General features: G+C 62.8%; 90 protein-coding genes and 4 tRNA genes. 70 read left to right on the top strand and 24 right to left on the bottom strand.

The features are described 5' to 3' along the window. Positions 1–1,220: 1,220 nt before the first annotated feature. Positions 1,221–1,637: a hypothetical protein gene (locus tag OKA05_RS27410; RefSeq protein ID WP_264490416.1), complete on the bottom strand. Its 417-nt coding sequence runs from the start codon at positions 1,635–1,637 to the stop codon at positions 1,221–1,223. A 597-nt stretch (positions 1,638–2,234) separates the two neighbouring features. Between OKA05_RS27410 and OKA05_RS27405 the strand changes: the two genes are divergently transcribed. The 4 genes from OKA05_RS27405 (at position 2,235) to OKA05_RS27390 (ending at position 4,302) form a co-directional block, all read left to right on the top strand. Next, positions 2,235–2,768, top strand: coding sequence for a hypothetical protein (locus OKA05_RS27405; RefSeq protein ID WP_264490415.1), 534 nt, complete (start codon positions 2,235–2,237; stop codon positions 2,766–2,768). A gap of 142 nt (positions 2,769–2,910) precedes the next feature. Further along, positions 2,911–3,306: a hypothetical protein gene (locus tag OKA05_RS27400; protein ID WP_264490414.1), complete on the top strand. Its 396-nt coding sequence runs from the start codon at positions 2,911–2,913 to the stop codon at positions 3,304–3,306. Between the two features lie 16 nt (positions 3,307–3,322). Then, positions 3,323–3,856 carry a hypothetical protein gene (locus tag OKA05_RS27395; protein WP_264490413.1) on the top strand — a complete coding sequence of 178 codons (534 nt, stop codon included), beginning with the start codon at positions 3,323–3,325 and terminating at the stop codon, positions 3,854–3,856. A gap of 74 nt (positions 3,857–3,930) precedes the next feature. Continuing rightward, positions 3,931–4,302: a hypothetical protein gene (locus tag OKA05_RS27390; RefSeq protein WP_264490412.1), complete on the top strand. Its 372-nt coding sequence runs from the start codon at positions 3,931–3,933 to the stop codon at positions 4,300–4,302. Between the two features lie 753 nt (positions 4,303–5,055). Here OKA05_RS27390 and OKA05_RS27385 read toward each other — a convergent pair. After that, complete coding sequence (locus tag OKA05_RS27385; RefSeq protein WP_264490411.1) at positions 5,056–5,514, bottom strand: hypothetical protein; 459 nt, start codon at positions 5,512–5,514, stop codon at positions 5,056–5,058. A gap of 429 nt (positions 5,515–5,943) precedes the next feature. On the opposite strand from OKA05_RS27385, the gene OKA05_RS27380 reads away from it, so the two are divergent. The 5 genes from OKA05_RS27380 (at position 5,944) to OKA05_RS27360 (ending at position 12,092) form a co-directional block, all read left to right on the top strand. Next, complete coding sequence (locus tag OKA05_RS27380) at positions 5,944–6,498, top strand: hypothetical protein (protein ID WP_264490410.1); 555 nt, start codon at positions 5,944–5,946, stop codon at positions 6,496–6,498. Between the two features lie 1,020 nt (positions 6,499–7,518). Continuing rightward, positions 7,519–8,472, top strand: a complete 954-nt coding sequence (locus tag OKA05_RS27375) for a hypothetical protein (RefSeq protein ID WP_264490409.1) — start codon at positions 7,519–7,521, stop codon at positions 8,470–8,472. Positions 8,473–9,763: 1,291 nt separating this feature from the next. Next, the gene (locus OKA05_RS27370) at positions 9,764–9,973 is read left to right on the top strand and encodes a hypothetical protein (RefSeq protein WP_264490408.1); all 210 of its coding nucleotides are present in this window, start codon (positions 9,764–9,766) and stop codon (positions 9,971–9,973) included. An 832-nt stretch (positions 9,974–10,805) separates the two neighbouring features. Next, positions 10,806–11,366: a M15 family metallopeptidase gene (locus OKA05_RS27365; protein ID WP_264490407.1), complete on the top strand. Its 561-nt coding sequence runs from the start codon at positions 10,806–10,808 to the stop codon at positions 11,364–11,366. Between the two features lie 468 nt (positions 11,367–11,834). After that, entirely contained in the window at positions 11,835–12,092 is a 258-nt protein-coding gene (locus OKA05_RS27360) for a hypothetical protein (RefSeq protein ID WP_264490406.1), read from the top strand. Between the two features lie 585 nt (positions 12,093–12,677). On the opposite strand, the gene OKA05_RS27355 is transcribed toward OKA05_RS27360, so the two are convergent. The 3 genes from OKA05_RS27355 to OKA05_RS27345 all read right to left on the bottom strand — a co-directional run bounded on the left by OKA05_RS27355 (position 12,678) and on the right by OKA05_RS27345 (position 14,647). Further along, the gene (locus OKA05_RS27355; protein WP_264490405.1) at positions 12,678–13,115 is read right to left on the bottom strand and encodes a hypothetical protein; all 438 of its coding nucleotides are present in this window, start codon (positions 13,113–13,115) and stop codon (positions 12,678–12,680) included. 184 nt (positions 13,116–13,299) lie between these two features. Next, positions 13,300–13,545 carry a hypothetical protein gene (locus tag OKA05_RS27350; RefSeq protein ID WP_264490404.1) on the bottom strand — a complete coding sequence of 82 codons (246 nt, stop codon included), beginning with the start codon at positions 13,543–13,545 and terminating at the stop codon, positions 13,300–13,302. Positions 13,546–13,738: 193 nt separating this feature from the next. Beyond that, the gene (locus OKA05_RS27345) at positions 13,739–14,647 is read right to left on the bottom strand and encodes a hypothetical protein (RefSeq protein ID WP_264490403.1); all 909 of its coding nucleotides are present in this window, start codon (positions 14,645–14,647) and stop codon (positions 13,739–13,741) included. 503 nt (positions 14,648–15,150) lie between these two features. On the opposite strand from OKA05_RS27345, the gene OKA05_RS27340 reads away from it, so the two are divergent. From OKA05_RS27340 to OKA05_RS27320, 5 genes are all read left to right on the top strand, one after another. Then, entirely contained in the window at positions 15,151–15,474 is a 324-nt protein-coding gene (locus OKA05_RS27340; protein WP_264490402.1) for a hypothetical protein, read from the top strand. A gap of 589 nt (positions 15,475–16,063) precedes the next feature. Then, a complete protein-coding gene (locus OKA05_RS27335) occupies positions 16,064–16,255 on the top strand; it encodes a hypothetical protein (RefSeq protein WP_264490401.1) in 192 nt (63 codons plus the stop codon). A 50-nt stretch (positions 16,256–16,305) separates the two neighbouring features. Beyond that, the gene (locus tag OKA05_RS27330) at positions 16,306–18,327 is read left to right on the top strand and encodes a phage portal protein family protein (protein WP_264490400.1); all 2,022 of its coding nucleotides are present in this window, start codon (positions 16,306–16,308) and stop codon (positions 18,325–18,327) included. Beyond that, complete coding sequence (locus OKA05_RS27325) at positions 18,324–18,749, top strand: hypothetical protein (protein WP_264490399.1); 426 nt, start codon at positions 18,324–18,326, stop codon at positions 18,747–18,749. The genes OKA05_RS27330 and OKA05_RS27325 overlap by 4 nt, the downstream gene beginning before the upstream one ends. 688 nt (positions 18,750–19,437) lie before the next feature. Beyond that, positions 19,438–19,893, top strand: a complete 456-nt coding sequence (locus OKA05_RS27320) for a hypothetical protein (RefSeq protein ID WP_264490398.1) — start codon at positions 19,438–19,440, stop codon at positions 19,891–19,893. 521 nt (positions 19,894–20,414) lie between these two features. Here OKA05_RS27320 and OKA05_RS27315 read toward each other — a convergent pair. The 3 genes from OKA05_RS27315 to OKA05_RS27305 form a co-directional block, all read right to left on the bottom strand. Next, the gene (locus tag OKA05_RS27315) at positions 20,415–20,636 is read right to left on the bottom strand and encodes a hypothetical protein (RefSeq protein WP_264490397.1); all 222 of its coding nucleotides are present in this window, start codon (positions 20,634–20,636) and stop codon (positions 20,415–20,417) included. Beyond that, positions 20,626–20,958, bottom strand: coding sequence for a hypothetical protein (locus OKA05_RS27310; RefSeq protein ID WP_264490396.1), 333 nt, complete (start codon positions 20,956–20,958; stop codon positions 20,626–20,628). The genes OKA05_RS27315 and OKA05_RS27310 overlap by 11 nt, the downstream gene beginning before the upstream one ends. 94 nt (positions 20,959–21,052) lie before the next feature. After that, positions 21,053–21,355, bottom strand: a complete 303-nt coding sequence (locus OKA05_RS27305) for a hypothetical protein (RefSeq protein ID WP_264490395.1) — start codon at positions 21,353–21,355, stop codon at positions 21,053–21,055. 452 nt (positions 21,356–21,807) lie between these two features. Between OKA05_RS27305 and OKA05_RS27300 the strand changes: the two genes are divergently transcribed. The 19 genes from OKA05_RS27300 to OKA05_RS27210 all read left to right on the top strand — a co-directional run bounded on the left by OKA05_RS27300 (position 21,808) and on the right by OKA05_RS27210 (position 39,835). Beyond that, on the top strand, positions 21,808–22,848 hold the full coding sequence (locus OKA05_RS27300; protein WP_264490394.1) for a phage protease: 1,041 nt from the start codon (positions 21,808–21,810) through the stop codon (positions 22,846–22,848). Between the two features lie 199 nt (positions 22,849–23,047). Continuing rightward, on the top strand, positions 23,048–23,284 hold the full coding sequence (locus OKA05_RS27295; RefSeq protein ID WP_264490393.1) for a hypothetical protein: 237 nt from the start codon (positions 23,048–23,050) through the stop codon (positions 23,282–23,284). A 132-nt stretch (positions 23,285–23,416) separates the two neighbouring features. Further along, positions 23,417–24,331 (top strand): major capsid protein, encoded by a 915-nt coding sequence (locus OKA05_RS27290; protein ID WP_264490392.1) that lies wholly within the window; start codon positions 23,417–23,419, stop codon positions 24,329–24,331. Positions 24,332–24,984: 653 nt separating this feature from the next. After that, positions 24,985–25,410, top strand: coding sequence for a hypothetical protein (locus tag OKA05_RS27285; RefSeq protein ID WP_264490391.1), 426 nt, complete (start codon positions 24,985–24,987; stop codon positions 25,408–25,410). A 5-nt stretch (positions 25,411–25,415) separates the two neighbouring features. Continuing rightward, complete coding sequence (locus OKA05_RS27280; protein WP_264490390.1) at positions 25,416–25,889, top strand: hypothetical protein; 474 nt, start codon at positions 25,416–25,418, stop codon at positions 25,887–25,889. Continuing rightward, the gene (locus OKA05_RS27275; protein ID WP_264490389.1) at positions 25,886–26,155 is read left to right on the top strand and encodes a hypothetical protein; all 270 of its coding nucleotides are present in this window, start codon (positions 25,886–25,888) and stop codon (positions 26,153–26,155) included. Before OKA05_RS27280 ends, OKA05_RS27275 begins: the two co-directional genes overlap by 4 nt. A gap of 58 nt (positions 26,156–26,213) precedes the next feature. Next, positions 26,214–26,747: a hypothetical protein gene (locus tag OKA05_RS27270; protein ID WP_264490388.1), complete on the top strand. Its 534-nt coding sequence runs from the start codon at positions 26,214–26,216 to the stop codon at positions 26,745–26,747. A 3-nt stretch (positions 26,748–26,750) separates the two neighbouring features. Then, a complete protein-coding gene (locus OKA05_RS27265) occupies positions 26,751–27,479 on the top strand; it encodes a hypothetical protein (protein WP_264490387.1) in 729 nt (242 codons plus the stop codon). Between the two features lie 18 nt (positions 27,480–27,497). Further along, positions 27,498–28,037, top strand: coding sequence for a hypothetical protein (locus tag OKA05_RS27260; protein WP_264490386.1), 540 nt, complete (start codon positions 27,498–27,500; stop codon positions 28,035–28,037). 29 nt (positions 28,038–28,066) lie between these two features. Continuing rightward, positions 28,067–30,436 (top strand): hypothetical protein, encoded by a 2,370-nt coding sequence (locus tag OKA05_RS27255; protein WP_264490385.1) that lies wholly within the window; start codon positions 28,067–28,069, stop codon positions 30,434–30,436. A gap of 38 nt (positions 30,437–30,474) precedes the next feature. Continuing rightward, positions 30,475–31,413 (top strand): hypothetical protein, encoded by a 939-nt coding sequence (locus OKA05_RS27250; RefSeq protein WP_264490384.1) that lies wholly within the window; start codon positions 30,475–30,477, stop codon positions 31,411–31,413. A 57-nt stretch (positions 31,414–31,470) separates the two neighbouring features. Next, positions 31,471–34,128, top strand: a complete 2,658-nt coding sequence (locus OKA05_RS27245) for a hypothetical protein (RefSeq protein WP_264490383.1) — start codon at positions 31,471–31,473, stop codon at positions 34,126–34,128. Next, complete coding sequence (locus OKA05_RS27240; RefSeq protein ID WP_264490382.1) at positions 34,125–34,760, top strand: hypothetical protein; 636 nt, start codon at positions 34,125–34,127, stop codon at positions 34,758–34,760. Before OKA05_RS27245 ends, OKA05_RS27240 begins: the two co-directional genes overlap by 4 nt. Continuing rightward, on the top strand, positions 34,757–37,012 hold the full coding sequence (locus tag OKA05_RS27235; RefSeq protein ID WP_264490381.1) for a sulfotransferase: 2,256 nt from the start codon (positions 34,757–34,759) through the stop codon (positions 37,010–37,012). Before OKA05_RS27240 ends, OKA05_RS27235 begins: the two co-directional genes overlap by 4 nt. Positions 37,013–37,022: 10 nt before the next feature. Further along, positions 37,023–37,463, top strand: a complete 441-nt coding sequence (locus OKA05_RS27230; RefSeq protein WP_264490380.1) for a hypothetical protein — start codon at positions 37,023–37,025, stop codon at positions 37,461–37,463. 62 nt (positions 37,464–37,525) lie between these two features. Next, on the top strand, positions 37,526–37,759 hold the full coding sequence (locus tag OKA05_RS27225; protein ID WP_264490379.1) for a hypothetical protein: 234 nt from the start codon (positions 37,526–37,528) through the stop codon (positions 37,757–37,759). A 194-nt stretch (positions 37,760–37,953) separates the two neighbouring features. Next, positions 37,954–38,247 (top strand): hypothetical protein, encoded by a 294-nt coding sequence (locus tag OKA05_RS27220; RefSeq protein ID WP_264490378.1) that lies wholly within the window; start codon positions 37,954–37,956, stop codon positions 38,245–38,247. Between the two features lie 385 nt (positions 38,248–38,632). Further along, entirely contained in the window at positions 38,633–38,971 is a 339-nt protein-coding gene (locus tag OKA05_RS27215; protein WP_264490377.1) for a hypothetical protein, read from the top strand. Positions 38,972–39,418: 447 nt separating this feature from the next. Next, on the top strand, positions 39,419–39,835 hold the full coding sequence (locus OKA05_RS27210; protein WP_264490376.1) for a DUF1918 domain-containing protein: 417 nt from the start codon (positions 39,419–39,421) through the stop codon (positions 39,833–39,835). Between the two features lie 89 nt (positions 39,836–39,924). Here the strand turns inward: OKA05_RS27210 and OKA05_RS27205 are convergent, their stop codons facing one another. From OKA05_RS27205 to OKA05_RS27195, 3 genes are all read right to left on the bottom strand, one after another. Next, on the bottom strand, positions 39,925–40,911 hold the full coding sequence (locus tag OKA05_RS27205; RefSeq protein WP_264490375.1) for a hypothetical protein: 987 nt from the start codon (positions 40,909–40,911) through the stop codon (positions 39,925–39,927). An 896-nt stretch (positions 40,912–41,807) separates the two neighbouring features. Beyond that, positions 41,808–44,567: an ELWxxDGT repeat protein gene (locus OKA05_RS27200; RefSeq protein ID WP_264490374.1), complete on the bottom strand. Its 2,760-nt coding sequence runs from the start codon at positions 44,565–44,567 to the stop codon at positions 41,808–41,810. A 460-nt stretch (positions 44,568–45,027) separates the two neighbouring features. After that, entirely contained in the window at positions 45,028–45,207 is a 180-nt protein-coding gene (locus tag OKA05_RS27195; RefSeq protein ID WP_264490373.1) for a hypothetical protein, read from the bottom strand. Between the two features lie 150 nt (positions 45,208–45,357). Here OKA05_RS27195 and OKA05_RS27190 point away from each other — a divergent pair, with 150 nt between their 5' ends. The 3 genes from OKA05_RS27190 to OKA05_RS27180 all read left to right on the top strand — a co-directional run bounded on the left by OKA05_RS27190 (position 45,358) and on the right by OKA05_RS27180 (position 47,010). Next, the gene (locus OKA05_RS27190; protein WP_264490372.1) at positions 45,358–45,708 is read left to right on the top strand and encodes a hypothetical protein; all 351 of its coding nucleotides are present in this window, start codon (positions 45,358–45,360) and stop codon (positions 45,706–45,708) included. A 122-nt stretch (positions 45,709–45,830) separates the two neighbouring features. Next, positions 45,831–46,541: a hypothetical protein gene (locus OKA05_RS27185; RefSeq protein ID WP_264490371.1), complete on the top strand. Its 711-nt coding sequence runs from the start codon at positions 45,831–45,833 to the stop codon at positions 46,539–46,541. 115 nt (positions 46,542–46,656) lie between these two features. Next, positions 46,657–47,010, top strand: a complete 354-nt coding sequence (locus OKA05_RS27180; RefSeq protein ID WP_264490370.1) for a hypothetical protein — start codon at positions 46,657–46,659, stop codon at positions 47,008–47,010. A 461-nt stretch (positions 47,011–47,471) separates the two neighbouring features. Here the strand turns inward: OKA05_RS27180 and OKA05_RS27175 are convergent, their stop codons facing one another. The 8 genes from OKA05_RS27175 to OKA05_RS27140 form a co-directional block, all read right to left on the bottom strand. Continuing rightward, positions 47,472–48,863, bottom strand: a complete 1,392-nt coding sequence (locus tag OKA05_RS27175; protein ID WP_264490369.1) for a FecR domain-containing protein — start codon at positions 48,861–48,863, stop codon at positions 47,472–47,474. Between the two features lie 11 nt (positions 48,864–48,874). After that, complete coding sequence (locus OKA05_RS27170) at positions 48,875–49,408, bottom strand: RNA polymerase sigma factor (protein ID WP_264490368.1); 534 nt, start codon at positions 49,406–49,408, stop codon at positions 48,875–48,877. Between the two features lie 550 nt (positions 49,409–49,958). Continuing rightward, positions 49,959–50,453, bottom strand: a complete 495-nt coding sequence (locus OKA05_RS27165) for a hypothetical protein (RefSeq protein ID WP_264490367.1) — start codon at positions 50,451–50,453, stop codon at positions 49,959–49,961. A 542-nt stretch (positions 50,454–50,995) separates the two neighbouring features. Next, positions 50,996–51,550, bottom strand: a complete 555-nt coding sequence (locus OKA05_RS27160) for a hypothetical protein (protein WP_264490366.1) — start codon at positions 51,548–51,550, stop codon at positions 50,996–50,998. A 63-nt stretch (positions 51,551–51,613) separates the two neighbouring features. Then, positions 51,614–52,207, bottom strand: coding sequence for a hypothetical protein (locus tag OKA05_RS27155; protein ID WP_264490365.1), 594 nt, complete (start codon positions 52,205–52,207; stop codon positions 51,614–51,616). A 28-nt stretch (positions 52,208–52,235) separates the two neighbouring features. Next, on the bottom strand, positions 52,236–52,961 hold the full coding sequence (locus OKA05_RS27150) for a tetratricopeptide repeat protein (protein WP_264490364.1): 726 nt from the start codon (positions 52,959–52,961) through the stop codon (positions 52,236–52,238). 258 nt (positions 52,962–53,219) lie between these two features. Beyond that, complete coding sequence (locus tag OKA05_RS27145; protein ID WP_264490363.1) at positions 53,220–55,118, bottom strand: potassium transporter Kup; 1,899 nt, start codon at positions 55,116–55,118, stop codon at positions 53,220–53,222. Positions 55,119–55,489: 371 nt separating this feature from the next. Beyond that, positions 55,490–55,885, bottom strand: coding sequence for a potassium-transporting ATPase subunit C (locus OKA05_RS27140; protein ID WP_264490362.1), 396 nt, complete (start codon positions 55,883–55,885; stop codon positions 55,490–55,492). A gap of 437 nt (positions 55,886–56,322) precedes the next feature. Between OKA05_RS27140 and OKA05_RS27135 the strand changes: the two genes are divergently transcribed. The 28 genes from OKA05_RS27135 to OKA05_RS27000 all read left to right on the top strand — a co-directional run bounded on the left by OKA05_RS27135 (position 56,323) and on the right by OKA05_RS27000 (position 72,906). Continuing rightward, entirely contained in the window at positions 56,323–56,826 is a 504-nt protein-coding gene (locus tag OKA05_RS27135) for a hypothetical protein (protein ID WP_264490361.1), read from the top strand. An 87-nt stretch (positions 56,827–56,913) separates the two neighbouring features. Further along, the gene (locus OKA05_RS27130; RefSeq protein ID WP_264490360.1) at positions 56,914–57,297 is read left to right on the top strand and encodes a VOC family protein; all 384 of its coding nucleotides are present in this window, start codon (positions 56,914–56,916) and stop codon (positions 57,295–57,297) included. Further along, positions 57,294–57,710, top strand: a complete 417-nt coding sequence (locus OKA05_RS27125) for a DUF6210 family protein (protein ID WP_264490359.1) — start codon at positions 57,294–57,296, stop codon at positions 57,708–57,710. The genes OKA05_RS27130 and OKA05_RS27125 overlap by 4 nt, the downstream gene beginning before the upstream one ends. A 14-nt stretch (positions 57,711–57,724) precedes the next feature. Beyond that, positions 57,725–58,069 carry a hypothetical protein gene (locus OKA05_RS27120; protein WP_264490358.1) on the top strand — a complete coding sequence of 115 codons (345 nt, stop codon included), beginning with the start codon at positions 57,725–57,727 and terminating at the stop codon, positions 58,067–58,069. Between the two features lie 453 nt (positions 58,070–58,522). Next, positions 58,523–59,344, top strand: coding sequence for a hypothetical protein (locus OKA05_RS27115; RefSeq protein WP_264490357.1), 822 nt, complete (start codon positions 58,523–58,525; stop codon positions 59,342–59,344). 447 nt (positions 59,345–59,791) lie between these two features. Next, a complete protein-coding gene (locus OKA05_RS27110) occupies positions 59,792–60,952 on the top strand; it encodes an SPOR domain-containing protein (RefSeq protein WP_264490356.1) in 1,161 nt (386 codons plus the stop codon). Between the two features lie 72 nt (positions 60,953–61,024). Continuing rightward, a complete protein-coding gene (locus tag OKA05_RS27105) occupies positions 61,025–61,240 on the top strand; it encodes a putative signal transducing protein (RefSeq protein ID WP_264490355.1) in 216 nt (71 codons plus the stop codon). 33 nt (positions 61,241–61,273) lie between these two features. Beyond that, positions 61,274–62,068, top strand: coding sequence for a tetratricopeptide repeat protein (locus OKA05_RS27100; protein ID WP_264490354.1), 795 nt, complete (start codon positions 61,274–61,276; stop codon positions 62,066–62,068). Positions 62,069–62,420: 352 nt separating this feature from the next. Beyond that, the gene (locus tag OKA05_RS27095; protein ID WP_264490353.1) at positions 62,421–63,320 is read left to right on the top strand and encodes a hypothetical protein; all 900 of its coding nucleotides are present in this window, start codon (positions 62,421–62,423) and stop codon (positions 63,318–63,320) included. A gap of 1 nt (position 63,321) precedes the next feature. After that, positions 63,322–64,260: a hypothetical protein gene (locus OKA05_RS27090; protein ID WP_264490352.1), complete on the top strand. Its 939-nt coding sequence runs from the start codon at positions 63,322–63,324 to the stop codon at positions 64,258–64,260. Positions 64,261–64,873: 613 nt separating this feature from the next. Further along, a tRNA-Glu gene (locus tag OKA05_RS27085) sits at positions 64,874–64,949 on the top strand. Between the two features lie 157 nt (positions 64,950–65,106). After that, a tRNA-His gene (locus OKA05_RS27080) sits at positions 65,107–65,181 on the top strand. Positions 65,182–65,199: 18 nt separating this feature from the next. Beyond that, positions 65,200–65,271, top strand: a tRNA-Arg gene (locus tag OKA05_RS27075). 27 nt (positions 65,272–65,298) lie between these two features. After that, positions 65,299–65,374: transfer RNA gene (locus OKA05_RS27070), tRNA-Pro, on the top strand. A 79-nt stretch (positions 65,375–65,453) separates the two neighbouring features. Beyond that, entirely contained in the window at positions 65,454–65,663 is a 210-nt protein-coding gene (locus OKA05_RS27065) for a hypothetical protein (protein WP_264490351.1), read from the top strand. Between the two features lie 6 nt (positions 65,664–65,669). Then, positions 65,670–65,963, top strand: a complete 294-nt coding sequence (locus OKA05_RS27060) for a type II toxin-antitoxin system RelE/ParE family toxin (protein WP_264490350.1) — start codon at positions 65,670–65,672, stop codon at positions 65,961–65,963. A gap of 69 nt (positions 65,964–66,032) precedes the next feature. Then, positions 66,033–66,539: a DUF4262 domain-containing protein gene (locus OKA05_RS27055; RefSeq protein WP_264490349.1), complete on the top strand. Its 507-nt coding sequence runs from the start codon at positions 66,033–66,035 to the stop codon at positions 66,537–66,539. A gap of 101 nt (positions 66,540–66,640) precedes the next feature. Then, positions 66,641–67,057, top strand: coding sequence for a hypothetical protein (locus OKA05_RS27050; RefSeq protein ID WP_264490348.1), 417 nt, complete (start codon positions 66,641–66,643; stop codon positions 67,055–67,057). Further along, positions 67,054–67,632 carry a hypothetical protein gene (locus OKA05_RS27045; protein ID WP_264490347.1) on the top strand — a complete coding sequence of 193 codons (579 nt, stop codon included), beginning with the start codon at positions 67,054–67,056 and terminating at the stop codon, positions 67,630–67,632. Before OKA05_RS27050 ends, OKA05_RS27045 begins: the two co-directional genes overlap by 4 nt. A gap of 49 nt (positions 67,633–67,681) precedes the next feature. Then, complete coding sequence (locus OKA05_RS27040) at positions 67,682–68,008, top strand: hypothetical protein (protein ID WP_264490346.1); 327 nt, start codon at positions 67,682–67,684, stop codon at positions 68,006–68,008. A 230-nt stretch (positions 68,009–68,238) separates the two neighbouring features. Beyond that, positions 68,239–68,736, top strand: a complete 498-nt coding sequence (locus tag OKA05_RS27035) for a hypothetical protein (RefSeq protein WP_264490345.1) — start codon at positions 68,239–68,241, stop codon at positions 68,734–68,736. A gap of 18 nt (positions 68,737–68,754) precedes the next feature. After that, on the top strand, positions 68,755–69,144 hold the full coding sequence (locus OKA05_RS27030) for a CPCC family cysteine-rich protein (RefSeq protein WP_264490344.1): 390 nt from the start codon (positions 68,755–68,757) through the stop codon (positions 69,142–69,144). Positions 69,145–69,178: 34 nt separating this feature from the next. Further along, positions 69,179–69,463 carry a cytoplasmic protein gene (locus tag OKA05_RS27025; protein ID WP_264490343.1) on the top strand — a complete coding sequence of 95 codons (285 nt, stop codon included), beginning with the start codon at positions 69,179–69,181 and terminating at the stop codon, positions 69,461–69,463. Positions 69,464–69,608: 145 nt separating this feature from the next. Then, positions 69,609–70,487 (top strand): hypothetical protein, encoded by an 879-nt coding sequence (locus OKA05_RS27020; RefSeq protein WP_264490342.1) that lies wholly within the window; start codon positions 69,609–69,611, stop codon positions 70,485–70,487. A gap of 68 nt (positions 70,488–70,555) precedes the next feature. After that, positions 70,556–70,975: a hypothetical protein gene (locus OKA05_RS27015; RefSeq protein WP_264490341.1), complete on the top strand. Its 420-nt coding sequence runs from the start codon at positions 70,556–70,558 to the stop codon at positions 70,973–70,975. Then, a complete protein-coding gene (locus OKA05_RS27010; protein WP_264490340.1) occupies positions 70,972–71,478 on the top strand; it encodes a DMP19 family protein in 507 nt (168 codons plus the stop codon). Before OKA05_RS27015 ends, OKA05_RS27010 begins: the two co-directional genes overlap by 4 nt. 207 nt (positions 71,479–71,685) lie before the next feature. Further along, positions 71,686–72,237, top strand: a complete 552-nt coding sequence (locus OKA05_RS27005) for a hypothetical protein (RefSeq protein ID WP_264490339.1) — start codon at positions 71,686–71,688, stop codon at positions 72,235–72,237. A 156-nt stretch (positions 72,238–72,393) separates the two neighbouring features. Further along, on the top strand, positions 72,394–72,906 hold the full coding sequence (locus OKA05_RS27000; protein WP_264490338.1) for a hypothetical protein: 513 nt from the start codon (positions 72,394–72,396) through the stop codon (positions 72,904–72,906). 104 nt (positions 72,907–73,010) lie between these two features. On the opposite strand, the gene OKA05_RS26995 is transcribed toward OKA05_RS27000, so the two are convergent. Then, positions 73,011–73,589, bottom strand: a complete 579-nt coding sequence (locus OKA05_RS26995; protein WP_264490337.1) for a hypothetical protein — start codon at positions 73,587–73,589, stop codon at positions 73,011–73,013. 71 nt (positions 73,590–73,660) lie between these two features. On the opposite strand from OKA05_RS26995, the gene OKA05_RS26990 reads away from it, so the two are divergent. After that, positions 73,661–73,882, top strand: coding sequence for a type II toxin-antitoxin system HicB family antitoxin (locus OKA05_RS26990; protein WP_264490336.1), 222 nt, complete (start codon positions 73,661–73,663; stop codon positions 73,880–73,882). Beyond that, positions 73,879–74,064 carry a type II toxin-antitoxin system HicA family toxin gene (locus OKA05_RS29395; protein WP_343227004.1) on the top strand — a complete coding sequence of 62 codons (186 nt, stop codon included), beginning with the start codon at positions 73,879–73,881 and terminating at the stop codon, positions 74,062–74,064. Before OKA05_RS26990 ends, OKA05_RS29395 begins: the two co-directional genes overlap by 4 nt. Positions 74,065–74,115: 51 nt before the next feature. Here OKA05_RS29395 and OKA05_RS26985 read toward each other — a convergent pair whose 3' ends face one another. Both OKA05_RS26985 and OKA05_RS26980 read right to left on the bottom strand, forming a co-directional pair. Beyond that, entirely contained in the window at positions 74,116–74,457 is a 342-nt protein-coding gene (locus tag OKA05_RS26985) for an EF-hand domain-containing protein (protein WP_264490335.1), read from the bottom strand. A 76-nt stretch (positions 74,458–74,533) separates the two neighbouring features. Continuing rightward, positions 74,534–74,857 carry an EF-hand domain-containing protein gene (locus tag OKA05_RS26980; protein WP_264490334.1) on the bottom strand — a complete coding sequence of 108 codons (324 nt, stop codon included), beginning with the start codon at positions 74,855–74,857 and terminating at the stop codon, positions 74,534–74,536. Between the two features lie 570 nt (positions 74,858–75,427). On the opposite strand from OKA05_RS26980, the gene OKA05_RS26975 reads away from it, so the two are divergent. After that, positions 75,428–77,071 carry an arylsulfatase gene (locus tag OKA05_RS26975; protein ID WP_264490333.1) on the top strand — a complete coding sequence of 548 codons (1,644 nt, stop codon included), beginning with the start codon at positions 75,428–75,430 and terminating at the stop codon, positions 77,069–77,071. A 176-nt stretch (positions 77,072–77,247) separates the two neighbouring features. After that, positions 77,248–78,651 carry a sulfatase family protein gene (locus OKA05_RS26970; RefSeq protein ID WP_264490332.1) on the top strand — a complete coding sequence of 468 codons (1,404 nt, stop codon included), beginning with the start codon at positions 77,248–77,250 and terminating at the stop codon, positions 78,649–78,651. Positions 78,652–79,537: 886 nt separating this feature from the next. Here the strand turns inward: OKA05_RS26970 and OKA05_RS26965 are convergent. After that, entirely contained in the window at positions 79,538–79,813 is a 276-nt protein-coding gene (locus tag OKA05_RS26965; protein WP_264490331.1) for a hypothetical protein, read from the bottom strand. Positions 79,814–79,832: 19 nt separating this feature from the next. On the opposite strand from OKA05_RS26965, the gene OKA05_RS26960 reads away from it, so the two are divergent. Then, the gene (locus tag OKA05_RS26960; protein WP_264490330.1) at positions 79,833–80,186 is read left to right on the top strand and encodes a hypothetical protein; all 354 of its coding nucleotides are present in this window, start codon (positions 79,833–79,835) and stop codon (positions 80,184–80,186) included. Positions 80,187–80,306: 120 nt separating this feature from the next. Here the strand turns inward: OKA05_RS26960 and OKA05_RS26955 are convergent, their stop codons facing one another. Then, positions 80,307–81,236: a PAC2 family protein gene (locus OKA05_RS26955; protein WP_264490329.1), complete on the bottom strand. Its 930-nt coding sequence runs from the start codon at positions 81,234–81,236 to the stop codon at positions 80,307–80,309. 130 nt (positions 81,237–81,366) lie between these two features. On the opposite strand from OKA05_RS26955, the gene OKA05_RS26950 reads away from it, so the two are divergent. Then, entirely contained in the window at positions 81,367–82,320 is a 954-nt protein-coding gene (locus OKA05_RS26950) for a hypothetical protein (protein WP_264490328.1), read from the top strand. The last annotated feature ends 407 nt before the right edge of the window (positions 82,321–82,727 follow it).

The raw sequence follows: 82,727 nt of genomic DNA, 5'->3' as shown, positions 1-82,727 counted from the left end.
GAACCGCCAAGACGCAAAGGTCGCCAAGGGAAGAGGAGGTGCCGGGTGATCAGTGATCGGTGATCAGTGGAACAGCCGAAGGCAGAAGAGAACGAACCGCGGAGGCGCGGAGGAGATCGCGGGCGGAAGGTCGGGGATGGGGAGAAGTTGAACCGCCAAGACGCAAAGGTCGCCAAGGGAAGAGGAGGTGCCGGGTGATCAGTGATCGGTGATCAGTGGAACAGCCAAAGGCAGGCCGATCTCTTTTGATGGTCCGGCGGCGGTGCTTGACCTTTGCGGCTTTGCGGTGGGCTTGGTGAGCCGGGCCTTCCGAGGACTCAGCTACTGCGAGTCTCGTACTAAGAAGTGAGCCGGGCGAAATTCCGAGGCTTTCAGAATTCAGAGGTGACTTTGAATCCATCGGCCCGGCTCGTCCGGCTCTGGTTTACAGGTCGCATGGATGGGAGGAGGTGCAAATGGATTTTTTTGGCGGGGTTTTCCGGACGATGGATGGAACCGCAAAGACGCAGAGGTCGCAAAGGGACGCGGAGAAGGAGATGATCTTGGGGCAGAGAGATTGGAGGCGATTGGGATGAAGCCGATCTTCTTTCCATCCTCCGCGATCCTCCGCGGCCTCTGTGCCCCCTGTGCCCCCTGTGCCCCCTGTGCCCCCTGTGCCCCCTGTGCCTCAGCGGTAAGCTTGATCGATCCGGCCTTTCGTGGACTCAGCTACTGCGAGTCTCGTACAACGAAATGAGCCGGGCGATATTTCTAAACTTTCAGGATTCAGAGGTGACTTTGAATCCATCGGCCCGGCTCGTCCGGCTCTGGTTTACAGGTCGCATGGATTTGTGGGGGCGCAAATGGTTTTTTGATGGGGGTGTGGGATCTATTTTGCCTTTGTCAGCTCGGTAATCCCGCCGTCCGGGCGGAATGAATTCCGCGCTCCCAGTGGGCTGTGGCGAGGTCTTCCGGGCTGCTTTGGATTTCGTCCTGTTTCGCTTGGTTGGTGGTTTTCTACCTACGCTGGGCTGGTGAAGACGGAAGCACCCGGGTGCTTCCCCGCAGCAGGGCTGCTGGCATCCGGCGGCAGCAGGGCTGCGCGCAGTCCGGGTCTCCGACGACTGGTGCGGAGCACTCCCATTCTTCCGCCGACTTCTGACCTCTGACTTCTGACTTCCGCCACTGAAGGCGAGCATTGGGGGACCATTCGGGCCGGTCTGAAGACCGGCGCTCCCGGGTCAGCTCGGGCCGGTGATGATGGGGAAGATGCCGTAGGCCAGGCCAGTGGCGAGGGTGGCGAGGGAGATGACGGCGGCGGTCTTTGCGGCGATGGAGGCGCGGGACCACCAGCGGAGGCAGGCGGTGATGAGGGCGCGGGCGCGGAGCTCGAGCCAATCGAGCACGACGGCGATGCGACGGGAGACGTCGGCGAGGAGGCCGGCGCCGATGACGAGGAGCGGGAGACCGGGGCCAGGGATGATGCAGAAGAGGATGCCGGCGGCAATGAGGAGGACGGCGGCGAGGGGCTTGAGGAATCGCGTCCACGTGGAGCGGCCGGAGCGGGCTTCGCGATTCCGCTCATAGCGGTCCTGGAAGCGCTTGCCGGGGCGGCTGCGCTTGAAGTCGCGCCAGCTTTGTTTGAGGGCTTCGAACATGCTTGTTCCGGGCTTCTTCTAACAGACACGGGTTTTGGGGTTCGTCAAACGGAGGTGGTGGCGGATGTGAGATGGTGGATGGTGGATGGTGATTCTGGAAGCTAACAGAAGTTGGCCCATCTGTGTTCATCTGCGTCATCTGTGGTGGATGCCTTTCGATTCCAGGGGGCGTCGAAGGGGCTGGGGAATTTTAACCGCAGATTACGCAGATTGACGCAAATTGACGCAGATTGAAGAGGGGATGTTGGATGTTGGATGGTTGCGGGGGGGCGGCTTGGATTGAGAAGTGGAAGCGGCGATACATTGCGGAGGTCGCCCAGCCGGAATGGCGCAGCCATTCCGCTAGGGGGCGAGAGGGGCTACGGGGCGGAGGGATTTCCGGCGGCTTTGAGAGGTGCTTCGACCGCATGCGGAGCGTGCGGACCAGTTTGGCACGGTGTCGCGGCGCGCAGGAACGCGCGGGGCGTGAGTTTGAATCGGTGCTTGATGAAGGGCGAGATGCGGGGCTCGGGAATCGCGAGGGCCGCAAAGAATCCGATAGCTCCGGAGGCGGCCCGCGTAGATGATCGGTGAAGCACTTTGGCATCCAGCATAACCATGAAGCTATTATCAATCCTCGGCGCCTCGTTCGCTATGATCCAGTCCGGGATGGCGGGGGAGTCTGCTTTGACGACAACGTGGCATCCGCTCGATGGCCTGGGATCGGGGAAGATCCAGATCGTGCCCGTGGCGTGTCACCATTGGTATGCCCACGGCGGGTCCACGGCGGTGGGCCTCATGAATCTGGTGAACGTGCCGCCGACCGACAATCCGAAGGAGGCGACGGAGGACCTGAACCTTGCCTCGGTATGCAAGGTGAGGTTTTCCACCAGTGATCTCGGCGACCCTCGTGCTCCGCTGGAGGTGAAGATGGATGTGACGGGTTTCGCGGTGCCGAGACGACATGATCATCCGCGGGAGGATGTCATCCGCGCCTGTATCGAGTGCCTCCGGCGCTGCCTGCCGGAGAAGCTATCCAAGACGCCGCTGACCGTGAAGGGGGCGGACGGGGATAGGGAATGGATCGGTGCGATTGTGAAGGAGTTCAATGGCCATGATCGCTCGAAGGTCTTCTTCATGCCGGAGACTTGAGGGTGGGATGTGAGGAGGGGATGGACAATGAGAGGATTGTGTGGAGATTCGAAGAGGTCTGCGCGGATCCCGAATTGTAAGTGAAGCCTTCAGGGACCGTTCGGCGGGCCAGCGGCCCGCGGTCCCAGCGACCTGACCTAACATGATAATGACCCCGCGCCCGATCTACCGCTGGAAGAGTTTTTGGCTGGGCGTCGTGGTGCTGGGGTTCCTTGCTTGGGCGTGGGGGCGGTCGATGGGGAATACGGATGGCTTCATGTGGTGGAGCCCGGGGGTGGCCGTGATGGGTGGGCAGAGTGCGGGGCAGGTCCATCTGGCGTGGGATGGTTCACGGCCGTATCCGGCGGGGCAGATGGTGTGGATCCATGAGCCGATCTCGACAGTGGGTGAGCCGCGATTTCCGCAGGGGTGGGTGTGGGAGAGGTATCCGCGGCAGATCCAGGTGGCGGTGGCGCATTGGCTGGTGATGGGGGTGTTCGCTGTCGCTTGGGCGGGGTTTCTGGGGTGGCGGTGGCGGAGGGGATTGGAGATTGGGTGATTGAGTGATTGAGAGAATGGGTCGACTTGAGGCAGCACTCTGCGAACTCTGGCAGCCGGTGATCGAGCGGCTGGAGGCGGAGGCGATGCGTGCCGGGGGGATCGCGGTCATCCACGCCGGGGTGGTGGATGGCATGGAGCCGCTCTTCTCGCTGGGGATTTGTTGCGAGTCCGCCCGGGTCGCGGATTCTGCGGTGACTTTCTCGCTCTGTATCGCCTGCGTGCGGGGGAATGCGGGAGACCCTGGCACGGTGCGGGGAACGGTGGGGTGGTTCCGGACGATGTCCGACTACGGGGATGATCGCCATCCGGGCTATGCCATCTGGTTGCGGGAAACGCCGTGCTTTTCCTTGGAAGACCCGGAGGCGCCGGCGAGGATGGAGCGATGGCTTCCGCGGCTGGAGCGTGAGATGCGGAGGTGCATCCGGAAGGGCGTGCCACCGGGGGAACTTGAGGTGGCGCTGCGGAGGCTTTTGCGGATGTCGCGTGGAAGGCAGGAGATGCCGCTGATGAGTGAAATGAAAAGAGCTGCCCGGGGTGGCGAGGGGTGAGGGGCGCGTGCCTCGCGCGGGCGGGATGCGGAGGAGGATGGACTGCGGGTGCCCGCTATGGTTGGCTCTTTCTCATGAGAGTGTCGCGGGGAGGAATGAAGCGCTTCGGGTCCGCGGTGGTGATGCTGGCGTGGGCGGGAGGGCTTGGGTCGTGTGGCACCGACTATGATCGGGAGCGGGTGACGCTGGTCCGCGGTGAGGCGCATCGTGGATACAAGCTGACGAAGGTGGAGCGGGACGGGGTGCGGCTGGCGAGGGTTTCGACGGAGGAGCGGGATGGGTCGACTTTCTATTCGGTGGCGGGGCGATCGCACATGGGCGGTTCGCATTCACTGGGGAATAATGAGCACTTGAAGATTCTCGCGGTGGATCCGGGAGCGCAGAGGGCGGAGCTGGAGTTCAGTTGGCTGGATTGGGTGGGTCCGCTGACGATGCCACCTTTCTAACAGGTGGGTTGGTGGGTTGGGGCGTCCGGTCTGTCCAAAGCGACAGTAAGGTCGCTGCTCCTTATGTGCGGGTGGACCCGGGGCGACGCTGCGCTTGCCCCGGGCTGAGGGATGTCGCGCCGTTGGCGCTGGGGAGGGTGAGGGAGGGCTGAGGAGGGCTGGAGGATGTTGTGTGGTTGGCGTTGGAGAGGATCCGGAGAGGCCGGGGATTCTGCAGAAGTGGTGCGTGGAAGGTGGTCACGCGTGATGGAAGCCGAAGGCTCTGGGACTGCTGCGGTGATCCGCTGCTTTTCGAGTGGAGGATGGGGTGCGCTGCCAGGGTGGGAGGAGACGATCCTGGAGGGTCGCTTTTGGCCGTTGTGAGGTGCGGGCGTCACCGTGCATTCGAGAGCTGCGAATGATCGCAGCAGTCCGAGGGACTTCGGCGTCCATCGCGGGTGGGCACAAGGAGAGGCCGGCGGCATGAGCGCGGCGAAGCAGTCCGAGGGCGGCTGCGCCGCGGTGATGGGGCGGACGGCCGGGGAGATTGCGGACCACGATGAATGTACGGTGGCGTGCGGTGTGCCGTGGTGGCTTGTCCCGGGGCGACGCGAAGCTTGCGCCGGGCTGAGGGGTGGCGCGGCGTGGGCGCTGGGGAGGTCGTTCCCGGACCGTCCGCGCGTGGTGCCTTGGGCTGGGGAGGCCGGTCTGTCCAAAGCGACAGTAAGGTCGCTGCTCCTTATGGGCGCGGGGTGCGGCGTGCCGTGGTTGGGATCAGTGCTGGATCGTGCGGGGAGCGGCGATGGCGAGCTTGCCGGTGTCCTTGGCGAGGGAGAGGTAGAGGGCTTCGCGGATGGATTTGTTAGATGCGGGGTCGTGGCGGGTGCGCTCGAGGCGGACGTGGACGGTGTGGCCGCCGAGCTGGGGGTAGCCGGCTTCTTGGCGGAGACTGATGCCGGTGAGGGGGAAGTCCTGGAGGTGCGCTAGCTGCGCGGGGGGGAGGGTGTGGGTTTTGCCAAAGGCGGTGAGGGTGAGTTTTTGCCAGGTGCCGTCGGGGTGCTGGGTGGCATCGAGGATGACGGTGCCGGCATGGTCGTTTGGCTGGGACTTGAGGGTGATGGAGGCGAGGGGGACGAATTCTTCCTCGGAGGCGAGGGATGTGGGGGTGGTGAAGGTGAACGCGAGAAGGGTGGTGGCGAGGAGGAGGAGTTGGGTGAGGGAATTCGGTTTCATGGGGTGGTGAGTGGATGGGGTTGGGGATGCGAGGTTGGGGATGTGGTCTGGCAAGGGATGTTGAGGGAAAGCGGCGTGGGGTGGGTAAAAGGTGTGTAAATGATGGGGCGGGCAAGTGACGGTTGTTTCCAAGAGGTCGCGCGTGATGGAAGCCGAAGGCCCTGGGACTGCTGCGGTGATCCGTAGCTTTCTGAGCGGAGGGTGAGGTGCGCGGCTCTGGTGGGACGAGGCGATCCTAGAGGGTCGGTTCGGTCCAATGGATGGGCGGTCTCGACCGTGCACTCGAGAGCTGCGAATCATCGCAGCAGTCCGAGGGCCTTCGGCGTCCATCGCGGGTGGGCACAAGGAGAGGCCGGCCGCGGTGATGGTGCGGGCTTGTGGGGTGGGGCCAGTGGGGGGGCTTGATGGTGGGGTCCATTCGAAGGATGAATGGCACGCGTGGCGGAGAAGAAGTCAGCAGGCTCGCGGTCGCTGCGGGGGAAGGCGTGCGGGTATCGTGCGGAGTTTGCGGGGCAGGTGGAGAAGCTGTGCCGGCTGGGGGCTTCGGCGGAGGAGTTGGCGGATTTTTTCGGGGTGACGGTGGAGAGGATGGAGGCTTGGAAGGGGGAGCATGCGGAGTTTGGCGAGGCTGTTAGACGGGGGCAGATGTTGGCGGATGCGGAGGTGGCGGACCGGCTGTACCTGCGGGCGCGGGGCTACACGCATGAGGCGGTGAAGGTGATGTCGCGCGGGGGGAAGGAGGAGCCGGTGTCGGTGCCGTATGAGGAGCACTACGCGCCGGATACGACGGCGTGCATTTTCTGGCTGAAGAACCGCCGGCCGGACTTGTGGCGGGACAAGGTGTCCGATGATGGCGCGGGGAGGAAGGGGAGCGCGATGGAGCTGACGGTGGGGCCGGAGGCGCTGGCGGCGATCGAGCAGGTGATGGGGCACGCGGGGAAGGTGACGGCGCCGGAGGGAGAGGCGAAGAAGTGTGCCGGGTGATCAGTGATCGGTGATCAGTGAAAGGCACGGGAAGTGCCGGGTGATCAGTGATCGATGAAAGGCATCGGGGATGGGGAGGGAACGAACCGCGGAGGCGCAGAGGTCGCAGAGAGAGCGCGGAGGTCGGGGATGGGGAGTTGTTGAGCGGCCAAGACGTGAAGTGCGCGAGGAAGGATGGTGGTGGATGCCGTTCGATTCCAGGGGGCGTTAGGGTGGCTGGAGAATTTCAACCGCAGATTACACAGATTGACGCAGATTGAAGAGGGGAGGATTGGATGGTGGATAGTGGATGAAAGGCATCGGGGATGGGGAGGGAACGAACCGCGGAGGCGGAGAGGTCGCAGAGAGAGCGCGGAGGTCGGGGATGGGTGGGTGTGAACCGCCAAGACGCCAAGTGCGCCAAGGGAAGACATTGTGCCGGGTGATCAGTGATCGGTGATCAGTGGAAAGGCAGGGCGTTCTGCGAGCCGCAAGGAGAGGTAGCGGGTAGCGAATAACCAATAACCAATAACCAATCGGGATGGTGGCCGGTTGCAGTGCGCGCGACAGTAAGGTTGTCCGGAATGAAGGAATTGGCCCGGACCACTTCCGCTGCGCTCCACTTGCGGCTCCTTATTTATGAAGCTGACTCCATGGCAGTGGGCGATTGCCCGTGGTCGCGGGCTTTACCCTTGGCAGGTGGAGGCGTTGGAGGCGTTTGGGCGGGGGTATCCTACGGCGGTGGCGACTTGTAACGGGGCGGGGAAGACTACCGTTGTCGCGGGGAATGCGGTGGATTGGTTTTTCCATAGGCATCCGCGGGGGAAGTTGGTGGCGACTTCATCGAGCTTCAATCAGCTGCAGAATCAGACTTGGCCGGCGTTGGCTTCGCGGTTGCCGGAGGGGTGTGCGATCCGGCGTGGGTCGGCGCCGTTGCGGATCGAGACGCCGTGGGGCGGGGTGGGGACGGGCTTTTCTTCGCGGGAGGCGGGGCGGGCGGAGGGGTGGCATCCCACGGTTTCGGCGGAGGTGGATCCGGTGATGCTACTGATCGACGAGGCGAAGACGGTGCCGGATGCGATTTGGGCGGCATTTGATCGATGCACGCTGGCGTATCAACTGATCATCTCGTCGCCGGGGCCGGCGCATGGGAGGTTCTTCGAGTGCTTTCACTCGCTGCGGAAGTACTACTGGACGCGGCAGGTGGCATCGGCGGAGTGCCCGCACATCGGGGGGTGGAAGCGGGAGCGGGACAGGGAGATCCACGGGGAGGCGAGTGACTTGTATCGCTCGATGCATCTGGGGGAGTTCACGGAGGGCGGGGAGTTCCTGATCATCACGCCGGTGGCGCTGCGTGCGGCGCTGGACCTGCAGCCGCGGAGTCCGCATGCGGGGGAGGTGACGGCCTTCTGCGACTTCGCGCGGGGGCGGGATGAGAATGTGCTGGCGATCCGACGGGGGAATGAGGTGCGGGTCATCCAGGCGTGGCGGGAGAAGGACGGGGTGCAGGCTGTTAGGCGGTTCATCCGGTTGCTGAAGGAGAATACGTTCACGCCGGTGCCGCCGGGTGGGACGTGGGGGGATGCGGATGGATTGGGCGGGCCGATGGTGGATATTTTCCGCGATGAGGGGTTTCCCATTCATGAATTCCATGGGGGGCAGGCGGCGTGCGATGGGGTGAACTATGCGAACCTGATTTCGGAGGTGTGGCTGCAGGGGGTTCGGAAGATCGAGCGCGGGAGCGTGCATGTGGGGGAGCTGGATGCGGAGGTCTTCCGGCAGATGACGACGCGTTACCTGGGCTATGCGGCGAACGGGAAGAAGCGGATCGAGAGCAAGGAGGATATGCGGAAGCGCGGGGTGGCTTCGCCGGACCGGGCGGATGCGTTGCTGGGGGCGATCATGGTGGGGAGCCATCTAACAGGGGCGGTGGGGGATGTGAGGGAGGTGCTTGGGGGGGAGTCGGAGTTTGCGATGGGGGTGGTGAGGTTCTAACAGAGGTGACAGGTGGGGCCGGGGGAAGTGCCGGGTGATCAGTGATCAGTGATCGGTGAAAGGCATCGGGGATGGGGAGGGAACGAACCGCGGAGGCGCGGAGGTCGCAGAGAGAGCGCGGAGGTCGGGGATGGGTGGGTGTTTAACCGCCAAGACGCGAAGTGCGCCAAGGGAAGACATTGTGCCGGGTGATCGGTGATCAGTGATCGGTGATCGGTGAAAGGCATCGGGGATGGGCGGGAACGAACCGCGGAGGCGCAGAGGTCACAGAGAGCGCGCGGAGGTCGGGGATGGGTGGGTGATTGAACCGCCAAGACGCCAAGTGCGCCAAGAAGGACGGTGGCGGAGAGCGGTGGAAGGCAGCGCGGTCCTTCTCAAATGCCGTAGTGATTCTGGGGTCCAACTGCAGTTGGCCAATCTTCTTCATCTGTGTTGATCTGCGTTATCTGTGGTTGATGCATTTCGATTCAAGGCGGCCTCGAAGTGGCTAGAGAATTTCAACCGCGGATTACACAGATTGACGCAGATTGAAGAAGGGATGATGGATGGTGGATGGTGGTCTGTCCAGGCGGGCCAGAGGCCTGCGGTCCCAGGGGGGCATTCAAGCGGTGAAGAGCAGCGGGGTCTTTCTCAAATACCTTGGGCATTTCGGGGGTCCAACTGCAGTTGGCCAATCTTCTTTATCTGTGTTCATCTGCGTTATCTGTGGTTGATGCATTTCGATTCAAGGCGGCCTCGAAGTGGCCGGAGAATTTCAACCGCGGATTACACAGATTGACGCAGATTGAAGAGGGGATGATGGATGGTGGTCTGTCCAGGCGGGCCAGAGGCCTGCGGTCCCAGTGGGGGCACTCAAGCGGTGAAGAGCAGCGGGGTCTTTCTCAAATACCTTGGCTATTCTGGGGTCCAACTGCAGTTGGCCAACCTTCTTCATCTGTGTTCATCTGCGTTATCTGTGGTTGATGACTTTCGATTCAAGGCGGCGTGGAAGTGGCTGGAGAATTTCAACCGCAGATTACACAGATTGACGCAGATTGAAGAGGGGATGGTTGGGTGGTGGGTGGAACTAACCGCAGGGGGCGCAGAGGTGGCGTAGGATTGGAGGTCGTGGCGGGGCATCGGTTGCAGTGCACAGCGACAGTAAGGTCGATGCTCCTTACGGGCGTGGGCATGGGGGGCCACTCGATCGGATAGCGTGGGGAACGGGGGGAGGGCAGGATGGCGGCAAATGACTGACGTGCTGCATGCCATCGAGGAGTGGACGGGGCACCGGTCGCCAAGGAATCGGATCATGAACATGAAGAAGCTTCGCAATTGGCTGGCGGCGGCGGCGGCGCTGGGGGAGTCGCTGGCGATCCTGGATCTGAAGGGGGTGGCGCCGCTGTTGCCGGATGGCTGGGCGGTGTGGGTGGCGGGGGTGCCGACCTTCGCCGCGCTGGTGGTGCATGTGGTGAAGGCTTTCGGCGATTCGCTGGGGAAGCTGGATGAGCCGGAGGTCTAACAGATTACTTTTCGACACTATGAAGATGAAACTGAAACTGAATCCGGGATGGAGTGTTCGGACCTTGATGTTGTCTGCTGCGGCGGTGGCCGTGGCGTCGTGCTCGGTGTCTTGTGAGGGGCTGAGCTTTTCGCTAACGCCGGATGGGAAGTTCAGCGTGATGGGGAGCATTCCGCCGCCGAGGGAGCCGGTGGTGGTGGGGAAGGGGAAATAGCGGCGGCAAATCACCAATCATCAATCTTCCAATCACCAATCGAAGTGGGTGGGGGAAGGAGGGTGGGTCTGGTGGGGGCGCGGGGAAATAGCGGAAGCGAATCACCAATCACCAATCTTCCAATCACCAATCGAAGTGTGTGGGGAGTGAGGGTGGGTCTGGTGGAGGCGGCGCGGGGTGTGTCGGGCTGGGAGGGTGGGTTCGCCGGGCTATCCAGGTGGGATGAATCCCGCGTTCCCAGTGAGGGGTGCGGGCTCTTCCCGAGGGCTTCGGGCCTGGCTACCACGGAGGCGCAGAGGGAAGGCGGGAGATCACAGGGAAAGGCAAGGGAGAAGAGTCATGAATGAATACAGATGCCCGTTTGATTCCACCTCTGTGGTCTCCTGCCTTTTCTCTGTGGCTCTGTGGTGAATGGGAACGAAGCCGTGGACTCTCGCCTCACTTTGGGTGGGGCGGATCCAAGAAGCTGTCTGAAAAAGATCTTCGGAGCCGAGGGTCCTTGAGCTTCGGGGTGGAGAAACCAAGGCAAAGGGGCGGGACGCCCCTTGAACGGACTGGGGCAAGATGTCCCAGCTACATGCTCAATGCGGAATCTAACAGAAACGTGATCGGATCATCATGAATGCGGACCGGATCAAGGCGATTCAATCGAAGGTGGGGACGACGGTGGATGGGTTCTGGGGGCCGAAGTCGATCTTCGCTTGCCAGCTTTACTTGCAGCGACTGATGGACTCGTCGTCTAACAGATGGCCGGGGACGGATCAGGCGTCGCTGACGCGCTTCTATGGGGCGGCGGGGGATGAGTCGCGGCTGGTGATGATCGGGCTGCCGGGGTGCACGCGATACGATGGGGTGCCGGTGACGCGGACGCGGGTGAATGGGCGTTGTGCGGAGAGTCTGGAGCGGGTGCTGGATGCGCTGGCGCGGACGCATGCGGAGGTGCTGGGGGAGTTCGCGGGGGTCTTCAATCACCGGCCTATGCGTGGGGGGACGACGCCATCGCTGCATGCGCGCGGGGCGGCGATCGATCTGGCGCCGGATACGAATGGGAACCGGATGCATTGGCCGCTGGCGGCGGACATGGCGTTCGAGGTGATGGAGGCGTTTGCGCGGGAGGGCTGGCTGAGTGCGGGGGGCTTCTGGGGGCGGGATGCGATGCACTTCCAGGCGACGCGGTGAAAGGCAAATCACCAATCACCAATCACCAATCTTCCAATCACCAATCGAAGTGTGTGGGGAATGAAAGTGGATCGATTGGGAGCGCGGGATTTTTCCGGCTTGGAGGAGGGACCCGGATGCGGGGTTTGTGGAGGTTGGACTAGGATGTATAGGATGGATGGGATGGATGGAAATGCTGGGGAAGTGCGGAGGAACTCCGGAATCGCGCCATCAATGGGACCTCAAGAGGAAACGGCTATTCTTCTTAATCTGTGTCCATCTGCGTGATCTGTGGTTGATGCCTTTGGTCTTGGAGGCGCGTGGAAGTGGCGGGAATCATTTAACCGCAGATTGCGCAGATTGACGCAGATAAAGGCAAATTGGCGGTGATGGGGGTGAGTTCGTCGGTCTGGGTTCGAAGGTCTTTTTGATCCTATCCATCCTATCCATCCTGGTCCTGGAGAATTCAATTCGATCGCTTTGAAACTGATGAATGCTTTGGCCAATGCGCTTGAGACGGCGGCGAATGTGGAGCTGCCGATCGTGTGGGTGCTGGGGATCGTGGGTTCGCTGGCGACGGTGGTGACGGTGCTGGCGAAACTGATCTATAGCATGATGAACCGGCAGATCGATGTGCTGACCAAGCAGATCGAGCGGCTGCAGGGGCGGGTGGACAAGCTGCAGCGAGGGTGCGGGGCGGGCGGGTGTGCTTGGCGGATGGCGGGGAATGTGCCGGGTGATCGGTGATCGGTGATCGGTGATCAGTGATCAGTGATCAGTGATCAGTGTAAGGCATCGGGGATGGGCGGGTGATTGAACCGCCAAGACGCGAAGGTCGCCAAGGAAAGGCGGGGGATGGTGGATGAATTGCGTCGGACTGGTGCGGGGAACGAACCGCGGAGGCACGGAGGTCGCGGAGAGAGCGCGGAGGCCGGGGATGGGTGGGTGAGGGAACCGCCAAGACGCCAAGGTCGTCAAGGAAAGGGGCTGGATGGTGGATGCGGGGTGTGGGTGCCAGTGAGCGATGGAAAGCGGTGGACTGGTGCGGATGACGGGATGGACGGACTTTGCGATCGGGGCGAGCCAGATGATCGCGGGGCAGGCGAGCTTGGACTGATGCGGTTGTTCGCTGCGTTTGACTGAAGGGTGAGGTGGGCTGCCCTGGTCTGGTGGAGTGAAGGGAGCTTTCGGGATCGCCGCGGACCTTGGAGAGTAGCGGGCATTGTCCTGCATTCGAGAGCTGCGGATGACCGCAGCAGTCCGAGGGCGGCTGCGCCGCGGTGATGGGTCAGGCTGTAGTGAAAGTGCGGGGATGAAGGGGAAGCGGAGCGGTCAGGTGCTGCGGCGGGCCGGAGGCGCCGCGGTCCCAGGGGCATGGCGGTTCATTCGCTGGTATCGCCAGGCGAGGAAGCCCAGCCATGGAATGAGGAAGAGGAGGGTGAGGAACCAGTAGGCGACCGAGAAGGAAAGCTTGGGAAAGTGGTGGTCGGCAAGCCGTCGGACTTGGACGGGCCGGGTAAAGAGTTCTCCTTCCGCAGCCGGGCCGGGTGAGGCGCTTTGGATTTGAAGTCCGGCACCGTGTCCGAGCTCCTCAATCAAGCTGACCTCCAGGAATCCACCATCGTCGCAGAGAAGCAGCACGTCGCGAGATCCCGACCACCAAATGCTCGAGGTGCCGAGACTGGATCGCCATCCGGACCAGCAGAGAAAGGCGAGCCACATGACGCCGAGCCAGAAGGACTTCCAGCGGTAGAAGGGGCGCGGGGGCATTGGGGAAGAAGAAATCATCAATCATCAATCTTCCAATCACCAATCGGAGTGCCGCTGCGCGGGGATGGGGAGGTGGGTGGCGATGCGGACTTGGAGAGGTGGGCGAGGGGTGTCGGGTGCTGCTGCGGGCCGGAGCTTGTCGGCTCCGTTGGAGATTTGAATCAGGCCGACTACCTCCGCTGCGCTACGGTTCCGCGGTCCCAGGGGCTTGGCGTTTCATGCGCTGGTGTCGCCAGGTGAGGTAGGCGGTCCATGGGATGAGGAAGAGGAGGATGAGGAACCAGTGGGCGAGGTGGCAGATGCGAACCGCGAAGCCAGGTTGCTTGAAGGTCTTGAACTCGATTGGCAGTGAAGGGGATCGCGGTATGTAGCTCCAATCGAAACCGGCGGGGTACATCAGGGCGAGAGTCACGGTCGAATCAGTGCTCAAGACGGTCCAAGAGGCATTCGCCGCCATGAATCCAATTTGATCAAAATCGCCATAAGAGCGGTGCCAAGCCCAGCCGAGAAATAGGAGGATGAGGATTCCAAGCCAAAAGGACTTCCAACGGTGGATGGGGCGGCTGGGCATGGGGTGCCCGGAGAGGTGGTGATCCGCCGGGGACGATGGCGGGAGAGGGGTGTTAGAAGCCATCGAGCTTCTTGGCTTCTTCCTTCTCGTCTTGTTGCCTCTGATGGTCGGTATGTTCCTCGGAGGCGATGATCAGGTTGTCGTCGTCACTGTGGTAGAGAGCGAAGGCCTTGCCGTCGGCGCGAAACCACGCGATCCTGTTGAGATCTTCATCGTCCTCATCTTCCTTCCACTGAGAGCCTTCACCATTGGCTTTCAGGATGGCATCTCGTTCGTGTGCCAAGAAGAAGCCTTTGCCTTCAGGCTCTGAATCGGGAGGTTTCGGGATGAAGATGAGTCTCGCTGCCTTGCCCTTCCAGAAGGTGACCAGGATCAGGATCCCGTCTTTCTTGTAGTCGGCCTGATCTCCATCTACTTCGATGGGCTTTCCATAGCGCTTGTCGCACTGGGCCCTGGTCTCGCCGAAGCCGCCGAAGTCCTTGAGTTTCTCGGCTTCTTGTCTTTCCGTCTCTTTCTCCATCTCTGCTTCGGCGTCGGTGTCGGAAAGTATCAACCTCTTGTCGTAGTAGGACGCATCAGCTTTGCTGTCGGAGCGTTTCCAAGCAAGATCCTGGAAGGGATTATCCTCCTCCGACTGCCGTTTCCATTCGGATGTGCCGCTGCTCGCCTTGAGAAGGACATCCATTTCGGCTTGGGAAAGGGAGGCACGTTTTTCCGCCTCCCAATTCGAGTTGTCGAGATCCGGAGCTCCGGGCGTGGGCTTGGCGATGTAGAGGATGGCGGCCTTGTCCTTCCAAAAGAGGATGGCGATTTCGAGGCCTCCCTTGAGATAGACGGGCTTGCCACTGGCGGTGGTGCGGACGGGCTTGCCGTAGCGGGCTTCGCAGTCGGCCTTGGTTTCGCCGAGGCGGGCGAGGGAGGGGAGGGCGGTGAGGAGGAGGATGAGCAGGGTGTGCTTCATGGGGGATTTTGGAGGGGAAAATTCGGGAGATAGATGGAGGATGGCGGGGGTTTTGGCGAGTTCTGTTTTGGAAGGTGCGAGGCGTCGGCGCCGGCTTGGGTTGAAGAGGGATCGACAACGAAATCGACGAAAGGGACGATAGGAAAGGCAAGGGGGAAGTGACGGGTGGTCCCCCTTCGCTGAAGCTATGGAGGACAGGTCGGTGATCAGTGATCGGTGAAAGGCATGGGGGATGGGGATGGAAAGAACCGTGGAGGCGCAGAGGTCGCGGAGAGAGCGCGGAGGTCGGGGTTGAGTGGGTGATTGAACCGCCAAGACGCGAAGGTCGCCAAGGAGAGAGGAGGAGTAGGGGAAGTGCCGGGTGATCGGTGGTGATCAGTAAGAGGCATCGGGGATGGGTGGGGAGAACGAACCGCGGAGGCGCGGAGGTCGCGGAGGGATCGCGGAGGAAGATCTTTCGCTGGAGGGGCGCGGAGGTCTAGCTTCGGGCAGGGGAGCATTCCATGAGCACTGATAGGGAGAGATTGACCGCGGAGGGGAAGCGGATGCGTGTGGAGTATGGGGAACTCTTTGCGGCGGTCTCAGGTGTGTTGTTCCGGCATGATCCCATCGAGATCAATTTCGGGGTGAATACGGACGAGTATGACTCGGAGGCGGAGACGATCCTTCCACGGCTGGGGAGCTGTCACTCGGAGGCGGACGTGCTGCGGGTGGTGCATGAGGAGTTCATGCGGTGGTTCGATAGGGAAAGTGTCGGGCCCGTGGAGCGCTATGGGGAGATGGCGCGGGAGATATGGGGCCACTGGCGGGAGTTTGATCGGGGGTGAGGGGTGGTGGGAGAGTGGGAGAGTGGGAGAGTGGGAGAGTGGGAGAGTGGGTGAGTGGGTGAGTGGGTGAGTGGGTGAGTGGGTGAGTGATGGGTTCTTGTGGGTGGAACGTGGGCGCTTGCTTGGGAGGGAGGCGGGCTTGGGGGATCGCTTCATTCCGGTGGAACGGAATGCCTGGGCGTGCATTCGGAGAGCTGCGAAGCATCGCAGCAGTCCGAGGGCGGCTGCGCCGCGGTGATGGGGCGGGCGGTTTTTGGCCGGGATTCGCCGCTAGGTTTGGTCTGCCTTGAGAACTGCTTCGGCCGCACGCGGAGCGTGCGGACCACGATGGCAGTGGGTCTGCGAGGGCTGGTTTCGGTAGTCCGGGTTTGTGACTGCTGGGGCGGAGGGGAATGGGAGGCGGTGCGGTGAGGTGCATCGGCGGGCCAGCGGCCCGCGGTCCCAGCGGCTGGGCGTTCCAGGCGTCTCTCTAACAGGTTGGGGGCCGGTCGATGGGATTCCCTGGGGAGGCGGGTGGGTGGGAGGATGCGGGGTATGGGAAATGGCTTTGGCTTTGCACCGGTGGGGAGGGGGCTGCCGCCGCGGCGTGATGGGGGTCGTGATCGTGATGGAGGTCGTGGTGGTGAACGGAATGGAGGTCGTGAACGTGATGGAGGTCGTGGTGGTGATGGGAGTCGTGGCGGGGGCTTTGGTGGGGGCTTTGGTGGGGATGGGGTTGTTTCTTCGCGGGGATACGTGGGGCCGGGGGATGCGCCGGGTGGGGCTTCTTCGCGGGGGCTGAGTGTTTCGCGGGCGGGGGCGGTGGGGGAGGAGGGGTCGATCATCGTGCCGATGGCGCGGGATCGTTTGTTAGAGATCTTCGATCGGGTGCAGCGGCCGGCGGAGGTGGCATCCACATTGGAGGGCGCTCTAACAGGCCAGCTGTGGCAGCAGCAGTTGCTCTTCCAGGCGATGATCGATACGTGGCCGCGACTGCAGAAGGCGCTGCGTGAGGTGAAGCTGGCGGCGCGGAAGGCGCCGTGGCGGATCGAGCCGCATGCGCGGCGTGGTGAGAAGCCGGGGGCGCGGGCGGAGAAGCTGGCGAGGGAGGTGGAGGAGATGGTGTGGGGGATGAAGCCGGATCCGATCCGGGGGCTGAAGGGCTTCGAGGGGACGGTGGAGGAGCTGGCGATGGGGTATTTCCTCGGGCATCATGTGCTGGAGCCGCATTGGCAGCGGCAGGGGGATGGGTGGGTGGTGCCGGTTTCGACGTTGCCGGTGCCGCCGAGGTACTATGGTTATCCGAGTTTGGAGGAGGGGCCGGACCGGTTGATGCTGGACCGGAATGGCTCGATGCTGGGGATGGGGAGTGGGGCGCTGGAGGATTTCCCGCCGCATCGATTCCTGGTGGCGGTAAATGGGGGGCATAGCGGGCATCCGGCGCAGGCGGCTCCTTTGCGGGTTTTGACGGGCTACTGGTTGGCGGCGGTGTACGGGCTGAAGTGGTTCATGCAGTTCGCGCAGTTGTTCGGGATTCCGTTCCGCTGGGCGACGTATCCGGAGGGGGATGCGAAGGCGAAGGCGGAGCTGGCGGCGATGATGAGCAACCTGGGGAGCCAGGGGTGGGCGGCCTTCAAGCAGGGGGTGGAGATGAATTTCCTGGAGAGCGGGAAGAGCGGCTCTTCACTCGCGCAGGCGGACCTGCTGAAGCTGGCGGATGAGCAGTGCGATGTCTTCATCCTGGGGCAGACCCTGACAAGTTCGCAGGGGGACCGGGGGAGCCAGGCGCTGGGGAATGTGCACATGGAGGTGCGACGCGAGGTGGTGGAGGGGGTGTGCGATTTCGTGGGCGAGATCCTGACGCACCAGTTCATCCCGGCGATCGTGGCGGCGAACTACGGTGAGTCTCGTACTGATCTGCCGCAGATGTGGGCGAAGTGGCCGGAGCCGAAGGACGAGCGCGGGATGGCGGATCGCGACAAGGCGCTAGGCCTGCTGGATGGGTCGATGCCGGTGGATAGGGCGTGGCTGTACGAGCGGCATGCGGTGCCTATGCCGGAGGAGGGTGCGGTGCTTTTCAAGGAGGAGAAGCAGAAGGCGGAGGCGGAGCCGGGGGATGGCACGCCGCCAGGGCCGGGGGATGAGCCGCTGGAGGTGGGAGACGAGGAGCTGTGGGAGCTGGGAGACGAGGAGTCGGAGGAGGAGGATCCGGACGCTGAGGGTGAAGGCCCGGTCGCGGAATGGGATGGGGATGAGGCGGGAGATGAGGATGTGGACGAGGTGGTGGAGGCGGCCTTCAATCCGAGCCAGCGGCGGGATCCAAAAGGGGCATCGACCGGGGGACGGTGGTCGGAGTCGGGGGGCGGCGGTGGCTCGGGGAAGTCGAGGTCAGCCGCTTCCGGAGGAGGTAGCTCGGGGAAATCGCGATCGACCTCGCAGGGACGTAGTAGCGCTGGAAAAGCGGGGACCGCTCCGAAGGGGGGAAAGAAGACCTACGCCCAGGCGAAGATGGGGAATGGAGGGGCGTATGGGAAGGTGAAGGGTGTGCCTGGAAATGAAGCGCATCACATTCCTCCGAAATCCGTCAGCCCGCTTTCCGAGTACCGTGGGCCGGCGATCTCCATGTCAAAGGAAGATCACGAACAGACACTCAGTTGGGGCAGTGGTCCAGAAGCCGATGCCCATCGAGCAAAACTAAAGGCATTGATTGCCAGGGGTAAATTCCGGGAGGCCCAGAAACTGGACATTGATGACATCCAAAAGCAGTTTCCCGGCAAGTATGAGCGCCAGATCAAGGAGGTGCTCGCCTACACCGAACAACTTTACAACAACGCAAAAATCAGGAATCTCCTCAAGCGATCACGACGCTCATGAAATTTGAAATCCACCATCATGAAGGGGCCGGGCCGGTCAGGTTTGGCATGACGACCACTGAGGTCCGCAAGGCACTTGGCTCCAAGTTTAAGAACGGCACACGGGGCTCGAGTCCGCAGCATCCGTACGACTACTTCAAAGAGTATGGGTGCTTCGTTTACTATAATATGGACGGTAAGATGGACGCCATCGAGTTTGGGGAGCGTGGCCAGCCAACGCTGGGAGGAGAGAATTTGCTTGGCCTGAGCTTCAAGGATCTTTTCAAGCGAATCAAGAAGCTGGATGCGGGCTTGAAGTGGGACGGGACCGGATTCATCTCCAAGAAGCTGGGTGTGGGTTCCTATGCGCCAATGGGAGATAGCGAACCGAAGAAGCCGGCTGAAGGCTTCATCGTGTTCCGGAAGGGATACTACGACAAGTGACGATTGCGGGTAGCCGCGATGAATGTGCCGCCCGGTCTTTGATGAAAGCCGGGCGGCTTTTTTGCGCGGTGGGGAGGCGGGCGGTGGTTGCTTCGAGGTGGATTTGAGGGAAGGGGGAGGGCTTGGATTGCTGAGGTTGTCGGGAGCTTTTGAGTGGAGGTGAGGTGGGCTGCTTTCGGTGGAGTGAAGGGAAGCTGGGGGAGCGCTGCAGGCTCAGGAGAGGAGCGGGCTTTGTGCTGGACTCGAGAGCTGCGGATGACCGCAGCAGTCCGAGGGCGGCTGCGCCGCGGCCATGGGGCGGTGGCTTTTGGGTGGAGGGTGGCTTGGGCGTTGTTCGGGCCGGTGATTTTCCGGAGGCTGGAGGTGATCTGTTAGGGAAACGACGGGGGCCACTGGGTGGGGTGGAGGTGAGGGCGGGGATGGGGTTTGATGGGGGGATGAGTGACGATGGGGGAAGCGTTGGATGGGTGGTGCGGGTGGTGGCTGGGATGAATCTTGAAGAGGAAGGAGTGCGGCGATGATCACGGTGGGGATTTCGACGGAGGGCCTGGGTCTGGGCGCGGAGATGGAGGGGGTCTTGGGCGTGCTGGGGGATCGGGGGGCTTTGCTCGAGGCGGCGGCGGCGGGGGTGGAGGCGCGTTGGCGGGAGCACTTGCGGGAGAGGTATGTGCCGAGGGATCGGGATGGGGTGACGTTTTGGGCGGATGTGGCGGGGTCGGTGTCGAGCGAGGTGTCGGGGTCGGGCGCGGTGGTGAAGGTGTCGGAGCTGGGGGTGCGGTTGCGCTATGAGGGCGGGACGTTGACGCCAGGGAAGGGGATCTCGAGCTACACGGGGCGGGCGACGCGGGCGCTGGCGATTCCGAGCGAGCGGGTGCCGGTGCGGGGCGGCCGGCGGATCGCGCCGGGGGAGACGGGGCCGCTGGCATTCGTGAAGGCGCGGGGCGGGGAGGTGGTGGGGTATCTCTTCGAGGGGGAGGTGAGCGGGACGATTTCGCGCGGGTCTAACAAGGGGAAGCCGCGGGTGCGGCGGAAGGGGGCGCTGCTCTACACGCTGACGATGCGGCAGGCGATGCGGGGGGATCCGGGGATCGTGCCGGAGGGTGGGGAGCTGTTAGGGGATTGGAGGGTGCCGGGTGATCGGTGAAAGGCAGGGGAAGTGCCGAGTGATCAGTGATCGGTGAAAGGCAGGGGAAGTGCCGAGTGATCAGTGATCGGTGATCAGTGAAAGGCAGGGGAAGTGCCGAGTGATCGGTGATCAGTGATCAGTGATCAGTGATCAGTGATCAGTGAAAGGCATCGGGGATGAGTGGGGGGAACGAAACGCGGAGGCGCGGAGGTCGGGGAGAGAGCGCGGAGGTCGGGGATGGGGAGGTGTTGAACCGCCAAGACGCGAAGGTCGCCAAGGAGGGACAGGGGAAGTGCCGGGTGATCGGTGATCCGTGAAAGGCACCGGGGATGGGCGGGAACGAACCGCGGAGACGCGGAGGTCGCGGAGATAGCCTGGAGGTCGGGGATGGGGAGAAGTTGAACCGCGAAGACGCGAAGGTCGCCAAGGAAAGGCAGGGGAAGTGCCGGGTGATCAGTGATCGGTGTTCAGTGGAACAGCCAAAGGCACGCGTGGCCGAAAGCGCTGCGGGAGTGAGTGGCATCCCGAGACGGATGATCTTATCGCCGGCAAAATCCTTTGCCGATGATTTCTCGGGATTCGTCGTCGATGTCGATCCGGACATTGCAGCCGATCTCCTCGGAGTTTGTGTAGACGCGCCAGGTGCGCCGGCCGAAGAAGGTGAAGCGGCGGGACCTCCGCACGCTCACGGGCTCCAGCCATATCCAGCCTTCCTGATCCGCGGTGGCGCGGGCGACTAGGATGACTTCTTCACGGGTCATGGGCTGAGGATGGCGGCTTGTCCCAGGGGTGCAATTGGATTCCTTTGAGGAGGGCTCTTTGGCCGGGCTGGAAGCGGGAGCAATCCGGGCGGTTGCGCAGGCGGAAGTTCAGCAGATCCATACGCGGTGAGCCATCCGGATGAAGGGCGCGCGGAGGCATTTCGATGGCTGTGATAGGAAGTCCGTCTAGCGTGGTCCGGTCGGTGATCGTGAAATTTGGAATCGGTTGTAACGGGCGGACGACGACGTGACGTAAGGACCGGCCGTCGTTCAGGACAAACACGACTTCGACTTCGACTTCGAATGGTTCTTCGGCTGACATGGCGATTCGTGGGTGGGACCAAGGAGCGACTTGTTAGAGAAAACCAGGGCTGGGGATTTGAGCTCCGGGATTTGAGATTACGGTGGCCGGCTATTCACGGAGTGGGGTCCTTTGGCCGGGTGATCAGGATGGTGCAGATCATGGAGGATGGAATGAGGATCACGTGAAAAGCGGAAATGATTAGATCGTAAGCGAGGGTGACATAGGTGCCGAGGAACTCGTCCCCGGGATCGTGGAAGGCCTTTGCTAGCAAGGCCACCCCACCAAGAATGATCGCGCATGGGATGGCGGCGTAGAGCACCTTACTCTTGATCGCCCAGAGGGTCCACAGAACGAATGCGAACAAGGCCAGAAGAACCAGAAGCTCGTACTGGTACAGGAAATAGTAGTCGTTCATGGCATCCGACATTCGCAAATGGGGCTGGGACTTGGAAGCTTATCCCGTGATGGGTCAGGTCTTCGAAAAGGACGGCGGTGCATTGGCGAAAGACACGTGCTGTCGCGAGCGCGCTTGCGGATGGTGAGGAAGGAACGTTGAGATTGCGTTCGCGGGAGGGCGCGAGTGGCCCCTTTTTGGGGGTAGCTGCGGGGTGGGGTGGGGTGGGATTGGTGGAGCTGTTAGAGGAGCGTGCAATTTCCGGGCACTGGCGAAAGACACGTGCTGTTGCCAGCATGGCTACGGATGGTGGAGAATGACCGAACGGAAGGGCGTCGGGGATGGGCGTCGGTCTGGTGAAGCCGGTCTGAAGACCAGCGGTCCCGGGGGCTTGCTGCTGGAAGCTGCGGCCACTGTTTTGGGGGCCAGTGGATGGGGTGGATGTGGTGAGCTGTTAGGTGGAGTATGCGGGCATGTCGCATGTGTTGATTTCCTCGGCGCTGGCTTGTGCGTTGCGCGGTGAGGGTGCTCCGGATGAGATTGTTTTCCTGCCGGAGGGCAGTCACAAGCTGAAGCCGCAATCGCACCCGAAGGGGATCGATGTGAACTTGCCGGCGGAGGAGGGCGAGGCGGTGGCGGCGGCGTTCAACGAGGCGCTGGCGAAGCGGGGGAATGTGAAGGCGTGGTGCGACTTCGAGCACACGCGGCGGCACCCGGTTTCGTGCTATCCGACGGGCTTCCGCTATGAGGCGGGCACGGGGATCGTGGCGATGGTGGAGTGGTCGAAGAGCGGCCGCGAGGCGGTGGAGGGACGGGATGCGCGGTTCTTCTCGCCGGAGTTTTACATCGGCGCGAATGGCGTTCCGAGCGGGCTGCCGGATCGGGGGCCAGTGGGAGCGCTGTGCACGGAGCCGGCCTTCCGCGAGATTCCCGCCATCGCCGCGGCAGACGCGGAGGATGACCCGGATCGGAAGGATGGGTCGGATAGGACGGATAAGCCGGATATGCTCATGAACTCACTACTTTCACTTGTCTCTTGCGGACTGCTCACCGATGCCGAAGCCGCCCGCGAGGGCGCGGATCAACTCGCCAGCGAACGCCTGCGGGTGATGTGCTCGGAGGCGGCGAAGGTGCCGGCGCTGGAGAAGGAGCTGGCGGACCTGAAGTCGGAGCGGAAGGACGAGAAGGTGAGGGCCGGTGTCGCGCTCTTCGACCGGGCGGTGAAGGCCGGCCTGGCGGGTGCGGCGGACGAGCGGGAGAAGGCGAAGTATCTCACGGCGGCCGAGTCCAACGAGCTGGCGATGCAGCTTCTAACAGAGAAGGTGGAGGCGGCGGAGGCGACCGGCGCCGACATCACGCGGCCGATCATTTCCGCGCGTGCCGCGAGTCCGGCGAACCATGAGCAGCGGATCGCCGCGGCGCAGGCGAAGGCCCGCACGGACCTGGGGCCGGACGCTCCTTTCACGATGGTCTGGGCGCGTGCCGCCGAGATCGATCCACCTGCCTTTGTCTAACAGAATCCAAACGAGAATCAACCACTACACCTGAATCCTACCATGCCTCTATCCCAAGAAATCCCGATCGTCCCGATCACCAATAGTGCCGCTGCGGTGACGCTCGGCAAGATCGTGAAGGCCTCATCCGGCACCTGCGTGGTGACCACCGCGGCGACGGAAGCCGCGCTGGGGGTGATGACCGAGGACTGCGCCGCGAATGGCGTGGCGAGCGTGGCGCCGGCGGGCTCCGGCGGGCTCCGGCGCGATCGTGCTGGTGGAAGCGTCCGCCAGCGGCATCGCGATCGGCGACAACCTGGTGCCGGCTGCTTCCGGCCAGTGCAACAAGAGCACGACCAGCACGCACAAGGTCTTCGCCGTGGCGCTGGAGGCGAGCACGGCGGCGGGGCAACTGATCAAGGCGGTGCTTTCGCCCGGCTACTACACGCTCCCGTAAGCAATCCCAATCTGAAGAAGCGGGGTGAAGGGGCGGGACGCCCCTCCAACGGACTGGGGCAAGATGCCCCAGCTACGCTCCGAGACGTATACGACGCAATCTAACAGCAATACACACGAACCAATCTGAATCATGGCCACGCCTGCCAATATCAATACGCTGAATCAATTCGCCAAGGGTCTGTTCCAGGCCACGGCGAGTCCCCTCGCGGACTTCCTCGCACCGGTGGTGATCACCGGGGCGGCGCAGTTCAATGTGATCGACTACGCCAAGCGCTCCGGCTTCCAAGTGCCGAGTGCGAAGCGGGCGATCGGCGGTGACTCGACGGCCGTCGTGACGGATGGCGAGCGGGTCAGCATCACGCTGCAGCCGTATGCGCTGCACGACATCATCGACAACCACGAGCTGGCGCTGGCGACCACGGGCGAAGGCTCGCGGCTGCTGCGCGAGGCGCGGGTGCAGAACCTGGTCTCGCAAGCGTCTAACAGCCGGCTCTACGAGACGCTGGTCACGCTGCGTGCCGGGGTCTCGCCGACGGCGGAGGTGTGGGGCGGCTCTGACGATCCGGTGGCGGACATCGACTCCTACATGAAGGCGGTGGCGGATGCGACCGGCCTGCTGCCGAACCGGGTGGTCTTTGCGCTGGGTGCGTGGTCGATCTTCAAGAACCACGCGAAGGTGATCGACCGGTATCCGGGGGCGACGACGGTGGCGCCGATGATCGCGGAGGTGGGCTCGCTGTTCCTGAATCCGAACACGGAGTGCATGGTGAGCACGACGGTCTTCGACACGAAGCTGAACACGACGAGCAGCAAGTCCAACGCGCTGACGGCGACGAATCCGGAGGTGTGGATCTACTACGCGGCGGAGAATGCAAACAGCTTCGACGCGTCGGCCTTCAAGACCTTCCGGGTGCAGGCGAATCCCTTCGGCGGGGTGCGGATCAAGGAGAAGGACTTCGGCGAGAAGGTGATCACGGAGTGGACCGAGGCGGCTTATGTGAACAATGCGTCCGCGGTGGCACGGCTGACGATCACCACGACCTGACCGGGATGGTGCGTGGTTTTGAGCGGTCATCGGGGGGCTATCTGGGTTCTTTTTGGACCAGGATGGATGGGATGGATGGGATGGATGGGAGTTAGATCGGGGTGGGGTTGCGGGAGAGGGGGGAAGATTCAACCGCAGATGACGCAGATGAACGCAGATTAAGAGGATGGGGAAAAACTGAGGTTGGAGGCGGGGTGCCTGGGATGGATGGGTTCTTGAGGTCTTTGGTTTCAGCTTTCCCGGTAGTTCCTTCGATCGCCAGGGCTCAGGGAGAGCAGGCCTAACCACCCGCCACGCCATTCGAGGCTGACTGATTGCGATTTCCTGGTCGTCCGGTTGCTTGCTCACGCACCGGTTCCATAGCCCCGCCCGTCCGGTCTTCCTGAGCTCCGGCAATGGAGGACGGGCGGGCGGGAAAGGTGGGGCGGGGGAGAAGGGGCGGGACGCCCCTTCAACGGACTGGGGCAAGATGCCCCAGCTACATTTGGGAGACATTTTCATAGCCCGCCCGTCCGGTCTTCCTGCGCTCTGGCAATGGATGACGGGCGGGCGGGAAAGGTGGGGCGAGGGAGAAGGGGCGGGACGCCCCTGCAACGGACTGGGGCAAGATGCCCCAGCTACATTTGGGAGACATTTTCTAACATTATCATCACATGTCATGGGTTGCACTCTCCAGCACGCACGTCCTCGCCCGGCTGACGACGGACGAGAGGGACGCCTTCGAAGCGGTGGGCGAGGCGGCCTCGACGGACAAGCTGAGCGGCATCATCGCCCAGGTGGCCGCGCTGGTGCGGTCGAAGGTGGCGACCTTCTCGGGGAATACGCCGGGCGACGAGGGGACCATCCCCGCAGGCGCGCTGTATCACGCCGTGAGCCTGTGCCGCGCCGCGCTGGTGGCCGCGCAGCCGACGATGGAGGGCAGCACGGACCAGCGAGCGGAGGAGACACGCCAGGCGTATCTCTATCTGGACCAGGTGGCGAAGGGCGAGGTGCTGGTGACATCGCCGGATGGCGTCTATCCGGTGACGGTGGCCGAGGCCACGGGATCGTATGGCGGGAAGGTCCAGCTCGACTTCTAACAACGATGAGCGCGCTACTCGATCGAGCCGATGACCTGGCTGCCTATCTGGCGACGGTGGATGGCCTGCAGCCGCTGACGTGGCTGGTGGATCGCCAGAAGAACCTGGGCAGCGAATTCACGAAGGCGACGGCGAAGAAGCTGGGGCTGGGCGTGATCGCCTTCCTGGGTGGGAGCAATCGGGATCGCCAGCTTTCCGCGGTGCGGCTGGCGGCGCGCTATAGTGTGTCGCTTTTCTTCAAGCCGGTCATCCATGGCGGGGTGCCGCGGGATGGCAGCAAGGAGCCGGCGGAGCTGGCCGAACTGGTGGCCCGGGCGCTGCACCACTGGTTCCCCGATGAGACGCCGACGAAGAGCCAGGTGCGCTTCGAAGTGACCGACATGACGATCGCGGATGCGGAGGAGTTTCATGTGATCCGCATCGATGCGGAGAGTGTGGTGCAGTTTTCGTCCGAGGCAGTTTCTTTTATTGAGCCATGAATCACGAGCTATCTGAGACCCCGATTGAGAATGAGAAAGAAGAGGCATGTGCTGTCACCAGCACGCTTATGGAAAAGGCACCGGACTGTCCAAGCGGGCCAGCGGCCCGCGTTCCCAGCGGCCGCGTGGCGAAGATCCGCTGCCTGGATCAGGTGAAGGCGCGGGGCTTCACGTTTGCGCGGGGCAGGGTGGTGGAGGGCGTGCCGCTGGCCCATGCGGAATACCTGGCGGCCGGGAGGAAGGCCGAGATCCTTGAAGTAATCTAACAGTGTCGGCTGGGGCCGAACCAATTCGATATCGATTTCCATTTTTTTACCTACGATCATGAAAGACATCATTGCCGGTTTCCATATCTTCCTCGCTCGCGAGGGTGAATCCGTTGACAGCCCGCCGGTCATCGTGGCGGTGGACGCCAAGCCGGACACGGATCCGGCGAGCAACTATACGAAGGTGGCGAGCTGTGAGACCTTCGAGGTGCGGCGTAGCGGGAACCGCCTGGTGCGGCGCTCGCCGGATCCGGGACGCTTCCAGGATCGCGCGGTGATCACGACGAACCAGCAGATCGAGTATGTCTTCGGCCTGCAGGAGTGGAGCGAGACGACGCTGGCGGAGGGCCTCTTTGGCGGGACGACGCCGGCGTCCGGAGTCTTCGTGCCGAATGCGGCGGAGGAAGACATCCGCGGCTGGTATCTGATCCAGGGCTACGATCACCAGAACAACCAGATCGTGACGATGAACATCTGGGGCGAGGGGCGGGTGGAGCCCTACACCTTTGGCGAGAACCTGACGGCGTATCGCTTCATCGTGCGGCAGCTCTCGAGCTCGCTGAATACCGCGGAGGTCTCGAACCTTTCCTGAGCCATGGTCCCTGATCCACCGGTATCGATCGATCTAACAGGCGGCGGCAGCGGGCTGTGGCCGGCATTCACGCTGTCGGGCGTGACGGGCACGCATGCCGCGGCGCTGAATTTGACTTACGTGCTGTCGGCGAAGGTGCCCGAGTGGCGATACACGGGCCCGGGCGATGCGGAGGTCTTCGAGGCTACGGAAGGAGAGTGGCAGATCGCCAACGACCTAAGTCGCTTCAGTGGCTTCGGGACCTGGCCATGGACGGTGACGACGTGGGCCGCGGATAACGACGGTGCCGGCACGCCTGCCCTTACGCGGGCATTGGCAGAGCCGGTGGCGATCGACCTCGGCAGCGAGTCATCGGCGGTGGCGGCGACGCTTGCGACGAACCTGAGCGGCTCTAACAACGACCTGGCCTTCACGGCGGTCTTGTCCGGCCGGCTGGGGAATGACGTGACGGTGAGCTACGTGAGCCCGGGGACGAATAACGCCAGCCTCGGCGTGGTGGTCTCCGGCCGCGACATCACCGTGAAGGTGGCCACGAATGGCAGCGCGGCGATCACCTCGACGGCGGCGCAGGTGAAGACGGCGCTCGAGGCGAGCGGGGCGGCATCGGCGCTGGTCACCGTGGCGAACAAGGCCTCGAACGATGGAAGTGGCGTGGTGACCGCACTCACTGCCACCGCGCTCTCCGGTGGCGCCGGCGGGCTGCCGCTGCCGCCCGCCGCCCTCACTCTCTAACAATAACACGATCTTCGCATGGACCTATGGGATTCCCCGGTGAGAGTCATGTGGGACCCGGACGGGGCGCGCTTCGTCCTGGTGCCGTATGGCGCGCCGATGTGGGAGCCGGTGAAGGTCGATGGCGGGCAGGAGGTGCAGACGTCGGCGACGGTGCGCGGGACGGGCGTGGTGAACTACCCGCGAGGGAACGAGGCGCACAAGATCGATTTCACGATGGCCCGGGTGAAGGGAGGCGTGAAGGCGGCGGTGCAGGCGAACTTCGTGGATGCGCTCGCCTTGCCGCGGTCGAGGAAGGACGTGCTGCTGTCCTTTGCGGGCGGTCGGCAATTCCGGGTGAAGGACTGTGCGGTGCAGAGCTGGCCGCACGAGCACGAGGACCAGGTGTGCCGACAGACGGTGCGGATCCTGGGCGGGAACATCGTGGCGGACCTGGGGACCTACGTGGAAGGCAGCGTCTGGGGTGAGGTGCCGCTGGAGACGCTGATGGCCGAGGGTGGCGACGAGCTGGTGACGGAAGGCGGGGATTTCCTAGTGGGGGAAGAGCATGAGGAATAGGTCCGATGGGACGAATGCGACGAATTTTTATGAAGAAGATACTATACGTTTCGTACTTGGCGGTGGCGGCTTTGGCAGGAGGGCAGACAAGGATCAGCGACCTGCCGAGCCTGAGCGGCTCCGGTGCGGTGCCGACCGATGTGCTGCCGATCGTGGATGTCAGCGCGGGTGCGGCGGGGTCGAAGAAGATCACGCTGGCGGAACTCTTCTCCACGCCGGTGCCGTGGAATGGCGAGCTGATCTCCGCGGCCAAGGGCGGCACCGGTGTCAATAACAGCGGCAAGACGATCACGCTGGGCGGCAACTTCACCACCAGCGGCAGCAACGCGGTGACGCTGACGACGAGCGGCGCAACGAATGTGACGCTGCCGACAAGCGGGACGCTGGCGACTGCGGCGAGCGTGACGGCGGTGGCGGGTAATCTCGCCGCGCTGGATACGGTGGTGGACGGGAAGGCGGATGATGATTTGGCGAACGTGGACCTCTACGCCTCGGGCGTGGTGTCCGATCACAAGCAGTTCCTTTACGAGGCATTCCGCACCGCAGACGCGACGGTGGTAGAGCACGGTGACGCGGTGACCACCGGCAACCCGCTGCGGGTGCATTCCGGTGGCATCTCTGGCGGCAGCAGCGGACAATTGCCCTACATCGCCAACCGGGGGCTTCGCGCAGGCAATGGTGCCCTGGTGTATGTGGGCAGCTACGTGGACGCCAGCAGCGGCCGCTTCTCGATGGGGGTGGACGTGGAGATGGCACCCTCGATCTACCCGACTGCGACACTTGGGGAGGGCTTGGGAAACATCACGTTCGACTCGTCGGCCATCATTTCGAATGACGGAGGCGCCATTTTTCCGACAGGGAACAACCCCGTCCACATCAACATCTCGGCGGATGGTGTTTTTCAAATCGGCTTCTATCCGGGAGCGGGCATCACGTGCATCAACCGAACTCTTGAAGGGGGTGTCTATAAGTTTGCCCCTGGCTTTACCGGCGTGCGCCCGGGCGGCCGCTATACGATCCTGCTAGACGTTGTCGGCGATGAGCTTTCGATCACGCTCAAAGGCGTGGGGACGGTGAAGTTCACGGCACCGGGGATCTCCAACTGTGTGGGTCCAACAACGCACTTCTGGTATGAGTGGGGCGGCGACAGCTACACGACGAACACGACTTCCGAGCTAACCCGCAGCCGGACCACAAGCCTGGTCCATCGCATCTGGGCCATGGGCGACAAGCTCGACCTCGAGGAATCCCCGGTAGCCCCTGCGAACTCGATCACCCACGCGGCCCGGCCGGAGCTAGGCTTCCTGAAGGTCCTTCCATTCGGGAAGTCTTTCCCCGGCATGGATCCGGGCAGCGCTTATCCTTTCCAAGTGAAGGGCGACGCCTTCATCGGTGGACACGTGCGCAGCTCGGTGCTGCCTAACATCGACTTCAACGGAGTGATGTCGGACAACGTGGTGCCAACCGGTCTCTTCGACCCGAGCGTGTCGGCGACGGACATGAACATGGGCGAAGTACCGGCGCATGCGACCTACTTCGGCCGGCGCTCGAGTGATTCGCTGGTGATGACCGGCCGCTTTGCCGCCAACGGAAATACGAAGAGGATCAAGCTCAACGGGCATCCGTATTTCGCGATCTTCGATAGCGGTGACCTGACCGAGAACGGGACTTCTTGGCGACTGGAGATGATCCGCGTGAACGACACGCTGGCGACCTTCAAGCTGTGCACGGTGGATGCTGGAACCGATCGGCTGACCACCGTGCGACCGCATGGGCTACAGACCGGTCAGGCCATCGCGCTGATGATGAATGGCACGGCCCCGACAGGTCTGGCCCACGGCTCCTATTGGGCGATCGTGGACAGCGCGACGACCTTCCGCGTGGCGAGCAGCTTGAGCAATGCGCTGGCCGATACCGATGTGGATATCACCGCGGCGGGAGGGAATAGCGTTTACGTGTGGGGCACCGTCGCGGGTGGGCTGACCTACAGCGTGAATGGCAGCACCGAGGAAATCACCACCAGCGCGGCCCATGGCTTGCAGACCGGCGATCTCTTCCAAGTGGCCACCGGCGGAGCGGCACCCACGAACCTGGCGAACGGCACTTATTACGCGATCCGGGTTTCGGGGACCGTGTTCAAGGCTGCCACCACCGAGGCGAACGCATGGGCGGGGACTGCGAGGGATCTCACCGCCGGCACCGGCACGCAGTACTTCGCCGCGATCGGCATGACCAACCGTATCAACTGCGTGTTCAACTCCGGGGGCACCCGGCTGGTGCAGTCCTTCCAGACCAGCCAGGCGGAGAACTATTACACGTATCGGCTGTTAGGCACTGGCACGGCGACAGGCGACGTCCGCCTGGATGGCGGGCAGGTGACCTATCGCCTTTTCGACTGATCGACTGATCGACCCGGCGAGCACGAACTGACGAACCCATGGCATCCGGAAACGACAAGGAAGTGAGGATCGGCATCTCCGCGGATACGGCGGGGGCGGATGAGGCGAAGAAGGCGCTGGAGGGGGTGAAGGCGGCGGCGGAGGGTGCGGCGGAGGCGGGTCGTGATTTTTCCCAGGTTTCCACGCAGGACCTGCAGGACTACAAGAAGGACTACGCGCCCACTGGTGCCGATACCCCGGAGCCTTATTACGTTGCGGTGCTGGATGAACTCGCAAAGCGCGAGAAGGCGGTTGCAGAGGAAGCGGCCAAGGCCACGACGGAGATCGAGAAACAGACCAAGGCGCTGGAAGAGCAGGCAGCCGCTCAGGTGAATCTGTCCGAGTCGGCGAAGGCTGCGGGTGTTGCTGCCTTTGATGCTGCCTGGCAAGCGGGAGCCAGTGTGGAAGAGGCGACCGAGGCCAGCAAGAAAGCCACGGATGAGGCCGTGGAGCGCGCGGCGGTGATCGAGAATCTCGCAAAGCAAGAGGCCGAGCTGCGGAAGAAGAACGTCGAGGCGATCGATGAAACCACGGATGGGACCCGGGAGCTCACGGAGGAGAGCAAGCAGCTCCGGACGCTGCTGATCGGGCAAGGGCTCGCCCAGGCGGGTGAGGTTTTCGGCATGATGGCCGGTGGCCTGAAGGATGCGTCGGAAGCGCTGAGGGAAACCAATCCCGAGATGGCGGAGGCCGCCGCGCAGGGCGCGAAGATCGTTTCAGTGCTGGGCGCGGCAGCCAGTGGCGCGGGCGCCGGGATGCTGGTCTTCGGGCCGGCGGGTGCGGCGGTGGGTGCGCTGATTCCCCTGATCGGCCAAGGTCAGGGAAGATCCCACGGCGGAGAACATCGGGGCGCTGGCGGCTGCGCTCGAACGGTTCAACGAAAACTTTGGCAAGAAGGATGCGGACCTGCGGCGCAACCTGAACAAGCTGACGGATGAGGTGAGAAAACTGCAGGGCCAAGCGACGACGGCTGGCGACGTCCCCCACAAATCGAAATGAGCGCGACCTGGGCAATCAATGGGACGGCGCTTTCTGCGCTGGGGTTGGAGTTTGCGGGCGGGACCTTCAACACCGGGACGCGGTCGATCATGTCGCTGCGGCGGGTGGTGGACATGGATGCGGCGGAGATCCTGCCATGGGGGACGGCCGTGACGCTGACGCGGAACGGCACGGCGTTTTTCCAAGGGAAGGTGAACTCGCTGCCGACGTCGGCGACGGGGACGAGCGAGGGTCAGGAGATCGATATCGTGGATGCCTGGCAGGACCTCGAAGATACGATCTACAAGGAGGAATGGCCGGCGGGGTCGAGCAGCGTGATGTTGCCGATCGCGATCCTCGGGCGGAAGTCGAATGGCGCGGAGTGCACCGATGCGGAGCAGATCGCGGAGGCGGTGAATTATGCGGCTGACAACGGGGTGGCGATCCAGATGGGCAGCATCCCGGCTGGGCTGCCGCTATGGCAGAGCGAGGTGCGGAATGTGACGTGTGCCGAGGTCATCCGGCTGTCGCTGCGGTTTCATCCGGACTGGGTGCCGTGGATCGACCACTCGACCTCGCCGCCGACGCTGAATTTCACGCCGCGTGCCTCGATGGCGACGCGGACGATCGACATCGATGAAGGGCAGACCGAGAGCGTCAACATCACGCGGCGGGATGACCTGAAGCCGGAGGCGGTGCAGATCCTCTACCTGAATGCCACGATCATCGACGGGCAGACGTTCCGGGACTGGATCGAGGACATCTACCCCGCGCCGGCCACCGGGCCGCGGGTGATCTCGAACGTGATCGAGCTGGCCGGCGGGCAGATGCAGTTCCAGAAGCAGCGGATCCAGACGCGGACGATCCCGACCGATGCGGAGGAGGTGCGCGAGTGGCTGAAGAAGAAATACCCGCCGATCAAGGACATCCCGGATGCGGCGTTCACGACCTTCCACACGGCGAACACGCTGATCCCGGACGAGCTCGACGAGGATTTGCCGCCTCCGGTGAACCCGCGGGCCACGCGGATCGAGCGGGAAGAGGATGATGATGCGGAGGACTTTCCGCGGGAGCTGGTGTCCGGCTCGATCGAGGATTGGATGCGGCGGAAGGTGGGGAAGGTCCACATCGACTTCGGCATCACGATCAGCGCCACGGCCACGGCCGAAGAGCGCAAGCTGCTGGAACCGATCGAGGCGATGCAGGGCAAGACGGTGACGGCGACCAATGCCATCACGAAGGTTTACAAGGGAATCACCCAATGGGTGGCGCCGGAGGCCGCGCCCAGCGGCATCGCGGCGGCGATCTACAACAGCCTGTCGGCGTACCAGTTCGAGGGCAGCATCACCACGGTGATGGAGGATGTGAGCGGCGATCGCTTCCATGGCTGCAAGCTGAACATCACCGGCGGCAAGGGCGAGTGGGCGACCATGAATGCGATGGTGCACTCGGTGAGCTTCGACATCGCCACCGGTGCCACCACGATCAGCGTGGGCCCGGCGCCGTTCCTCGCGGCACAGGACATGCTCGAGCTGCGGCGCTTGCTCCGCGGCCGGAGCGTGACGTGGATGAGCGAGCAGGAGCGGACGTCCAACGAACTCGGCGCGGATGCGGATCCGGGGAGCAAGGGGGATACCGTGGGGGGATTCACCGTGCCGACGGAGGAGACGCAGATCTTCGTGCCGCCCCGGAGCATGTATGCCCCCTACCTCGGCAGGGAGAACCCAGACCGGCTTTTCATTCACCCTGGCACGGTGCGGTTCCTGAGGATCGCCGAGGAGGATCCTGCCGATAGCGACGAACTGGCAGGGCTGCAGGTGACGCCCGTTTTCCCGACGATCTTCGACACGCCGATCGATCAGGATACAGCGCCATTTTTCGACGTGGCGGGCCGCGACGACTGCTCGATCTGGCTGATTTCCGACCGGCTCCGCTGCCCGGGTGCGTCCTTCGTTCCGACCGAGGATGAGGAGACCCACAAGCTCGAGATCTACGAACGCGATGAAAAGCCAGCCAAGGCCGATGGCGAGCTCCACACCTGCATTGCCAAGATGGACCTTCCCACGGTGGCCGGGAAGAAGACCATCGCCAATCTCAAGCAACTGATCGAGGGGCACGTGGACGTCTGGTATAAGTGCCTCAACGATGAGAGCCCGGGCAGCGGCGACGATTCGGACGATGATGATTTCGGGTCCTCCGACTTCGAAAGCGAAGATGAAATCGACCCCTCGCCGAGCGATTCCAAGGACTGCAAATATAAGATTGCTGCAACATGGTTTAACCGCGCCGATTGCTATAAGGAGGGCAAGGAAGTCTACGCGGTGTGGCGGGTCAAGATCGGTATCATATCTATCAAGAACCGCTGTCCCGGCGGGTGGATGGCTAAGATAACCATGCAGGGAGGCAATTGCGTGCCTTATGCTGGCCAGACTTGCGACGGGGGCACCGTGATTGTCCCGCTCACCCAGCAGATCAATGAATTGGGCGCGCAGTTTCGGTTCCCGGTCCCGCCGGCGTGCTTTCCAACGAGCCTGACCGTTACGATCATCGGCGACTCTGGCGACGATGAGACGCCGCACGAATGCTGCGACACGGAGTTTTCCCAAACCTTCGCAAGTTCGTGGCCGCGCTACTGCCACAGCACCTGCTCCACCACGGTGGTTCCACCGCCATGACCGCCACGATCTTCACCTGGCCGCCGGACTACGCGCAGGCGGCACTCGCAGGCCGGGCACTCCGGAGTTGCGGCGTCGACGTGGTGCTGGCGATCGATGCGGGCGATCCGCTGCCGGAGGTGGAAGGCTGCCGGATAGTCAGGACGACTTTCCCGCGCCGCGGCAACTTGAACGGGAAGGCCTGCATCGAGGGCATCCTCGCCACCTTGCATGAGAATGCGGACGGCGATCCCTATCAGCTCAAGGTGGACAGCGACACGCTGGTGATGGGGCTCGATTGGCTCGCCGGCCGCCCCGAGCCGGCGGTGGGGATGCATCACCGGATCCCGCCGCATGATCGCTTCATGTTCGGCGCGGCCTACGGGCTACGCACCGAGTTGCTGCCCGAATATCGCGCCGCCGCAGCGCGACTGCCCGATGGCGACCACTACTCGGAGGACGTGGAAATCGGCAAGCTGCTGCCCGGCATCCACGCCTTTGAGAATCTAACCGAAGGGTGCCCGTTCGCCGCCTACTCGTGGAAATCGGTGAAGACGATGGAGGAGTGGCGCCGCTACGAGATCTTGATTTTCCAGCGGATCCAGGGGCGCGGCCGGCGCGCCATTCAAGAGACCATGAAAGAATTCGTGTGAACCCCTTCTTCCTCATCACCCAACCGCGCGCGGGTGGAACCGCGCTGGCCCGGATCATCGACGGCAGCATCGGCAACCGTTGTACGGGCGAGAGCTTCGAACTGTTGGAGCGGCTGTATGCCATCGAGCGGGCTCCTGACGACGTCGCCAGCGGCCACGCGGGCGAGGCATGGGGGAGAGTCACGCCGGTGCCGGCCGTGTGGACACCGCCCTTTGCGGACATCCTCCGCCAGTGGGTTGGGGCGAGAGATGGCGTATCGAACTTCGGAGTCCGCTCGAGCTACTTCGGCCGGTATGGCTGGAATGATGCCGTTGCGCGCTGGAGTTGGCTGCTACGGGCCTTCCCGGATAGCCGGCTGGTCTTCCTGTCCCGCAGCCCGGACGATGAGCAGGAGGTGTCGCTGGTGCACACCTACCCGCTGTGGATTCCATCATTCGGGGAGTGCCATGGTGGGGTCCTGCGGCGCGCGCGCGAGATGCGCGATTCCTTCGAGGACTTCCACACGATGAATCCCTCGCGGACGGTCCATCTCGACATGAGGGCCCTAGAAGATCTCCCCGGGCTGTCCGCAAAGCTGGCCCGTCTCGGAATCCTCATCCAGCCGGCCGCATGGCGGGAGATCGATCGCGAGCGGCCAGGCAAGCGCGAAGCGGTCCGCGGTGAGGTTAAACGGTTGATTGATGAGCGGGCCGCGGCGGATGCTTCCAGCGATCCTTCCGCCGGCGAACTCATCCTCGGGGTGCCTGGTGTCCCTAACCCCTTCGCCGCGGAGGAAGCGGCAGCCAATGCGAAGCTTCTCGCGGAGCCGCAGAAGGGACTCGATCTCGCCAAGGTCTTCCGTCCCGACTTTCCGGCCGCGACGGATCCGGTGAAGCTCGAGGTCCACACGCTACGCCATGACAACCCCGAATGGATGGCAGAGTGTGCCGCCAGCCTCGATGCGTGGTGTGGCCGGCACGGCTACCCGCTGCACGTGAGCGGGCTGAATCCTGCCTATCCGGAGGCGAAGTTTTGCGAGGTGGACATGCTGCGGCAGTTCCTCGCGGGCGATGCCGATTTCATGCTCTACGTGGATGCCGACGTGATGGTCCACCCGGCCGCCCCTGCTTTGGATTTCGTGGCGGCCGGTGGCTTCCACGTGATGCCGGATGCGCCCTACAAGCATGTGTCAGGGGCGTGGCCGGCGTGGATGGCAGATCACTTCCCGGGCATCGATCCTTTTGCATCGACCTACCGGAATGCCGGTATCTGGGCGTGTGACCGGGCTGCCGCCGCGGCCATGCTGGAAGTTTGCCGGGAGCCCTATATTTCCGGGCATCAGGAGCAACACCAGTTCAACGCCTGGCTTGCCATGGCCTCCTTGAACGGGATGCCGGTCCACGACCTGAGCCCCGAGTGGAACCGCTTTCCCGGGAAGCACGCCGGGCCCGCGTGGTTCCACCATCTGGCGGGCCACAGCAAGCTCAAGAAGCTCCGCCAGCTCCGCCGCGCCGGGTATCTGCCCGCCCCACCGGAGGCCTTCCCCAAGCAGCAGAGCACCGGCAACCGGGCCGTCTGTTGGCTGTGGAAGAAGGAAGCGGCGGGCTGGGATGAACTCCGGCACAGCATGCGATCGGTGCGGGAGAACCTGGCCGATCCGCCGCCCTTCCACGTCTTCGGCGATGCCCGTCCCGATTGGCTGGACGATCACCCGGAGGTCACCTTCCACCTCGCGCCCGGCTATCCGGAAGCGCTCGCAAAGGCGGTCCAGATCGCGGATGAGGTGCTGCTTTTCAATGACGATATCTTCCTGCTGCTGCCCCAGACATGGGAGGACTTCCGGACCGCACTCTACCGCGGCGGCGAGCTGGTGCGGGACATCCGCGACAACCTGGTGTGCTCGAACCGCTGGCGGCGCGGAGTGGGGAGGGCGACCCTTTCTCTCTACCACCACGGGCACGAGAGCGTGCGGGATTTCAGCACCCACACGCCCTATCTCATCGAGCGGGCGAAGGCTATGGAGACGCTGCGGCGGCATGGATGCTGGTGGAAGATGCCTTTGGAGGTGCTTTACCACACCGATCACGGCACTCCCTGCCGCCGCATGTCCGGCGACAAGACCACCTCGCTGCCATCCCGGGCACGGTTCCTGAATCACGGCGACCCGACTCCTGACCTCGAACTCAGGAGGGCCATCGCGGGCCGATTCACCCCCGCGCCTTGGGAGCTTGATCACAAGAATGTAGTGGCGAGAGATAGGGCAGGGGTGTAGGAGGTCGCCGATGAAAGCGCTTCTTTTCCTCCCCTTCCTGCTGTGTGGATCGCTGCTCGCCGAGCCCGCGGCTCCACCTGCAGAAAAGCCGGAGGTTACCGAAAAGGTGATCGCCAAGTATCCCAAGCTCGAAACCAAGGAGCGCTACACCTTCGTGGATGTGCAGGTGCTGGAGAAGGTCCCGGACGGGATCTACATCCGCCACAAGGAGGGGAAAGCACCTGCGAAGACCACCTTCACGCTGCTCCAATATGGAGGGCTGACGTTTTTACCTTACGAGTCGCTTCCCGACGCCGTGCGGAAGGAGTTGGGAGGTTTCCCGGCACCGGAGGCACGCAAGTTCCGCGAGAAGAGGGAGGCAGACGATAAGGAGGGCAACCGCCATCCACTCACCGGAAAGCAAGGCTTCATTGCCTACGACCCGGTCAGAGACCGAAAGCCGATTCCGTGATCTTGCTCGCGGTTTGAAGTCAACCCACATGCCCGACTTGACCGGCCCGCTAGGGTGGTCGAGTGAACAGTGCTGGCGAACCGGTCTGGCGGGCCGCGGAAGCGTGGCACGGGGTCGAGTGGGTGCGCAATCCGGACATTGGCTTGCCGGTCGGTTGGCGGGTCGAGGTGACCGGGTTTTCCGATGGCCGGATGGTCGCCTTCCTCACGGCCGGGCGGATCGAAAACCGGGTGTATGCCCGACAGTTCGACTTCGGGCTCGAGTTCCGGATGAGCTGCGAGAGGTGGATTCCGTAGTCAGATCGACGGCCGCGGCGTTGGCTCGGGCGGGCGCGGAAGGGCTGACGTTGTCGCACGTTCGATAGCATTCCAGAAATCGGATTTCTATCGAACCCAAGCCTCCGCTTTCGGGATGACAGATGGGGTGGGAGATGATAGGCGAAGGGTCCTCTCCTATGAACCCTCCTGGAAAAGCTCTCAAGCGTGGTTATGTGCAAACTCCTTCTGGCGGCACCAAGAATGTCGGTGCGGCCGCCACGGGCACGACGAATCGTTCCGCGGCACCGGTTTTCCGGGTCATCGGGTTGTTGCTGTTAGTGCTGGGGGTCATTGGACTTGGCGCGGCGGTCCTGTCGGTCTTGATCGGGCGGGCGGATTCGTTTTTCATGGCGCTGGGCAGTGGGATCGGTTGCTTGTTTTGGTCTGCATTGATGTATGCGATCGCGGAGGCGCTGGTGCGGCTTGCGGAGATTTCGGCGGCGGTGCGGAAGCAGGCAGGGGAGTGATGCGGGGAGAGTGAGAATCCGACGAAGGACGAGGACAACGAAACGAGGGAAATGGGCGAAATTTAAGAGGCCGGTCATCATTGCATCTCCTTTCGTTCGTTTCGCTGGTTTGGTTGTCCATCTTCTTCAAGTCGCCGTCATGAGTAGCGCGGGCGGAATGAATTCCGCGCTCCCAGTTTCAGCAAGCGGCGCAGGTGGCGTGGGGTGAATCCAACTTGTGGGCTTTCCATGATATGGCCATGGTGATGAGAACCGGGTGAAGCCGTGCGCAAGGGGTTGTTTTGCCTCCTGCCCTTCTTCCGTCGCCTCCCCAAGGTCGCCATGTCCCCTCGCTTCATTTCCCGCGCGAGCTCTCTTCTCGCCGCGTTGCAGTGAGGTGCGGCTCGTGCCGAGATCATCGGCTGCCGGGGCTGCTGACGATCTCGGGGAACCATGCCTCGCGCATCCTCCGCGTGCCGGCGGGGGCCGCCGTCGGCCTCTCGAAGGCACGGGCCCGCGCGACATCGCCTCGCTGCTCCGCATCGTGAAGATCGAGAAGATTGGCCCCGCGGTTTTTGTCACCTTTGCCAGCCATCCCGGCATCAGCTACTCCGCGCAGCTCAGCGAGGATCTGGACTTCACGGGTGAGCTGGTCCAGGACCTGGGCACCGCCACGGGCTTCACCGAGACGATCGAGCTGCCGAATGGCTTGCCGCGGGTGTTTGTGCGGATCATCCGGGAGTAGGTGGGGTTGGGTGTGGGAGTTAGAGGGGAGGTGGTGCGTGCTTGGAGGTGGTCCGCACACTCCGTGTGCGGCGGGCCAAATTTTTTAACAGATCCGCCCCATTGCCGCGGCGCAGCCGCCCTCGGACTGCTGCGGTTATCCGCAGCTTTTGAGTGAAGGGTGGAGCTGGCTTATCAGGTGCACTGAGCCGGGCCTCCGGGATCGCCTCGTCCCACCAGAGCAGCGCACCTCACCCTTCATTCGAGAGCTGCGGATGACCGCAGCAGTCCGAGGGCCTTCGGCTTCCATCGGGCGTGGCCGCCAGAGCAGGTGGCTGCACATTCCTTTCGCTCGTTTCGTTCCTTTCCTCCGTTTCGCTGGTTTCGTTGTCCATCCTCTTCGTTCGTCCATCCAATTCCCATCTCCCGCTCTTGAATCCTCGCGCGGCTTCCTGTTGGACTGTGGCCGGTGCATCCGCGTCCCTTCTACCGTTGGAGATCGTTCGGCTTCGGCCTGCTCGCGCTGGGCTTTCTCGCGTGCTCGTGGATCGTCTCGATGGACACGGCGAAGGGGCTGTGGGTGCGGAGCTCGTCGACTTGGTGGGGCGTGATGCAATTCGAAGGCGAGGTCGGCATCTTCCTCGATGATCGATCGACCGGCGGCACCGGCCGCGAGGTGGAAATCGTGAATGTCCACGGCACCGGCGGCAGCCCGCTCTATCGCGAGCGCTGGGAGCAAATCACTGCCAATGGGATCGTCGTGCCTCACTGGTTGCTCATTCTGTGCTTCCTCGTCCCGTGGTCCGCTTTTCTCATCTGGCGCGGGCGGCGGATGAGACGCCTGGCCGCTGGGATCGCGGAGCCGCTGGACGGCATTAGTTCCTGACTGGTCCGCTTGCCCGTTTATGCCCGCATCGACATCACGGCCGTCATCTTCCTTCTGCGGGCCGGAGGCTCCGCGCTCCCAGCGCTGGGTCACTCGACGGCTTCCGGAGCCCAGCGATTGTCGAAGGCTTTCTTTCGCTCGTCCTCTTCCTTCTTCAGTCGCGCGGCCTTTTGCTGGGCGGTTTCATTCGGGTCGACGTATTCGTAGTCGTAGTAGCCGTAGCTATCATACCCATATCCCGAGCCGAGGGTCTTTCCTTGTGAAGTGACGTACTGTTTCTTGGTGGGATCGCTTGGATCGGCCCGGGCGAAGATCGGTTCGGTCGGAACTTCGAAGGTGGCGTTGGCGATGAGCTTGAAGTCCGCCACGGCCGCGGCGGGATTCCGCAGCTTGTAGCGGATGAGGATGTCGCCGCGGACGGTCTCGCCCCCGCGGGCCGAGAGTTGCTTCGACTCGAAGATGTCGATGAATTCGAAAAGCGAGTCCACCTCGCGGTCGGCGGACCGGAAGTCGAGATAGAGGGTATCCAGATCCTTCTCCTTCAGCTCGGCGGGCGAGTGAAGCGCGATCGTCTGGACGCCGGGGAGGAGCTTGGTGATGCCCTCGCCTTCCTTTGAGCCAAGCGTGAGTCGCCACTGGTGACTCTTGTAGGCCGTGCCCATGTGGTCGAATTGGAAGGCCCCGCTTTTCAGCTCCCGCTTCAGATCATCGTCCACGTTGACGGGCGAGGAGTAGGCGAAGACCTCGACGGCCCAGTCGAGCAGGGGATTCGCGACGCCGGGTGCCTGGCCCGGGGTGGCGCGCTCGCGCAGCACCTTCAGCGCCTCATCCATCCACGGCTTGCTGAGTTCCGTGCGCGCGAGGTCCTGCTGGCGCCGCTCCTCGCGCTTATCGAGCATCATCTTGAGCCACAGGCTGAGGGCGCCGATGGCGATCAGCAGGAAGAGCTTGCCGAAATTCACGACGATGCGGCTCAGTTGCTCCACCGAGTCGAGCCTGGTGGGATTTCCCGCGCGGGCGGGGGGCTGCTCCTCGGCAGAGAGGAGGTCATCTGGGGCGGGGAGGGGATCGCTCATCGCACGGAGGAGAGCAGGGGAAGCGGGCCGGGACAATTATATCGTCAGGCCCGGTTCGTAATCACTGCCGGCCCGCGCTGGCAGGCTACGGCAGTGCATGTTAGCGGAACTCACTTTGGCGGCTCGGACCGGGGCTGGGTGGCCACGCCCGCGGCTTCCGGAAAGGTCGGTGCACGTCTGCTCGATCCACGAAATCTGTGGTGGAATATTCCAGTCGCTTCGACGTGTCCGAAAGGCGGAAGGCATCAACCACAGATGACGCAGATGAACGCAGATTGAGAAGATGGAGGCCGGGGTGGATGGGGTCCTTGGGATGAACTGCCGCCATTGAAGGGATCGATATGCCCGACTTTGTTAGAGCGCGGGGGTGCTGTTGCCTTCGGCACTGTGACCGTGCTCTCGGCGATCCCGGAGGGATCCCAGCGAGTAGCCGGTGGTCGCAGTCGGGTAGCGGCGACGACCACCGGACGCAATGGGAGGCGAAAGGAATGCGGGAGGGGATCTCAGCCGGGCCGGAGGGATATCGCGGCGTCTAACAATCTCTACCATAGCGGAACGAAGGCGAGGATGCGGGACGTGTCCGTTGTTCATGCCCGGCTTGAACCCCATCCGGGGTTCCCTTCCTCACGCCTTCTATCCGGGGGTGGCGCTTCGCTTACCCCCGGCTACTGGCTGATTTCCCTCCGGGGAAGAGGGCTTGTTCGGAGCTCTTGCCGTGGGGCTTTTGCGAGAGGCTGGTGGGATCGTGGGGAGCGAGGGTGAGGCGGGCCACGGGGACCACTCCGCGGTGTCACCACCGCGCCTACGGGAAGGCAGGGCAAGGCGTGTCACGAGGGTGAGGCGGGCCACGGGGACCGTTCCGCGGTGTCACCACCGCGCCTACGCTAAGAAGCCCTTCACCGCGCTGGCAGATCCACCACGAAGATCTCCCGGCCGACGTCGCGGCGATGGGCGGTGAAGTAGAGCTTGCCGCCCATTACCTTGAGGCCGCGCGGGTCGGAGTCGGCGGGGCCGGGGTCGATGTCAGCGACGAGCACGGTGCCGGCGGCGGTGCCATCGCTGCGCCAGAGCTCGTTGCCGTGGTCCTGGTCGTAGGCGGAGAAGTAGACGACGTCGCCGACGGCGAGCAGTTGGGTGGGATAGGAGAATGAGCCGGCATCCGGCTCGACCACGGGGCGGGTGCCGTCGGAGGTGCCATCGGTGACCCATAGCGTGGTGCCGTTGGGCGTGGTGGCGCGGTAGAACAAGTGCGCGCCGGCCACCGCGTGCTGGGTCTTCCACGGGTGCGAAGTGTCGGAGAAGTGCTGGCCGGTCACGAAGTTCTCCACGCGGCGGGTGCCGGTGGCATCGTGGCGCCACCAACGGTCTTCGTTGCTGCTCTGCCCTTGCCGCCCTCTGAAGAGCGCCACGCCGCCGACATCGAACGCCAACGACATGCCTCCCGAGGTGAACTTCACGGCAGGGTCCACGGCGATAGTGCCAGCGGCGGTGCCATCGCTTTGCCACAGCACCTGGGTGCGGGAAATCTCCACGGAAAAGATCAGCTTCCCGTCCACAGCGGCGAGCCCCATGGGAGATCCGCCCGCCCATGAGTCCTTCAGCGGCACCGTGCCGGCGGGCGTTCCGTCGCTGCGCCATAGCGTCCTCCTGCCGTCCCAGTCCCACGACAAGAACGCGACACCATCCTGGAAGGCCACCATCTCCGGGTAGTCCGGGCCTGGCGTGCGGCCATCGGCGGCGACCACGTTCTTCGTTCCCGCCGGCGTGCCATCCGTCTTCCACAGGGTGGCTGGCGACCCGGTGCCATCCCGCAGCGAGTAAAACAGCACGCCGCCCGCGCTGACGAATTCATAGGGATAGCGCCAGCCCGGTGTCGCGCCGTGGTCGACTAACAGCCGGGTGCCGCGCGGCGTCCCATTCGTCACCCATAGCTGCGGTGGAATCTTGCCATCGGTATAGATGAAGATGGCGCCGCTGGCGGTGGTGCCGCGGAAGGCGACCGCGCCGTATTCCTGCAGCGGTGCCGGGGTCTTCCAGATCGCCCGCGTGCCGTGGCCGCGGCCATCCGGATTCATCCGCCACAGCTCGTGGCCACTGCCGGTATCGACGAAGGCGAGCAGCTTCCCGTCTAACATTTCATACGAGGACTCCTCTCCAACCGGCAGGATGCCCGAATTGAAGGTGGCAGCACCCGAGGCAGTCCATTTCTCCGGCCGGGTCAGGCGAACCGCGCCGCCCTTCTTGCCACGCTGGAACCACAGCGCGTTGCCAGCGGCGAAGAACTTCCCGGACTTCGTGGCGGCGATGGCGGGATACTCGATCCGCAGGTAATGATTGGACGCCAGCCCCTTCGCGGGGACCGTGCTCGCGGCATCGCCCGCAGTCCGCCAGAGGGTCCACTCGCCGTTTGCGGAGGCGACGCGGAAGTAGAAGAAGGGCTCATCTTCCCGCCACTCCGCGTCCGGATACAATCTCGCGTCATGGCTGAATGTGCGCAGCCGCCTCGTCCCCGCCGCCGTGCCATCCGTGCGGAAGAGTATGTAGTCCGCGTCGATATCATCCCAGTACTCGGCCAGCACATAGACCGCGCCGTGCCATCGGGCGAAGGTGAGCTGCCTCGTCACATGCCCGTCCTCACGGGGCAGCTCGATCTCGTGCGTGCCCGCTTCCGTTCCATCGCTCACCCACAGCTGATAGTTGTAGATCTCATCCCATACGGTGAAGAGCAGTCGGTCGCCCGATGGGATGAGGTCGGTGATCCTCCACCACTCTGCCCCTGCTGGCGCGGCGAGGATCCGCCTGATCCCGGTACCCTCGGCGTTGCAAGTCCACAGCTCGCTCAAATCGGTCGCCAGATTCGACACCGACAGGATCAGGCGCTCGCCCGTCACCAGGGCCGGGCTCAGCGAGCCATACTTCGCGAGCGGGATCTCCGTCACTTTCGTGGTGCCCGTCGCCGTGCCATCGCTGCGCCAGATCTGGTTGCGATTGGCGGTGAAGTAGCACCATCGTCCGCTGATGAGATAGCTGTGGGCATTCGAGAGCGACACCGGCTCTCCGTTCTCGGTGGGATTCAGCGGGCCCGTCCCTGCGGCCGTGCCATCGCTGAAATGAAGCTCCTGGGGAAACTCCTCGCCCTCGCCGTGATTGAGGAAGAAGAAGCCGCCCGACGGGCCCGGCATCAGGGTGGTGGTCGAGTAGGGGCCTGGATCGAGTTCGGCGACGGCCACCGTGCCTGCCTCCGTCCCGTCCGTGACCCATACCTCGTTGCTGATCCCCGGCCGGCTGAAAACGAATGCCACCTTCGCGCTGGCACCCTCGCCAAAGGCCATCGGGTCGTAGAGGGCGGATCCGCCCGGTCCCGGCATCAGGTCCTTCAGGAGGCGGGTGCTGCCGGGCGTGCCATTGCTGGTCCACAGCTCGTAACCATGCGCATAAGTATCCCTCGCAAAGACCACGCGCTTTTCGCCCAGCGGCAACACCCAGCCGATGCCCCCGCCATAGGGGACCGTCGTGCGGTTCGCGTCCTTCACCAGCCGTGCGGTTTGTTCCTGGGCGCTGGCGGTGCTGCTTGTTGCGCCCGCGATGGCGAGGGCCATCGAGGTGAGGAGGAGGGGCCAGTGGCGGAAGGTGCGGCGGAGTCGTCGTGAGGTCACGGAAGGGCGGGGGGCGGAGGATGAAATGGAACGGGGGGCGGAAGGAGGGCGGGGGAAATGAAATGGAGCTGGAGACGGCGTGGGGGAGTTAACTCGTAACTCGTGCGCCTGCGGATGCCTGCGCGACTGTTGAGACACCCCGGCGGGATTGCAAGCGCGTCTGGACCCGCGCCCGGCCTCATCCCCGCAAGTAGGCTGCACTCTCCGAGTGCGGCCGGAGCAGCTCTCCCAGCCCTCGGAGATTCTGCGCCTGCATCAGCCATGCCACCTTGCGGCACCTCCTCGTGCTTCAGTGCCTCCCCAATCCCGAATCCACCACCAAGCCTCGATGGTAAAACCACGTTGCCGAGGAAAATCTTCGAAGCGGTACCGGCGGTCACCAGAGAAGAAGCTGATACAGGAAAAAGCGGCATCAATGATCGTGCCGCGGAATTAAGAATGGAGTGGGAGGGGCGAGCGATTAGCTGATTTGGACAAGAGCTCTTTCCTCGTGCGTGAGGCCGTAGAGGTCGTAGGTGAGTTCATTGATCTGTAAATCGAGACCAGCGGCTTTTGTCTCGTAGTAGCTGCGGTCGTTCTCATTGGCCGCGGTCGTGAGTTGCTGCTGGGTGGCGAGCATTGCTTCGACGAGTTGAACCATTCGAGCGTGTTGCTTTTTGTCATCGGGTTTCTTGAGATTGAGGGCACGGATCGGAAGTTGAAGTAAATAGGTTCCTTTGATTTTAGGAAATGTGCGCCGACGATCATTGAACTTGTCGATCCAAATCGATCGTATAAGTCTTGAGTTGAGTTGCCCGAGAACGTAGAGCGGAGAGTAACCGAGGCCCTGCGAGTCCGCATCACGGAGAGCGCTGCACTCACCACCACCCCGCAGGAAGCGCGCGAATGGATCCTCCAGCAAGCCCCGCAGGATGCCAGCCTCCTCACGGGCACCATGCTCGCGCAGATGGTGGAGTGGCACGACTTCGCCGGGATGTCTCGCTTCGCCTTGCAATACGGCGAGGAAAGCGGGTCGGATGAAGTGCTCGCCGCCTTTCTGAAGAGCGCACCCGCCAGCTCCCGCGAAGAGGTCCTCAAGCTGGCCGAGAAAATCGAAGATCCAGGGGTGCGTGGAGAAGTCACGGCACGATTCGCCAGGTGATCTAACAGAATGGTCGTGGTGGAGCGATAGGTGCGAGGAGGCTTTCCGGAGTGAGAACTCCGCCTGAATCCGGGCTCGCGCTCTCCGCTGGGGGAGGGATAGACTCCATGATTCCAATGCGAATGAGATCGATGACCCTGGCGGCGTGGACGATCGCGCTTTGTCCGCTGCTCCTTGCCGGGCCTGAGGCAAGCACTGTGGTCGAGGAGTCCGGGTCGCCGGCGGTGGATGCGCTGGTCCTCGGCCTGGTGTCGAAGCGGCCCGCGCCGATCCCGACGGGAGGTCGGGATCCGCTATCATCGTTCCTTGGCGGAGCGGAGTGGCTCAATCGCTCCGGGCGTTGTGCGACGGATGAAGTCGAGGCCGCGTTCCAAAAGCTGAAGGAGATTTCTCCGAAGGAGTATCCTCATCTGCTGAAGCACCGCTACGACGACCGATACAGCTACAGCGAGATCGGCCCGCATGGCTCGCCGACCCGCAGCGGCTGGACGAATTGCGACGTCGGCGATGCGGTTTATGAGATTCTCTGCAATGAGATGAGCTGGGTCGGCGGCTACAAGCTGCGGGAGGCTCCGGGCGGAACGGATGCGCTCCCGCCTCATTTCTCGGACTACATCGAGGAGCACGGCGGCGAGGCGAAATGGGTGGAGTCGGTGTCGTCGCTATCGCGGGCGGAGATCGATCGCCGGTTCCTCGACTGGTGCATCGCGAAGGAGGAGAAGGTTGGATTCAAGGATGCCGCGCAGCGGGCGGAGATCCTGGAACCCTATGAAAAGAGGAAGGGAAGTGTCGGGCCCCCTGTGCCTGCGGAAGGCGAGAAGCCAGCTAGATGAGCTGGCGTCTCGATCCTGCAATGAAAGTGTGTGAATGCTTATGAAAATCCATGTCGCCATCATCCTTGTAAGCGTGGGCTTGTGGGTTGGGCCTGCTTTTGGCTCGGCACCCATCTTGAAAAGACCCGTTGAAGTCACTTTGAAGTATGACGAGGGTTTCACCGTGAAGCTGTCCCACGACGAGAAAGGGCTCACCGAAGTGAGTCTGACATGGGACGGTAAAACGCTGAAGGTGCCCCATGACCAATTTGCCGAGGTCTGGAATCCGGAGTTGGGAAGTATTCAATTCTACGAGACCGCCGACGACGACGGCAAGAAGCTGGCCGTAGTTTCGTTCCAGTATGGCCACCGGCCCTACGAGTGGGGAAATGATTGGAGCAAGGTGAGTTTCCACTTCATCGAGGGTAGGTATTCCTCGAGGGAGCTCAGTATTCCGGCGGGCAAGGACCGGCGAACGCTCGTCCGGTAGCGCTTGCCACACGGGTCGGTCACGGGGAACTCGGCCTCGCGGTGACGGGGAAATGTTGCTTCTCTGGTCTGAAATCCCGGACGGCAGGCACGGCACTTGCCTTTCGCAGCGGGACGACTTCGCCGTTCCGGCGGGGTGCGGACGTCATGGGCAGAAGGGAACCGCCAGGCCAATGCGGACCGTCCCCAGCCGGAACGGCGCAGCCTTTCCGCTACATCCGAGGCGAGCCATCGCGGCTTACTGGGAGCGCGGGATTCATTTTGCCTGGATAGTCCGGCGAACCTACCGTCCCTCCTTCGTCACCTCCTTCGCCAAGGCTACGGAGGGCAGGCCAGGCGGAATAAATTCCGCGTTCCCAGTGCATGATGGACCCGCAACGTTCCAAGGAACCAAAGGCATCCGCTTCTCTAACAGATCCGCGCCACCCTCTCTTCCAATCTTCAATATTCAATCCCCAATACTCAATCCTCCGTGACGGCGCGGATCTCGTCGATCGACTGGTCGGCGAAGAAGGTCACGGTGATGGTGCGGCGGTCCTGGGATAGCTCGACGCGATCGGAGGGTGGCAGCGGTTGGCGTTCCAGGCCGCGGAGCTCGGTGTCCTGCGCATTCAGCTTTGGAAGGGGAGTCTTGGTGAGGAAGGAATCCGTGCGGTTGAGCTTGCGGCTGGCGGTGATGATGGCGAGCACGGGCCGGTCGAAGGTGACGGAGCCGTGGAAGCGCTTCGTGCCGGCGGCCTTGAGCTGGCCCACGGGATTGTAGCGGAGCAGGTAGCTGCGGACCCGCGTGCCCTCGATCGGCGTGAGTTCTTCGCGCGCGATGAGGTTCGGCCCCTCGTAGGTGCCGGGCGAGATGATGTCGGCGCGGATCGGTGCGGCGGGCTTGAAGTCACGGCGCTCGGGGATGACCAGGATCTGTGCGTCATTCTCCAGTGCCGCGAGCGACTCCGGGGTGCCGGGCGGGGCGGGGACGACCTCGCCGCGCGTCGAGCGAATGCCGGATGCCACCGGCCACGTGCGGTGGTAGGCCGAGGGCTCGAAGGCGACATCGCTGAGCCGCGTGCCACGCCTTGCCCGCAGCGCCGCGCCGCGCTCGATGAGTCGCGTTTCGTTGTCCTTCTTCACCTCCACCTTCCCATCCAGCACCATGAAGTCTGCGCTGCCATCTGCCGCGGCGGACACGCCGAAGGAGGTGCCCAGATCCTTGAGCGTGGCCGAGGCCGTGACCACGCGGAAGCCGTGTGCGGTCTCCGGGCACCAGGCATTCAGCCGGCCGCGGTCGAGCACCACCTCATTCGCCGAGCGGATCGTGAGCGTGGCCGGTGCCTCGATCGCGACCACCGCGCCATTCGTGAATTCCATCCGCGTGATGCCCGTGGAGAAGACCAGCTTTTCCCCCGTGCGCACCGGGCGGGATGGCTCATCGCCATCGAAGCTCGTTGCCACCACCGCGCCCTGCGGCTGGAGGTAATACACCAGGCCGCCGGCCAGCGCGACAACCGCCGCGGCAGCGAGGCCGATGCGCCGCCAACGCTCGAGGCGAATCGTTTTCCGCACGCGATCTGGGAAAGCATCTTCCGCCTCATCGGCCACCGTGCCCAGATGCGGGAGCACACTGCGAAGGAATGTCTCGTCGCTTCGCTCCGGCCGCAGCCGGGCCAGCGCGCCGGACACGAGCAACTGCGAACGCAGCGCCGCGACCGCCGCCGGATCCGAATCTAACAACTCCGCGAGACGATCGCGCTCGACCTCCGCCAGCGTGCCGTCCAAGTACTGCGCGCACAGTAGATCGAAGTCGGTGCTGCCGGGGTCGTTGGCTTGGTCGTTATCGTTGCCGGCTTGCGTGGAGTTCATGGGAGGGCAGGTCAGGCGTTGATTTGTTTTGCGACGAGGCAATCGGCCAGCGCCTTGCGGGCGTGGAAGAGGAGCTTGCGGACCGAGGCGGGATTCATGGAAAGCTCGTCGCCGATGTCGCTGGAATTCCGGTCATCGTAGTAGCGGGCATGGATCACCTTGCGGACATTGTCCGGGAGGCCGGCCAGGCACGCGCGCAACGCCTCGTGGCGGATTTCGGCATCCTGCAGCACGCCGGGGGCCGGGGCGGTGGGCTCGGCGGCGAGCAGCAGGCCGGTGATCTTTTCATCCAGCAGGCGCTGGCGGCGGCCGGTCTTGGTCAGCTCATTCATCACCAGATTCCGCGCGATCGTGCGGAACCAGCCCGGCGCATTGTCGGGGTGATCCAGCTCCTCCCACTTCCGGTGGGCGATGACGAAGGTCTCCTGCGCCAGATCGTCCACCCATCCCTCATTCACGCCGAGCGAGCGGATGAAATAGCGCAGGCCGGAGTGGTGGGCGCGCACCGCGGCGTCGATCTGCTGGTCTTTTTCCCGGCGGGTCATGGTGGGAGGTCGGAGGTCGGAGGTCGGAGGTCGGAGGTCGGAGGTCGGAGGGCGGAGGGCGGAGGGCGGAGGGCGGAGGGCGGAGGGCGGAGGGCGGAGGGCGGATGAGATCGCGATTCCGGAGCGTAAGCGAAAACGAAGGTGGTCGAGAGAATCTACCCTGCGGAAAGGATTTCGCGAGCGGCGCGGGTGTTCCCGGGAGGGCGCGGATTTTCTGGGGGAATCGGAGGTCAGGAGAAGAGGTTGAACCGCCAAGACGCCAAGGTCGCCAAGAGGAATCGTGGATAGCGGGTGGAGGATCAAACGTCGCGGGCCGCCGGATGAAGCCGCAGGCCCTTGGACTGCTGCGGTTGTCCGCAGCTTTCGAGTGCAGGGGACGGCGGCTCGTTCTCGGCCGGCGGCAGCGATCCGGGAAGCCCGGTTCAGTCCCACCTGAGAGGCCATCTCCACCCTGCACTCAAAAGCTGCGAAAAGATCGCAGCAGTCCGAGGGCGGCTGCGCCGCGGTCATGCGGCCGACCGTTGTGGAGGAAGGATACCATTCACCCCGCTCACTGCGGTGGCAGCGGCGGCGGCATTGCGCCCGCAGGCTTCGGCACCGGCGCCTCCGCATAGACCTTCTCCCGCATCTGCTTGAAGACCTCACTGCAGACGAATTGCGCCGAGATGAAAAGCTTCATGTCCTCTCCCTCCAGCCGATCGTTGGCAGTATTGAGCGGGAAGATGGCGATGTCCATGTTCGCGATTTCCCTGAGGCTGAGGCCGAGATTCTCGTCACGGGTCCACACTCCGGAGAAGGTCTCGCGGATGCACTCGCCGTAGTAGCAGGCGATCTGGATCCGCAGCATTTTCTTCAGGTCCTCCATCCCTTCCTGCGGGAGGTGGCTCATGCCCTTGCCGAAGAGATGCTCCAGGATCTTGTCCAGGTGGAGGAGTGAGAGCATCGTGTACTCCAGCTCCGCGCCCGTCTTGTCCTTGATGAGCTGCAGGAGGCGTTCGCTGTGCTTGCGGATCGGATCTTGGTTTTCGTTTTCGGCGTCGTTCATGGATCTCGCAAGATTAAGCACGTTTTCCATCGCTGGAATCAACCGCGGAGTCGCAGAGGTCACAGAGGAATGCGGAGGTCGGGAATGGGGAGAGGTGTTGAACCGCCACCACGCCAAGGTCGCCAAGGGGAATGGTGGATGGTGGATGGTGGATGGTGGATGGTGGATCCAAACCTCGCGGCTCCGCTGGATGAAGCCGCAGGCCCTTGGACTGCTGCGGTTGTCCGCAGCTTTCGAGTGCAGGGGACGGCTGGCTGATCACTTGGAATGGAGCGATCCTGTCGGCTGCCTTCATTCCGCCGGAACCCGATACGCGATCCGTCTGCGCCTTCCCAACGACTGGCGACCAGCCTCGTCTTGAAGTGCAATGCGAGCTTTCGGGATCGCTTCCACGCGGAAGGTCTGCCGGCTCTACCCTTCACTCAAAAGCTGCGGATGACCGCAGCAGTCCGAGGGCGTCTGCGCCGCGGTCGTGGGGCCGGCCGTTGTGGATGAAAGAAGTCACTCAGTTGGTTCAAAGCTCGCCGAAGGAAAGCCCCGCTTCACTCCGCCGCCTTCTTCCCGCCCTCCGCCGGGGTTTCCACCTCGGGCTTGATGAAGGGCGGTGGTGCGACCGGTTCCGCGGCTTTCGGCTTCGCGTCCGTCGCCGTGTCCTTGAAGGTCACGGTGGTGGTGGCCTTCGTCGCTTTTGTTAGATCCAGCACGGTGCGCGTCACGCGATCCTGCCCCTCCGCTGCCGTGTCGTCATGGACCAGCGTATAGACGCCCGGCTTCACATTCGGGATCACGTAGCGGATCGTGTAAGACCAGCTCACGCCCTCGACCGGTCCGGTGGTGTCGTAGCGCTCCTTCGGGCTGATGATGATCGCGGCCTTGTGGAGGGCGAGCGAGCCCGCCACTCCGCGGGCGCCGGAATTCATCGCGATATTCCCGAGCGTCAGGAAGAGCTGCCCCTTGCCATCGTAGACATAGCTCACGGTGATATCGGGCTTCTCCGGCGGCGCTTTCTCCGTGCTGACGATGACGCCGATGTCGCGCTCGAGCGAGTGACCGGGCAGGCAGAAGGCGAGGGTGGCGAGGAACAGCAGAGTTTTCATGTTCGGGTAGCCAAGCGTATAGCCGAGGCCGGGGCGCGATGGAAGCTCGGGTTCTGGCGGGCCCTATCTCCCGTTGGAAGTTTGCGAGGAAGGGAGCTCTTGATCCCAAACCACCGTCAACTCCGGGCGCGAGACGGGGAGCGCTGCGGCCTCCCTCGCTCGCTCGCGAAATTCTGCCTCAAGCTGCTCATCGATCCGGTTCCGCGACTGCCAGAAGCCTTCGAAGTCACCGGAGAATGCGAGCAGCGCGATCTCCATTTCTTCGCGTTCGCGGGTGTCCAGTCCGGAGGACTCCAGCACCTTCATGGCCTCGGTGACTCCCTCACACGCAGCGGCCTTCAGCGGCGTGGTCAGACGTGGATCCAGCGCCGGGCCTTCCTCTCGGCTCGTCTCCGCGATCGCCCGTGCCGCGACACAGAGCATGGTAACGGCGGCCGGGAGGCTGCAACCCGACGAGAGCCGGATCAGATGCGGAGCCGCGGCGAAACTCGAATCATAAACATCGCCCCCGCAAATGCACTCCAGCAGATCCTCATAGAGCTCTTCGAGCATCGGGATCTTCCCGGCGTAGCAGCCTTCCAGGATGTCCGCGAACTCGCGCCCGGTGATGCAGTGGCAGCGGAGTTCGCTCCAGAGGGGATCGTCGAGGGGAATCATGGTGTCGCTCCCGGAGAAGTCCGGTTGATCACTTCGCCTTCGGAGGGCTCGTGGCTTTCTCTGCGTCCTTCGCGAGCTGACGCTTGATCCCGGCCTCGATTTCCGCGGCGCGCTTGTCAGCTTGGCCGAGCTTGCCGCCCAGGATCTGCTTGAGCTGCGCGAGGTTCTTGGCCGCTTGTTCGTTGCCTGCCTTGGCAGTCAGGGAAATCCAGCCGTAGGCCTCGACGTAGTCCACCCCCACACCCTCACCCTGCGCGAAGAGCAGGCCGTATTCATTCATCGCCGTGAGGTCGCCGCGCTCTGCCGCGAACTTGTAATAGGCGGCGGCCTTGGCCGGATCCTTCTCGACGCCATCGCCCTTCCGATAGATCTGGCCGAGGTTGAAGGCGGACTGCAGGTCGCCCTGCTTGCCGGCCGCCGCGTAGTAGGAGATCGCCTTTGTGATGTCCTTCTTCACGCCGTCTCCCTTCTGATACATCAGGCCGAGATTTGCCTGCGATGCCCGATAGCCCTTCGCGGCGGCGGCTTCGAAAAGCGCCACGGCACGGACCAGGTCCTTCTCCACGCCATGGCCCTGGTAGTAGAGCGAGGCGAGCAAATGCATCCCCATTGGGTCCTTGGCATCCGCGGCTGCGGTGAACTCCTTGCGGGCCGTGTCGTAGTCGCCCTTGTTGTAGGCGCTGATTCCTTCTTCCAGACCGGCACGGGCATTCATCGTGAGAGCGGCGAGTATTGGCAGTAGCAGGTGTTTCATTTTTTCCGTGGAGGAGACAGTGGATGGCATGTCATGAGGGCCGCCCCGCTCATGATGTCTGATGAATCGTGGCCGATGCCCCGTGCCGCGTCAATTCGGCGTGAAGCCGCTCCAGCCGTCGCAGGCTCCCGGGCGGCTTCCTGAGCAAGACCGATCAGGCGGAATAAATTCCGCGTTACCAGTGTGCCACAACGCTCCGATGGCGGGCGAAATCCCGTGGCATTCAGGCCCGCATCATTTTCACGATGGGATCCCGCCTCACAGCGTGATCTGCGCCCCGAGCTCCACCACGCGGCCGGGTGGCAGGCGGAAGTATGCGGTGGCGGGCGAGGCATTCCGGGCCATCGCCGCGAAGATCGCGAGACGTAGCCGCTCCAGCGCGCCGGCCTTGCTTCCCACGCCATAGGTCTCCCGGCCGAGCACGTAGGTCGCCTTGCCCGGGTGGAACTTGACCTCTTCCGGCAGGCCCGCCTTCAAGGCCTCCGGCACATCCGGCGTGTCCGCGAAGCCGAAGCTGAGGTCCACGCGATGGACGCCCTCGCCGAGGTCGCTGTGCTCGATCGCTTCGCCCGGGATGGCGTGCGGTTGGTCCAGCGTCGCCACGTGCAGCAGCACCACCCGCTCGTGCAGCACTTGGTTGTGCTTGAGGTTGTGGAGCAGGGCGGTGGGCACCGTATTGCCGCGGCCGCTCATGTACACCGCGGTGCCGGAGACGCGGTGGATGTGGCCCCGCTTCAGCTCAGTCACCAGTCCATCGATCGGCAGCGCCTCCTTCGAGAGGCGCTTGTAGAGCCGCTCGCGACCCCAGATCCACGTCAGCATCAGCGAGAAGATCGCGCCGCCCACCACCAGTGGCAGCCAGCCGCCCTCGATGATCTTGTGCGTATTCGCCGCGAGGAAGGCACCGTCGACTGCGAGAAACACCACGGTCAGCGCCGCCGCTTTCGCCTTGCTCCACTGCCACGCCGAGGTCGCCGCGGAGTAGAAGAGCATCGAGGTGATCGTCATCGTCAGCGCGATCGCGATGCCATAGGCCGCCTCCAGCGCGGAGGAGGTCTTGAATGCCAGGACTAACACAATGCAAGCCACCGCCAGCAGGTGATTGACGGACGGCACATAGATCTGCCCGGCGGAGTGCTCGGAGGTGTAGTGGATCTTCACCCGCGGCAGCACGCCGAGCTGCACCGCTTGACCTGTTAGAGAATACGCGCCGGAGATCAGCGCCTGGCTCGCGATGACCGCCGCGCAGGTCGCGAGGATGGTCAGCGGGAAGCGCAGGGCCTCCGGTGCCAGCAGGAAGAACGGCGCGCGGATCGCCGAGGGATCCTCGATCAGTAGCGCCGCCTGGCCGAGGTAGTTCAGCGCGAGCCCGGGGAATACCACCGTGAACCACGCCATGCGGATCGGCTTCACACCGAAGTGCCCGAGGTCCGCATACAGCGCCTCGCCACCCGTCACCGCGAGGAAGACGGAGGCCAGCAGCGGGAAGGCATGGTGCCACTCGTGGATCATGAACATCAGGCCCGAGTGCGGACTCATCGCCATCAGCACCTCGGGGCTCTTGATCAGCTGCGCGATGCCCAATGCGCCGAGCGTGCCGAACCACACCGTCACCACGGGGCCGAAGATCACGCCCACCTTGCCCGTGCCATGACGCTGGATCGAAAACAAGGCGACCAGGATGCCCACGCAGATCGGCAGGATCCACTTTTCCACCACCGGCGCGCTGACGGAGAGGCCCTCCACCGCACTGAGCACGGAGATCGCCGGCGTCAGCATGCCGTCCGCATAGATGAGTGCCGCACCCGCCAGGCCTAACAGCAGCACCGCCTTCGGGTCCTTTCCTCCAGCGCGGCGCACGCACGAGCGGACCAGCGCGGAGAGTGCCAGGATCCCGCCCTCGCCCTTGTTATCGAGTCGCAGGATGATGAAGAGGTATTTGAGCGATACCACCAGGATGAGCGACCACACGATCAGCGAGGCCGCGCCGATGAGATTCTCCGGATGGATCGGCGCGCCGTGGCTCCCGGAGAAGCACGCGCGGAAGGCATACAGCGGGCTGGTGCCGATGTCGCCGAAGACAATGCCAAGCGCTGCCAGCGTCGCCGCGGCGAGGGCAGGTTGGCGGTGGGAGTGACCGTCAGTAGTAGGAGTCATGGTCGGGAGATCAAAGTGGTCCGCACTCTCCGGGTGCGGCGGAGGCAGTTCTTGAGGTCGTGGGAGATTCTTCGCTTCGTAGCTGAGTGGCTGCGCCATTCCGGCTGGGCGGGGCCACAAGTCGAGTCGCCACTTGGATTCACGATGCGGTCCGCCCCCCGCCGGAACGACGAAGTCGATTCGCTACGAAAAGGTGGTCCGCACTCTCCGAGTGCGGCCGAAGCAGTTCTCAAAGCCGTTGGAGATCCTCCACCCGATGCAGCCATTCGCACACGACGTGGGGGGATCACTTTGCTAGCTGAAGCCGGTGTCATCGTGAGGCAATCGTTTCTAGCAGGACCGCACACGCCGTGCATGTGTGCCCCGGCGTATTACCGCGCATTGGCATTCGCATCCAGCGCTACATTCAAGCGCGCCACATTCACGCGGCTGCCGCCGACTGTCCGCGAGGGATGCAGCTCGGATACCTCGTCAATCAGCCGGGCCAGCTTCTCGCGCTCCACTTCCTCCAGCTTCCGCTCGCGGATTACCCGGTCGATCTGGGCGGCCGCCTTGTCCGGGGCGATCCAGCGGATCCCTTGCTCATCGGGCTGCGCATCGGCCTCCGCATGGAAATACCCGGGGCCGGATTGCTTGTCCTCCAGCTCGATCATCGCCACCCGCTTTTCATCGGGGATCGGCGCTTCCTCCTCGCGTCCGGTGAACCACCAGACGGCGGCGCTGCCCGCGACCACAAGCCCGGCGAGGAAGAAAAGCAGACGTTTCACGCAGGGGCATCGTCCCATGGCGGCCGGAGGGGGGAAGTCAAAGTCGCGGCCGGGGGCGTAAAAAAAGTATCAAAATGGAGGGTGGCGGGCCCTTGGATCCCTGTCCGCCCGATGACCGCGGCGCAGCCGCCCTTGGACTGCTGCGATTTTTTCGCAGCTTTCGAGTGTAGGGTGAGGCAGGCCTTCTCTAGCAGAGTGAAGCGGCCCTCTGGGATCGCTTCATCCCACCATGGCAGACCGCCTCACCGTCCATTCAAGAGCTGCGAAGAATCGCAGCAGTCCGAGGGCCTTCGGCTTTCATCGCGCGGGGCCACCGGGTGACTTCATCCTCTTCATGCCGCGGCGGAAGATGAATATCCTCTCAGCCCACCTGCCCTCTCCTCCAAAAGATCCATCTTGTTCTCTTTCCCTGAGAAACTCAACTTCACACAGTACCCATGGAACTGTCCGGCAAGAACGCAAGCCTCACGTCTCATCACCGCCGGTGGATCGCATTCATCGGCACCATCGCGGTGGCCGTCCTCGCCTACCTCATCAGCGAGTCACTGCGCGACTGGGACTTCTACTATCGCCTCACCTTGGCCGCCTCTGGCAGTGAAGCATCTCTCGATCTCAGGGGCGAGCGAAGTCCATGGCTCACCCGCGTCATCCTCTCGCATGAATGGGCTCTCTATCTGCCTGCCCTGATCTTGGCTGTCGCCCTGATTGCCGTTCCGCGAAAGACCGCTTCTTTCGCCGCGGAGCTATCCGGTGCGGCGGCGCTGGTCACCCTTACCCTCGGCTATCTCGCCGCCTACTTACCGGTCGCCAAGCCCGACTGGTGGTGGACTGGCCGGCCCGAGGAATTGATTGGTGTGGCCGAGCGCCAGGCATCCTTCTATCAGGCTGCAGCCGAGGCCCGGAAGGAGGATCGCAAAAAGGACGCGCCGCGGGAGGAGTGAGCTTCGCCGCGTCTCTTGCTCTTGGGACGCTCAGCTAGCAGAAAAGGCGCTCCGCACCTCTAACATCGACGCCAAGGAAAGGCCCCCGTGCAAACCCCGCCACCATTTCTGAATCTTCTCGTCATCCGCTCAGCCGATCTTGATCGCGCGGAACGCTTCTATCGGGTGCTCGGTCTGCATTTCGAGCGCCACCGCCATGGCACCGGTCCGGAGCACCTCGCTGCCGAACCCTGCGAAGGAGGCGCCGTCTTCGAAATCTATCCCGCCAATGCCAAGGCCGGCTCCACTACGAGCGTCCGCATCGGTTTCAGCGTGGACGCGGTCGATGCCTGCCTCGATCCGCTCGTGGAAGCCGGCGGCACCATTATCCAGCCGCCCGCCGACAGCGAATGGGGCCGCCGTGCTGTCGTTGCGGATCCTGACGGTCATCGCGTGGAACTCGTCTGCCGACCGCCTTCCGCACCGCAATGAAGCCACTCATTCGCCTCTGGACCATGGTGGGAGCCGGGCTCATCGTCCCGCGCCCGACCGGGATCGTTTACACGAATCAGACCGATGGTACCGGCTGTGATCATCCGGAGCTGGAAGGGGCATTCGTCCCCATCTCGAATGACTACGATCACCCGTCCTACGAGGACTCGTTGGAATGCGCGCTCTGCAGGATCTTCCCCGAAGGCTGGGGATCACCGTCGGCTGACACCTGCGATGCCGTGGATCGCCTGCTTTCAGGATATCGCGCGACCACTGGAATCCGCGTCGATCGATCGCGAATGGAGGATTCACGGGAAGCCTGGCTCTGGGTCACCATCACCGAACACCCCGACCACGATTTTCTTGGCTTCGGTGAATGCTCCGCAGTGCTGACCTGGCCAAACTCCGATTGATGGCGCACCATCCCATGGACTGCACGGACATCCAGAAGCAGCAGATCGAGGTGCTGTTAGGCTACGTGTTCCATGAGCTCCAGTTGCGATGCTCGCAGCGCAATCTCAAGGCCATCGCCGCGCTCGCGTACGCTTGCCACAATCTGCCCTCGGCCTACCGGAATCCGCACTTCGATCTCGACTACTTCCGCCAATGGTTCGGCCGGTTCCATGACGATCATGGGTTCATGTATGACTACCTCTCGATGCTCGACGCCATTCGGGATGGGGCCGCCATCACCGGTGAACTGGCGATTGGGAAGTGGGGGGAAGGTCTGGACGCCTGGCCGATTCCCGAACCTCCGGCGCTCACGGAATGATTCGCCCCTGGAGGTCCGGAAGGGGACAACGAAACGAGCGAAACGGACGAAATTTGGATGGAACCTTGGCTGGGTTTTGTCGGGGCGGGCTCAAGGGCACGGGTTCAGGTCTGTTATTTTCCGCTGGATTTCACCGCGGAGACGCAGAGGTCGCAGAGGAACACAGAGATCATCCTGGGACGAAGGCATCTCGGGATCCTTTGGCGAATTGCAGGTTTGTCTTTCCACTCTGCGATCCTTTGCGGCCTCCGCGTCTCCGCGGTTAACTCATCATATCCAGGGAATTCTGGCCGGAGCTGTGAGGTGGGGCTCGATTCCCTGCCATTCAGGGCGGGCTCTCAAGCAATCGCCGCAGATCTGGAATTCGGTGCTTTCGCTTTTCGTCGATTTCGCCGATTTCGTTGTCGATCCCGTCTGGCCTATAAGAGTCTCATCCCGGAACTCACGACTGCCATGAAAGCCGACGACGCGATGCATCGAGTGCCTCTACCGATCGACCTTCATGTTCTGTATCTGGGAGTCATCATTTCCCTGCTACTGGTCGGTCTCGTGTCCGTGGTCACATTCGCGCCGGGACAGTCGTTGTTCGGTCCCATCTTGTTTGCGATGCTCCCTCACTTCATCGTGCTGGAGCCGATGGTTGTGACAAAGGCGCTTGATTTGAAGAGGCGTGCCAGCGGGGCGGCCCGCTATTTCATCGTGAACAACATCCTGGTGCTGTTGTTCGCCTCCACCTGCGGGTTGCTGGTCTTCGCGATGCTCTCTCCCGTATCGAAGCGCGAACGGAGATTGCCGGCCATCACCTATCCGCCCGTCGCGGTCGAAGAGAACTCCGTCGTCGCTTTCTTGAATCGCATCGTGATTCCGAAGGTGGAGATTTCAGACGCGGAGGTGGAAGAGGCGTTCGATTTCGCGAGGAGTCTTGCCAGTAAACACGATCCGGATCAGCTCGGGGGAGTTTCCATGATCATCGGCTCGTCTCGTCACGCGGGCGAGGAGGACGACGCCGCGGTCCCGGATGCCGAAGCAGGCGAACGCAAGATCAACTACACGGCGGAGAACATCCGCTACCTCGACCTCTTGGCCGAGATCGCGCGTCAGGGAAGGATGGACGCTTATCTGACCTCCGTCGCGATCATCGTGATCCCTGAAGGCCAGCAGCCGTTTCCGAATGCCAAGGCGGCGGAGGGCGAGATCTGGAAGACGCTTCGCAGCACCCCGGCAGCTCCTCGCAAACCGGTCTCGCCCGCCGATGGCGAGAGACCGGCGAGGTGAGTGAGGCCGCGTTTCCGCGCCATCGAATCCCGGAAGGGATTTCAGCAGGCCCGGAACCGCCCCGCGTTCCGGGATTCGACCGATGCCATAATGAGCCGCGATGAATGGCGCGTAGTTCAGGCACCTCTCGATCGGTCATCCGGTCGCTGCCGGGGTTCTTTTTGGGACTAAGCAGGATGGATGGGATGGATAGGATTCTTGAGGTCTTCAGTTCCAGCTTCTCCGGCATTTTGAATCCCCATCCATCCTATCCATCCCGGTCCAGATTCTTCGACCGCGAAGACTCAACGAAAACAGGGATGTCACGGTCAATACCGACGACTCATTACCTCCCACCCGAAGCCTCTCCAGGCCTCCCGTCACTTCCCCATCGACCGGGCATGGTGCCCGATTCGAAACCCGGTCTTCCATTGGCAGCCGAAATCGGGTCTAACATGACTCCGCAGGATGATCGGCCCCATCGAGATCAGCTACGTCTTCAGCATCTTCCACGATGGCTGCATCTCCAGCGCGTCGATGTTTGGCGGTGCCGGCCAGATGGTCGTGCAGATCCCGTATCTCGCCGAACTCGCCACGCCGGGCGGGCATTCCTTCACGATTCGTTTCGAGGATCTCCGGCGCATTGCGTTCGTCCCATGGCAGGATGAAGGCCAGCCGGCGATCCGGCCGATCACCGGAATCGCGGACATCGTGGCGCTGGAGCTCGGCATCTTGAGCGCAGAGGCGGAGGGCGAGGTGGTCAAAATCGCCTGCACCCATGATCGCCCGGGTGCCGGATATAGCGGTGGCACTCTGGAGATCGTGGCGAGCGCTTGCCGTGTCCATGATGACTCGGGCCGCGAGTGGACTTTGCCGGAGCTTGGGGAACTGGCGAGTGGCTACTGGGCCAAAATGGGTGCGGGCATCGAGGATGAAACGCCGGAGTTGTTAGCAGCACCAGCACCAGCACCAGCACCAGAGCCAGAGCCAGAGCCAGAGCCAGAGCCAGAGCCAGAGCCAGAGCCAGAGCCAGAGCCAACACGGCAGGCAGAGCCAACACGGCAGGCAGAGCCAACACGGCAGGCAGAGCCAACTCCAGATCTCCACGCGGCACTTGCCGAGACCCCGCCGGATCCGCTCCCACTTTCGAGCGCACCCGTGGATGCTCCGGAGTCTTCGCCGGATGCATCTCCCGCCGAGACCGAAGCGGATGAGGATCCCATCACCTGGTCAGACTTCTTCCGCAGCCGGCTATGGCTGCTATTCATCGGCATGGGCATTGGCTTTGCCGCCTTTGGCGCGGCGACGGCGGTCGCGACTATCGGCTACATGATGAGCCAGAATCCGGAGTCCGGGAAATTCGAGTTCATTCCTACCGCGTACGCTCCGTGGATACTTGTCGGAGGCGTCCTGATGACGATCCACTCCGTGGCCATCTTGTGGTCCTTCTGGATCGCGCTGGCGAGATTCGCGGCGGGGCGGGACGAGCGGCCGGCGATGATCCTCGGTGCCTACCTGCTGCTGCCGGTCTTCTTTCCCCTGGCCGCGATTTATGCGAGCTATACCATCCGGAAGCTGAGCGCCACCCGCAAGGTCCGCAAGAAGGTCCGCCGGTCGTGGAAGGAATAGCCCCCGGGCGGATTCCTTGCTTCCGTTTTGGGGCGGCCAGCCGCAAGGGTTGGCAGGGATAGGACTCCATCCATGAAGATGATCTTCAAAAGCCACCAGAGCGAGAAGGTGGGTCTCTACCAATCCATCCTGGAAAGCGCGGGGATCCCCACGACCGTCCGGAATGAGTTCGTCAATGCCGCCTCGGGCACCTGGCTCGCGGACCCCGACACTCCCGAGCTCTGGACTTTGAATGACGAGGACTACGAGCGAGCCTTGGCAGAACTCAGAGTCCACGAACATCCCTGAATTTATCCCCGGCAAACCACACCATCTGCCACAATGAAACCTCTCCTCATCGGCGGCTCGATCACCCTGGCATTCGCGGCCATGGCCTGCAAGCGCGCGTCTAACAGCGCGGCATCCTCCGCCACCACCTCCAGTCCTCCCTCGAGCGAGGCACCTGTCGCGAGCCCGGCCGCCGACCAAGCGAAAGCCGAGGCGGAGGCGGAGGCCAAGGCCGCCGAGGTGGCCGACGCCAAGCGCGAGCGGTTCCGCCAATCGATGGAGTCCGGCTACGCTTCTTTCAGGAAGAAGGACATCGCGGGGACCTTCGCGACGCTGGAGGGAGTGCCGGATGAATTCAAATCCGAGCCCGAATTCATCAATCTCCGCGGCGCCTGCCATGTGGAGAACAGGGACTTTGCGAAGGCGTTGAATGATTTCTCCGAGGCATCACGGAAGAGCCCGGAGGATGCCTCGGTTCGTTTCAACCTTGCCGAGGTCTACTTCGTCACCCGTCGGTGGGATGAAGCGATCGAAGGATTCCAGCAGGCGAAACAGCGGGCGGGTGCGGACTCGGACGCGGCCCTCCGCGCGCTGATCGATTTCAAGCTGATGCTGTGCGAGGCAGGGAAGGGTGACGCCGAGGCCTTCGATCGCCTGGCAGCCGCGAACGTCGCTGCAGGGGACAGCCTGCTCGCCGCCTACACCCGGGCCGCCATGGGCTTCCATAGCGGCGATGAGAATGGAGCACGCGACATCCTGGCCGACGCTGCGGAGAAGTTTCCCCAATCCTCGGAGCGTGCCCCGTGGCACGATACCATGATCGAGTTCGGGTATCTCCCGCGTCCGTAATCTTCCAAGGCGTCCATTCGTGCTCTCCGCGTTCCTTTGCGACCTCTGCGTCCCTGCGGTAGTCTTCCCACGAGTGAAGCTTCTCATGTAGGCGCGCTGGTGATAGCGCGGAGCGGTCCTTGAAAGCGGATGCCTCCCGTGCTTCCGCGTTGTTACCAACGCGCCTACCTTGGGAGGAGGAAGCGCGTTCCACTCGCCATCGCCAATCCTTCCCATCCGCATCTCCGCGACCCTCTCTGCCAGGACTGCCTCACGTCTCAGTCGTCGGAGCAGACTCATTAATTCAGGCCGAACGGCCACTCGCCAATCATCTCCGCATTGACGCGGACTCCCGTGGTGCTAGTCCATGCGAGTGCAGCGGATCGTCTCACTGGTCGTGGTTTTCGCCTTGGGTTGCCTGATGGGATTGGTGCTCGGCTACCGGATGGGTGAGCGTGACAGCTCCGCCAGGCCGGCCAAGCCCGTGGTGACGGTCGCGGATCCCGCTGAGGTGAGCCAGGCCGCAGTGCGGGAGGAAGCATGGCGAATGAGAGAGGCCGAAGACAAGAAGGCGTCGGACCGGATGAAGAAGCTCGCAGGGACCTGGATCTCGGCGGATGGCGAGAAGAAAGCCACGGTGGAATGGAACGTCTTGAAATTCGGACAGACGCCCGATTGGCCTGATCTCGAAGGTCGGAGCTTTCTGCTAGGCGCCGACCACCTCTTGTTTCTCACCGAGTCGGGCCGCTATATGGTAAGCGTGTCCGATGCAGAGCCCGATGCCATGGTCTTCATGAAGCGGGATCTGAAGACCGAGAGCCTGTCTCGCCTCACCCTCTATCGCGAGGGCAGTCCCCGTGCATCATCCCGACCGCCCTTGCCGGATACACCACCGCCTCCCTCCATCCAAGCGCTGCTCGACCTTATTCCCGACTTGATCGAACACGAATCGGTGGATGGGGTGAACCGGAGAATGGCACCCGTCTGGGGCGGGACCATGGACATGATCCATGGCTTCGGGACGATGGGAGAGTTCGACGCCGAATTCGATCTGGGCGTTGATGGCCAGTGGCTCCTCCAGAGGAAGGACAAAGGGGGAGGAAAACTCCTGCGCTTCCGTCTCGTCCGCTGCTGGGTGAAGGACCGGCGCGAGTATGGCCCGGATGTGGAGCGCGTGATTTACCCCTACTACGAATTCGGCAAGATCATCACCGGCCCGATGAAGTCGCACACGGCCGGTGAAGAGCAGGGAACGGAAGCTCTGGAGAAATGACATGAAGAAGCGCACCGCCATCATTCTCTCCGGCGCTGTGCTCGTCAGCATCGCCGCCTACGTTGCGTGGTGCTTCCGGCCGTTCTACCTGCCGCCGCCTCTGGAGATTGATGCCTCCGTGTCGCCGGGAGGAAGGAAGGCGGTGGAAGATTGGAGATGGTCGGGAAGCTATGTCCGGCCGCTTGAGTTCGGGTGGACCACCGCATGGCGGAATCTCTGCCATCCATGGGATTGCAGGATGGGTGACCTGGTGCGGGTGGAGGAGCAGCCGGACTCCGGGCTCTGGGCCACGAGCATCGGTCAGTTCTGGGGCTTCTCGAAGATCGGTGGAGAGTGGGATGCTTCGACCGCTATGGATCACGGGACCGACTTCTTCTTCTCGCCGGTCCATGGGAGAGTTCAACGGCAAGGAGAGATCGCCTCGCGGATCGATGCAATGGGAGCGAACGGCGCTACCATCGAGATATTGTCCTTGGGGCGTCTGACGCATCTCGGCTCATTGGTGCATCGAGCGGGGGAGGCTCCCGATTCCCAGCCGTATTTTCCAAGCATCTTCTACCACTATGAGGTTTTCGGTAGGGCCACGGTCGTGGAGGCTCGCGAGCGACAGCATTTGTTGGATTGTCTCGCCCGCTCGATCCGCGAAGCCGACATCGATAGAGAGCCGCCGGGTTGGGGCATCAGCCCCCGGCACGGGATCACTATCAGCATCGGAGAATCGCGTGCGGATTACTTGATGAACTTTGACGAAGGAGACGGCTATGCCTTCGGTCCGGGTATCGATGGCATCATGGGATTCACCCGAACCACCTCTCCCACAAGAACCAGCCGCAGCGAGGACCTCGCGTTCTTCAGGATCAGCCCCCACTACGGCAAGGTCTTCGATGCCTTCTTGGAAAGGAACGGAATCGAGCAGGAGGAGCAGCCGGCAACCAAGTAACCCTTTCACTCCGCCCGATGATAGCCGGACGCTCTCGGACTGCTGCGGTCATCCGCAGCTTTCGAATGCAGGGGGCGGCGTGCTTCTCCCGAGCGTCGCAGCGATCCTTGAAGCCCGGTTCGTCCCGATGAGCGAGCGGTCTACTCCCTTCACTCTAGAGCTGCGGATGACCGCAGCAGTCCGAGGGCGGCTGCGCCGCGGTCATTCGGCGGGCTATCCCTTGTCCACTCATTCCACATTACCCGGCGCGCCATGAATCTTCTTTGTGTCCCTCTGCGGCCTTGGCGTCTCTGCGGTGCATTCACCAAGCATGCCGGCATGAATGTATGCGTTCACACCACTCCTCGAGCTGGGTTCCGAAATGCTTTATGAATGCATCTCGAAAAATTCCCCGTTGACTCCCGATCGGAGATATGACATTCCTTTTCTCGTTCCGATGAACCTTCGACATTCCATCACTCCGCTTCGAGAGCGACCGCGACATCAGCGGTGAGGCCTTTTATTGGTCTCGTGGTGTAATGGTAGCAAGGGCGGCTTTGACCCGCCAGGATCCCGTTCAAACCGGGGCGAGACTGCCATCGGCCCATCCTCCGCTGATCCCGACCCCGCTTCAGATCGCGTGGTGCAAAGGTAAGCATGGTGGGCTTTCACCCCGCAGATGCCGGGTTCAAGTCCCGCCGCGATCGCCAGGCCTCGACTGCATTCTGTTTATCTTATCGATCTTCATCGGTCGGTGTCGGCGTGCTCATATGTATGATATTCGTTCACGAATGTAATATCAGACATCTCCGATCTGCGATCTCCGTTTTGCAAATCTTCAATCTCCACTCTCCAATCTCCAAAATACCGGGCGTGATCTAACGGCAAGATCCCTGAATGTGAATCAGGTAATGCGGGTTCGACTCCCGTCGCTCCGGACCACTCCTTTTCTCTCTCATCGCCGCGCTGGTGTAGTGGATAGCGCGCCGTCGTACGAAGGCGGAAGCCGAGGTTCGATTCCTCGTCGCGGCACTTCATTCTCATTTTTCGTTCTCTATTCGGGTGTTGATGTAACCTGGTAGCATGCGTGATTTGGATTCACGTCGTCGGGGTTCAAATCCCCGGCACCCGACCAGTTCGTGGTCCGCGCTCTCCGTTTCTGCGCCGCGAGAATCCCATGGCAAGCCGGTGCCGGGTCGAGTATGCTAGCGCCCATGAAGCTCGAAGAGATTTTCCGCGAGGCCGAGAAGCTGCCGCAGGGAGACCGCGCCAAGTTGGCCGCGACGTTGCTTCAGACCTTGCCGGTGACCTTGGCCGATGAGGACGACGGCATCGCCGAAGCGCGCCGCCGTTCGCGAGAGCTCGACGAACAACCCGAGCTGGGATGTTCGTGGGAAGACGTGAAGAAATCGTTGGGACGTTAGACCGTCGTGTGGTTCATCCTCCACCCGCGGATTCAGCGCGACCTGCGAGCGGCCCTTTCCTATTACGAGGAGGAAGGAGGGCCGGGACTTGCGGACCGGTTTTTCGATGAGGCGGAGGCAGTCGTCGATGCGTTGAAACGCAATCCGCAAGGCTTTCACTTCATCGCGGAGGGATTGCGCCGGGCATCGTTCCAGAGCTTTCCCTACCACTTCGTCTATGAGGAAGACCCGATAAGGGTGCGCGTGCTGGTGCTCCGGCACGACAAACGTCATCCGGCCTACGGGCTGCGACGGCGCTAGGCGGGTGGGTCCAGCTCCCGGAGCACCGCGGAGTGGACGGATGACCTCGACCCTGAAACCATTGCGCTCATGGATTCGCATCCAAACCAGCTTCCCGGCTTCGTCTTCCGCGAGCCGGATGACAAGGGCGACGTGAAGATGCTGGCGGATATCCGCGGCCACGGCTGGCATGTCGTTGGCGTGCCAGATGACGATGAGGGGCCGGGCTTCGCCTACACCGTCGGGATGTTTGTCCGCACGCTGCAGCCGGAGATCCTCATGATGGGCGTGCCAGTGGAGCCGGCGCACCGCATCCTGAATGCGATCGGCGAGTATCTCATGGAAGGCGACATCATCGTCCCGGAGCAGCGCTACCCGGATTTCGTCGATGGCCGGGAGGTGATCTTCCGCCTCATCCACCCGACGCAGTATCGGGAGTATCTGGGCTGCGCGAATTGGTTCTACCGGCATCTGGGCCGGCCGTTTCCGGCGTTCCAATGCTTCTGGCCGGATGCGCAGGGACGCTTTCCTCATGAGGCGGAGTTTGACCCTCGGTTCGCCGGGAGACAGATCGACCTGTCGTTGCCGCTGTCATGAGACGCGCGTCGTCTTGTCGGCGGGCCGGATTCCGTGATAGTCCTCAATTCGATCCCTTCATCCCGCGTTTCTATCCTCACGCATTCGACCGGAGAAATCCCATGCCCTGCAACCGCACCTACATTTGCACCGATTGCCGGACCGCTCGCCGTGCCCGGGTCGCGTCGGGATTGCAGACGAACCTCAGGTGCCGTTCCTGCCGCGGAGCCCTGTGGGAGCTGGGCCGCGAATGGCGCATCCCGACGAGCGGCGACGTGAAGGCATGGGACGAGCTGGCGGCGGAGGTAGCGCGGAGCAGGCCCGTGCGGGAAGCGCTCATCCGCCGGTCGCGCGAGCGACTCCTCCGCGAGATCGACCGGAAGATCGAGATCACTTCGCTGCGCAAGTCATCCGCCCGCCGCGAGGAACTCCTGCAGGTCCTCTCGAGAAAACGCCGCCGGGTGGAGCAAGAGTATTCCATGGGTGAAGCCGTTCCCGCACACGATCCATCACCAGGCAAACAACCCCTCCGGAAATGAAACCGTCGATCCCCGCGATACCCTTGCTCCTCGCGATTCTCTCTTTCTCTGCCGCTGCTGTTGCTGAAACTACGGCTGTAGTAGGTCACGTTCCGAAGCTCGAAGAAGAGGCCGAGATCCAGGCGTCCTTCAAGGAGCTGGGTCCATTGGTCGGCGCCTTGAAGGAGGATTCGAAGCTGACTCTCTACGAAGGCCTTCCTCACCAGAGCTTCGAGCGCGACCTGCTCGCGTCGGAGCGGAAGGATAAGAAGACCATCACCCGGTATTCGTTTTCATTCTACGACCAGCCGAACCCGGTCTCGGAGGAAGACGCCAAACGGCTGAAGTCCCTGGTGCAGGATCCCAAGAGCTTCGCGCAGTGGCAGGGTGTCAAGCGTTGCGGAGGCTTCCATCCCGACTTCGCGCTCGTCTGGAAGGACAGCGATGCCGAGCTTGAGATCCACGTGTGCTTCGGCTGCCACGAGATCATGGCGTACCGCAACAAGGTGGAGGTGTATTGCGAGATTGAAGACGAGGCCCTCAGCGCATTGAAAAAGATTCTCGGCAACTACCAGAAGCAGAGGCCCAAGCGATGAATGATACCCACGCCACTCCTCCCGGAAGCGGCCGCCTCACTTCGACTTCATGAGCTCGCCCCACGACACAGCCTGGCAATCGGCGATCGACACCATCGCAAGCTCACTTGCCGCCGATCTCCCATTCGTCCGCTCCCTCGAGCCGGTCCACGTTCACGTCCGCGAGCACACCTCGGAATCGCTCACGTTCACCTATGGTATCGTCCGCTACCCGCGCGAGTCGCCGGACTCCGATCACGAGTCCTTCGTCGTCTTCGCGGACCGCAAGACCTTCGGCCCCTTCCTGCGCCGCTACCTCGCCGGCTTCCAATTCACCGAGGATGACGATGCCGTCCATCCGCTCCTCGACGCCACGCTCGCCGAGCTAGGCGACTGATCCTCGCCGTTCCTTCTTGGTAGCGGAACGACTTCGTCGTTCGGGCCGGGCGCGGAAGCCAGGGGCGGAAAGCCATCGCCTCTCCTATATTGGCCGCTCTTCGAAATTCGCGTTCATTGGCGTCCATTCGCGGTTCAGATCTCTAGATGCGGTTGCCTTGTCTCTCCCACCTCGCCTCTTGCGAATCGCGTTAATCATCGCCATCCTCCCACCACTCCGCTCGCCCTCGCATGCCCCAATTCCTCCATCTCACCGACGACCGGGAGATTGCCATGATCCGCAAGAACGGCATCAAGGCCCACGAGATCCGCGGCCGCGAATCGAAGGGCGTCTACGCCACGCCCGTGCTCCAGGACTACTACCGGTCCCACCAGTGGCTGCGCGAACTTCGCCGCAGCGGCATCAAGCTTATCTCCGCCGTCCAATTCCGCGCGGACGATGAAGTGCCGGTCACCATCGGCCGCTTCAATAAGGAACCGCTTGAGACCACCGCCGCGGAGGCTGTTAGAATCTTCATGGAGCACGACACCGGCATGGGTCTGGAAGTCATCTTCCCGGAATCGATCCTCGCCTCCTCCATCACCCGCATCTACACGCCGGATCAGGTCGTCGGGTGGCGCTACTATCCCGAGTCCCATTCGGACGGCCGCAAGCCCTGTGGCTGCCCCTACTGCCAGCGCGGCCAGATCAAGAACCGCAAGCTCCGCGAAGCAGATCGGGACGGTTGAATCACCCGCTTCGCCACGGTGCCCGCTCGCCATCCATGCCCCTGCTGCGGCCACCTCGTTTTCGACCAGTCACCAGGGAGCTACGACCTTTGCCCGGTCTGCTTTTGGGAAGATGACGGGCTCCAACTAGCCCACCCGATGATGGATGGCGGTGCCAACTCCGTGAGCCTCTTCCAATCCCAGTGGAACTTCTCTCAGGTGGGAGCCTGTGAAGCCCGGTTCATCCCGAACGTCCGGCCTCCCGCGCCAGATGAGCCCCTCGATCCGGCGTGGCGGCGATTCGATCCTGCGACCGATCCGCACTTGGACTTCGATTCTCCGGAGGACGAGAAGCTGTGGAAAGCGGCCCCTACCAACGCCAACCTATACTACTGGCAGCCCGGCTATTGGCTCGCAGGTGGGAAGTGACAAAGAGGCTGCAATCTCCACTCTAACAAGATCCATGAGCGCCGACGATCCCGATGCTCCGCCCTTCATCGCAGCCCACCGGCACAGCAGCAATCATCGTGAGGAATTGCTCCGAAGTGCGACCTGCGGCTGCTTCCATTGCCTTCGGATCTTCACCCCGTCCACCATCGAGGAATGGGTGGATGAGATTGACGGCGTCGGCATCACCGCTCTCTGCCCCGCCTGCGGCATCGATTCGGTGGTCGGTGAAGCGTCCCGCTACCCGATCACCACGGAGTTCCTCAAAACCATGAGCCGCCACTGGTTCGGGAGGGAATGAGCAAGCAAAGTGGTGGTCCGCACACTCCGTGTGCGGCTGAAGCAGTTCTCCCCGCCGTCGGAGACCCGCGGCCTCCACCGCCCCGCTTTTGCCTTCGTCCCCACCGGCCACTCCTTTAAGCTCCATCTGAAACTTTTCATTCATCATGACTCTATCGAGATCAGCCCGATTTCTGTTGGTGCTGCTGTTTGGTTTGCTGGCCATCTTGCAGCCTTCCGCGATCTCTGCGGAGGAAGGCCAGCACGATGTCGTCATCAGTTGGCGGCACGAGCGGCTCTTCGAGGATGCGGAGCCCAGCAGTCGCGTTGCTATTCCCGCGGTTCTCTACTATTGGAATGATGAGAAGGTCGGCAAGGACCGCGACGGCTTGGCCGCCATCTACGACCGCTTGGTCACGTTCAAAGGAAACTCCGTTCTCATCAAGCACCGGCCCCGCGAGTGGAGCAAGAGTTTGAGCGATCCCTTCGACAGCGATACCCTGCAGCACTTCAACAACCTCTTCCGCAAGCGGAACCTGCGACTCTCCATCGAATACGTGGACGACAAGCGGGACAATGTCGCGGTTTCCGAAGACAATCCATTCTGGACGCCGCAGGCATTCGCCGCCCCGAGCGAGATCCCGTCTTCCCCGGTGGGAGGGGACGAGTCCGCGGTGATCACCTGGCGATGGAATGTGAAAGCGGAGGGCGGCATGCCCCTCACTCCTGCCGGGCCACGCTATTTCCTGGATGGAAAAGAGATCGGTGCCAGCGAGGAAGGCGTCACCAGGCTCATCGCGAGGCTTCATGCCTACCGGGGGAAAACGATCCGGGTGGTCTCAGCCCCCGCCAAGATCAATGAGCAAGGACCTACTTTTACTAATCTTCCTCCAATCTTCGGGGAGGAGTGGCCGCGATTCGTCCAGGCCGCGACGGCCTCGGAGGTGACGCTCATCGTCAGTCACAAGCATCCGGCATCCGCAAAATCAGGAGAGCAAGAGCAAGGCAAAGGCGATGCATCCGGCGATGCCGAGCCGCCCCGCTGAATTCCCGCCTTCCTCCGCGGCCGCCCATCCGCTATGACATTCATCGTAGCCAAGAGAAAATCCCACCCATGTCCAAGCGCGTGATCTTCACCTGCACCCTGCTCATGATTCTCGGGCTGTGGGGTAGCTACGATACCATCTCGCACTACCTGCAGGGCGGGGTGAATATCAATCTTTTCGGCCTCTTCCTCCCGGTCTTGGTGCTGCTTTTCCTCGGCCTCCCCGGTGCTCGCGCCGTCGCGACCGGCGTCTTCACGGTCAGCTATCTCACGATCGTGGTCGCGATCGTGGGTGCCACTTCCTTCCGGTCCCAGGTTCCTGCTGCGGAGACATCGCTGCTCAGCCAGCCTTCCATGGTCGCGCTGATCGGGATGCTGTTAGGAGCGCCGCTCATGCTGCTGCACTGGATGCTCTTTTCGCCGCCCTTCGAAGAGCATCTCGGCAGAAGGAGAGCATCGGGCGGATTGCCACCGGAAATCAGCGAATGAAACCCTTGCTCGACCTATCACGATTCGCCGGGGTGCTGGACTCCCCGGATCCGGAGAAACGGGGTCAGAAGTATCTCTCCTACATCGAGCGCCAGATCCGCCACGACTCGTGGCAGACCTTCCACGATGACGTTTTTTCGCTGCCGCCAAATGCCCGGCGACTCTACCTGCCGCTGTGCTTCGACATCGGCGTTCGCGGGGGTGGGCTGCCCGGCGCGTTCTCGTTCTATGGCTATTCCGGCGACAGCCTCGTTGAGGAGATCATGGAAGGCTTTCGCTTGCTGGGGCTCCCGCAAGTCGCCGGGTTCCTCGGCCAAGCTCTCGCTTACTGGCGGAAGCCGGATTCCCCCATGCACTCGGACAGCGTCCCCTGGATGAGGATGGACAAGGATCTGGATGATGTTCATGGCCGCTACTATCGGGAGACCGAGGATCTCTTCGCGAGGGTCGGCGCGATGATCGCGGAATGGGGTGAGGACGGAATCCATCACGCAGAACACTGACGATTCCCCATTCCCGTCCCAATCGTCTCCCACGACGGCTGCGGGACGAAACTGCCGGAGCAGGGCTGCCGCAGTCCGGGCCTCCCGCAGGTTGCTTCAAGGCCACATGAAGTCACTCAGCCCGATTGGTGGGGCGAACCGCTGGCAGTGTGTCCTCGAGTCCGGCCTTCCACTTCTTGCCCGATTCCTTCTAACGTCCGCCAGAAGATGAAGCGCATTCCCGAGAAACTCATCCGGCACTATCAGGAGTCGCGTGCTCTGGTATCCCTCACTCGTGAGGAAATCGATCCACACACCATCCACGGCTTCATCGTTGATTTTGATGAAGACTGGACCGCTCTCCAATACGTCTACGACTTCCATCTGGATGGCTATTTGTTCCTCCGCCGAGCGGACCTGACTTCGTTGAAGGCCGGTGCTACCGATGCCTTCCACGAGCAGATGATGGAAGCTGATGGCATCCTCCAGCAGGTCGACTTTGACTTCCGCCTACCTCCGGAGGGTGTGGGAGCTCTCCTGGCCGGCATGCCGGAGGGACGGATCGTGATCCTTAAGAATGAGAGGGAAGACGATTTGTTCCTCATCGGTCCGGTTTTGAAGGTTGCCGGTGGCACGGTCTCGCTCCGGTTCTTTTCCGGTGCAGGGAGCTGGAACGAAGAGCCTGCGGAGATTGCGATGGAAGACATCACGTGGGTTTCCTTCGCCACCAACTACACCCTCGCCTACGAGCGCCACTTCGCCCGCCTCCGTGCCGGCTGAAATGTGGCGCGGCTCATTTCGATGCATTGAGCCGCCGCCTCTCATCTGCTACCGATGCGTCCTGAAATGACGACGTTCGTTCTCCGCATGCTCCCGTTGCTCTTGCTCGCTTTCGGATCTTGCAAGCGCGCCGCTGGGCCATCATCGAAAGCCATCATGCCAAAAGACGAACAGCCTGCCGAATGGAAGTTCCCCGTGGATGACTTCAGGATCGCGGAAGGCTTCATCTGCATCTCCAGGAGCAAGGACCTGAATTGGGAATACTTCGACGAGCGGGTGGATGGGGAGATCGTCTGCACCGGCTTTCGCCTGGAGTGCGCTCCCATCCGCGTCCCGGGCGGCGCGTATGGCTATAAGGAGGAAATAACCAAGGAGCCCGAGGTGATGATCGACGTGCTCTTTCCCTTCGAGTCGCTCGAGAAGCTGGAGGGCACCACCATTCCACTCGGCGAGCCGATGGAAAATTGCAGCCGGGAACTCGGCTCGATGTATCTCTTCGCCTCCCACAATGAGGTCCGGTGGCAGGAGATCCGCTTCGGGAAAGTCCACGGAGATCAGATCGATCTCGAACTCGATCTGCTCCTGGAAGTTGACTACGACACCGGCGTCACGCAATTCCGCCATACTCTCAAGGGCCTCGCGAGCATCGAGGAGCGCTGGGAGAAGTAGAACGGGATCGAGACGCCGGCCGGGAGATCGCACCGGATGACTTGCCTTTGGTAGCGAGGCGACGGGAGTGTTCCGCTGCCTCCACACTCCACGCGACCTCGTTCCTAGCTGTCGTCTTCCTCTTTCCCCGGCATGCTTGCTGCCGGTGCCATCACCAGCAGCGGAATTCGTGCGTTGAACTCGATCCACCAACGGTAGCCCGCCTTCTCGCAAAGCTGGTCAATCGCTCCGGCAAACGAGATCGACGCCGCGCTCATGCTGATGCGCTCCGGTGGCGGCGCCGGTTGCTTGGTCTCCGTCTTGGTATCTTCGTCTGCTCCTGCCTCATCTCCTGTGGCGAAAGGGTCGTCGGCAAGCGCGGGAGTTGTCGCCCTTGCCGGCAGGCGACGGATCACGAAGTTCATCGTGGCCCACTTGTTTCCCGCGCCCTTCCTGCGGATCTCATCAAGGGCGGCTGGGAACCGGAGGTTGTCGATCTTCACCTCCTTCAGAATGATCCGATCCATCTCAGCCACGATCATCGCCTTGGTCGCGTAGTCCTCCTGGAGCGCCGTGAAATTCGGCTGCTCCTCCGCCGCCCCCCGCAGCGCGAGGATCGCGATGAGTGGCACCAGCAACCGGATCAAGGAAAGCCGCGGAGATGTCATGAGCGTGAGGAACAAACTACGCTGCCGGCACGCCATGTCGATTCGGTTCCAAGCGCGCCTGCATTCCGGGCCTTGCGCCGAAGCCGCCGCCGGTGCATCGTCATCCCATGGAAAAGGCTGCGACTTTCACCGCCCGGATCGCCCGCGATGGGGAATGGTTCGTCGCGTTTTCGCCCGAGTTTCCCGAGGGGAACGGGCAGGGAAGGACGGAGCAGGAGGCACTTGATTCCTTGAGGGAGTCGATCCTGTTGCTAATCGAAGATCGCCGCGAGGATGCCCGGGCGTCGCTCGCTGAGGGGGAGAAACTTGTGCCATTGGCCTTGGCGTGAAGCGGCGGGATCTGATCCGCCATTTGGAGGCTCACGGTTGCCCGCTGAAACGGGAGGGTGGCTCGCATCCGATTTACTGGAACCCGGCGACCGGGCGAAGAGAGCCAGTTCCTAGGCACTCTGAGATTTCTGACTTGCTCGCCCGCAAGATCTGCCGAGCTCTGGAAATTTCGGAACCTTGAGCCGTCTTCTCCACGCCCTGTTGTATTCGCGTTAGCCGGCGATCCCACCAACTAGCGCCTCTGCGGTAAACTCTCTCTCCACCGTCGCCCGCCGTTCACTCGGTCTCTTGCCTTCTTCTTCCCCGCCGCCTTGAACTCATCCAGGCTCAGCTTGCCGTCGCCGTTCTTGTCTTTCCGGCCGAAGGCCTTGTTTCTCTTCGCGGTGTCTTTCGCGCCGTGGACGAATTCGTTCTTCGAGAGCGCGCCGTCGTGATCGTTGTCCTTCTTCTTGAAGACCTTTTGCGGGTTCGCTTTTTTCTTCGCGGCGCCGCCACCACCACCGCCGGGAGCGGCAGGTGCGATGTCAATGAACAGGGCGAGGGTCAGGGCGATCACGGTGAGTGAGGTCTTCATGGTGTTGATGGATGGAATCAATGGGATTGAAAGGGGCGGTCTTCTAACAACTTCAGCGGGGCGTGGCGGGTGTTCCTTACAAGCCGAGCAGGGTCTCGATCTCGGACTTCGAGAGCGCGCGATCGCCGTTCTTGTTGTAGGTGTCGAATTTCTTGCCGGCGGCCTTCTGGTCCGCTTCGCCCGTGAGGAATTCGTCGCGGCTGAGCGAGCCGTCGTGGTTCTTGTCCTTCTTGTCGAGGTATCCTTGGATCGCGTCGCGCTTCACTTCGCGGGCTTTCCTTTCCTGGGCCTCGCGCTTTTCCTCGGCCTTGTCGCGCTTGCGCTGGGCCGCCCGGTTGGGCTTGGCATCCACGGACACGACCAGGGACGCGATGATGAGGACGATGGGGATGGCTTTCATGGGTTCGGCTCGGAAATAAGGGGCGTTCCAGATTCGATTTCGTGAATCGGCGGTGTGTTCCGGGAACCCGGAGCGGAGTTTGAAATCCTTGCCCCGGGATCTGTAATCCCGAATCCGGGCTCCCCAGACGAAACCCGACTCCCGTTTGCCAGTTGCGGGAGAAATGTCATGATTTCCAAGCCACACTTCCCGGTTTGGCGAAATTCCCGGTCATGATCCCGCCTACGCCATTCCCGGCCCCGACGAACCCCAGAAGTTCGGCGCTCCGTAGATTTGCTGGAGAAGCTCAACCGCAGATAAACGGGATGGACGCAGATAAAAGCCGGATTTCAGGTCCCTGCGACCGCGGGCTGCTGGCTCGCCCAAGCACCGAGACGCTCCGATCTTCAAATTCGCTCCGCATGGAACTCGCACTTTCCAGCATCCACTCTTATCCCATTCATCCTATCCATCCTAGTCCCGATCTTCTTCTTTGATCGCATTCATCTGCGCCCATCCCGTTCATCTGCGGTTGATTCGCTGTTCCGCAACCCACCAGGGTAAATAAGAAATAGCACCCACCTTCTTTCCATGAAATCCGCGTTCTTGCTCCCATTCCTCCTCGCCACGCCGCTTCTAACAAGCGCGGCGGACAAGCCGAACGTCATCCTCATCATGGTGGATGACATGGGCTACTCCGACATCCGCCCGTGGGGTGGTGAGATCGACACGCCGAATCTCGACGCGCTCGCGAAGAACGGCGTGCGCTTCACCCAGTTCTACAATTCCGCACGCTGCTGCCCGACCCGGGCGACGCTGATGACCGGCCTGCATCCGCACCAGGTGGGCATCGGGCACATGACCGGTGAGGAGAAGGGCGACGACAAGCAGGTGCCGCCCGCTTATGCGGGAAACATCAATGACTCCTGCGTGACCCTCGCGCAGGTCGCGAAGAGTGCGGGCTACGCCACCTTCATGACCGGCAAGTGGCACATCTCCGGCAAGGACCAGGGCGATTGGCCGCTGCAGCGTGGCTTCGATCGCTACTACGGCTGCCTCGCGGGCGCCACGCACCACTTCCAGCCCTTCGGCCCGCGCATCATGTATGACGGGAATACGCCGGACCGGAATCCGAAGAGCACCACCGACCGCCCGTTTTACACGACGGATGCCTTCGCGGATCATGCGCGGCAATTCATCGACGCGCACAAGGCGGGGAGGAAGCACGACAAGCCATTCTTTCTCTATCTGGCCTTCACTGCGCCGCATTGGCCGCACCACGCGCACGATCAGGAGCTGGAGAAATATCGCGGCAAGTATGCCATGGGCTGGGACAAGCTGCGCGACCAACGCTTCGCCCGGCAAAAGGAGTCCGGCCTGCTGCCCGCTTCGTGGAAGATGTCCCCGCGCGATCCCGAGGTGCCCGCATGGGACTCGCTCGATGAAGCGAAGCAGAAGGAATGCGCCGACCGCATGGCCGCCTACGCGGGCATGATCGATCGCGTGGACCAAAAGATCGGCGACCTGTTAGACACCTTGAAGGAGAACGATGCCTTTGACAACACGCTGATCCTGTTCCTCTCCGACAATGGCGCCTGCGCGGAAGCCTCGCTCATCGGCAAGGGCGATCCTGTGAAGGACCGCGCGCCAGAGACCGAGCTGACCCTGCCGAGCTATGGCAAGGCCTGGGCGAATGCCTCCGCCACGCCGTATCGTCTCTACAAGCACTTCGCCCATGAAGGCGGCGCGAATACGCCCTTCATCGCGCATTGGCCGGCGCGTATCAAGGGCGGGCGGGATTGGTATCGCGAGCCCGCGCAGTTGATCGATGTGATGGCCACGGTGGTGGAGGTCACGGGCGCGACGTATCCGAAGCAGTCCAATGGGCACGTGATCTTGTCCGCGGATGGCGTTCCTCTAACACCCGCCTTCGAGGGCAAGCCGCTCGGCCGCAAGTCGCCGATCTTCATCGAGCATGAGAACAACGCCTTCGTGCGGGATGGCGAGTGGAAGCTCGTCGGCAAGGGCGTCTCCCTGCCGCGCGGTCTCCAGAAGGACAAGTGGGAGCTCTACCGCCTCAGCGAGGATGGCACCGAGCTGAAGGACCTCGCGAAGGAGCAGCCCGACAAGGTTGCAGCCATGTCCGCGCAGTGGGAAGCTTGGGCCGCACGCGCCCGCGTCTATCCCAAGCAGAAGCCCGGAGCCGCGAAGAAGAAGAAGCAACAAAAGCAGTAAAATCCCGGGAGCGAAGATCCCGGGAGCGCCGGTCTTCAGACCGGCCGAATGGTCCCTGGCAGCTTGCCCAATCCCCCGCGCCACCCGCCACCCACGTCCGACCCGCTTTGAAGGACCATTCGTGCCGGTCTGAAGACCGGCGCTCCCAGAAAAGACCCGTACAAGCAGCAATCGCCATGAAACCCTGGATCACCCTGTTAGCCGCCGTGTTGCTTTCTCCACTGCTGAGTGCCGCGGAGAAGCCGAACATCCTCGTCATCATCGCCGACGATTGCACTTACAGCGACCTGTCCTTCCACGGCGGGGAAAATGCAAAGACGCCGCACCTGGATGCCTTCGCGAAGTCGGGCACCGTCTTCGAGCGCGCCTACCTCGGCATGGCGATGTGCGCGCCGTGCCGCTCCGAATTCTACACCGGCCGGCTGCCGTTGCGGAATGGCTGCGCGTGGAACCAAGCTGCCAGCCGCCCCGGCACGAAGAGCATCACGCACTACCTCGGCGATCTCGGCTATCGCGTCGGCCTCGCGGGGAAGACCCACATCAAGCCGCGCGGGGTTTATCCTTTCGAGGAGATTGCCGGCTTCGATGAAAACTGCGTCCGCGACCCCACGCTCCCACACCATGTCGAGGGCGCGCGCAAGTTCATCACCCGCGATGAGAAGCAGCCCTTCTGCCTGGTGGTCGCTCTCACAGAACCGCACGCCCCGTGGGTGATGGGCGATGCCTCGGCCTACCCGCCGAAGTCGCTCAAGCTGCCAGCCTACCTCGCGGACACGCCGCTCACCCGCCAGAGCTTCTCCCGCTACCTCGCCGAGATTACCTATATGGATGGCCAGGTCGGCGAGTTGCTCGAGATGTTAGACAAGACCGGCCGCGCGAAGGACACGCTGGTCGTCTTCACCAGCGAGCAGGGCGCGCAATTCCCCGGCTGCAAGTGGACGAATTACGACTGCGGCCTGCACACGTCGATCGTCGCCCGCATGCCCGGCGTCGTCCCCGCTGGCCGCCGCACGCCGGCACTCGTCCAGTATGCGGACCTGCTGCCGACCTTCATCGAGCTCGCCGGGGGCAAGCCTGATCCGAAGTCCTTCGACGGCACCAGCTTCGCCGCCGTGCTGCGTGGCGAGAAGGACACGCACCGCGAATTCGTGGAGGGCATGCACAACAACTACCCGGAAGGCCCGCCGTATCCCATCCGCTCGATCAGCGATGGCGAATGGCGCTACATCCGCAATCTAACACCCGAGCGCATCTACATCGAGAAGCACCTCATGGGTCGCACCGAGCACAATCCCTACTGGGGCTCGTGGGTCTTCAGTGCCACGGAGAATCCGCGGCACCTGATGCTCGTCGAACGCTTCATTCATCGCCCCGCGGAGGAGCTCTATCACACCTCGCAGGACCGGTTCGAGCTGAAGAATCTCGCCGCCGACCCTGCCCAGACCGCGAACAAGGCCCGCCTCTCCGCCGCGCTCGACCGCTACCTCGCCGACCAGCTCGACCCCGGTGCCAAGCTCGACACCCCCGAGGCCTTCCAATCAGCCCAAGACCTCAAGCCGCCATTCCCCGGCAAGCCATGATCATCACTGGGAGCGCGGAATTCATTCCGCCAGGCAAAACCGGCGAACCTACCATCCAGGCGGAATAGATTGTCCGGAAGAATAGAAATGGCCCGGACCACTTCCGCTTCGCTCCACTTCCGCGCTCCCAGTATGCCCCGGGATCTTACGGCATTCCTAGTAGACACGATCCCCGCCCGGGAGCGCCGGTCTTCAGACCGGCCCGAGTGGTCCCTGACTGTCCGCCTCATCTACAGCACCTCTTCTCCATCCCCGTCCCGTCGGCTTCGATGGACCATTCATACCGGTCTGAAGACCGGCGCTCCCGGCTCCATCGCTCTCTCAAATTCATCCACTCGCAGGAAAGTTCATCCCGCCTCATTCGTCATGGCCTTCACCGCCGCCAGTCGATCTTCTTCAATCTGCGTTCATCTGCGCAATCTGCGGTTGATGTTCTTACCTCTTGGGTGCCACGTCGGGTTGGCGGAAGAAATTGACCGCAGATTACACAGATTGACGCGGATAAGAGGGATGGTGCCGCCAAAGGGCCACGCCCCATGAAGCCGAAGGCCCTCGGACTGCTGCGGTCATCCGCAGCTTTTGAGTGCATGGCGCGGCAGTCTTGCTCCGGTGGAGTGAAGCGATCCTCCGCGTTCGCTTCGATGCCGGTGAACGGCGGTCCTCACCTTTCATTCAAAAGCTGCGGATGACCGCGGCTCTTGAATGCAGGGTGCGGCGTGCTGCCCCGGTGGAGTGAGGCGATCCTCTTCGATCGCTTCGATCCCGGTGAACGGCGATCCTCACCTATCACTCAAGAGCTGCGGATGACCGCAGCAGTCCAAGGGCGGCTGCGCCGCGATCGTCGGGCGCGATCACAGGAAGAGATCCGCGCGAAAAACAGCCCAGCTCACCCAATCCTCCGCCAGACCGCACAAGCCACCCCCATGACCTTCCGGCCCGTCGGATCCGGCTCGCGCTTGAACGACCACACCGGTTCGTCCCAATCGAAGTCCTCGAACCGGCCGGGCGGCTGGAACCTCTGCACGCCCTTCAGCCCCCACCACTCCACGACCTGCTCCGGCCGGTGCCAGTCGCCGATGCGGCAATCCGCCAGCGAAGACGAAACGAACCTCGGCGGATCACCTGATTCCACAGCCTGCGGTAAAGAAAGGATGGCCGGCATGCGTTCAAGTGAACACATATTGCCCCGCCCGTCAAATCCCTTTATTCTCGGGCCAGTGGATGACAAGCCCGACACCCGTCAGAAGCGACCGCCGACTTGGCGCTATCGTGATCGGGATGAACGGCTCTACGTCGCCCTCATGGGCTACTGCCTCGTCAGCTTCCTCCTCGTGAAGCTCTCCTACGGCTCGGTTTCCAGCTATCTCTTCACCGCCATCGTGGTCCCGCTCCTCGCGCTGATTGCCCTGATTGTCTTCCAAGTGTCCGCTCGTCCCCGGCCATCACCGCTTGCGTTCGCTTTGGTCTTCGCGGGAATCCTCGGCGTTGCTTACGGCGTCCTCCTCATCGCGGCGGAAGCATCGGCGGCGGTATGAGGGGCTTGTGTTCAATAGCCCGCCAAAAAGGGCGAACCAAGCGCCGGGATGAGAAAGACTCTTCATCCCATCCATCCTATCCATCCCAGTCCCAAAACATTCACGTCCGCCCGCCCCCGATCACCCGCCATTCTTGAACAGATCCAGAAACCGGTCCTCGTACTCCCGGAAGACATGCAGCCGGTCGAGTTCCTGCTTCAGGAAGTAAGCCCGTGAACGATCCGCCTTCGCCTCGCCGAAGAGCTTGTCCAGATGCTGGCGATCCTCCGCGTTCAGCTTCGGCTTCTTCTCCTTCTCTTCCTCTTCATCCGGCACAGCGGGTGCCTCGCCGCCTTCCACCTGATGGATCGCTTGCTCGATCCGGCTCAGGAAGGTCTCCAGCTTGTTCTCCACCTCCTGCGCGTGCGCCTCGAGTTCGGTGAGGTCGATCCGGATGCCGGCGACCTTGGCGAAAAACTCCAGCACCGCCAGCGAGGCCTTCGGGTAGGGGAGCTGTGAGAAAAGCTGCGGCATCTCCCCGAGCAGGCAACCGCCCTGCAAGCCGCTCTCCGCGGCCACGCCCAGCAGCACGCCATTCAGCCCATTGATCTGCCCGCTTTCCAGGACCGTCGCATCCAGATCGCGGAAGCGCTTCAGCGTCGCATGGTCGGTCGCCGCGCCGAAGACGCGGCCTTCCTCGCCCGGCCGCATCCCGGTCGCCATCGCCGCGAAGGTGAACACGTGCCGCACGCCGAGTGGCTTCACCCGGTCGATGAGTTGGTGGCAGATCATCGCCGACTTCATCGTCGGCTGCGCCTCGCCGATGAAGACGATCAGGTCGTGCTGCCCGCGCGGGTCCTTCCACACGAAGAGCCGGCTGCGCGGCAACGGCGCGATTTGGATCAGCCCGTCCTTCACGTCCACGTGGTCGGACTCAAAGAGATCGCGGGCTGGCAGCTCTTCCCAGAGGTGCATGCCGAGTTTCGCCATCAGATAGTATCCGGCCCCCATCGCCACGGTGCCCATGCCGGGCCACACGGCGACCAGCCACGGGTCGTGCAGTTCTGCCATGGGCCAGCATCGCCTGTGGAGGGCACACCGTCAAACGGCGCTCGATTCCGCGGATCCGCCGGCTTTGGAATGAGGGCTTTCCCTAGCAGGCCTTGACAGCACCGCGAGGGCTTTCTCCTATCGTCGCCCCATGAAGCTTCCTCCCCGCATCGATCGCCGCGACGCTCTCCGCATCCTGGGGGCGGGCTCACTGGCCACGCTGCTGACCGGCCCCGCCGGTGCGGAGGAGGCCACGGGCAAGTGGGACGAGAAGAGCATTGCCGACTACACCCAGCGGCTCTTCGACTGGCTGAAGGCGAATTTCGAAAAGCGCGCGGACACCTTGGGCAACGTCGGCGGCACCGCGTTCAAGCTGGAGTACGACTACCTCGCTCCCTCGGATGATAAGAAGCGGCAGCGCGTCTTCGAGCGCTTCGCCGAGGGTCGCTTGGCAGGGAAGGCGACCGAGGAGCACATCAAGACCTGCCTCACCGAATTCGAGCGTATCCGCAAGTCGCTGGTCGCCGCCGAGGCGATCGCCTCCGCCGCATGGAAGGGCGGGGAAGCGGTGGGCGCTCTCACGGAGGGCCGCATCTATGACTCCACCATCTCCGCCGCCCGGCTGACCGTGGTGCTCGATTCCAGCCGCAGCATGACGCCCTATCTCGAGCCCTTGCGAAAGGAGATCACCCGCGATTTCGCCAATGCCTATTTCGTCGAGGTCAATGGCTGCCAGCTCTCCCGTCCTGCTGCCTGCCCGTGGTTCTATGCCGCCCCGGTGCAAGGCGTGAATCCCTTCACGCCGGACCGCCACATCCCGCAGGTGCCGACCGTGGAGGACCTCCCTCACGCCACCTTCATCCGCTGGACCCGCGATGCTCCTGCCGCGCTGAATTGCATGGTGGACCTGATGAAGACCGACGCCATCTACTGGTTCTGCGACTTCGATGACCCCGATCGCGAGGAAGTCATCGTCGAGTTCGGCAAGAAAGTGCTCGCCCAAAAGACCAAACTCTACGCCCACACCCTGGACAAGAAAGTCCCGACCCTGCTCAGCACCCTCGCCGAACGCTCGGGTGGGCAGGTGGTGAGGAAGAAGATCTAACAGGGTGGTGCAGCGGCTTCCTCCATTGTGGCCGCGCGCGATGGAAGCCGAAGGCCCTCGGACCGCTGCGGTCATCCGCAGCTTTCGAATGCACGCAGCGGCGGTACAATGGCGAAGGTCGCAGCGATCCTGAAAGCCCGGTTCAGTCCAACAGGGAGGCTGTCTCCACACTGCATTCAAGAGCTGCGAAGAATCGCAGCAGTCCGAGGGCGGCTGCGCCGCGGTCAGTAGGCGGCTCTCACCCTTGTGGTCGCGCGCGATGGAAGCCGAAGGCCCTCGGACTGCTGCGGTCATCCGCAGCTTTCGAATGCACGCAGCGGCGGTTCGTTGGGCGAAAGTCGCAGCGATCCCGGAAGCCCGGTTCAGTCCAACAGGGAAGGCCCTCTACACCCTGCACTCGAGAGCTG

Source organism: Luteolibacter arcticus (assembly GCF_025950235.1).
Classification (GTDB): Bacteria; Verrucomicrobiota; Verrucomicrobiia; order Verrucomicrobiales; family Akkermansiaceae; genus Haloferula; species Haloferula arctica.
Note: the sequence above shows the minus strand (reverse complement) of the source record. Positions and strands in the feature narration are given on the sequence as shown.

Excerpts from the sequence above, each read along its gene's own strand:
- OKA05_RS26975 (WP_264490333.1), top strand. The coding sequence starts at position 75,428 with ATGAAATCCGCGTTCTTGCTCCCATTCCTCCTCGCCACGCCGCTTCTA.
- OKA05_RS26965 (WP_264490331.1), bottom strand. The coding sequence starts at position 79,813 with ATGCCGGCCATCCTTTCTTTACCGCAGGCTGTGGAATCAGGTGATCCG.
- OKA05_RS27410 (WP_264490416.1), bottom strand. The coding sequence starts at position 1,637 with ATGTTCGAAGCCCTCAAACAAAGCTGGCGCGACTTCAAGCGCAGCCGC.
- OKA05_RS27020 (WP_264490342.1), top strand. The coding sequence starts at position 69,609 with ATGACTCTATCGAGATCAGCCCGATTTCTGTTGGTGCTGCTGTTTGGT.
- OKA05_RS27270 (WP_264490388.1), top strand. The coding sequence starts at position 26,214 with ATGAAAGACATCATTGCCGGTTTCCATATCTTCCTCGCTCGCGAGGGT.
- OKA05_RS27375 (WP_264490409.1), top strand. The coding sequence starts at position 7,519 with ATGCTACTGATCGACGAGGCGAAGACGGTGCCGGATGCGATTTGGGCG.
- OKA05_RS26970 (WP_264490332.1), top strand. The coding sequence starts at position 77,248 with ATGAAACCCTGGATCACCCTGTTAGCCGCCGTGTTGCTTTCTCCACTG.
- OKA05_RS27300 (WP_264490394.1), top strand. The coding sequence starts at position 21,808 with ATGTCGCATGTGTTGATTTCCTCGGCGCTGGCTTGTGCGTTGCGCGGT.
- OKA05_RS27245 (WP_264490383.1), top strand. The coding sequence starts at position 31,471 with ATGAGCGCGACCTGGGCAATCAATGGGACGGCGCTTTCTGCGCTGGGG.
- OKA05_RS26985 (WP_264490335.1), bottom strand. The coding sequence starts at position 74,457 with ATGAAGACCTCACTCACCGTGATCGCCCTGACCCTCGCCCTGTTCATT.
- OKA05_RS27305 (WP_264490395.1), bottom strand. The coding sequence starts at position 21,355 with ATGAACGACTACTATTTCCTGTACCAGTACGAGCTTCTGGTTCTTCTG.
- OKA05_RS27005 (WP_264490339.1), top strand. The coding sequence starts at position 71,686 with ATGAAGCGCATTCCCGAGAAACTCATCCGGCACTATCAGGAGTCGCGT.
- OKA05_RS27035 (WP_264490345.1), top strand. The coding sequence starts at position 68,239 with ATGCCCCAATTCCTCCATCTCACCGACGACCGGGAGATTGCCATGATC.
- OKA05_RS27015 (WP_264490341.1), top strand. The coding sequence starts at position 70,556 with ATGTCCAAGCGCGTGATCTTCACCTGCACCCTGCTCATGATTCTCGGG.
- OKA05_RS26950 (WP_264490328.1), top strand. The coding sequence starts at position 81,367 with ATGAAGCTTCCTCCCCGCATCGATCGCCGCGACGCTCTCCGCATCCTG.
- OKA05_RS27105 (WP_264490355.1), top strand. The coding sequence starts at position 61,025 with ATGAAGATGATCTTCAAAAGCCACCAGAGCGAGAAGGTGGGTCTCTAC.
- OKA05_RS27295 (WP_264490393.1), top strand. The coding sequence starts at position 23,048 with ATGGCGTGGCGAGCGTGGCGCCGGCGGGCTCCGGCGGGCTCCGGCGCG.
- OKA05_RS27315 (WP_264490397.1), bottom strand. The coding sequence starts at position 20,636 with ATGACCCGTGAAGAAGTCATCCTAGTCGCCCGCGCCACCGCGGATCAG.
- OKA05_RS27100 (WP_264490354.1), top strand. The coding sequence starts at position 61,274 with ATGAAACCTCTCCTCATCGGCGGCTCGATCACCCTGGCATTCGCGGCC.
- OKA05_RS27010 (WP_264490340.1), top strand. The coding sequence starts at position 70,972 with ATGAAACCCTTGCTCGACCTATCACGATTCGCCGGGGTGCTGGACTCC.
- OKA05_RS27040 (WP_264490346.1), top strand. The coding sequence starts at position 67,682 with ATGAGCTCGCCCCACGACACAGCCTGGCAATCGGCGATCGACACCATC.
- OKA05_RS27250 (WP_264490384.1), top strand. The coding sequence starts at position 30,475 with ATGGCATCCGGAAACGACAAGGAAGTGAGGATCGGCATCTCCGCGGAT.
- OKA05_RS27025 (WP_264490343.1), top strand. The coding sequence starts at position 69,179 with ATGAGCGCCGACGATCCCGATGCTCCGCCCTTCATCGCAGCCCACCGG.
- OKA05_RS27090 (WP_264490352.1), top strand. The coding sequence starts at position 63,322 with ATGAAGAAGCGCACCGCCATCATTCTCTCCGGCGCTGTGCTCGTCAGC.
- OKA05_RS27205 (WP_264490375.1), bottom strand. The coding sequence starts at position 40,911 with ATGAGCGATCCCCTCCCCGCCCCAGATGACCTCCTCTCTGCCGAGGAG.
- OKA05_RS27285 (WP_264490391.1), top strand. The coding sequence starts at position 24,985 with ATGTCATGGGTTGCACTCTCCAGCACGCACGTCCTCGCCCGGCTGACG.
- OKA05_RS27265 (WP_264490387.1), top strand. The coding sequence starts at position 26,751 with ATGGTCCCTGATCCACCGGTATCGATCGATCTAACAGGCGGCGGCAGC.
- OKA05_RS27145 (WP_264490363.1), bottom strand. The coding sequence starts at position 55,118 with ATGACTCCTACTACTGACGGTCACTCCCACCGCCAACCTGCCCTCGCC.
- OKA05_RS27170 (WP_264490368.1), bottom strand. The coding sequence starts at position 49,408 with ATGACCCGCCGGGAAAAAGACCAGCAGATCGACGCCGCGGTGCGCGCC.
- OKA05_RS27280 (WP_264490390.1), top strand. The coding sequence starts at position 25,416 with ATGAGCGCGCTACTCGATCGAGCCGATGACCTGGCTGCCTATCTGGCG.
- OKA05_RS27405 (WP_264490415.1), top strand. The coding sequence starts at position 2,235 with ATGAAGCTATTATCAATCCTCGGCGCCTCGTTCGCTATGATCCAGTCC.
- OKA05_RS27335 (WP_264490401.1), top strand. The coding sequence starts at position 16,064 with ATGGGGGTCGTGATCGTGATGGAGGTCGTGGTGGTGAACGGAATGGAG.
- OKA05_RS27380 (WP_264490410.1), top strand. The coding sequence starts at position 5,944 with ATGGCACGCGTGGCGGAGAAGAAGTCAGCAGGCTCGCGGTCGCTGCGG.
- OKA05_RS27330 (WP_264490400.1), top strand. The coding sequence starts at position 16,306 with ATGGCGCGGGATCGTTTGTTAGAGATCTTCGATCGGGTGCAGCGGCCG.
- OKA05_RS27385 (WP_264490411.1), bottom strand. The coding sequence starts at position 5,514 with ATGAAACCGAATTCCCTCACCCAACTCCTCCTCCTCGCCACCACCCTT.
- OKA05_RS27120 (WP_264490358.1), top strand. The coding sequence starts at position 57,725 with ATGGACTGCACGGACATCCAGAAGCAGCAGATCGAGGTGCTGTTAGGC.
- OKA05_RS27355 (WP_264490405.1), bottom strand. The coding sequence starts at position 13,115 with ATGCCCCCGCGCCCCTTCTACCGCTGGAAGTCCTTCTGGCTCGGCGTC.
- OKA05_RS27230 (WP_264490380.1), top strand. The coding sequence starts at position 37,023 with ATGAAAGCGCTTCTTTTCCTCCCCTTCCTGCTGTGTGGATCGCTGCTC.
- OKA05_RS27050 (WP_264490348.1), top strand. The coding sequence starts at position 66,641 with ATGCCCTGCAACCGCACCTACATTTGCACCGATTGCCGGACCGCTCGC.
- OKA05_RS26995 (WP_264490337.1), bottom strand. The coding sequence starts at position 73,589 with ATGGCGTGCCGGCAGCGTAGTTTGTTCCTCACGCTCATGACATCTCCG.
- OKA05_RS27290 (WP_264490392.1), top strand. The coding sequence starts at position 23,417 with ATGGCCACGCCTGCCAATATCAATACGCTGAATCAATTCGCCAAGGGT.
- OKA05_RS27340 (WP_264490402.1), top strand. The coding sequence starts at position 15,151 with ATGAGCACTGATAGGGAGAGATTGACCGCGGAGGGGAAGCGGATGCGT.
- OKA05_RS27240 (WP_264490382.1), top strand. The coding sequence starts at position 34,125 with ATGACCGCCACGATCTTCACCTGGCCGCCGGACTACGCGCAGGCGGCA.
- OKA05_RS26990 (WP_264490336.1), top strand. The coding sequence starts at position 73,661 with ATGGAAAAGGCTGCGACTTTCACCGCCCGGATCGCCCGCGATGGGGAA.
- OKA05_RS27345 (WP_264490403.1), bottom strand. The coding sequence starts at position 14,647 with ATGAAGCACACCCTGCTCATCCTCCTCCTCACCGCCCTCCCCTCCCTC.
- OKA05_RS27255 (WP_264490385.1), top strand. The coding sequence starts at position 28,067 with ATGAAGAAGATACTATACGTTTCGTACTTGGCGGTGGCGGCTTTGGCA.
- OKA05_RS27260 (WP_264490386.1), top strand. The coding sequence starts at position 27,498 with ATGGACCTATGGGATTCCCCGGTGAGAGTCATGTGGGACCCGGACGGG.
- OKA05_RS27370 (WP_264490408.1), top strand. The coding sequence starts at position 9,764 with ATGAACATGAAGAAGCTTCGCAATTGGCTGGCGGCGGCGGCGGCGCTG.
- OKA05_RS27185 (WP_264490371.1), top strand. The coding sequence starts at position 45,831 with ATGAGATCGATGACCCTGGCGGCGTGGACGATCGCGCTTTGTCCGCTG.
- OKA05_RS27110 (WP_264490356.1), top strand. The coding sequence starts at position 59,792 with ATGATCGGCCCCATCGAGATCAGCTACGTCTTCAGCATCTTCCACGAT.
- OKA05_RS26980 (WP_264490334.1), bottom strand. The coding sequence starts at position 74,857 with ATGAAAGCCATCCCCATCGTCCTCATCATCGCGTCCCTGGTCGTGTCC.
- OKA05_RS27000 (WP_264490338.1), top strand. The coding sequence starts at position 72,394 with ATGCCAAAAGACGAACAGCCTGCCGAATGGAAGTTCCCCGTGGATGAC.
- OKA05_RS26955 (WP_264490329.1), bottom strand. The coding sequence starts at position 81,236 with ATGGCAGAACTGCACGACCCGTGGCTGGTCGCCGTGTGGCCCGGCATG.
- OKA05_RS27360 (WP_264490406.1), top strand. The coding sequence starts at position 11,835 with ATGAATGCTTTGGCCAATGCGCTTGAGACGGCGGCGAATGTGGAGCTG.
- OKA05_RS27115 (WP_264490357.1), top strand. The coding sequence starts at position 58,523 with ATGAAAGCCGACGACGCGATGCATCGAGTGCCTCTACCGATCGACCTT.
- OKA05_RS27175 (WP_264490369.1), bottom strand. The coding sequence starts at position 48,863 with ATGAACTCCACGCAAGCCGGCAACGATAACGACCAAGCCAACGACCCC.
- OKA05_RS27400 (WP_264490414.1), top strand. The coding sequence starts at position 2,911 with ATGATAATGACCCCGCGCCCGATCTACCGCTGGAAGAGTTTTTGGCTG.
- OKA05_RS27365 (WP_264490407.1), top strand. The coding sequence starts at position 10,806 with ATGAATGCGGACCGGATCAAGGCGATTCAATCGAAGGTGGGGACGACG.
- OKA05_RS27135 (WP_264490361.1), top strand. The coding sequence starts at position 56,323 with ATGGAACTGTCCGGCAAGAACGCAAGCCTCACGTCTCATCACCGCCGG.
- OKA05_RS27195 (WP_264490373.1), bottom strand. The coding sequence starts at position 45,207 with ATGGTTCAACTCGTCGAAGCAATGCTCGCCACCCAGCAGCAACTCACG.
- OKA05_RS27125 (WP_264490359.1), top strand. The coding sequence starts at position 57,294 with ATGAAGCCACTCATTCGCCTCTGGACCATGGTGGGAGCCGGGCTCATC.
- OKA05_RS27165 (WP_264490367.1), bottom strand. The coding sequence starts at position 50,453 with ATGAACGACGCCGAAAACGAAAACCAAGATCCGATCCGCAAGCACAGC.
- OKA05_RS27150 (WP_264490364.1), bottom strand. The coding sequence starts at position 52,961 with ATGAAACACCTGCTACTGCCAATACTCGCCGCTCTCACGATGAATGCC.
- OKA05_RS27065 (WP_264490351.1), top strand. The coding sequence starts at position 65,454 with ATGAAGCTCGAAGAGATTTTCCGCGAGGCCGAGAAGCTGCCGCAGGGA.
- OKA05_RS27325 (WP_264490399.1), top strand. The coding sequence starts at position 18,324 with ATGAAATTTGAAATCCACCATCATGAAGGGGCCGGGCCGGTCAGGTTT.
- OKA05_RS27310 (WP_264490396.1), bottom strand. The coding sequence starts at position 20,958 with ATGTCAGCCGAAGAACCATTCGAAGTCGAAGTCGAAGTCGTGTTTGTC.
- OKA05_RS27055 (WP_264490349.1), top strand. The coding sequence starts at position 66,033 with ATGGATTCGCATCCAAACCAGCTTCCCGGCTTCGTCTTCCGCGAGCCG.
- OKA05_RS27155 (WP_264490365.1), bottom strand. The coding sequence starts at position 52,207 with ATGATTCCCCTCGACGATCCCCTCTGGAGCGAACTCCGCTGCCACTGC.
- OKA05_RS27395 (WP_264490413.1), top strand. The coding sequence starts at position 3,323 with ATGGGTCGACTTGAGGCAGCACTCTGCGAACTCTGGCAGCCGGTGATC.
- OKA05_RS27390 (WP_264490412.1), top strand. The coding sequence starts at position 3,931 with ATGAGAGTGTCGCGGGGAGGAATGAAGCGCTTCGGGTCCGCGGTGGTG.
- OKA05_RS27045 (WP_264490347.1), top strand. The coding sequence starts at position 67,054 with ATGAAACCGTCGATCCCCGCGATACCCTTGCTCCTCGCGATTCTCTCT.
- OKA05_RS27160 (WP_264490366.1), bottom strand. The coding sequence starts at position 51,550 with ATGAAAACTCTGCTGTTCCTCGCCACCCTCGCCTTCTGCCTGCCCGGT.
- OKA05_RS27275 (WP_264490389.1), top strand. The coding sequence starts at position 25,886 with ATGAATCACGAGCTATCTGAGACCCCGATTGAGAATGAGAAAGAAGAG.